This window comes from Streptomyces spinosisporus, from assembly GCF_022698145.1.
GTDB lineage: Bacteria > Actinomycetota > Actinomycetes > Streptomycetales > Streptomycetaceae > Streptomyces > Streptomyces spinosisporus.
In genome coordinates this window covers 168,926-260,215 of the sequence record NZ_JALDAX010000015.1, presented here as the reverse complement: position 1 = coordinate 260,215, position 91,290 = coordinate 168,926, and the positions used below count along the sequence as shown (strand labels likewise).

Below are 91,290 nucleotides of genomic sequence, written 5' to 3'. Positions count from 1 at the left end.
TCGTCTCAGAGAGACGGGGTATCAACATATCTGGCGTTGATTTTTGGCACGCTGTTGAGTTCTCAAGGAACGGACGCTTCCTTCGTACTCACCCTCGCGGGCTTTCCTCCGGGCGCTTCCCTTTCGGTGTTCCAAACTCTATCAGTGTTTTTCCGTGGCCCTGACCACCGTCCTGCGGGCATGCAGAAGGTGACCCCGGGATAGGATCTGACGAGTATGGGTGCTGCTGAGCAAGGACGCTTGGTCGCGTCGCTCGGCCTCAAGCAGGAGTACGACTCTACATGGGGCCGGGAAGCCGGTGCAAATCGATTAGGGTGGTGGTCTAGACCACTATCCGGTACCTTTCATGCGGAACCGGCACTTCATATGACATAACCTGCCCAGAGTGCGCCGTCCGGTACAGGCAGTGACGGCCCTCGATCTCCACCCCTGGGAGGCTTCCCATGACCACCGTGACGTCCCCGATCGCCGGACGCGCCATCGGACTGGCAGCAGTACCCGATCCCGTCTTCTCCGGGGCCATGGTCGGCCCCGGTACCGCGATCGACCCCGTGCGTGAGCCCTCCGAGGCCGTCGCTCCCGTTGACGGGGTCATCGTCTCCCTCCACCCGCACGCCTTCGTCGTGGTGGACGAGCACGGACACGGCGTGCTCACTCACCTCGGCATCGACACCGTGCAGTTGAACGGCGAAGGCTTCGAACTGCTCGTCAACAAGGGCGACACCGTGACGCGGGGACAGAGCGTGGTGCGTTGGAACCCCGCTGCCGTTGAGGCCGCCGGCAAGTCCGCCGTGTGCCCGATCGTGGCGCTCGAGGCCACGGCCGAGGCTCTCTCCGATCTTCGTGACGACGGCGACGTGAAGGCCGGCGACAGCCTTTTCGTCTGGAAGTGACGTCTGTGCCGTCGGTATGACGGCCGACAGTACAACCACCGCGGCGGCGGGACCCGCCGCACTATCGGAGACGGGTGAGATGGAGACAACGCTGCGAGGCGTCGGTGTGAGCCACGGTGTGGCGATCGGCGAGGTTCGGCACATGGGAACGGCGGTTCTGGAGCCGCCTGCCAAGCAGATTCCGGCGGAGGACGCAGAGCGCGAACAGGGGCGCGCTCGCCAGGCCGTGGAAGCTGTGGCGGCGGACCTCATGGCACGCGGCAATCTGGCGGGGGGCGAAGCCCAGGCGGTGCTCGAGGCGCAGGCCATGATGGCTCAGGACCCCGAGTTGATGGCGGACGTCGAACGGCGGATCGCCGTGGGGAGCACGGCCGAGCGCGCCGTGTACGACGCGTTCGCGGCGTACCGCGCCCTGCTGGCCGGTGCCGGCGAGTATCTCGCCGGTCGCGTGGCCGACCTGGATGACGTGCGGAATCGTATCGTCGCCCGGCTGCTCGGGGTGCCGATGCCCGGTGTGCCGGACAGTGACCAGCCGTACGTGCTCATCGCCCGTGACCTGGCGCCTGCCGACACCGCACTGCTGGATCCGACCCTGGTGCTCGGCTTTGTCACCGAGGAGGGCGGGCCCACCAGTCACAGTGCGATCCTCGCGCGGGCGCTCGGTGTTCCGGCGGTGGTGGCGCTGCCGGGTGCCGGTGAGCTGGCGGAGGGCACCGTGATCGCCGTCGACGGCAGCACGGGCGAGATCTTCGTGAACCCGAGCCAGGAGAAGAAGACCCGTCTGGAGGCGGCGGCCGCCGAGCGCAAGGCGGCGCTGGCCGCCGCGACCGGTCCGGGCGCCACCTCCGACGGTCACAAGGTGCCGTTGCTGGCGAACGTCGGCGGTCCTGCTGACGTCCCGGCCGCCGTCGAGGCCGGGGCCGAGGGTGTCGGTCTGTTCCGCACCGAGTTCCTCTTCCTGGACGACAGCAAGAACGCCCCGTCGGAGGAGAAGCAGGTCGAGGCCTACCGGCAGGTGCTCGAGGCGTTTCCCGAGGGCCGTGTCGTCGTACGTGTGCTGGACGCCGGTGCGGACAAGCCGCTCGACTTCCTCACGCCGGCCGACGAGCCGAACCCCGCACTGGGTGTACGGGGTCTGCGGACCCTGCTCGACCACCCGGAGGTGCTACGCACCCAGCTGACCGCGCTCGCGAAGGCTGCCGAGGGTCTGCCGGTGTACCTCGAGGTCATGGCTCCGATGGTGGCCGACCGTGCCGACGCCAAGGCGTTCGCGGACGCGTGCCGCGAGGCCGGGCTGCAGGCGAAGTTCGGCGCGATGGTGGAAATTCCGTCGGCCGCGCTGCGGGCCCGGTCGATTCTTCAGGAGGTCGAGTTCCTTTCCCTGGGGACCAACGACCTTGCGCAGTACACCTTTGCCGCCGACCGTCAGGTGGGCGCGGTCTCCCGGCTGCAGGATCCCTGGCAGCCCGCGCTGCTCGACCTGGTCGCGCTGTCCGCTGAGGCCGCGAAGGCGGAGGGCAAGAGCTGTGGTGTCTGCGGTGAGGCCGCGTCCGACCCGCTGCTCGCGTGTGTGCTGACCGGTCTGGGCGTCACCTCCCTCTCCATGGGTGCGGCGTCGATTCCTTATGTGCGGGCCACCCTCAGCAAGTACACGCTGGCCCAGTGCGAGCGTGCTGCTGCTGCAGCCCGGGCCACGGAGAGCGCCGAGGAGGCGCGCAACGCGGCTCAGGCGGTGCTGTCCGGCGAGTAGCCGACCGACATCGGCTGTCGTGGTATCGACCGCGTCCTGAGGGGGCGCTCCACCTGTGCGTGGAGCGCCCTCTTTCGTTCAGGGGTGGTGGCCCGGTGCCTGGCCTTCCGGCCCGAGGTCGGGCGGTACGCAATAGTCGACGTCCGATTCCGGGGAGATCGGGTCGCCGGATTCGATGTCCGTGCAGTAGGCGTCGAACACCTCGCCCGCGGTGAGGGGTTCGAGGCCCTCCCCGCGCAGGCGCCAGCCGTAGACACGGTCGGTGGCTCCAGGGGCGCTGGTGCGCATCACGAGTCCGCCCGGGGTCTGGGTGGCGAGGCCCAGCGCCAGCACGGTGGTGAATTCGAGCGCTTCGGCCTCGTCGAGTCGGATGGAGTCTTTTCCCTCCTCGTCGGCGTGGAGGACCGAGAAGAGTGTCTCCGGCTCGGCCGAGACGGTGCAGACGAGGTGGCGGTTGCCTGTGCCCGCTGTCTCGAGGATGCGGACGAGCAGGTGGGAGGCGCGGGTGAAGGCGGCGCGGCCGATGTCCTCGCCGCAGGAGGCGCAGGCGCCGAGGCGGGCGAGGAGCGTGGACGCGTACTCCCATGTGGCCTGTCGGACGGCTTCGTCGACGAGGGCGGGGAGGAGGTCGGCGAGGGGCTGGCCTTCGTAGGGCAGGACGGCACCCGTGGCCGACAGTTCGGCGGTGAAGCGTGCGCGGCTCGACTGGGCGTCCGGGTCGAGGCCTTTGTCGGTGCAGAAGTCGGCGTACTCCTGCGGGTCGAAGAGGGCGACTGTGGTGTGGCTGCCCTGGGCGGCGCGTGTTTTCAGGAGCGCTTCGACCTGCTGGAGATAGGTCGCGTGATCGTCGAAGGTGAAGCTGCGGTAGCGACGCATGGCACGGAAGTCGTGCTCGTCGGTCAGCAGGCCGATGGTGCCCGCGATTTCGCGGCGCAGGACACGTCGCATGGTCTGGTGGTCGGTGCGTGTCATCGTTCCCCCTGTGCACGGTCGATCAATGCTCACTCACAGTAACCGGCGGCACTGACAACGGCGTGCGGATGAGGCGTCCGCGGACCAGGCGGTGCTGGATTGTGCAGGTCAGGGCGATGATTGCGCCGAAGCAGGTCCAGCCGACCGGCCCGGTGGCGATGGCCGCGGTGACCGCGAGTGGTCCGACGCTGCGTTGGGCGGACTGGGCCAGGCCGTGCACGCCGAGGTATGAGCCCTGTGCGGTTCCGGGGGCGAGGGCGACGGAGAGCTCCCAGGACACGGTGGCGTGGAGCATCTCCGCCACGGTGAAGGCGACGGCCGATCCCGTGAGGAACAAGGTGGCGACGACGGTGCCTCCGGTGGCCGAGAGCGCCATCGCGACGCCGCCGAGGGCAAAGGTCGCGGACAGCGGCAGGAGCAGCCGGCGAGCGGCCGCGGCGGTGGCTCCGAAGCGAGCCAGGGGGACCTGAAGAGCCACCACCATCACGTTGTTGAGGACCAGCAGCAGCGGGGCGAGGCCGTGCGGCACGTTGCCCGTGTGCGCGATCCACAGGGGCAGGCCGACCTTGAAGACGGCGTCGTCGAGGAAGAGGACCGTCTCGGTGGCGACGTAGGCGAGGTAGGTGCGGTCCCGCCAGGGGTTCGTCCGTGAGGGTTCGACCGCGGGTGCCGGGCTCTTCGAGCTGGTGACGGTGCGGGAGGCGGACGGGGGTTCGCCGCAGCGCAGGGTGAGCAGCGCGGAGGCGAGGAAGGAGAGGGCGTCCCCGGCGAGGAGCCATTGGTAGGCGGCGGTGTCGCCGAGCGCCAGGGCTCCCGCTGCCGCGAGTCCGCCCAGGGCCCAGCCCGCGTTGGCGATGGTGCGCTGGACGGCCTGGTAGCGGACGCGGTCCGGTCCCGCCACGCGGGTTGCGTAGAGCCTGGTGAGGACGCTCGCGGAGCGGTCCCCGAGGCTGCCGACGGCGGAGAAGGCCAGGAGCAGGGCGTAATTGTTGGTGGTGAGGAGCGCCACGGAGGCCAGGGCGCGCAGGAGTTGGACGATGAGCAGGACTCGGGTCAGCGGGAACCGGTCGGCGATGCGGCCGCCCAGGGGTGCGCCGGCGATGCCGATGGCTCCGGCGGTCGCGGCCAGGGTGCCGACCTCGGCGACGGACAGGCCCGAGACATAGGTGAAGTAGAGGACGGACACGGCTGCCCACAGGCCGCTGCCGGTGCGGTCGACGAGCGCGATGACGAGCATTCTTCGCCCGTCGCGCCCTCCGGGTGTCCGACTCGACCATGCGACTGCGCGGCGTACCGGATGCACGGTTCCCCCTTGCCAGGAATTATGTACTGATACATAATGTGAAACGTGGCAACACAATATGGGATCAGAGGTACGACAGCCAAGGGAATTGCCGCGTCCGTCGAACGGGCCGTGGCCGAAGGCGCCCTGGCGCCCGAGGCACTGCTGCCCCCCGTCCGCCGCCTCGCGGACGACCTGGGGGTGAGTCCGGGTACGGTCGCCACGGCCTACAAGGAGCTGCGCCGTCGCGGCATCGTCCTCACGCGCGGGAGGGGCGGGACCGTGGTGGCGCCGGCGCCCGCGGTGGCGTCACGCCGGCCGCCCAAGGTTCCTGAGGGACTGCGGGACCTGTCGGGCGGGCACCCCGATCCCGCCCTGCTGCCCGCTCTCGTGCCGCCGTCGCACCTGTCCCCCGGTACCCGCGCACACCGCACGACGCCGAGGCTGCCCCGCCTCGAGGAGGTCGTACGCGACTGGATCGGGGCCGACGGCGTCCCGGTGGACCATGTGACCTTCGCGCACGGGGCGCTGGATCTGATCGGCCGGCTGCTGTCCGTGGAGTTGCGGCCCGGCGACGCCGTGGCCATGGAGGATCCCGGCTATCACCATCTGCTGGATCTGTTCACGGCCTTGGGGCTGCGTGTGGTGCCGGTGGCCGTGGACGACGAGGGTGTGCGGCCCGAGGCCTTGCAGGCGGCACTGCGCGCGGGTGTGCGTGCCCTGGTGTGCAGTCCACGGGCGCAGAATCCCCATGGCGGCTGTTTCTCCGCTGCTCGCCGGGACGCCCTGGTGGAGGTTTTGCGGGACGAACCCGATGTGCTGGTCGTCGAGAACGATCACGCCTCGGCGGTGTCCGGCGTGCCTCTGCATTCGTTGAGCGCCGGTGGTCTGACGCGCTGGGTGCATGTCCGGACGGTGAGCAAGTTTCTTGGCACCGACCTGCGCTGGGCGGCGGCGGCCTGTGATGCGACCACGCTGGCGCGCCACGACGGACGGCTGCTGCTGACGTCCGGCTGGGTCAGCCATCTGCTCCAGGGGATCGTGTGCGGATTGCTGACGGACGACGGCACGCGCGCGTTGGTGGCCCGCGCCGAGGAGACGTACGCACTGCGCCGCGAGGCTCTTCGCGGCGAGCTGGGCGAGCGCGGCATCGCCGCTCACGGGGCGAGCGGGATGAATCTGTGGGTCCCTGTGCGGGACGAGGCGGCCGTGGTGAACGGTCTGCGTTCGTACGGCTGGTGGGTCGCGGCGGGGGCACGGTTTCGTACGTCGGCGCCACCTGGAGTACGCATCTCCGTGGCCGCGCTGGAGCCGACCGAGGCCGTGCGGCTGGCCTCGGACTTCGCTTCCGTGCTCGGCGAGTCCGAGGCCACCTACGGCGGTTGAGCGCCTCCTGAGCCCCTCCAGGAGGCGTCTCAGGCGCGTTTGCGGGCCAGGTCCTCGTAGAAGTGCAGCAGATCCAGATTGTCGATGGAGCCCGGGTTGACGGCCTTCTCCAGGGGCGTGCCCTGCAGAAGGCGCTTGACCGGGACCTCGATGCGCTTTCCGGTGAGGGTATGCGGGATGCCGGGCACCTCGATGATCTCGTCGGGGACATGGCGCGGTGAGAGCTGTTCGCGGATGGTCCGCCTGACGCGGTCCAGCAGGGCCTCGTCCAGGGTCGCTCCGGGGGCCAGATGGACGAAGAGGGGCATCCAGTAGCCGCCGTCCGGCTGCTCGATGCCGATGACGAGGGACTCCTTGATCTCCGGGATGCGCTCGACCGCTTCGTAGATGTCGGCGGAACCCATGCGCACGCCCTGGCGGTTGAGCGTCGAGTCGGAGCGGCCGTGGATGACGACGGAGCCGCGGGAGGTGACCGTGATCCAGTCGCCGTGGCGCCACACGCCGGGGTACGTGGAGAAGTAGCTGTCGTGGTAGCGGCTGCCGTCGGGGTCGTTCCAGAAGTGGATCGGCATCGACGGCATGGGGTTGGTGACCACCAGCTCGCCGACCTCGTCCACCAGGGGCTTGCCGCTCGGGTCCCAGGACTGCAGATCGGTGCCGAGGCTGGGCGCCTGGAGCTCGCCCACGTACACCGGGAGGGTCGGTACTGCTCCTGCGAAGCAGGAGCACACGTCCGTACCGCCGCTGACCGAGGCGATCCACAGGTCGTCGCGCACCTCGTCGTGCAGCCAGCGGAAACCGTCGGGCGGCAGCGGGGACCCGGTGGTGGCGACGCACGCCACCTTGGAGAGGTCGAAATCGCGCGCCGGGTGCACGTCGGCCTTGCGGCAGGCCATCACATAGGCCGCCGAGGTGCCGTAGAGGGTGGCCCCGGTGCGTTCGGCGACGCGCCACTGGGCGCCCGTGTCCGGGAAACCGGGGCTGCCGTCGTAGAGCACGATCGTCGTCCCGGTCAGAAGGCCGGAGACGAGGAAGTTCCACATCATCCAGCCGGTCGACGTGTACCAGAAGAAGCGGTCCTCGGAGCCCAGGTCGCAGTGCAGGCCGAGCTGTTTGAGGTGCTCGACCAGGATGCCGCCCTGGGACTGGACGATGGCCTTGGGCAGACCGGTCGTGCCCGAGGAGTAGAGCACCCACAGGGGGTGGTCGAAGGGGACCTGCTCGAAGACGGGCTCCACGTCCGCACCGGTGAGGGCCGACCACGCCACGGCGCCCTCGGGGGTCTCGGTGCCCAGGAGGGGGATGTGGACGACGTCACGCAGTGTGGGCAGTTCACGGCGCAGTTCGGCGACCACGTCGCGGCGGTCGTGCTCCTTGCCGCCGTAGCGGTAGCCGTCGACGGTGAACAGGACGACGGGTTCGACCTGCTGGAAGCGGTCCAGGACGCTGCGTGCGCCGAAGTCGGGGGCGCAGGACGTCCAGACGCCGCCCACCGCGGCTGTCGCCAGGAAGGCGACGACGGCCTGCGGGATGTTCGGGAGGTAGCCGCTGACGCGGTCTCCGGGGCGTACGCCGCGGGCGCGCAGTTCGGCGGCCAGGGAGCCGACCTGGCGGCGCAGCTCCGCCCAGGTCACGGGGCTCGGCTCGTGCGTCTCGTCGACACACAGGAGGGCCGGTTCGTCCGCACGGGCCGCCGCGGCGCGCAGGGCATGCTCCGCGTAGTTGAGGCTCGCCCCGGGGAACCACTGGGCGCCCGGCATCGAGCGGTCGCCGAGCACGCGCGCGTAGGGCGTGGAGAACCGTACGTCGAACCACTCCGTGACGGCCTTCCAGAACGTGTCCAGTTCGTCCACGGACCAGCGGTGCAGCGCCTCGTAGCCGCCGTCGGCCGGGGCGCCGTGGTGCTCCGCCGCCCAGGCCTGGAACTTGGTCACCTGCGCCTGGGCGACGCGTTCCGGATCTGGCAGCCACAGCGGCTGGGGGTTCACGGTCGACATGGGGCAGCTCCCGGACTGTACGCGTCGTGTGCGTCGGTCGCGCACGTGCTGGGGTGTGCGCGTTACGCGGCTGACACGGACGATGCCATGTGATCGACTTCAGCACCAGGGCACGCACCACATAGTCCGTGCCGTGAAGATGTGGTCCGGGCACGGGTGAACGGCAGTTGAACGACACACGCGCGTGGGGCGGTCAATGGCAGGGTGAGCAGCATGAACGGTCGTGACCTGGTGCGTTCGATGAAGGCGTTCGGTTCCGTGGGAGCGGGCCAGGGCTTGCGTACCGTACGCGCCGCATGGCGCAGGAGGCGCGCGGACTCCTCCGCGCTGCCGTCGCGAGGGGCGGAGCGCGCGCGGGTCCCCGGGACCGTGCGGGAGGTGGAGCCCGCTCCAGGTGGCGGCATCGTCCGGTTCCACCGGTCCGAGCTGCGCATTCTGGTCGCGGTGAACGGGGCGGTCTTCTGGGGCTGGGACGGGGCCTCTCCCGAGCCGTCGTACGCGCTCGCGGGCCGGTGCCCGGAGCCGGATCCCCGGGCGGTCCTGGAGCCCGACAAGGACGGTGGTTGGCGTGTGGTGGCCGAGCGGGTGACGGTCGCCGTCTCGCGGCACGGGGCGGTGGAGGTGCGCACGCCCGGAGGTGTGACGCTGCGCCGTGATCTGCCGCCCCGGTGGTGGGAACCGGTCGAGGGGGGCACGGCACGCTGGATGCAGCGCTCCGAGGTGGCCGCGGACGCACGGTTCTTCGGTCTCGGTGGCCGGGCGTCCGGGCCGCGGCTGCGCGCCGGGACGTACCGCTTGTGGAACACGGACCCGGGGCATGCGTTCGGCCCCGGCGACGATCCGCTCGCCATCACCATGCCCGTGCAGTTGGTGGTCGCCGATGCGGCGACGCACCTGGCGTTCCACGACACCACATGGGACGGCACCGTCACGTTGCGGGAGGGCGAGGAGGGCGCCGGCTCCGGACACGACCTGGCGGGGATCTCCGAACTGCGGATGGACGGCGGTCCGTTGCGCTGCTGGGTGATAGTGGGCACTCCCGCGCGCGTGCTGCTCGTCTGGGCCTCGTTGACGGGTGCGCCGGCGCTGCCGCCCGCGTGGGCGCTGGGCCATCACCACGCGCGCTGGGGCTTCGGCAGCGAGCAGGAGGTGCGGCGCATCGTCTCCGGCTACCAGGAGCGGGGGCTGCCGCTCGATGCCGTCCACCTCGACATCGACCACTACGACGAGCACCAGGTGTTCACCGTCGACCAGGAGCGCTTCCCCAAGCTGCCGCTGCTGGCCGAGGAACTCCGTCAGGACGGGATCCGGCTGGTGTCGATCGTCGACCCCGCGGTCAAGGCCGCCGAGGGCAACGCGGTGTACGACGGCGGGACGGCGCAGGACGCGTTCGTCCGGGAGGCCTCGGGACGCGTGGTGCGCGGTGTCGTGTGGCCCGGGGAGACGGTGTTCCCGGACTTCACGGACGCGCGCGTGCGCGCGTGGTGGGCAGGCCTGTACGAGGAGCGGCTCGCCCAGGGGTTCTCCGGCTTCTGGCACGACATGAACGAACCCACCTCGTTCACCGCCTTCGGGGAGTCGACCCTGCCGCGCTCGGCCAGGCATGCGCTGGAAGGGCGGGGTGGGGACCACCGGGAGGCGCACAACGTCTACGCCCTGTGCATGGCGCGGGCGGGCTACGAAGGTCTGCGCGAACTGGCCCCCGAGCGTAGGCCGTTCGTCTTCTCGCGCTCCGGCTGGGCCGGCCTGCAGCGCTACGGCGGCACCTGGTCCGGCGACGTGGCCACGGGGTGGCCCGGACTGCGCGCCTCGCTGTCGCTGGTCATGGGGCTCGGTCTGTGCGGTGTGCCGTACTCGGGACCCGATGTGGGCGGCTTCGACGGGAGTCCGTCGCCCGAGCTGTATCTGCGCTGGTTCCAACTGGGCTCGTATCTGCCGCTGTTCCGCACGCATGCGAGTCTGCGCGCCGGGCGCCGGGAACCGTGGGAGTTCGGCCCCGAGGTGCTGGAGCACGCGCGCGTGGCGCTCCTCGAACGCCGGCGGCTGCTGCCGTACTTCATGACGCTCGCCCATTTGGCCCGGCGCACGGGTGCGCCGTATGTGCGGCCTCTGTGGTGGTCGGCTCCCGAGGACCGTGCGCTGCGGGACTGCGAGGACGCCTTCCTGCTGGGCGACGCCCTGCTGGTGGCTCCGGTGCTCGACCCGGGCGCGGACCGGCGTGCGGTGCAACTGCCCCGTGGCCGCTGGTACGACACGATGACGGAGCAGGTGTACGAGGGCCCTGGGCAGGCGCTCCTCGACGCCCCCCTGTCGCGGATTCCGGTGCTCGCGCGCGCGGGTGCCGTCATCCCCGTGCGCGGGGGCGACGGCGGCCTGGAGCTGGAGGTGTGGGCGCCTGCCCGGGGACGTACCGGCGGCGGACTGGTCGTGCGGGACTCGGGTGACGGATGGGACGAGCCGGAACTCGAGCGCTACGTCACCCGTTGGGCAGGACAACGGGTGGTGGTCGAGCATGAGGCCGAGGACGGCACGGGCGAGCCTGCGTACCCGGTGCGTCTGCGAGGAGCCGGGCGGGGCCGACCCACCGGGTGCGGCTGACTCAGATGTACCGGCCCTCGAACCACGCCCGCACGGCCAGCGTGTGCAGGGGGAAGGCGAGTTCCTCCGGCCTGCGCAGCAGATGCCAGCCCTCCGTCTCGTCCGTGGCGGACGACTGCGGGAGCCCCTCGGCGGGGCGCTCCGGCAGGAGACCGAACAGCAGCAGATGCCCGTCGGGGGAGCTCATGGCATCGACGAGCCGCACGTCGCGGCCGGCCGCGTCGATGCCGGTCTCTTCCTTGAGCTCCCGGACGACGGCCTGGCGCCATTCCTCCCGGTCGTCGATGTAGCCGCCGGGCAGGGCTATGCCCCCGCGCGCGGGGGCGATGGTTCGGGTGATGACGACGAGGGCGGTGCCCTTCGTGTCGTACACGGGCTGGAGCGCGATCGCCACCGGCAGCGGATTGCGGTAGGCCACGGCGTGGCAGACCGGGCAGGTGCGGGGCCAGCCGGTGACGCCCTCTCCGTAGGGCGCTCCGCAGCTCGAACAATGCGAGTTCGGCGCAGAATTGGGAGTGGAGGCTTGAGTTTCGGACACGAAGCGGAATGTATCCGATCACGGGGAGGGCGTCTTTAGCAGGCGCCTCAGTGGCGGCCGGTAAGGGACTTCCAGGACACGGGGAAGTCGAAATAGGTGTCCGGGTAGGGCTCCGGCTGGAACGTGTAGTGCCACCACTCCTCGGCGAGATTCACGAAGCCGAGGCCTTCCAGGGTGCTCTTGAGGAGCAGTCTGTTGGCGCGCTGTTGGCCCTGGACACGGGGGTCGAGGGTGTGGGCGAGGGTGTCGAAGCAGTCGAATCCGGTGCCCATGTCGACGGAGTTGTCGGGAAAGCGCTCGTCCTTGGGCGCGAAGCAGGGCACCAGGGGCTCGCCGGGGTGGTACGGCCTCGTCGGCTTCGCGGGGAGTTTCACGATGGTGAGGTCCATGGTGGAGCCGCGGCTGTGGCCGGATTTCTCCGCGATGTAGCCGTCCTCGAACAGCCGGGTCTTGTCGACGTTCGGGTAGAACTCGCCCTTCATCGCCTGGTCGTCGAGGTCCTCGGCCCAGCGGACGAAGTGGTTCACGGCGCGCTGCGGGCGGTAGCAGTCGTACACCTTGAGGGTGTATCCCCTGCGCAGCAGCCTCGTCTGCGCCTTGTGGAGGGCTTCGGCGGCCGGTCGGGTGAGGATGCAGATCGGCTGCTGGTAGCCGTCGATGCGCTCACCGACGAAGTTGTGCGGGGTGAAGTAGCGCATCTCCTGGATGATCGTCGGGTCCACGGACCGGAGGGCCACGAAGTCCTTCGGTGCCTTGGGCTCCGTCTTCGCCCGGGCCGGTGCGGAGGCCGCCGTCACGGCCAGCAGGGCGGCGAGTGCGGTGATGAGACCGCGTACTGCGCTGGAGAGACGTGTCATGTCTCCTGCATCTATCAGGTCGGGACGGCCGGATCCACCCCCGTGGGACCCGGCCGTCCCTTCCGTTACGACGACGCAGCACGGGCCCGTTCGGTTCGACCGGACGCCCTGCCCATTTCCACAAGCCCGTGACACACTTCTGACGTCCCGTCAGATCCCGGTGCGAGGAGGGGCTTTGTCGCGTACACACACGCCCGTGGTCGAAGGGTGGTTCGCCGGTCAGGGTGACGACTTCAGACTTCTCGGCACGCGCTGTGCGGCGTGCGCCTCGGTCTTCTTCCCCCGCGAGGACGCGCACTGCCGCAACCCCCGGTGTCCGGGCGGGGATCTGGAGGAGATACCCCTCTCGCGGCGTGGGCGCATCTGGTCGTACACGGACAGCCGGTATCGACCGCCGTCACCCTATGTGAGCAATCCGGAACTTCCGTGGGAGCCGTACACGTTGATCGCGGTAGAGCTGGAGGCCGAACGGATCGTGGTCCTGGGGCAGGCGGCTCCCGGGGTATTGGTCGCCGACCTCTCTGTGGGAATGGAGGTGGAGGTCGTCCCCGGAGCGCTGCACGAGGACACGGAGACGGTCTGGACGACCTGGAAATGGCGGCCGACGGGGGTGGAGGCATGACGGGTGAGGTGGCGGTGCTCGGTGCGGGCATGCACCCCTGGGGCAAGTGGGGGCGCAGCTTCGTGGAGTACGGGGCTGCGGCGGCGCGTGCTGCGCTCGCCGACGCCGGGCTGGAATGGCGTGACGTCGGCTCGGTCGTCGGGGCCGACACCGTGCGCGGCGGCTATCCGGGATACGTCGCCGGTGCGACCTTCGCGAAGGCGCTGGGCTGGCAGGGAGCGCGGGTCGCCAGTGTGTACGCAGCCTGCGCGTCCGGCGCGCAGGCCGTCGACGCCGCCCGGGCGCAGATCCTCTCGGGCCTCGCGGACGTGGTCCTGGTCGTGGGCGCCGACGCGGCTCCCAAGGGCTTCTTCCGGCCGGCGGGAGGAGACCGGCCCGACGATCCGGACTGGCTGCGCTTCCGGGTCCTGGGGGCGACCAACCCCACGTACTTCGGCCTGTACGCACGCCGCCGCATGGCCGTGCACGGCGACACCGTGGAGGACTTCGCGCAGGTCAAGGTGAAGAACTCCGCCATGGGCGCGCTCAATCCGTACGCCCGCTACCGCAAGCGGGTCACCGCCGAGGAGGTCGCCGCTTCCGCCGTGGTCGCCGAGCCGCTGCGGCTGCTCGACATCTGCGCGACGTCCGACGGAGGTGCGGCGCTGGTGCTGTCCAGCGTGGAGTTCGCGCGTCACCGGGGCGTGGACCGGCCGGTGCGGATCCGTGCGGTGTCGACGGTGACCCCGCGGTACCCCAACACGGTCCTCGACCTGCCGGACATCGCGACCGACTCGGCGGTGGCGGTGGAACCGCACCCCGACACCTTCCGCGCCTCGATCGCGAAAGCGGCATACGAGGAGGCGGACCTCGGACCGGAGGACCTGTCCCTCGCGGAGGCCTACGACCTGTCCACCGCCCTCGAACTGCAGTGGTACGAGGACCTGGGACTGTGCGAGGAGGGAGAAGCTGCAAAGCTGCTGCGGGAAGGCGCCACGACCCTGGGCGGGCGAATACCGGTGAACGCGAGCGGTGGTCTCGCCTCCTTCGGCGAAGCGGTTCCGGCGCAGGCGATCGCCCAGATCTGCGAGCTGACCTGGCAGTTGAGACAGCAGGCGGGCGAGCGGCAGGTCGCGGGTGCGCGCGCGGGGATCACGGCGAACCAGGGGTTGTTCGGGCACGGTTCGGCCGTGGTCGCGGTGCGCTGAGCGGCGCCTTGCGGCACGGCCGGGAATGTGCGGCCGCAACACCAGCACGAACCCCTGTCTCGTACGCTGTGTGACCGACCCGGAATCCTGCGTGAACGTCTCATGAACTGGGCCTGGGCGCTCGCCGACGGGGCCATCATGCTCCCGTGCGCTCCTGGACGGATACTCTCCGCTTCGCCTTCCAACCGGTGGTCAACCTGGCCACCGGAACGGTCGCGGGACTGGAGATACTGGCCCGCCCGGAGACCGGCGACGTTCTGGCCGAGGCCCGGCGCGACCCCGAACTCGACGGCCGCCTTGCGGTGTTGGCGCTCCGTACAGCGGCGCACAGGGAGACCCTGCTGCCGCTGCACATCAATGTGTTCGCGGGCACCCTCGCCGACCTCGGTGGTCTCACTGCGCTGCACGACGCCGTGCGCGAGGCCGGACGGCTGCCGTGGGAGGTGACGCTCGACATCGCACCGCCGTACACCCACGTCCCGCAGCAGGCGCTGCTGGAGGCGGTGGGCGGGCTGCGGGCCCAGGGCTTCCGGATCAGCGCGGACGGTGTCGGGGACGGGGACCTTCCGTTGCGGCTGCTCATCGACATGGGGCCCGACCTGGTGAAGCTCGACGCGTCATTGCTGAGCCGGCCTGCCGCGGTGAAGGCCATGCGGACGCTGTGCGAGGAACTGGGCGCGCTGCTGTCCGTCGAGGGCGTGGAGACGGAGTCGCAGTGCGCGGCGGCGATCTCGGCCGGCGCCCAGCTGGCGCAGGGCGAGCTGTTCGCACCGCCGTCCCGGCTGCCGGCCGCAGATGTGTACGTTCCGCCCCGCTCCCCCGGCCTCATGGCCCTGCCCCGGTCGGGGCCGTCGGTACGGGAGTTCGTACGGCCCGCCGCGCTGCTGCCCGCCACCGCGTCGGCCGGGCAGGTGCGGGCGCTGCTGACCGGCTCGCCGGACGTGTCCGGGGTGCTGCTCGTGGACCAGCACGGCCGCCCGGTCCGGTCGGTCCATCGTTCGCGCTTTCTGCTGTCGCTGTCGGGGCGCTACGGCCATGCGCTGTACGCCGACCGGCCCGCGGCCAAGCTCGGCGACCCGCCGCGGACGGTGGGCGTCGACGCCACGGCCTGGGAGGTCCTGGACGTGGTGGCCGTCGGCGGCCGCAGCCGCACGTCGGACGATGTGGCGGTGGTGGATCCGCACGGTCGGTGCGTGGGCGTCGTACGGCTCGCCGACCTCGTGCGGGCGCTGGCCGAGAGCCGCGTCGAGGAGGCGGCCGGGCTCAATCCGCTGACGCGGCTGCCGGGCTCCGACGCGATCACCGGCGAGGTGGACCGCCGTATCGCGGACGGTCGGACGTTCGCCCTGAGCTGGCTGGACGTGGACCATTTCAAGCAGGTCAACGACGGAGCGGGATTCGCGGCGGGCGACGAGCTGATCCGCTCGGTGGGGCTGGCGCTGCAGCACGCGGCGTCCGGCAGTACGCGCGTGGGCCATATCGGCGGGGACGACTTCCTGGTGCTCGCCGAGCCGGAGCGACTGGGTCCGCTCGCCGACTCCATGCTGGACGCGCCGTGGTCGGCCGGTGGACGCCCCGTCACGCTGTCCCTGGCCACCGTCCTGTGCCCGCCGGGCAGCGTCACCGACCACCGGCAGGCCGCCGCGTGCCTGGCGCCGCTGAAGAAGGCCGCGAAATCCCTGGCCGGGGCGAGCTGGGTGGTGGGCCGGGCGGGCCTGCCGGGCCACGAGGTCCGGCGCGGCAAGCGGTCCACGCCCGCCCAGGCGGGGTGCGCGGTGGCGGAACCGGGCCTAGGCTGATCGGCACAACAGACCGAGCCGCCCCTTCCTCGCACGGACCCACGGACGCATGGACGCATGGACGGCTGTCACCGTTGCCGTCAGCGACCTTGACGCTCTGTGGGTGCCGGTGAAAACTTCCGGTGTCAGTCGACATCGCCGTACATACACGGTCTATCCAGGCACGTGTCGCGTGGACCCCGTCCGGACAACAGGACCGGCCCCCACGGGTGATGGGGCTGCTGCGACGGCACGCTCGTCACGGATGCCGGGCGGGGCGCGGGAGCTTCCCTGCCCTCGGCTGAAGTCGCCATGGGAAACGCACCCTGCACGGAGGACCGGGGCGGATCACCCCGGAACAGGGCCTAGGAGCCGCCATGAGCAACGGACACCTTCACGGCGACGGGCGCGGCTGCGTCGTCATCGCTCCGTCGCTCCGCACAGCAGCCTTCTGATCCACAGCAGCCTTCTGAAGGAACGACGAAGGGGACGTCATGACGGACAAGTTCGTCGCCGCGATCGACCAGGGCACCACCTCCAGCCGCTGCATCATCTTCAACCAGGACGGCGCGATCGTCGCCGTCGACCAGCGCGAGCACCGCCAGATCTTCCCCAAGCCCGGCTGGGTGGAGCACGACGCGACCGAGATCTGGTCCAAGGTGCAGGCAGTGGTCGCCGGAGCGATCGCCAAGGCCGGCCTGCGTGCCGACCAGCTCAGCGCGCTCGGCATCACCAACCAGCGCGAGACCACCGTCCTGTGGGACCGCGCGACGGGCAAACCCGTGCACAACGCGATCGTCTGGCAGGACACCCGCACCGCGGCGCTGACCAGGCAACTCGGCGGATCGGACGGACAGGACCGGTTCCGTGAGCAGACCGGGCTGCCGCTGGCCACCTACTTCTCCGGTCCGAAGGCCGCCTGGCTGCTCGACAACGTGCCCGGCCTGCGCGCCCGCGCCGAGAACGGCGAGATCGCCTTCGGCACCATCGACTCCTGGCTCATCTGGAACCTGACGGGCGGCACCGACGGAGGTCAGCACGTCACCGACGTGACCAACGCCGGGCGCACCATGCTGATGAACCTGGAGACCCTGCAGTGGGACCAGTCCATCCTCTCCGCGATGAACGTCCCCGAAGCCGTCCTCCCCGAGATCAAGTCGTCGGCCGAGGTCTACGGCACCGCGGTCGGCCAACTGGCCGGAGTGCCCGTCGCGTCGGCGCTCGGCGATCAGCAGGCGGCGGTGTTCGGACAGGCCTGCTACGACGTGGGCACGGCGAAGAACACGTACGGAACGGGCTCCTTCCTGCTGCTCAACACGGGCAACCGGCCCGTGCCGTCGAAGAGCGGACTGCTCACGACGATGGGTTACAAGATCGGGAGTGAGGCGCCGGTCTACTGCCTGGAGGGTTCGATAGCCATAACGGGCGCGCTCGTGCAATGGTTCCGCGACCAACTCGGCATCATCCGCACCGCGGACGAGATCGAGCCCCTGGCGGCGAGCGTCGACGACAACGGCGGGGCGTACATCGTGCCGGCCTTCTCGGGTCTGTTCGCGCCGTACTGGCGCTCCGACGCGCGCGGTGTCGTCACCGGTCTGACGCGCTACGTCACCAAGGCGCACCTGGCCCGGGCCGTGCTGGAGGCGACGAGCTGGCAGACGCGTGAAGTCGTGGACGCGATGTTCCAGGACTCCGGGGTGCACATCACCACCCTGAAGGTGGACGGCGGCATGACCAAGAACAATCTGCTCATGCAGCACCAGGCGGACGTGCTCGACGTTCCCGTGGTCCGCCCGAAGGTCTCGGAGACCACCTGTCTGGGCGCCGCCTACGCGGCAGGGCTCGCCACAGGCGTGTGGAACGACCTGGACGAGTTGAAGTCCCACTGGCAGAAGGACGTCGAGTGGACGCCCGCCATGGAAGGCTCCGTGCGCGACCGGGAGTACCACAACTGGCGCAAGGCCGTGGAGAAGAGCTTCGGCTGGGCGGAGGACGGCGAGAACTAGGCACGCGCGCGTGCCGCAGGACGCGGCCCGTACCCCGGTCGGCGGGGGTACGGGCCGTACGCGCCGGTCAGGTGGTGACGCTCTGGCGGCGGTCGGCCGCGTGCGTCATCGCGTGCTCGACCACGCCGATGAGGACCTCCTTGACGGATTCCCGGTCCCGGGCGTCGCACAGCAGCAGCGGTACGTCCTCGTCCAGGTCGAGGGCCTGACGGACCTCGCTCTCGGGGTAACGGGCCGCCCCTTCGAAGCAGTTGACACCGACGAGGAACGGTATGGAGCGCCGCTCGAAGTAGTCGACGGCGGCGAAGCAGTCCTCCAGGCGGCGGGTGTCGGCGAGCACGACGGCGCCGAGGGCGCCCTCGGAGAGCTCGTCCCACATGAACCAGAACCGTTCCTGGCCCGGCGTGCCGAACAGATACAGGACCAGGTCCTCGCGCAGGGTGATGCGGCCGAAGTCCATGGCCACCGTGGTGGTGTGCTTGCCCTCCACACCGCTCGTGTCGTCGATGGGGCGCCCGGCTTCGGTGAGCAGTTCCTCGGTGCGCAGCGGCCTGATCTCGCTGACCGCGCCGACGAGGGTGGTCTTGCCCACGCCGAAGCCGCCGGCCACCAGGATCTTGAGCGTGACGGGCTCGACCGGAGGCTTCCCGCGCTCAGAACGCCCGAAGATCATCGTTCTCTTCTCCTGCTTGATGGGGGTCGGTCGGCGGCGGGCCGTAGCCCCCGCCGCCGGGGGTTTCGATGACGAGTACGTCGCCGGGGCCGACGTCCGCCGAGTCGCTGCCGCCGAGCACGGTGACGGTGCCGTCCGCGCGCTCCACCCGGTTGGCGCCGAGCGCACCGGGTTCACCGCCGGCCATGCCGTACGGCCGGACCCTGCGGTGCTGGGAGAGCGTGGACACCATCATGGGCTCGTGGAAGCGGATGCGGCGCACCGCGCCGTCTCCGCCGGGCCAGCGCCCGGAGCCGCCGCTGCCGTGCCGGACGGCGAACTCGTCGAGCTGCACGGGCAGTCGCCACTCCAGGACCTCGGGGTCCGTGAGCCGCGAGTTGGTCATGTGGGTCTGCACCACGGGGGCGCCGGGGAAGCCGTCCCCCGCGCCGGAACCGGAGGCGACCGTCTCGTAGTACTGGTACCGCTCGTTCCCGAAGGTGACGTTGTTCATCGTCCCGGAGCCCTCGGCCTGGACCCCGAGGGTGGCGTACAGGGCCCCGGTGATGGCCTGGGAGGTCTCGACGTTGCCGGCGACCACCGCGGCAGGCGGCTCGGGCGCCAGCATGGAGCCGGGCGGTACGACGATGTCCAGGGAGCGCAGACAGCCGTCGTTGAGCGGGATGTCGTCGGCGACCAGGGTGCGGAAGACATACAGGACGGCCGCGTTGACCACAGCGAAGGGCGCGTTGAAGTTGCTGGTCAACTGGGGTGACGTGCCGCTGAAGTCGATGGTCGCGGAACGGTTTTCGCGGTCCACGCGCACGCGTACCCGGATGACGGCGCCCGAGTCGGTCTCGTAGGCGTACTCGCCGTCGTCCAGGGCGTCGATGACCCGGCGCACCGCTTCCTCGGCGTTGTCCTGGACGTGCTTCATGTACGCCTGGACGACGTCCAGTCCGAAGTTCTCGATCATGCGGGCGACTTCGTCGACGCCCTTGCGGTTGGCTGCGATCTGGGCGCGCAGATCGGCGAGGTTGGTGCCGGGGTTGCGGGAGGGGTACGGCGCCTCGGTGAGCAGGCGGAGGGTCTCCTCCTCACGGAAGCGGCCGTCCTCGGCCAGCAGCCAGTTGTCGAAGAGGATGCCCTCCTCCTCGATGGTGCGGCTGTTTGCGGGCATGGAGCCGGGCGCGATGCCGCCGATCTCCGCGTGGTGGCCGCGGGAGGCGACGTAGAACAGGATCCGGTCACCCTCCGTGTCGAAGACGGGGGTGATCACGGTGACGTCGGGCAGGTGGGTGCCACCGTGGTACGGGTCGTTGACGGCGTAGGTGTCGCCGGGCCGCATCGAGGTGCCGCGGCGCCGGATGACCTCCTTGACGCTGGTGCCCATCGAGCCCAGGTGGACCGGGATGTGCGGCGCGTTGGCCACCAGGTTTCCGTCCGGATCGAACAGGGCGCAGGAAAAGTCCAGACGCTCCTTGATGTTGACGGACTGGGCCGTGGACTCCAGCCGCGCACCCATCTGTTCGGCGATCGACATGAAGAGGTTGTTGAAGACCTCGAGCAGAACCGGGTCGGCTTTCGTGCCGAGATCGGAACTCTCCGTAATCGCCGAGCGTTCCATGACCAGATGCCCGTCGTCGCGGGCCACGGCCTGCCAGCCGTCGTCGACGACGGTCGTGGCACTGGCCTCGGTGATGATCGCGGGGCCGGTGACGATGTCGCCGGGGGGAAGGTCCTCGCGGCGGTGCAGGGGTACGTCGCGCCAGGTGCCGCCGGTGTGGAGACGGACGGTCTCGGGCGCGGACGGGCCGTCCTCACGGGCGGCTTCATAAGGGGCGAGGACGGAGAGATCGGGGGGTTGGGTAATGCCGGTGGCTTCCACGGAGAGGGCTTCGACGACGATCGGACGGTCGAGGGTGAAGGAGTACGTGGCGCGATGACGTTCTTCGAAGCGGTGACGCATCGTGTCGGGCTCGGCCAGCTCGACCGTGAGGGCGGTGTCGGTGCCGTCGTAGCGCAGCTGGGCGCGGCGCGTGATCCTGATGCGGTCCTCGGGGACGTCCTCGGCGAGGAGTTCACCCCGGGCCGCGCCCTCCAGGTCGTCGGCGGTCTTCAAGACCGCCGGCATGGACGCCGGCTCCAAGGGCGCCTCGACGGACTGTTCGCGCATGGCGGTGGTGTCGGCGAGGCCGATGCCGAGCGCGGACAGCACACCGGCCATGGGAGGCACGAGAACGATGCGGATCCCGAGCGAGTCGGCCACCTTGCACGCGTGCTGGCCACCCGCTCCACCGAAGGTGGTGAGGGCGTAGCGGGTGACGTCATGGCCCTTCTGGACGGAGATCCGCTTGACGGCGTTGGCGATGTTGGCGACGGCGATCTGCAGGTAGCCCTCGGCCACCTGTTCCGGCGTGCGGTCGTCTCCGGTCCGCGAGCGGATCTCGCGCGCGAGGGCGGTGAAGCGCTCACGGACGAGATCCGCGTCGAGGGGCTGGTCGCCCTCGGGTCCGAAGACCTTGGGGAAGTGTGCGGGCTGGATCCGGCCGAGCATGACGTTGGCGTCGGTGACGGCGAGCGGGCCGCCGCCGCGGTAGCAGGCGGGCCCCGGGTCCGCTCCCGCCGAGTCCGGCCCTACGCGGTAGCGGCTCCCGTCGAAGTGGAGGACCGAGCCGCCGCCGGCGGCGACGGTGTGGATGTCCAGCATGGGCGCGCGCAGCCGGACACCGGCGATCTGCGTGGTGAAGACCCGTTCGTACTCACCCGCGAAGTGCGAGACGTCGGTGGAGGTGCCGCCCATGTCGAAGCCGATGACGCGGTCGAATCCGGCCAGCTGCGACATGCGTGCCATGCCGACGATGCCTCCGGCCGGCCCGGAGAGGGTGGCGTCCTTGCCGCGGAACTGCCCGGCCTCGGCGAGCCCGCCGTTGGACTGCATGAACATCAGCCGTACGCCCTGCAGTTCGTCCGCGACGCGCTGGACGTAGCGGCGCAGCACGGGCGACAGGTAGGCGTCGACGACCGCGGTGTCCCCACGCGGTACGAACTTCATCAGCGGGCTGACCTCACTGGACAGCGAGATCTGCGGAAAGCCGAGGCGGGCGGCGAGCTCCCCCACGGCCTGCTCGTGAGCCGGGTGCAGATGGCTGTGCATGCACACGACGGCGACGGCGCGGATGCCGTCGTCGTACGCCTCCTGGAGGGGCCCGGCGAGGGCATCGAGGTCGGGGGCGCGCAGGACGGTGCCGTCCGCGGCGATGCGCTCGTCGACCTCCACGACCCGCTCGTGCAGAAGCTCTGGCAGGTCGATGCGGCGGGCGAAGATGTGCGGACGGTTCTGGTAGGCGATGCGCAGAGCGTCACGGAAGCCGCGGGTCACGACCAGCACGGTGCGCTCGCCCTTGCGCTCCAGGAGCGCGTTGGTGGCGACGGTCGTGCCCATGCGGACGGCCTCGATGGGGTCCTCGGACCCGTCCAGCAGTTCGCGTACGCCTGCGACGGCCGCGTCGGAGTATCGCGCCGGATTCTCCGACAGCAGCTTGTGCGTCAGCAGACGGCCGTCGGGGTGCCGCGCGACGATGTCCGTGAAGGTGCCGCCCCGATCGACCCAGAACTGCCAGCGTGCCACCTCAGTACCCCGCTTCCGCACTGCTCACAGTGCCCGGAGGCCGTTGATCACGTCGCGCAGAATACTCTCGTCCGGCAGTTCGGCAGGTGGTACGGGCCGCGTCACATGGACGAATTCCCGGGCGACCAGGTCCCCGATGAGGACCCGCACCACTCCGACGGGCAGATCGAGTTCGGCGGCGAGTTCGGCGAGCGACTGGGGGGTGTCACGGCACAGACCGACGATGTCCACGTGCTCGGGGGACAGTGTCGCGTCGGTCTCCGGATCGCCCGCTTCCGGCTCGGCGACGACCACCGCGATCAGGTCGAGGCGGTGCTGGCCCACGCTGGTGGTCCGGCCGCGCGTCATCGCGTACGGCCGCACGACAGGTCCGGCCTCGTCGTCGAACCAGTGGCTTCTTCCCTGACCGTCAGAGCTCATGACATCCCACTACCCGCCTGCGGGCAGATCGGTGCGCGGAGCCGCGCCCAGATGTACGCCGACCCGCTTGACCAGGAGCGTCATTTCGTACGCCACCTGACCGACGTCCGAGTCGGCGTCCGAGAGGACGGCCAGGCAGCTGCCGTCGCCGGCGGCCGTCACGAACAGGAAGGCGTCGTCCAGCTCGACCACGGTCTGCCGGACGTTGCCCGCCTCGAAGTGGCGGCCCACGCCCTTGGCGAGGCTGTGGAAGCCGGACGCCACGGCGGCGAGATGCTCGCTGTCCTCCCGGGTCAGGTCCTTGGACGCACCGGTCGCCAGACCGTCGCCGGAGAGCACGACTGCTTTGCGGATGCTCGCGACGCGGTCCACGAGGTCGTCCAGCAGCCAGTTGAGCTCTCCGGACTTGTTGGTCTCTGTGTGGCCGGTCGCCTTCGGTGCGGTCATCGACCGTCCCCCTCTGTCGTTCCTTGTGGTGCTGTGCCGCTGTGGGCGTTGTCGCCCGCGGCGTTCTCAGTGCGGCCACGCTGCCAGCCGCGCTGGAGCGAGGCCATCCGGCTGCGTACCTCGTCGGCGTCCCGCTCCACGGGCGGCGAGGTCTCCTGCGGGCGTCGCTCGGCGCTCTGCTTCAGCTGTGGAGCCAGATTGGCCTGGCGTACGCGCCGGGGCAGCGGCCCCGTGCCGGAACCCGTGTCCTGCGGCGCACGGCCGGGACGCCGCCCGGCCTGGTCGTCGCCACCGGATGCTGCCGCGGCCGGACGGCTGCGTCCGGGCAGAGCAGGCGGCTGCGGGCCCTCGTCGGCGGTCGGGCGGTCGGCGCCGGTCGGATGCTCGGGTGCCGGGGATGCCGGGTGCTCGAGGGACGGGCCGGGAGCGGTCGTGCCGGAATCGCTCGCGGCGGGATCGGTCCTGCCTGGATCGGTCCTGCCTGGATCGGTCCTGCCTGGATCGGTCGTACCGGGACGCAGCGGTGAGGCTCCGCGCCGGCGGGTCGGCAGCGGTGGTGCGGCGTCCTGGTCGGGGCGGTCCGAGCCCCGGCCCGCGGTGGGCTCGACGCCCCGGCGGCGCTGCGGCAGCGGTGCGGCCTCCGGCTCGGGGCGATCGGTGCCTGTCGACGGCTCGTCGGTGGTGTCCTCGCGCCGCGATCGCTGCTCGGTGACGGGGCGTCCGTGCGAGCTGACCAGCTTGGGCGTGCGGCGCAGCGAAGTGCCCATGTCGTCGGTGGTGTCGAAGCGGGCGGGTTCGTGGGTGCCGGGGTGGTCGGGGAGAGGGCTGTCGCCGCGGCCGGCCGTCTCGTCCTCGGCGAGGGCGATGGACCGTCGGGGGCGGAAGATCCCGCCGCGTTCGCTGTCCTCGCCGTCCAGTGCGCCGGGGAAGTCCTCGACGGCGTCGAGGTCGACCGGTGCCTCCAGTTCGATGGGACCGTTCAGGAGGGGGGCGGGCAGACCCGGAAGCTGCACGGGCATCCGGGAGAGCGCCGTGCGGCGGCCCTCCTCCAGCTCGGCCTCCTTCGTGGGGTGGGGCCGGTCGAGCCGGAAGCCGATGCCATTGGTGTCCGGGACGTCGTCCGTCAGCAGAGCGTCGGGGACGAAGACGACAGCGGTCGTGCCGCCGTACGGGGACGGCTGCAGGGAGACGCGCACGTTCTGCCGCTGGGCGAGCCGGCTGACCACGAACAGACCGAGCCGGTCGGTGTCGGACAGCTCGAACTCCGGGGTCTCGGCGAGCCGGAGGTTGGCGTCCAGGAGAGCGTCGGCGGCCATACCGAGGCCGCGGTCGTGGATCTCCAGGGTGAAGCCGTTGGCGACCCGCTCTCCCAGGACCTGGACGGCCGTGTGCGGCGGGGAGAACACCGTGGCGTTCTCCAGGAGTTCGGCCACGAGATGCGTGAGGTCGGCGACGGCGGGACCGGTCACGGCGATCCGCGGCAGCCGGCGGACCTCGATGCGTTCGTAGTCCTCGACCTCGGCGACGGCGGCCCGGACGACGTCCATGAGCTGGACGGGCTTGCGCCACTGCCGGGACGGAGCGGCGCCGGAGAGGATGACGAGGCCCTCGGCGTGCCGCCGCATACGGGTCGTCAGGTGGTCGAGGCGGAACAGGTCGGCGAGTTCGTCGGTGTCCTCGGTCCGGCGCTCCATGGTGTCGAGCAGGGTGAGCTGCTTGTGCAGCAGGACCTGGCTGCGGCGGGCGAGGTTGACGAACACCTCGGACACCCCGGCGCGCAGCTCGGCCTGCTTGACGGCGGCCTCGACGGCCGCGCGCTGGAGGGTGTTGAGGGCCTGGCCGACCTCGCCGATCTCGTTCTTGTCGTATTCGAGGCGGGGGGCCTCGGTCTCCACGTCGACCTGCTCGCCCGCGGACAGCCGGCGCATGACGCTGGGCAGCCGCACCCCCGATGCCTCGTGGGCTTCCAGGCGCAGTTGCCGCAGGTCGCGGATGAGGCCGCGGCCGACGCGCACGGACAGGAAGAGCGAGAGCAGCAGGGCGATCAGACCGAGCACACCGGCGATGGCCGCCTTGGCGATGACGCCCATGGCGACCGGGCGGACGCGGTCCTGATAGCGGTCACCGGCCTGGTCGTTGAGGGTGCCGAGCTTGTCGAGCACATTGCCCGCGGTGGAGTCCCAGCTCTGCGCGGAGACCTCGGGCCTGCCGCCGTCGGAGGAGACGACACGCTGCTCGGCCACACGCAGCGGCGCGGTGGCGGCGTTCTTCCAGAAGTCCTCGTAGCGTTCGCGTTCCGACGAGGGCAGCAGCGGCAGGTTGACGTCGTACATCAGGCTGCGCTGGGCCGCCAGGTCGGTGACGTCGCGGCTCTCCTCGCGCGTGAGTTTGCCGACGATCAGCGAGGAGCCGAGGAGGGCGTCCTCGCGGGAGAGCAGTTCGCGGGCGCGGGCGAGGTTGACCAGGGCGCGGTACTGCTTGTCCATCTCGACGTTGTCGAGGACATGGAGATTGCTGAGGAGGACGTAGCAGGGGTCGACCAGCCTGTTGTAGAGGTCGAGTGCCTGGGCGCGGTCGACGGTGCCGTCCTCGACGCTGCGGCGCAGGGCGTCGATGCCGTCGAAGGCCTCCAGCACGGTGGTCAGCCGCTCGTCGTTGCCCTCGCCCAACGCGTCGCGCACATCGGGGTTCTTGGCGTTCTTCCGGATCTCGCCGATGGCCCTGTCCGTGGCGGTGCGGCTGCGCCGCAGGTCGGCGAACCCCTCGGACGCCCGGGGGTCGGCCAGATAGACGAGGGTCTGGCGGCGCTCCTGCTGCACGACGCGCACGGTGTCCTCGATCGGATAACCGATCTTCTCCACCACGCGCGACACATTGAACAGGTCCCCTGCCTCGCGTCCCGTCAGTACCGTGGCGAAGCCCCAGATCGCGGTGAGGGACACCAGCGGCACGAGAAGCAGCGCCACGATCTTCCGGCGGATCGACTTCCCGCGAAAGCGCATGGCCTCCCCCAGCTCGACCCCCACTGGCCGGGGGTACACATGTACGTCAACAAACGGCGCGAGCCTACTACTGACCCATAGGTAACTCGAAGAGCCGTCCGGAACCTGAACTTCCGCGCGGCCGACGAGACATGGGGAGTTGTCCGGCCATTGGGGGAGATTGCCGCCTCGATTCTTTGACGGCCGCCGAAACCCGTCCGACGGGCCCGCCTGGGCAGTTGGCCGGAAATTTACGCTGCTTGGGAATCTTGGGGATGCCTCGTTCGTCCTTCTTACGGGACATGGGGGCGGAATCGGCTGCAGGAGCCGCGCCTTGGACTTGGACGGCGTAAAACAGCGCAAGCCGGGCAACCAATGGGGAGCCGTGCCGTCGGGCACGGAGTGAGCGGTCTGCCGGCAGTGGGGAGTGACACGGTGATGGGCACGGCGGAGCAGCGCGTGGCGCACGGGGACGACGCGGTGGCGGACCCGACGGTGCGACGGCGCCCTGAGGCGCCGGATCGCGACATTCCGGCAGACGAGCACCGCCCGTTGTGGATCGAGGAAGCGGCGTCACGACGCCGGATGCCGGATCCGGTGCGGACGGCGGCGGTGCGTGCGGTGATCATCATCGCCGTGACGCTGATCCAGGCGATGGTGGCCTTCTTCTGCACCATGGCCGGATCCTGGCTGGCCTTCCCGATGGTGATCAGCAGCATCGTGAGCACCGTGGTGGCCACCTGGGGCGCGCTCGACGTCTGGGTGACCCGCCAGGTGTGGAATCAGCGCTACGGCGTCGTGTCGGATCCGAGCAGCACCGCACGGGCGCTGCGCCGCGAGCGCCGCCGGGCACGGCGGCAGGCGAGGGCCGACGAGCGTGCCCAGGAGCGGATACGCAGGAGGGGCGCGGCCGGCCAGTTGTCGCACTCCTGAGCCACGTCCGGAGGCTTGTGAGCCCGGCCGGGACACGCCAGAGGTCAACCGGCGCGCCCTGGGGCCGAGTTGCCGCGCTCCCGGGCCGCCGCCCCGCTCACGTTGCGCTGGGTGCCGGTCTCTTGAACATGCGGGTCGCCGTGATCTCGCTGTGCACCGCCTCGTCCTCCTCGGCCGGGGTCTGCTGGGGCAGGCCGGGTCGGAGGTGCTCCTCCACGCTGATGTACTTCAGCCCGGCCCGTAGGTCGGCGTCGTTGCGCAGCCGGATGACCAGTGGGAACTCCGCCAGGGCGGTCGTGTCGAACAGGCCGGTGGTGTAGAGGAGCTGGACGCCGAGCGCGTCGGACACGGCCCGCTGGAGTTCCAGCAGATAGGTGGCGTTGGCGCGCCCGATGGGGTTGTCGAGGAACAGGGTGCCGGCGTGCCGGTGCTTGTCGCGGCCCCGGTCGTTCGAGCGCAGCGCGGCCATCGTGCAGTACAGGGCGATGGCCGCGGTGAGCAGCTGGCCGCCGGAGAACACGTCGCCCATCTGCCCGACGGGCACGCGCTCGGCGCGCAGCACAGCGTCCGGCTTGAGGATCTCGACGGCCACGCCCTTGGGCTGCAGGGCCGCGCCCACACCCCGCAACAGCAGGGACATGCCGTCGCGGCGCAGGTCGGAGTTCTTCTTCACGGCCGCCCGGGTCGCCTCGTCGATGACCTCGCCGAGGCGTTCGGTGAGCGTGGCCTGGTCCGGCTCCTCGAACCGGATGCGCAGGAACTCCTGCCCCGACCACTCGCCGAGCCCCTCGGGCAGCCGGGAGAGCCGCTGCGCGGAGCGCAGGGTCGCCAGTGCCGACTCGACCAGGCCGCGCAGACGATCCACGATCGAGTCGCGGTTGCGCTCCAATTGCGCCAACTCGTCGGAGAGGACACGCAGTCGGGGCGCGAAGGCCTCGGCCCACTTCTGGGCGTGCTCGGGCAGCGCGGAGGCGGGCAGCTCACGGATCTGCTGCCGCGCCGGGGTGCGGACCTGCTCGTAGCGCGTGGAGTTGGCGTGCCGGACCAGTACGTCGCTCGCCTCGCGCACGGCGGCCTCGGCGGACGACAGATCGGCGGCGCAGCCGCGCAGCGAGCGGCGGGCCTCGGCGGCCGCGTGCCGTGCCTCCTCCAGGCTGCCGGGGTACGGCTCCGGCTCCTCCTGCTCCTCCTCGAAGCTGTGCTCGCGCAGCAGGTCGCGGAGCATCGCGGCGATCTCCTCGAAGCCGCCGGCGGCGTCCTCGGCCACGCGGTGCGCCTCGAGGAGCTCGGCGTGTGCCTCCCTGGCTTCAGTCAACGCCTCGGTGCGGGAGGCGAGTTCGCTCGTCGCCGTGCGCAGCAGCGCCTGCGCGTGCTCGGCGTCGCGCGGCTGGAGCTCTTCCGGCAGTTCGGTGTGCGCCTCGCCCTCCTCGGGCGCGTGCCGCTCGGCCTCGCCGCGCAGCCGCCCGAGCTGCTCGCTCGCGGTGGACATCCGGGTCTCCAGGAGCTGCACCAGCTCCTCGGCCCGCGCGGCGGCCGACTGCCGGGACGGGCCGTCGGACCCCTCCGGCGACTGCAGCAGCTGTTCCGCGCGCGTGCGGACCTTGTTGCTGAGCCGGTCCAGCTCGGTGCGTGCAGCGCTCTCGTCGCTCTCGGCGCGCGCCTGCTCGGCCCGCAGATCGGTGCCGACGCCGACCTTCTCGTAGACCTGGGAGGCGGCGCGATAGGCCTCGCGCAGGGCGGGCAGCGAGGACTTCGGGGCCGCTGAGTCGTCCTCCGGTACGTCGTCGGGGGCGCCCGCGATCTCGGCGCGCTCGGCGCGCAGGGCCCGTGCGGTGCGGCGGGCGTCGTCGGCGGCGCGCTGGGCGGCACGGCGGTCCTCGTCGGCGGCCCGGGCGCGCTCAAGACAGGCCTGGGCGCGCGCCTCGGACTCGGCGCCCTCGTCGGCCAGTTCGCGCACCTTGACCTGCCAGCCCGCGCGCTCGCGCAGCCGGAAGGCGAGCCCCGCGAGGGCGTCGGCCGAGCGCCGGGCGCGCTGGGCGGCCTCCTGCCGCTCGTCGCGCGCCTGTGCGGCCTCGGCGGCGGTCTCGTCGGCCTCGGCCCGGATCGCGCGCGCCTCGGCCAGCTCGGTCTCGGCCTCCTCGGCGAACGCGCGCGCTTCGTGGGCGGCCTGGGCCAGTTCGACGAGCCGGCCCGCCGGGCAGCCCGTGCGCCAGGAGGCGAGGCGAGCCGCCAGCTCCCGGTCCTTGCCGAGGCGTGCGGCGAGCGTCCTGATCTCCTCGTCCCGCTCGGCCGCCCGCGCGCGCAGTGCCTGCCGTTCCTCGTCGGCGGCGTGCTCGTCGTGCATAGCCGGGTTCGGCGGCACGAGGAAGACACTGCCGTCACCGCCGTCGCCCGAGTCCGTGGCCGGTGTGGGCGCGAGGAGAGCGGCGGCGGTGCCGACGGCCACGGCGGACCTGGGCAGCAGCGCCGCCTCGCTCAGCGTCTCGCGGGCCCGGCTGTGCGTGTCGGGGTCGGTGATGATCACGCCGTCGACGAGTTCCGGCCGGGCGGCCAGCACGCGCGCGTGGTCGGCCGGGTCGACGGCCTGGGCGAGGTAGCGCCAGCCGGGCAGTGCCGGGATGCCGTGCTCGCCGAGGAACTCCACGGTGGCCAGGACGTCCGGGCCGGGCGGCAGCAGCCCTCCGTCGCCGAGCGCGCCCAGGATCCGGGCGTCGTCGGCCGCGGCGGTGCGCAGTTCGAAGAGCTGCCGCTCGGCGGACGAGACGGAGTCGTCGAGCAGTTCGCGCAGTTCGTCGGCGAACCGGTCGAGCTCTTCGGGGGTCAGCGCCGCCTGGTCGCTCTCCGTCTCCTGTCGGGGCCGCGGGACGGTGGTGGGTCTGTCGCTGCCGGAGACGCTCAGCAGTTCGGCCAGCCGTTCCTCCGCGGCGAGCGATTCGGCGATGCGGCGCTCGGCCTCGTAGGACCGCTCGGCGGCGGTGGCCGCGTCCGCCGCGCGAGCCGCCGTCAGCTCGGCGCGGGACTCCGTGGAGGCCGCCTCGCGCGCGTGCTCCGTGGCCCGGTGCGACGCCTCACGCGCCGTGTCCCACGCGGCGACCGCCGTCTTCTCGGCGTCGCTGGCGGCGAGGGCGGCGCGGGCCGGGTCGGCGTCGGGTGCGCTGTCGTCGAGCCATCCCGCGCGCACCGCCTCGGCCGTCTCCTGCTCGACCTCGGTGAGGCGCTGGCGCAGATGTCCGACCTCGCTGCGGGCCCGCTGGGCCTCGGTGGCGGCGGCGGTCGAGTCGCGGTAGGCGGCCTCGCTGACCTCTTGCAGCGCGGCGGACCGCTCCTCCTCCTCGTTGGCGAGGCTCTCCGCGCGTTCGGCGGCCGCGTGGAGGGCTCGTACGAGATCCACGGCGGCCTTCGTGCGGGCGGCGAGCGCGGGGGCGGCGTCCCGCTCGGCCTCCTGGATCGCGGCGGCCACGCGCGCGACACGGTCGGCGGCGGCGCGGTGGCGCAGCACCGCCTCGGCGGCCTGCCAGGCGGAGTGCAGGGTGCGCGCGTCGGCGAGCTCGCGTTTCTGTGCAGCGGCGGCCTTCTCGGCGCGGCCGAGCGCCAGGGAGGCGTTGCGGTAGGCGAGTTCGGCGGCGATCAGCGCGCTGCGCTCGCGGGCCGACTCGGAGTGGGTGACCGCGTAGGCGGCCGCCGTGACGCGCTGGGCGAGGTCGGCGGCCCTGACCCGCTCCTGCACGCCGCGCGCGGAGAGCCGGCGGGCCAGTGCGCGCGTACGCCGTTCGGCGCCGGTGTGGATGTCACGCGCGCGTGCGCGCGATGCGGCGGCCTCGATGATCCGTCCGAGCAGGTCCACCGAACCGGCGGTGAAGTCCCGTTCGGCGATCAGTTCGGCCCGGCGGCCGAGCTTGTTGCCGAAGCCGCCGACGAGGTCGGCGAGGCCGTCGGTGTCCCGGGTGTCGGTGACGGCGCGCAGCAGCAGGTCGGTGAAGTCGGAGTCCTTCTTGACCGCGAAGAGGCCGGCCGCCTCACCCTCGTCGGCGTTCATCTCCCGCTGGTAGCGGAAGAGTTCGGGGTCGAGGCCGAGGTCGCCGAGGTGCTCGATCCACCGGTCGTGGACCTCCTCCCAGTGCACCTCCAGATGGGGGTACGCCTTGCCCGCCTCTGTGAGGGCGTCCCGGAAGCCCTTCATGGTGCGCCTGCGGCCCTGGGCGCCGGACTGGCCCTCGACGACGGGTCGCACGGCGGTGGCCTCGGCGACGGGAAGGTTGTCCAGGGACAGCCCGGGTCCGGGCCGGAAGGAGTACCAGGCCTCGGCGAACTTCCGCGGGTCGTTGGACACCTGTCGCCCGCGCCACTCGCTGACCTTGCCGACGACGACGCATTCGCCGGTCAGCGTGTGCTGCCATTCCAGGGCTACGTGCCCGCAGTCGTCGGCGAGCAGGAACTTGCGCAGCACGCCGGAGCTGGCGCCGCCCAGGGTGTTGCGGTGACCCGGCAGCATCACGGAGAAGATCAGCTTGAGCAGCACGGACTTGCCGCCGCCGTTCTCCAGGAAGAGCACGCCGGCCGGTGCGGGGCGGCGGGGCGGGCCGACCGGCTCCTCCTCGAAGAACTCCGCCTGGGTGGGCGCGGGGTCGGGTACGGGTTCGCCGACGCCGCGCAGGTCAAGCACGGTGTCGGCATAGCGCGCACCGGCGGGGCCGATGGAGTAGAGGCGGACCCGGGACAGCTCGTACATGGCGGACTCTCGTCAGTCTTCGGCAGGTGGGGGAGGTTCAGGAGCGGGACGAGTGGAACGGCAGTCCGGCGTCGGCGGCCAGCTCGAGGTCGTCGGTGTCCTGGGCGGGCAGCAGCGTCGGTGTGCCGTCGGTGACCGGGACGACGCCCAGCTCCAGCAGCTCGGCCATCGCAGCGCTGCCCGCCATGTCCCGGACCTGGAGCTGGTAGCGCGACGTCGTGCGGTACGTGCCGCCGTTGTCGTCGCCGGTGCGCTGCAGGAAGCCGGAGTCGGTCAGGAACGCGGCGGCCTTGCCGACGATGCCGGTGGTGGAACCAGCCAGTCTGCGTGCGTCCTTGGTGGCGCCGGTCGCGCTGCGTCTGACCCAGATCCGCCACGCGGCCTCCAGGCCGGGTGCGTCGGTGGCCGGGTCGGTGTTGTCGCCGTGCTGCTCCGCACGCTCCTCCAGGCGGCGGCAGGCCTGTCGTACGAAGGTGTCGACGCCGTTGACGGAGACTCGTCCGATGTATCCGTCGTCGGCCAGGTCCTCGGGGCGCGGGAACGCCATGGCGGCGATGGCGAGATGGGCCAGGCCGTGCAGGAAGCGGTCGCCGCCGTCGGCGGACGTACGACGGGCGTAGTCGCCCATGCGGACGGCGAACACCGAGTCCTCGGCGGCCGTGACGGCCATCCCCGCGCGCGGGGAGACCTCCAGCACCACGAGTCCGAGCCCGGTGGCCACGGCGTCCGCGAGCCGTGCGAACGGCGGGTCCTCGCGGTAGCGGCGCAGCAGCTCGGCGTACTCCTGGTCCCGCGCGGGCTGCAGCTTGGGCTGCAGCCCGAACGCGACCAGGCGCGCGGCGTCGGCGGTGTCGGCGGGCGTGACGGCGCTGCCGGCCGGCGGCGCCGCACCGCTGTCCGGCTCACTCCACTCGACGTGCTCGGTCACGGCTGTCGCTCCTTGATGCGCTCACACTCGTACGTACGCTGCCCGGGGCCGGTCACGCCGCCTCCGTCCTGTCGGCCGCCATGCCCGCCGCGTCCAGCAGTGCCGTGCCGACGATCAGGTCGGCGCCGCCGAACTCGGGGTCGTCCAGCTCCGTCCCGTCGTCCACGGCGAACAGCAGCTTCTGTTCGCCCTGGCGGTAGGCCGTGCCCACGGCGGGGCTGGCCGCGTGCACGGCCAACAAGGCGACCAGATACGGCAGATCGGGGTCCCGGCGGCGCGCTTCGGCGAGCAGTCCCGACAGCCGGCGCGGGGCGTCCGCCGGCAGATCCAGCAACTCGGTGGCCGCGGCCAGCTGCTCCTCGCTGAACCGGCTGTCGTCCGGCGTGGCGATGAGGTCCGGCTCCGGCATCTCGGCGCCCAGATGCTCCCGCTCCACCGGCGGGGTCAGCAGGATGTCGACCAGGTCCGACACCCGGACGGACACCGGTGTGCGCAGGCCCGTCCCGCGCGCGAAGAACGCGTCCGTGACCCGGACGGCCTGCTCCAGCGGCAACGGCAGGACCGGGGCGAGGAGATGGCCGTAGAGGTCGATCTCCGACGAGGCCAGGGGGGTGGCGAAGGCCTGCCGGTCCTGTTCGGCGCGGAACAGTGGTCCGGCCTCCAGCAGTCGTGACTGGAGCTGGGTGTGCCTGCGGATGCAGTCCTTCACGATGTCCACGAGCTCGGCCGCGCGCCGCTTGTGCTCGGGGTCCTCGGTCTCGTCGCGGGCCTTGCGGATGTTGGTGAGGATCGCGTTCTCGTGGCGGTAGCGGTCGGCGACGTGGTCCAGGGCCTCGGCGATCATGTCCGGCACGGCGTTCAGCCAGTCCACCGCCCGGACGTTGCGCCGGGTCGCGTCGAGGGCCCGGCGCAGGGTCTCCGAATACTGCACCGTGCGGTAGCGGGCCTGTTCGGCCGCGAGTTGGGCGTCGGCGAGGCGGCCCCTGTTGATCAGGACCTCCAGCTTGACCTCGGCGGCGATCTGGGCGCTCGTGACGTCCGTGTCCAGGGCGCCGACCAGGACGTTGACCGCCTCGTCCGTCGTGCGGAGGTACACGGTGCCGCCGGGGCCGGGCACCTCCTCGATCAGCTTGAAGTCGTAGTCACGGCGGACGTAGCTGCCGTCGGTGGTGAAGGTGCCGTAGACCGCCCTGAAGCCGCGGTCGACGCTGCCGACGTTGATCAGGTTCTCCAGGACCCAGCGGGCCACGCGCTCGTGCTCGGCGACGGGCCGCTGCGGGGCCTGGGCGGCGATGCGCGGGATGAGCCGGGCCACTATCTGGTCGTGGTCGGCGCCCGTGTCGAAGTCCATGTTCAGTGTGACCAGGTCGATGGCGGCGAGGGCCACTTCCGCCATGCCGTAGACCGAGTACTCGCCTGCGAGGTTGGCCTTGCGCGCGTCGAGGTCGTGCAGCGGTGCGGTGCAGGCGAGCGCGCGCAGGCGCCGCGCCAGTCCCTCGTCGGCGGCCGGGCCCGGTGCGGGGCGCGGCCCCGCGCTGAGCTGGGGCGGAACACGGTCCGTCGAAGCAGGCGAAGTCACGGTGCACAGACTAGGTCCTGGGTCTGACAACGACCCAAACGACCCGGATTGCCGTCCGTCGGCGGGGCGGCGACCAACCAGTGGCGAGTCGTCTCCTCAGAGGAGGGCTTCGCCCTCTCCGACCCTTCTGCGGTAGACGTCGACGACGCGTTCCAGGGAGTCGTCGAGGTAGGTCGCGAGCAGCTTCTCGGCTTCCGTGCGGTCGCCGGCCTGCAGGGCCTGCAGGATCTGGCGGTTGCGGGCGAGGTAGGGCTCGTGGAGCCGTCTGGGGTCGTCCACGACGTGGAAGGCGAGGCGCAGTTCGGCGAAGACGCTGCGCATCAGCTCGTCGGTGCGGGCGCTGCCGGCGAGGGCGACGAGTTCGCGGTGGAAGTGGATATTGGCCGTACCCACTCCTTTCCAGTCACCTTCCCGGGCCGCTTTCCGGCTCTCCTCGACGACCGCGGCGAGCGCCTCCAGGTCGTACGGCGGTTCGCCGAGGCCGCGGACGACGGCGCACTCGACGAGGCGGCGGGTGCGGTAGATGTCCTCGACGTCCTCGACGGTCAGGACCCGGACGAAGACGCCCCGGTTGAGTTCGTGGACGAGCAGGCGTTCGTGGGTGAGCAGGCGGAACGCCTCGCGCAGGGTGTTGCGGGAGACCCCCAGCGCACCGCCGATGCTGTCCTCCGACAGCCGGGTCCCGGGTGGGAAGAACCCTTCGGCGATACGGCCCCTGAGGATGTCCGAGACGCGCTCGGCGGTGCTGGTGCGCCCCAGGAGAGCCCGATCGTCGGCAAGTCCGGTCAACTGCTCTGCCATGCCCGGAATTCAATCGCAGATACAAGAACGAAACAACATGGGTATTGAAGGATCGTTGAACGATCCTCTACGTTGCTACGAACGACGCCGTCCCCCCACCCCGAGGCGCCGACCGCTCACGCACGGCACGGCTCACTCCTGATGCACCCTCCGTCCTCCCACTGCGAGGTGCCCATGAGCACGACCCCTTCACCACAGGCCCTGACCGCACAGCCCGGAACGGATGAACGCGCCCTCGACGACGGCGCGCTGGGCTGGTTGCGCGCCCTGGGGCCGCGTGGCCGCCGCGCCTTCGCGGGCGCGTTCGGCGGCTATGCCCTGGACTCGTACGACTACTTCACGCTGCCCCTGAGCATGGTCGCGCTCGCCGCGTACTTCGGCCTGGACAGCGGCCAGACCGGCCTCTTCACGACCGTCACGCTCGTGGTGTCCGCCGTCGGCGGCGCCCTCGCGGGGGTGGTGGCGGACCGGTTCGGCCGGGTCAGGGCACTGATGATCACGGTGATCACCTACGCGGTCTTCACCGTGGCCTGCGGCTTCGCGCCCAACTACGAGACACTGCTGGTCTTCAGGGCCCTGCAGGGCCTCGGCTTCGGCGGCGAGTGGGCCGTCGGCGCGATCCTCGTCGCCGAGTACGCGAGCGCCAGGCACCGGGGCCGCACCCTCGGCGCGGTCCAGAGTTCCTGGGCGGTGGGCTGGGCGCTGGCCGCGATCGTCTACACCCTGGTCTTCTCGTTCGCCGGTGACGACCTGGCCTGGCGCATCATGTTCTGGACGGGTGCGCTGCCGGCGTTGCTGGTGATCTGGATGCGGCGCCGCGTGCACGACGCCCCCGAGGCCGCCGCCGTACGCGAGAAGAGCACGCAGAAGGGCTCCTTCGCGGCCATCTTCAAGCCGGGCCTGCTGCGCGTCACGATCTTCGCCGGGCTGCTCTCCACCGGCGTCCAGGGCGGCTACTACACGCTCGCCACCTGGGTGCCGACGTATCTCAAGAGCGACCGCGGCCTGTCGGTCGTCGGCACCGGCGGCTATCTGACGTTCCTGATCTCCGGCGCCTTCCTCGGCTATCTGACCGGCGGTTACCTCACGGACCGGCTGGGCCGCAGGCGCAACATCTGGCTGTTCGCCCTGCTGTCGGCGATCTGCATCCTGGCGTACGCCAACATCCCCGAGGGCGCCAACACCCTGCTCCTGGTGCTCGGTTTCCCGCTCGGGTTCTGCATGTCGGCGATCTTCAGCGGCTTCGGCTCCTACCTGAGCGAGCTGTACCCGACGGCGGTGCGCGGCACCGGACAGGGCTTCACGTACAACACCGGACGCGCCGTGGGCGCCGTCTTCCCCACGACCGTCGGCTTCCTCGCCGACAGCTGGGGCGTGGGCGGCGCGCTCGTGTTCGGCGCGATCGGCTACGGCATCGCGGCCCTGGCGCTGCTGGGGCTGCCGGAGACCCGAGGGAGGGAACTGGCGTGAACCGTACGGAAGACCGACCCCTGACCGCCGTCGACGGGCACGCGCACGCGTGGAGCCCCAAGACCGCCCGGGCCCGGTTCCGCGAAGGGCTCACGGGCCCCACCGCCGGGGTCGCGGCCGGACACACCCAGGTCAATCTGATCTCGGTGCCCGCCGACTGGGCGTACGACACCCTGCTGTTCTGCCAGCGCAACCCCAAGCCGTGTCCGGTGCTCGACGTCACGGACGCCGGCGGCGTCACGACCGTCCTCGCGGACGGCGCGGACCTGCGCACCGACCTGCCGCGCTACCGGGTGTGGCAGGACGGCGAGTTGGTGGACGAGCCCACGGACGTGCGCGCGCACTGGCGCGACGATCTGGTGTCGTTCCTCATCGGCTGCAGCTTCACCTTCGAGTGGGCGCTCGCCGGGGCGGGCGTCCCCATCCGCCACATCGAGCAGGGCCGCAACGTCCCGATGTACGTGACCAGCCGTCAGTGCCGCCCTGCGGGGCGGCTGCACGGTCCGCTGGTGGTGTCCATGCGGCCGGTGCCGCCGGTGCACCTCGCGGCGGCGCTCCAGGAGAGCAGCCTGCTCCCGGCGGTGCACGGCAGCCCCGTGCACTGCGGCGATCCCACGGCGCTCGGCATCGCGGACCTCGGCCGCCCCGACTTCGGCGACCCGGTGGAGACCGAACCGGACGACATCCCGGTGTTCTGGGCCTGCGGAGTGACCCCGCAGGCGGCGGTGATGGCCTCGCGCCCGCCCTTCGCGATCACTCACGCACCGGGGCAGATGTTCCTGACCGACGCCCGCGACGAGCAGTACCGCGTGGCCTGAGGACCGGTACGCGGCACACGCGGCACGACGAAGAGCACGACGTGATCCGAACAGCACGGCGTGACCCGAGAGGAACCGAAGGATCCATGACCTCGATCGATCTGAACGCCGACCTCGGCGAGGGCTTCGGCCGCTGGCGGCTGACCGACGACGAGCAACTGCTGTCCGTCGTCACCAGCGCCAACGTGGCCTGCGGCTTCCACGCCGGGGACGCCGCCACCATGCGGCGGGTGTGCGAGCTCGCGGCCGAGCGCGGCGTGCGGATCGGTGCCCAGGTCTCCTACCGGGATCTGGCGGGGTTCGGGCGGCGCGCCATGGACGTGCCGCCCGCCGAGCTCGCCGCCGAAGTGGCGTACCAGATCGGCGCCCTGGAGGTCTTCGCGCGCGCGGCGGGCACGCGCGTGTCGTACGTCAAGCCGCACGGTGCGCTCTACAACCGCGTCGTGCACGACGAGGAGCAGGCCGCCGCGGTCGTGGAGGGGGTGCAACTCGCCGACCCCGCCCTGCCCGTGCTCGGCCTGCCCGGATCGCGGCTTCTGGAGTACGCCGTCAAGGCGGGCCTCACGTCCGTCGCGGAAGCGTTCGCCGACCGCGGGTACACCACCGAGGGCACGCTCGTGCCGCGCGGCCAGGACGGTGCCGTGGTCACCGATCCGGAGGTGGTGGTGGAACGCTCGGTGGGCCTGGCCCGGTTCGGCACGGTCACCTCCCACTCCGGCGCGCCGGTCGACGTACGCGCGCGGTCCCTGTGTCTGCACGGGGACACACCGGGCGCCGTGGAACTGGCCCTGCTCGTACGGCGGCGCCTGCAGGAGTCGGGCGTGAGGGTGGAGGCCTTCGCATGAGGGCACTTCCCGTGGGGGACAGCGCCCTGCTCGTCGAGGTGTCCTCCGGGCACGAGGCGCAGGCCCTGCACGCCGAGCTGCTGCGCCGCCGCGCGGAGGGCCTGCTGACGGTCCGTGAGATCGTTCCCGCGGCCCGCACCGTCCTGCTCGACGGCCTCGACGACCCGGTCCGCCTGGCGTCGGAACTGACCGCCTCCGAGGTACCACCCGCTCCCCCACGCGCGCGGGAGGCGATCGAGATCCCGGTGCGCTACGACGGCCCGGACCTGGCCGAGGTCGCCGCGCACTGGGGTGTGCCGGAACACGAGGCGGCCCGCATCCATGCGGACGCCGAATTCACCGTCGCCTTCTGCGGGTTCGCGCCCGGCTTCGGCTACCTCACCGGCCTTCCGCAGCGCTACGACGTCCCGCGCCGGGCCACTCCGCGCACGGCCGTCCCGGCCGGTTCGGTGGCGCTGGCGGGCCCGTACACGGGCGTGTATCCGCGCTCCTCGCCGGGCGGCTGGCAGCTGATCGGACGCACCGACGCCGTTCTGTGGGACCACGCGCGCGTACCGGCCGCGCTTCTGTCGCCCGGCACGCGCGTGCGCTTCGTCCCGGTGGACGGCTCATGACGGACCGGGCACTCGTCGTCGTACGGGCCGGGGCACTGACCACCGTGCAGGACCGCGGACGCCCCGGGCACGCCCACCTCGGCGTGCCCCGCTCCGGGGCGCTCGACAAACCCACCGCGGCGCTGGTCAACCGGCTGGTGGGCAACCCTCCGGAAGCGGCTGTCCTGGAGACCACGGTCAACGGCTGTGCCGTACGGCCGCGTTCGACCGTCACCGTCGCCGTCGGGGGCGCCCCCTGTCCCGTCTCGGTGGACGGACGGCCGGTCGCCTGGGGGGCTCCGGTGCGCGTGCCCGCCGGTGCGCTCCTGGACGTCGGAGCGGTCGTCTCCGGGGTGCGCGGCTATGTGGCCGTCTCCGGCGGCATCGCCGTCGAACCGGTGCTCGGCAGCCGCTCGACCGACCTCCTCTCCGGCCTGGGGCCGGCGCCGCTCACGGACGGCGCGGTGCTTCCCCTGGGGACGCCGAAGAACGTGCACGCGCGCGTGGACGTCGCTCCGCAGCCGGCTCCCCCCGCCGAGCTGGTCCTGCGCGTGACGCCGGGCCCGCGCGACGACTGGTTCACGGCGGAGGCCCTGCGCACCTTCACGTCCCGCACGTACCGCGTGTCCTCCGCCAGCAACCGCATCGGCCTGCGCACCGAAGGACCCGCCCTCGACCGGGCCGTCCCGGGCGAACTCCCCAGCGAGGGCATGGTGCTGGGCGCGGTCCAGGTCCCCCCGGACGGCCGCCCGGTCGTCTTCCTGGCGGACCACCCCACCACCGGGGGCTACCCGGTGATCGCGGTGGTCCACCCGGGCGGCCTCCCGGCAGCGGCCCAGGCGGCACCGGGCACCCCGGTCCGCTTCATCAACGCACGGCGCCACTGACGCCCTAAAGGGCGCGGGGCCCCATCCGATATGCGGCTCCGCCGCGTGCGCGCGACCAGCCACGACGAACCCGCACCGGCCCACCACCGACAGCACCCATCCACCTCTCACCCGACCAGCGCCGACGCCGGCGCAGCGCTAGGCCACATCAGGCTGCTCGACGACCGACACCGCAGCCAGCGCCGCGGACACCGCGGCCGCCGCCCGCATGTCCAGCCGCGCGCTCGTCCCCCGCGCCCGGTGCCGCATCTCGTCGGCCGCGAGCCGCAGCAGCTGGGGCAGCAGATCGGTGCACCGCCGAGCGACCCACGCAGTCCCTGCCGTGGCCAGCCACAGCAGGCTCGCCGAGGTGGTGGGGACCGGGAACTCGGGTTCGGGCGAGGGAGCCGGGCCCGTCGCCCGGTCCGCCCGCGCCAGCAACGCGTGGAAGCGCAGGGCCAGTTGCCGGTGCCCCTGCTCCCCCGGGTGCAGCCGGTCCGCGCTCCACATCGCACGGTCCGTGATCCAGTCGGCCTCGGCCGCGTGCAGATGGACGGCTGAGTAGCGGTCGGAGAGCGCATGGACGACCCGGTTGACCGCTCGCTGCCGCCGGGCCAGCGGACGGGCCAGCGAACCCGGCAGCCCCAGCATCGAGCCGGGGTCCGGCAGACAGGCGGTGAGCAGGGTCGCGCCCTGCCCGGTGAAGGCGGCGTAGACCTTGTCGAGCCGTTCGGCGACGGCGTGGATGTCGAAGGTGCAGCGCAGGGTGTCGTTGACGCCGATGACCACCGACGCGATGTCCGGCTGCAGTTCGAGGCCGGCCGGCGTCTGCAGTTCCAGCACCTCGCGGGTCTGTGCGCCGCTGACCGCGAGGTTGGTGAACTCGACGGGGTCCTCGGCCAGCCCGCCTGCGAGCAGCGCGGCCCAGCCGCGCCACCCGTCCCCGACGGGATCGCCCACGCCCTCGGTCAGCGAGTCCCCGAGAGCGACGAAACGCACCGGTCTCATGTCACGCCCCCGGGCACGAAGGGACGCGACGGAACCGTCGTGTCGTGTGCGGCGAGGAACGCCTCCACGGCCGTGTTCCAGCTGAAGCACTCCGCACGCGCGCGTGCCGTTCCGCGCCGATCGGGCTCGGGCAGTTCGAGGACCATGTCGACCGCGTCCGCGAAGGCGTCCCCGTGGTCCGCCGCGACGGCCCCGGCGGATCCGACCACCTCGGGCAGCGCGGAGGAGGTACTCACCACGACGGGCGTGCCGCAGGCCATCGCCTCCAGGGCGGCCAGTCCGAAGGTCTCGGCGGGTCCGGGCGCCAGGCACACGTCGGCGGAGGCCTGGAGCGTGCCCAGGGCGACGCGGTCGGAGACGTGCCCGAGGAAGGTGACCGGCAACCCGCGCTCGCGCGCCCGCTGTTCGAGCCGCGGGCGCAGCGGCCCGTCCCCGGCCACCACCAGCACCGCCCGCCTGCCCCGCCGCAGCAGCGACTCCAGGGCGTCCAGCGCCGTGCCGGGCCGCTTCTCCACGGACAGCCGGGTGCAGGTGACGAGCAGGGTCTCGTCCTCGCGCGCGTACCGTGCGCGAAGCCCCGGGTCGCGCAGCGCGGGGTGCCGCTGCACGAGGTCGACGCCCAGGGGAGCGCGTACGACGTTGCGGGCGCCGATCCGCACGAACTCCCGCTCGGCGAACTCGGTCGTGCACACCGCGCGCGTACGTGTGTGCCGTACGCACGTTGAGGGCATCGGCGGCACGCCGGGCGGCGTTCTCCGGCAGGCCCCAGGTGCGCAGGACGCCGTCGGCGGTCTCGTGGGAGACCATCACGGCGGGTACGCGGGCACGCCGTGCCCACTTGCCGGTCCAGCGCAGGGTCGTACGGTCGGAGACCTCGAGCCGGTCCGGCTGCAGTTCCTCCAGGACGCGGGCCACGCGCCGCTTGTCGGTCAGGACGCGGTATCCGCCCGTGCCGGGCAGCAGCGGCCCGGGCAGGGTGATGACGCGCCCCTGTTCGGTGTCGCGGTCGTCGGCACGCTCGCCGGGCACGATCAGCACGGGCTCGTGCCCGGCCGCCCTGAAGCCCTTGCCCAGCTCGCGCAGGGCGGTGCGCAGGCCGCCCGAGGCGGGGGCGACGAAGTTCGCCAGGCGCACGATCCGCAGGGAGCTCATGCCGCCACCGCCGTCCTGCTGCGCGCGGCGAGCACATCCGCGTAGTGCCCGATGAGCTGGTCGCCCACCGCCGCCCAGGTGCGTCCCTCGACGGTGGCGCGTGCGGTGGTACCGAAGGCGGCCCGCCGGGCCGGGTCGGCCAGCAGGGAGCGCACGGCCTCGCGTACGGCGTCGGCGTCGCGCGGCGGCACCAGCAGCCCGGTGCGCCCGTGGGCGACCAGGTCGAGGGGGCCGCCGACGGCGGGCGCGACGACGGGGAGGCCGCTCGCCATGGCCTCCTGCACGGTCTGGCAGAAGGTCTCGAAGGGCCCGGTGTGGGCGAACAGGTCCAGGGAGGCGTAGATCCGGGCGAGGTCGTCACCGGTGCGGCGGCCGAGGAAGACAGCGCCCGGCAGGGCCTCGGACAGGCTCGGCCGGCTCGGGCCGTCGCCCACGATCACCACCTTGACGCCGTCGAGCCCGCACACGCCGGCGAGGAGCTCGATGTGCTTCTCGGGGGCGAGCCGGCCGACGTATCCGACGATCAGCTCGCCGTTCGGGGCGAGTTCGCGGCGCAGGGACGCGTCGCGCAGCTCGGGGCGGAACCGGACGGTGTCCACGCCGCGGGGCCAGAGCTTGACCCGGGGCACGTCGTGGGCCTCCAGGTCACGCAGCGAGGCGCTGGAGGGGGCGAGGGTGAGGTCGGCGGCGGCGTGCACGGCGCGGATGCGCCGCCAGGCCGCGGCCTCGCCGGCGCCCATGTAGGTGCGGGCGTATCCGGCCAGATCCGTCTGGTAGACGGCGACGGCCGGCACACCGTATCGGGCGGCGACCGCCATGCCGCGGACGCCGAGGACGAAGGGGCTGGCCAGGTGGACGATGTCGGGCCGGTGCTCGGCGACGGCCGCGGCCAGGCGGCGGCTGGGCAGGGCGACCCGGACCTGGGGATAGCCCGGGAGCGGAAGGGAGGGGACACGGACGACGGGGCACGGCGCCTGGGCGTCGGGCCCGGTACCGGCGCGGCCGGCGAGAGCGGTGCCGGCCGGAGCGACGACGAGCGGGAGGTGACCGCGATCTACGAGGTGCCGGGCGGTCTGGAGCGCGCAGTGGGCCACGCCGTTCACGTCGGGGGGAAAGGATTCGGTCACGATGACGACACGCATACCGGTGTTCTCGCCGCACTGGACGTGGTCGCGTCAACGTGGATCTATGCGAACGATGAACGTCCCGTGAGCGTTCCTGCGCACACCCGAGCAGGTCAGGCCGTGTCCATGACCGCCTGACCCGCGGGTCATCCGCAGTTCACCCGGCGGCCGTGCCGCCGCTCGGAGAATGAGCGCGGGACTGGCTCAAACAGCGGGCCCGTCGGGTGTGATCCGACTGCGTACGGCCGTCTGCACCTCGGCCTCCTCGGCCGGATCGGCGGCGAGCCGGCGGAGCTGCTCGACGACGCGGGCGTCACCGGTCTCGGCGTGCCGGGCGGCGATTTCGCGGGTGGTCTCCTCGCAGTCCCAGAGGCACTCGACGGCGAAGCCCGCCGGGAAGGAGGGGTCGGTGGCGGCCAGGGCGCGTGCGGCCCGGCCGCGGAGATGGGAGGAGGCGGTCTCGCGATAGATGTGCCGCAGTACGGGGGCGGCGCAGGCGATGCCCAGGCGTCCGGTGCCGTCGACGAGGGTCCACAGGGTCGGGGCGTCGGGTCCCTCGCCCCGCACGGCTTCCCGTAGCGCGGCGAGGACCAGGTCCTTGTCGGCGGCGCCGCCGCGGCAGGCGAGCATGCGGCCGGCGGAGGCACCCAGGGCGTCGGGCCGGTGGGCCCAGCCGCGGGCCCGGTCGACGGCGGCGACGCTGCGCATGCGCTCGAAGGCGTCGACGGCGGCCTCCACGACGGCCGTCGATCCCGTCAGTACCGCTTGCTCGATCAGGTCGAGGGCGTCGGGATCATTGCCGTCGGCGAGATAGCGCAGGGCGGTGCAGCGGGCTCCGTCGGTGCCGTCCTTGGCGGCCTGCACGATCTCGGTGCGGTCCTCGGGGCCTGCCACCGCCGTGAGGCAGCGGGCGGCCGGCACATGCAGTGCGGCGCCGCGCTCGATGCCCTGCTGGGCCCACTCGAAGACGGCCTGCACGCTCCAGCCGGGGCGCGGTCCGGACGGTCGCATCTGCCGCTGCCAGCGGTCGAAACAGCCGGCTTCCTGGGCGGCACGCACGCGCGTGGCGATCGATTCGCGCGGATCCTCGGCCCACAGCCGCCACGGCCGGGGCTCGAAGGCGTCGCGCACGACGCAGGCCAGTTCGGCCTCGCCCTCGGCGTCGGTCGGGAAGCGGGCCAGGACGGGCGCGGCCAGGGCGCGCAGCCCGGCGTCGTCGTCCCTGAGCGCCAGCTCGTCCAGGGCCCAGGCCCAGTTGGAGCCCGTCGCGGCGTACCTGCGCAGCAGTTCGAGCGCGTCCCGCCTGCCGTAGGAGGCGAGATGACCGAGGACGGCGAGGGCCAGGCCCGTACGGCACTCCTCGGTGTCGAAGGCGTCCTCGACGTCGAAGAGGTGTGCCTCGATGTCGTCCAGTTCGCCGTTCAGGTCGAGGTAGAGACGGGCGTAGTAGAGGGAGCGGTTCTCCACCTGCCAGTCGTGGCGGGGATCACGCAGCACACAGTGGTTCAGTGCCGCGAGCGCCTCGGCGCGCGGTGCGGTGAGCGCGTGCAGCGTGCCGTCGCCACGCCCCCTCTGCAGGAGGCCGAGCAGGGTTCCGCTGGGCGCTATGACCGGATCGAACATGGGAAACAGCCTCACATCAAGCGTCGACGCAACCGGGGAACACGCACTACCTGGCCGCGTGACACAACGTCGGGGCGCCCGCCGTCTCTTGCTTGCTGTAGACCATCTTCCTCTGCCTCTCGTCGGTGGCCCTTGCGGACCGTCATCACGGTCCGCGCGGTGCGGCAACACCTGCCCAGCCATCGCGTCCGTGAATCACGACGTCATGATGACTCGGCACTTCGTGCTGCCGCGACCGATATTTCGGCGGCCCTGTACCGCCTCCCCCGTTTCTGGTGTTTTCGCTGGTCAGAACATACGTATCAGTGTGCGCCGAACAGGTCGAGCAGTTCCGTCCTGCCGAACATCCGCGCCGTGTCGACGGCCGACGGGGTGCCGGCGGCCGGATCGGCGCCCCCCTCCAGGAGGGCCTCGATCACTTCCGTCTCACCCTTGAAGACGGCACCGGCGAGCGGGGTCTGGCCCCGGTCGTTGATGCGGTCGCCCTCGGCGCCGCGGGCGAGCAGGGCGCGCACCGCGTCGGCGTGCCCGTGGTAGGCCGCGAGCATCACGAGCGAGTCACCGCGGTCGTTGGTGAGGTTGGCCGGAACACCCGCGTCGACGTACGCCACCAGTTCCTCGGTCCGCCCCTGCCGGGCCAGGTCGAAGATCTTGGTCGCCAGCTCCACGACCTCGGGGTCGGGGGCTTCGCTCATCGGCCGGACCGCCTTCCATGCAACCGTTCAGGTGAATCGCCAGCGTACTGGCTTCCGCGGCACATGACGCGTCTCGCCGGAGGTAAGGATCACGGCAGACCCGGCCGTACGCATGAACCGGTCCTCAGCGGTGCAGGACACCACGGCCATCCGAGCGAAACACGCCGGAATTCACCCAATTGCACCTTTAATAGTATGGATGCATGCTGTGATCCTGGAAGTACTCATGGTGACTGTCCCCGTGAACCAGGAGAACTCACATGATCTTGTCCATCTCCGGCGTGGTCCTGCTCGGCATCATCGTCTTCCTCTTCTTCCGCAAGGACGGGCTCAAGGCGTCGCACGCCCTGGTCTCGGCCCTCTTCGGCTTCTATCTCGCGAGTACGGCCATCGCGCCGAGCATCAAGGCCGGAGGCGAGAGCCTCGCGAGCCTGCTGGGCGGCATCAAGTTCTGACGCCGTCCGTCCCGCCCGTACGCACCGACAGGAGACTTCAGTGGCCCGGCGCCCCCTCCCTCGCATCCTGAGCACAGGCAGCGCGCAGATCGCCCGGGGCCGGGAGCTGGCCCGGACGGCGGCCGACAGCGCCACCGACGTCCTCCACCCGCTGATCTCGATCACGCGTGGTCTGCGCCGGCTGGCAGCCGCCGGGCGGCGCAAGTGGGCCGACACGCCCAAGGACCGGCGCGGGCCGCTGCTGTTCCTGGTGGCCTCGGTGGTCCTGGTCGTGGCGCTCCTGCCGTACGGCCCGCTGCTCGCCGTCATCTCCGTGATGGCGGCGGCAGCCTGGCACGGGCGGGAACAGCGCACTCCGCCGGCGCCCGAAGGGCCCGACGAGTCCCAGGCCGAGCGCCTCAACTCGCTGTACGAGGCCCTGGTGCCGTACTTCTCGCTGGCCGGGGACCCCTCCCCGCTCTACGCCCACGGCGGCGAGTGGCAGAAGGCGTTCCCGGAGTACGCGTTCGACGAATCCGGCCGGGTCACCCAGCTGGTGATCCGCTACCCGGCCTACTTCACCGACGGCGAGATCGACTCCCGCACCCGGATCGAGCAGCTGCTGCACGCCAAGTGCGGGCGCGGCCGTGAGTACCACTTCGCCTGGGACGAGGAGGGCAACCGCCTCACCGTCACCGTCCTGCCCCCGCTGCCCACCGACGTCGCCGCCCAGCGATTCGTCACGGCTCCGGGGGAGACGGTGCTCGGCATCACCGACCCCACCCAGGTCAGGCGCACGCTCCCGCTCACCTACGGCGAGGAGCAGCGCGACGTCCCGCCGGTCGTCTGGCGCACCGGTGTCCGTTCCACCGAGCCCCATCTGCTGATCATGGGCCAGCCGGGCAGCGGCACCTCCAGCCTGCTGCGTTCCATCGCCCTCCAGGCGCTCCACCACGGAGACGTGGTGATCGTCGAGGGCGGCACCGGCGAGTACGCGTGCTTCACCGGCCGCAAGGGCGTACTGGCCGTCGAGTGCGGTCTGACCGGAGCACTGGCGAGCCTGGAGTGGGCCGCCACCGAGACCGAGCGCCGGCTGATCGCCGCCAACCGCGCCCGCCAGGCCGGCCATCCGCCGCCGGAGGACACCAGGCGTCCCCTGTGGCTCCTGCTCGACCGGCCGAGCGCCTTCGCTCCCCTGGCCGCCGCGGACGGCCGCAAGGATCCGCAGTCCCTCCTCCAGGTCCCCCTCCGGCACGGCCGCGCGGCGAACGTGACCGTCGTGGTGGCCGACCAGTTCGACCACGCCGACGCCCTGAGCGACGCCGTACGACAGCACACACGCGCGCGTGTCGTCCTCGGCCCCGCCACGGCCGATCAGCTCGCGGGCGTGCTCGGCGCCCTCCCCGCCACGACCCCGGCCGTCGACGTCCCGCCCGGCCGCGGCTACGCCCGCCTGGGCGCGGGCCCGGTGCACCGGCTCCAGGTCCCCTCGACCCCGGACCCGTACGACGACGAGACCGGCGAGGCGGACCGCGAGGCGGTACTGGCCCTGCTGCCACCACGGACCACACCGCTGGAGGCGGAGACGATCGACCCGGCGCACACCGACCCGGTCGAGGCGGAACCCCTCGACACGGACCGCTTCCAGACCCAGCCCGACGACATCGAACCCACCGACGCCGAACCCACCGCCGTCAACCCCACCGACGCGAAGCCCCTCGACATGAAGAAGGCGCCCGTCGAGGAGGAGGAGCCAGAGACGGAGCCACTGCCCACCAAGGCCGTGGCGGCGGAGGCCCCGTAGGTCGCGTCACTTCGGGGGTGGGTGCCACCTACGCCACAAACGTCCGCGGCGCCTCCCCTCCCCCCGCTCGCCCCGCCCTCCACCAGGCGTGCCGCCGCAGCCAGTCGGACCGCTGCCTCCTCGGCCACCGCGCCGCCCACGGTGAACGGCAGTCGCACGTAGCCCTCGAAGGCGCCGTCGACCCCGAACCGCGGACCCGACGGCACCCGTACGCCGACCCGTTCGCCCACCTCGGCGAGCCGCGAGCCCGACAGTCCTCCGGTTCGCACCCACAGTGTGAGCCCGCCGCTGGGTACCTCGAACTCCCAGTCGGGCAGCTCCCGTCGCACGGCGGCGACCAGCGCGTCCCGGTTCTCCCGGGCCTGTCCGCGCCGCACCTCCACGGCCTGCTCCCAGCCGCCGGTGCTGAACAGCCAGTTCACGGCGAGCTGTTCGAGCACCGGGGTGCCCAGGTCGGCGTACGCGCGAGCGGCGACCAGGCTGCGGATCACATCCGGTGCCGCGCGCACCCAGCCGATGCGCATCCCCGCCCAGAATGCCTTGCTGGCCGACCCGACGGTGATCACCGTGGACCCGGCGGGATCGAAGGCGCACACCGGCCGCGGCATCGCCTCCTGCCGTAGATCCTCGTCCAGCCACAGCTCGCTCATCGTCTCGTCGGCGATCAGGACCGTCCCGGCCGAGCGGGCCGCCTCCACCAGCCGGCGCCGCTGGTCGTCGTCGGCGAGCGCGCCGGTCGGGTTGTGGAAGTCGGCGACGATGTACGCGATCCGGGGTGCGGCGTCCCGCAGCACCTGCCGCCAGCGGTCCAGGTCCCAGCCGGTCAGCCCCTCCGCCATCGCCACGGGCACGAGCCGCGCCCCGGCCTCCCGCATCAGCTGGAGGATGTTGGCGTACGAGGGCGACTCGACGGCCACCCGCTCGCCACGGCCCGCGAAGAGGTGGCAGATCGCGTCGATCGCGCCCATGGCTCCCGTGGTCACCATGATCTGCTCGGGCATCGTAGGGATACCGCGCGCGGTGTACCGGTCGGCGATCATCGCGCGCAGGGCGGGCAGCCCGGCCGGATAGTCGCCGTGCGTGTGGGCGTACGGGGGCAGCTCCTCCAGCGCACCCTGCACGGCACGGGTCAGCCAGGGTTCGGGGGCGGGAAGGGCCGCGCAGCCCAGGTCGATCATCGAGCCGAGCGCCTCGGGCGGCAGCGGCTCGAGGCCGCGCGCGGGCAGCGGGTTCCCGGCCGGTACGGCGGTCCAGCTGCCCGCGCCGCGCCGGGACTCGAGGAACCCCTCGGTGCGCAGCGCCTCGTAGGCGGCCGCCACGGTCGTGCGGCTGACGGACAGGGCGAGGGCCAGCTCGCGTTCGGCGGGCAGCCGGGCGGCCACGGGCACACGCCCCTCCAGCACCAGCAACCGGATACCGTCGGCCAGCGCCCGATAGGCGGGCGGACGGCGCGTGCCGGGACCCGCCGGGCGGTCCTGCTGGGAGTTGAGCAGCCTGGCCAGCTGCGCCGCACCCATCGCCGAGGTCCACTGCGCCATGGAAATCAGTCCACCTTCCCCGAATTGGCCATGGATGAAGCTTCCACCCAAGCCACAGGGTGTCACGAGTCAGGCCAGTACCACCACTGGGGGGTAATCTCTTGTCAACGAAGAACCGTCTCGGGCGACGGTTGATCCAGCTCTACGTCGGACTCGCCCTCTACGGCGCGAGCTCCGCCCTTCTCGTCGAGGCGGGCCTGGGCCTCGAGCCCTGGAACGTGCTGCACCAGGGTCTGGCCGAGCTCACCGGCCTGACGATCGGCGTCGTGTCGATCATCGTGGGCGCGGCCGTACTGCTCCTGTGGATCCCGCTGCGCCAGCGTCCGGGCCTTGGCACGGTCTCCAATGTCTTCGTGGTCGGCCTCGCCATGGACGGCACGCTCGCGCTCGTACCGGACGTGCACTCCCTGCCCGTACGCATCCCCCTCCTCCTGTCCGGCATCGTGCTCAACGGCGTGGCCACCGGGCTCTACATCGCCGCCCGCTTCGGTCCGGGCCCCCGGGACGGGCTGATGACGGGACTGCACCGGCGCACCGGCCGTTCGATCCGGCTGATGCGGACGGCGGTCGAAGTGGCGGTGGTCGCGACCGGCTTCGCCCTCGGCGGCACCGTCGGCGTCGGCACCGTCCTGTACGCGGTCTCGATCGGCCCGCTCGCCCAGCTGTTCCTGAGGGTCTTCGACGTCCCGCCGGCATCCGGCGGCAGCACGGTCGTTGCCGAGGGGCAACCGCAGGGAGCGATACTGCGTCCGTGACCACGCGGATACGCCACCCCTATCTCGACCATCCCGGCCCCATCGCCTTCGCCCACCGGGGCGGGGCCGCCGACGGCCTGGAGAACACGACGCTGCAGTTCCGGCGGGCGGTGGAGGCGGGATACCGCTACATCGAGACGGACGTCCACACCACGGCCGACGGCAGGCTGGTCGCCTTCCACGACTCCACGCTGGACCGGGTGACCGACGGAGCGGGGCGCATAGCGGACCTGCCGTGGCAGGAGGTGCGCCACGCGCGCGTGGCGGGCAAGGAACCGGTGCCGCTGTTCGAGGAACTGCTCGAGACCTTCCCCGAGGTGCGCTGGAACGTCGACCTCAAGGCGGAGTCCTCGCTGCACCCCTTCCTGGACCTGATCGAGCGCACGCGCGCGTGGGACCGCGTCTGCGTGGGCTCGTTCTCCGAGGCGCGGGTGGTGCGCGCCCAGCGGCTGGCCGGTCCGCGCCTTGCGACGTCGTACGGCACGCGTGGCGTGCTCAACCTCCGGCTGCGCTCCTGGGGAGTGCCGGCCGCGCTGCGCGCATCGGCGGTCGCGGCCCAGGTGCCCGAGTCCCAGTCCGGCATCCAGGTCGTCGACCACCGCTTCGTGCGGACCGCCCACGCGCGCGGGCTGCAGGTGCATGTGTGGACCGTCAACGAACCCGAGCGCATGCACCGGCTCCTGGACCTGGGAGTGGATGGCATCATGACCGATCACATCGACACGTTGCGCAAGGTCATGGAAGAACGCGGCGTCTGGGTCTGAACATCCGGAGCCTGTCCCCCGAGCCTTCGCACGGCACTTGAGCGGGGAAGCGAGGGCACGGGTGAGCGCCGACACCGTGCGGACGGAAGTCTTCGACCAAAAGCGCGAGCAGCGCGGCTGGTACTTCTACGACTGGGCCTGCTCGGTCTACTCGACGAGCGTGCTCACCGTGTTCCTGGGCCCCTATCTGACGTCGGTGGCCAAGTCGGCGGCCGACACCGACGGGTTCGTCCATCCCCTGGGCGTCCCGGTGCGGGCCGGCTCCTTCTTCGCGTACTCGGTGTCCCTGTCCGTGATCGTGGCCGTGCTGGTGATGCCCCTGGTGGGCGCGGCCGCCGACCGCACCGGGCGCAAGAAGCCGCTGCTCGGGGCCGCCGCCTACACGGGGGCCGCGGCGACGACGGGCATGTTCTTCCTCGACGGCGACCGGTATCTGCTCGGCGGCGTCCTCCTGGTGGTCGCGAACGCGGCGCAGTCCGTGGCGACGATGCTCTACAACTCCTATCTGCCGCAGATCGCCCCGCCCGAGGATCGCGACGCGGTCTCCTCGCGGGGCTGGGCCTTCGGCTATGCGGCCGGCTCGCTGGTCCTGATCGTCAACCTCGTGCTGTACATGGGGCACGACTCCTTCGGTGTCTCCGAGACCACGGCCGTGCGCATCTGTCTGGCGACCGCCGGACTGTGGTGGGGCGTCTTCACGCTCGTCCCGCTGAGCCGGCTGCGCGACCGCGGCGCCGGAGGAACGGGGCGGACCACCGCCCCCGGACTGCGCCAACTGGCCGCGACCGTGCGCGACATGCGCCGCCACCGGCTGACCCTCGCCTTCCTCCTGGCGTACCTCATCTACAACGACGGCATCCAGACGGTGATCTCCCAGGCCTCGGTCTACGGCTCCGAGGAGCTGGGACTCGGACAGTCGACCCTCATCGGCGCCGTCCTGCTGGTCCAGGTGCTGGCGGTGGCGGGGGCGCTGGGGATGGGGCGGCTGGCCCGGACGTACGGGACCAAGCGCACGATCCTCGGTTCGCTGGTGGCCTGGACGGTGACGCTGGGGGCCGGGTACTTCCTGCCGGCGGGCGCTCCGGTGTGGTTCTTCGTCCTGGCGTCCGGGATCGGACTCGTCCTGGGCGGCAGCCAGGCCCTGTCCCGCTCCCTGTTCTCGCATCTGATCCCGCCCGGCAAGGAGGCCGAGTACTTCTCCGCGTACGAGATGAGTGATCGGGGAATGAGCTGGCTCGGACCGCTTCTGTTCGGGATCACCTACCAGCTGACGGGAAGTTATCGTGACGCGATCATCTCGCTCGTCGCCTTCTTCGTCATCGGCTTCGCCCTGCTCGCACGGGTTCCGGTGCGGCAGGCGGTCCTCGATGCGGGCAATCCGGTTCCGGAGCGGATTTAGCACTCACGACGAAAGGGCTGTAGTGTACGCGTTTGGCCTGCCAGGCGTACCGTTACTGCGCGTCAAAGATGCCGAAACGCTGGGTGACATCTGCTAGCAGATGTGACAAACCGGGCGCCGGTGGGTACGACATTGGTCAGCAAGGCTGCGGCTACGACGGCGACGCATGACCCGGATCGCGACACGGGACGGGAATCTTTACCGCCGACCGGACGTTGACCGGATGACGACGACAGCGACACCTGTCCTGTGGGCGACAAGCCCGGGAGGCACGATTCATGAGTGAGCGAGCTCTTCGCGGCACGCGCCTCGTGGTGACCAGCTACGAGACGGACCGCGGTATCGACCTGGCCCCGCGCCAGGCCGTGGAGTACGCATGCGAGAAGGGGCATCGGTTCGAGATGCCGTTCTCGGTCGAGGCGGAGATTCCGCCGGAGTGGGAGTGCAAGGTCTGCGGGGCTCAAGCACTCCTGGTCGACGGCGACGGCCCTGAGGAAAAGAAGGCCAAGCCCGCGCGTACGCACTGGGACATGCTGATGGAACGGCGTACCCGCGAGGAACTTGAAGAGGTCCTCGAGGAGCGTCTGGCCGTTCTCCGTTCGGGCGCGATGAACATCGCGGTCCACCCGCGGGACAGCCGCAAGTCGGCTTAGGACCGGCGGGGTCGAACGGACGACACACGCACGCATACGACGGCGGGGGTCAGCGCGTCAGCGGCGGTCGCGGGTCCTGAGGCGCGTCACCGGGCTCGTCCCTGATCACCTCGCCCTGGACGACCTTGCCGTCCGGGCGGTGGATGCGGGCCTGCTGGAAGGCGTCACCGAAACTGCCCGCGGCGGCCTCGCGCAGCCTGCGGTCGAGGGTGCGCTCGGTCAGGCGGCTCAGCGCCTTCTGGACCGGCGGGATCAGCAGCAGCAGACCCACCACGTCCGAGATCAGGCCGGGGATCATCAGGAGCAGACCGCCGAGCATCAGCAGGCCGTTGCCACCGCTGCTCTGCGGGGTTCCGCCGCGCTGCAGCGCCTCGTTGAGGTTCTGGAACGCGCGCCGGCCCGCCTTCTTGATCACCGCCGCGCCGAGCACGAACCCGGCGACCAGCAGCAGGAACACGACGAATCCGCTCGACGCGCCCGCGACCACGATGAGCAGCCAGATCTCCAGCACCAGCCAGGCCGCGACACCCAGCGGCAGGAAGGTCCGCAGCCGGGAGCGCCGGGGCCGGGCGGGATGCGCAGGGGTCGGAGCACCAGTCGTCATGCATCCAGTGTGCCTGGCCCTGGCTCAGTGCGGGATAAGGGGATGATCAACCGCACCGTGAGGGGGATGCGAAGGTCACCGGGGGCCGCCCTCGGTCCCGCCGTGGACCGGTCGTCAGGCCTTCTTGCCCCGGCCCAGTACCTTGCCGACCCGCTCTGCCGCACCCCACGACGTGACCCGCCACAGGGCCTCCACCAGGATGTCGCGGCTCATCTTGGAGTCGCCCAGTTCCCGCTCGACGAAGGTGATGGGCACCTCGACGACGTGGCAGCCGGCCTTGACCGCACGGCGGGCGAGGTCGACCTGGAAGCAGTAGCCCTGGGAGGCGACCTCGTCGAGACCGAGGCCTTCCAGGGTCTCCTTGCGGAAGGCGCGGTAGCCGCCGGTGATGTCACGCAGCGGCAGGTCGAGGGCGAGACGGGAGTAGAGGCTGCCGCCGCGGGAGATGAACTCGCGGCTCTTGGGCCAGTTCACCACCCGGCCGCCGGGCACCCAGCGGGAGCCGAGGACCAGGTCGGCGCCCTTGAGCGCGGTGAGCAGTCGGGGCAGTTCCTCCGGCTGGTGGGAGCCGTCGGCGTCCATCTCGACCAGGACGCCGTATCCGTGCTCGATGCCCCAGCGGAAGCCCGCGAGGTAGGCGGCGCCGAGGCCCTCCTTGCCCTTGCGGTGCAGCACCTGGACCTGATCGTCCCCGGCGGCCAGTTCGTCGGCCAGCTTGCCGGTGCCGTCGGGGCTGTTGTCGTCGGCCACGAGGACGTGCGCCTCGGGGACCGCCTCGCGCACCCGGCCGACGATGGACTTGATGTTCTCCGCCTCGTTGTAGGTCGGAATGATCACCAAGGCCGTGCCGAGCGGGCCGAACTGCCTCTGCTGGGCCTGTTCCGCGAGGGTCCCGTCACCGTCGTTCACTACTGCCCCTTCGTGTCCGTCGCAGAGGTCCACCATAGTGGCCGCGGCCTGCGATGACGCGACAGCAGGTGCGTATCGTGGTGTCGATTCCACAAGAGCGGGGTAAGACTGCCTGTTCGGGCACGATTGTGCACTACGGATGGGGGCCCGGCGCCCTTCGGGCCGACCTGGGACCCGCTGGCTGCGGATCGACCGAAAGCCGTTGTCTACTGAGCGTCCGGGCCCCACCCGGGTCACACCTCCCCGACCAGCCGGAACGTTCCCTCGTCGCGCGCGGGCGCTGAGCCTGGCTCCCAGTGGCGGTGCTCCGGTGCGGCACACCGTCCCTGACCCAGCGGCGCTGCGACAAGTGCGAGGAAGTTCGCCGGTCGGGCGTCCGGTGGTGGACTCCGCCGAACCTACCGGCCCCCAGCCGTCGGCTGTCAACTGCCGTTTGACCTGCGGGTCTTCCGTCAAAGCCCTGGTCAGCGCCGAGGATATGCGGGTCGTGCGACGGCGTGGCGGGCGGGGATCGGCGTCGCGCCACCCCGGGAGATCACTCGCCCGGCCCTACGAACACGGTCCGCCCGCCGACCACGGTGCGCAGACAGACCGGCAGTTCCCGGCCCGGCGTCAGATCGGGCAGCCCGGGCGTGCCGGAACGAGGGTCGGTCGACCAGCGGGCCACCCGGTCGTCCGGCGCCTGCACCACAAGCTCATCGGTGCGCCAGACCGCATAGTCGGCGGGCGCCCCCGGCACCAGGACGCCCGCGTCGTCGCGCCCGATCGCCCGCCAGCCGCCGCGCGTGTGGGCGGTGAACGCCGCGCGCACGGAGACCCGGTGCTCGGGCGTGCGGTGGAAGGCGGCGGCGCGGACCGTGCCCCAGGGGTCGAAGGGGGTGACCGGGCTGTCGGAGCCGAAGGCGAGCGGCACGCCCGCCTTGAGCAGGGCCGCGAAGGGGTTCAGGGTGCGGGCCCGGTCGGCGCCCAGGCGCTGGGCGTACATGCCGTCCTCGCCGCCCCACAGTGCGTCGAAGGCGGGCTGGACGGAGGCGGTCAGACCCAGCTCGGCGAAGGCCGCGACCGTCTCCGGGGTGAGCATCTCGGCGTGCTCGACGCGGTGGCGGGCGGCGCGGACGCGTGCCTGGCCGATCTTGTCGGCGGCGGCGCGCACGCCCTCGACGACCGCGGTCACGGCGGCGTCCCCGATCGCGTGGAAGCCGGCCTGCAGACCGGCCTCGGTGCAGGCGATCACGTGTGCGGCGACGGCGGAAGCGTCCAGGTAGGCGGTGCCGGTGTGGTCCGCGTCGGCGTACGGCATGTGCAGGCAGGCGGTGTGCGAGCCGAGCGCGCCGTCGACGAAGAGATCACCGGCCGCACCGGTGGCGCCCAGCCCACGTGCCCTCGCCACGCCCTCCTCGCCCGCCTCGGCCCAGTAGCCGACGACCCGCGGCGAGGGTTCCTCGGCGGCCAGGCGCAGGAGGTCGGTGAAGTCGTCCTCGGAGGAGATGTCCGGGCCCGCGCATTCGTGGACCGAGCCGATGCCGAGGGAGGCCGCGTGGGCGAGCGCGGTGCGCTGGGCCTCGGTGCGCTGGGCCGGCGTCACGGCTGCGAACGCGGCGGCGCGCACGGCGTGATGGGCGTCGGTGGTCAGCGGTCCGTCGCCGGTGCCGGTGCCGACGCCCGGGGCGAGGTCGAGCAGGGCCGTGGTGACGACCGCCGAGTGGACGTCGATGCGGGAGAGATAGAGGGGGCGGCCGCCGGTGGCCTCGTCCAGTTCCGCGCGCGTCGGGGGGCGCCCGCCCGGCCAGCGGGAGGCGTCCCAGCCGTGCCCGAGCAGCACCTTGTCCTGCGGGCGGGCCGTCGCGAAGTCCCGTACGCGCGCGAGCGCCGCTTCCAGGGAGGGCGCGTCGGACAGGTCGAGTCCGGTGAGCGCGAGGCCGGTGGAGGTGGTGTGCACATGGGCGTCGGTGAACGCCGGGGTGACGAGTGCGCCGTCCAGGTCGACCACCTCGTCGACCCCGTCGGCGAAGGCGTCGGCGGCGCCCTCGGAGCCGACCCAGGCGACCTGGCCGCGCTCCACGACCATCGCGGTCGCGAACGGGTCGGCGGGGCTGTGGACCTCTCCGCGGCGGAGCAGGACGGTCTTCGGGTCGGGGGTGCGCGCGCTCATGACGGACAGTTTCTCGCGCCGTGCCGTCGGGGTTGCACGTGGGGCGCTCCTGCCGGGGCGGGGCGCGGCGGCGGCAACCCTCGGGCACCTCCGTCGCCCGTCGCCCTCGTAGCCCTGTCGCCCCCGTCGCCCCCGTCGCCCCTCAGACGCGCGGCGGCCGTGCCTCGTACGGTGTCGACAGAACGACCGTCGTCCGCGTGGAGACGCCGGCCAGCGACCGCAGCCGGGCCAGCAGCTCCTCCAGTTCGTGCGGGGTCGCCACCCGCACCTTGAGGATGTAGTTCTCGTCGCCGGCGACGCTGTGGCAGGCCTCGATCTCGGGCACGCCGGCCAGCCGGTCGGCGATGTCGTCGGGGGCGCTGGGGTCGAAGGGCTTGACCGAGATGAAGGCGGTCATGGGCAGCCCGACGGCCTCGGGGTCGACCACCGCGGCATAGCCGCGGATGACCCCGCGCTGTTCGAGCCGCCGCACCCGCTGGTGCACGGCCGACGTGGACAGGCCGGTGGCCTTGCCCAGGTCTGTGTAGCTCATCCGCCCGTCCTTGACGAGCAGCTGCACGATCTGTCGGTCGAGCTCCTCCATGGCGCAAGAACCTACAGTGCGCCTGACCTCCCGGGATACCTGAGCAGGCCGGGTCATGCCCGGTTTGTGATGTAGGCGAGAGCTGACCGTGAGCCGTCCGGGCGACTCGGCGGCCCCGTACGGCATCTGCGAGCGGCATGTGACGAACGCCACAGGCCGCGAGACCTCTCCGTGATGTTCTCGTGGTTACCGCCGTGACCGGACGGGAAGTGCTTGCTGTGGTCGAGGCCGCAGTGCCTGAACGGCCCAGCCCGAGGGGGAGAACCCATGCAGAGTCCCAAGCGCCCTGGCCGAACCGCGCCCAAGCGCCTCCAGGCGGTCACCGAGCCCGAGCCGGAGGGCGTCGAACCGGACGATTTCGACGAGGAGTTGGACGCGTACGACACCTTCGAGATGTACCGGGTGATCTGCCCGGACTGCGCGCAGCCCATCGCCCTGCTGGCGGACGAGGAGGTCCTGCCGGAGCACGCGCTGTGTGCTTCGCCGTGGAACCCCTTCGGTCTGACGGTGTGCGCCGGGACCGGACGCCGCGCGGGCGACGCCCGCCCCGCGGACGAGTCGGCCGGACCCCAGGAGCAGGACACGGCCCTGCTTTTGACGCTCCCTCAGGGGCTCGACTGGCGGACACAGCCGTTCTCGCACGTCGGCGGCCCGGGCTCACGGCCCATGCGGGTCACCGTGCTGCGCGGCCAGGCCGCCTGAGCGACTCCGCTCAATCCCAGTAGCTGCCCTGCACCATGGCGCGCAGACTGCCGTGGTGCAGGATCAGCGTGTCCGGATCCGCGGGGACGCTCGCCTCGCCGAAGTGCACCTGCCGGTAGGCGATGCGCAGCATGACGATCGCGTGCCGCAGCGCGGCGTACAGCGTGTAAAAGTCCATGTCGCGCGGTGTGTGGCCGGTGAGCCGGGCGTAGCGGGCCTCGACGCGGTCGCGGCGCAGGAAGTCGGGCAGGCCGCGCTGGCCGAAGGCGACCGTCAGGTCCTGGAAGAAGCGGTGCAGATAGACGGTCCAGCCGAGGTCGACCTCGCGCGGGGCCAGGGCCGCCATCTCCCAGTCGAGCACCGCGACGGGCTCGAAGCCGTCGTAGACGACGTTTCCGATGCGGGCGTCGCCCCAGTTGAGCACCGCCTTGCCCGGATCGCGTGGCCAGAGTTCCTCCAGCCGGTCGAACGCGGCCTCGATGAGGGGTGAGCGGGCGCGTCCGTCGACGACCCAGTCGTAGTAGGTGCGTTGGGCGGTGACGTGGCGGCGCAGGGCGTCGCCCTCACCGGGGAGCGCCAGGAACTCGGCCTCTTCCGGTGGCACTTGGTCGTGCAGCCGGGCGAGCAGGGCGACCGAGGCGGCCTCCAGACGCTCGCGTTCGGCGTCGTCGGCCGCGTGCAGCCAGTTGCCCTCGTAGGTGTAGGGCATCACGTCGGGCGGCACCCGTCCCCGGACGCGTTCCATCACGAAGAACGGCGCGCCGAGCGGGCCGGGGTCCTCCTCCAGCCACAGCACTCTCGGCACGGGCAGGTCCGAGTGCTCCGCGACGAGGCGCATCGTGCGGTACTGACGCGCCATGTCGTACACCGGGAAGACCGTGTACGCCGCCGGGTCCGCGGCGAGCCGCAACGCGCAGGCGCGCACCGGGGGTTCGGGGTGATCGAGCTCGAAGAGCAGGGTCTCGCTGGACAGGCCGTTGGACTCGGGGACCGTCACCCGGACCGCTTTGGCGCCGGGCAGCCGGGTGCCGAGCCAGGCGGTGAGGCGGCGGGTGAGGTCCTCCCGGTCACGGGTGGTGGTGCGTGGGCGGGGCGCCGTGGCCATGTGCGAACCCCCTTACGGTGCGACCGAGTTGAAGTCCGTGAACCCGCTCGGATCGTGCCGCCCGAACGAGCCGTGCTCGAAGATGCCGTGCCCGATCCGGCCGTCCAGGCGGAAGCGGGCGGCATGGTCGGTGACCCCGTAGGCGGCGAGGGTGTGCGGCTGCGTCAGGTCGTAGGTGCGGCGGTCGGTCCAGCCGGGGCCGCGCCAGGTGCCGTGCTGCCAGTCGTCGGCGGGCGGGTACCCGGCGCCGACGGCGAGCGGCGAGGAGGTGAGGATCTCGGCCTCCAGCTCCTGCGGCTTGCGGACGTCGCCCAGGTGGACGAGGGCGCGGACCGGGTCGCGGGTGCCGGAGCGATAGGTGATCTCCGCCTGGGGCCAGCCGAGTTGGCGGTCGCGGTGGCCGGGGCGGACGAGGGTGGCGTCGTTCAGGGAGCGGTATCCGTCCGCGTCCTCCTGGACGATCACCATCAGGAACCGGTCCTCGAAGCGGACGGGGCACCACAGCCAGTGGAAGCCCTCGGTGGGGTGCTCTTCGGCGAGTCGGCCGCCCTCCTCGCCCGGTATGGGCCGTACGCCCCAGCTGCGGTCGCGGGTGCCGGTCCACTCGCCGGCCGTGACCCGGAACTCCTCGCCGCCCGCACGCACGGTGCCCGTCACGCTGCCCGCCTGGACGAAGCGCCGCCCTTCGAGGGTGAGCCGGCCGCCGCGACGCTGCACGTGGTGGGGCTCCCACAGGGCGGGGAAGTCGGCGGTCCAGACAAGGTCGTACGACAACTGATCGTCGTCGCAGACCAGCCGCAGCCGCCGCAGCGGCTCCTCGACCTCGATCCTGAGCGGCCCGACGGTCAGGCGCATGCGGTCGTCGCCGAGGGCGTCCGAGGCGCGTACGGCGTGCAGCACGTCCCCGGTCCGCAGGGTCGCGTACGCGTCGATGACGCCGACGTTGGGGTACACGCCGAGGCCCGCGACGAGCAGCGCCCGCCCCTCGTGGTCGAGGACGTGGAAGATGCAGCGGTCGTAGGCGTTGCGGTCCCCGGTCGCCACGTGCCGCATGGACAGCGGGACCTGGTGCACCGGGTACTCGTCGAGCGGTACGGGGCGGTCGTCGGCCATGCCAAACCTCCCTGGGGACGGCTGGCCTGACGGTACGTCAGACGGTCGGCGGTGACCAGAGACGCGGCGTACGTCCGCGAACTCACGCTCGAATCTGCAGAAAGGTGACCTGTCGCCTACCTCCGCGTTGCCCAGGTATGACCCCCACATACTCCACCATCGGGCGTCAGCGACGCGTCTTCGTGCCGCCCCCCACAGGAACGGTTCCGCCGGCTCCGCCGCAGCCGCAGGACCCGCCGATCTACCGCGACCTGATGCGCACCTGGGCCGACCGCGGCCGCACGCTGCCGGGCCGCCACGACCCGGAGTGGGTCAGGCTGGCGGCCCCGCAGGTCGCGACGGGTCAGTTCAGCGGGTTTCCGGACCCGCGAGGTGACGGGCGATGACCATCCGCTGGATCTGGTTGGTGCCCTCGACGATCTGCAGCACCTTGGCCTCGCGCATGTAACGCTCGACCGGGAAGTCGGCGGTGTAGCCGTACCCGCCGAGGACCTGTACGGCGTCCGTGGTCACCTTCATCGCGGTGTCCGTGCAGTGCAGCTTGGCCATGGCCGCCTGCTTGGCGAACGGCCGCCCCACGTCGCGCAGCCGCGCCGCCGCCAGATACAGCGCCCGGCCCGCCTCGACCTGGGTCGCCATGTCGGCGAGCATGAAGCGCAGGCCCTGGAAGTCGGCGATGGGCCGCCCGAACTGCCGGCGCCCGGTGGCGTAGGCGACCGCCTCGTCGAGTGCGGCCTGGGCGAGACCGATGGCGCAGGCCGCGATGCCGAGCCGGCCGGAGTCGAGCGCGGACAGGGCGATCGCGAAGCCCTGGCCCTCCTCGCCGATGCGCCGCTCGTCCGGCACGCGCACTCCGTCGAGGTGGACCTGCGCGGTGGGTGAGCCCTTCATGCCCATCTTCTTCTCGGGCGCCGCGCTGCCCAGGCCCTCGGCGTCGCCGGGCACCAGGAAGGCCGTGATCCCGCGCGGGCCGTCCTCGCCGGTGCGGGCCATGACCGTGTAGAAGTCGGCGATGCCGCCGTGGGTGATCCAGGCCTTGGTGCCGGTGAGCACCCAGTCGTCGCCGTCGCGGACGGCCTTCGTCCGCAGGGAGGCGGCGTCCGAGCCGGAGGACGGCTCGGACAGGCAGTAGGCGCCCAGCAGTCCGCCGCCGAGCATGTCGGGCAGATGCTCGACCCGCTGCTCCTTGGATCCGTAGGCGGCGAGCGCGTAGGTGGCCAGGGTGTGCACGCTGACGCCGAGTCCCACGGTGAGACGGGCCGCGGCGAGCTCTTCGAGCACCTGGAGATAGACCTCGTAGGGCTGGTCCCCGCCGCCGTACTCGGAGCCGTACGGCAGGCCGAGCAGGCCCGACTCCGACAGGAGCGTGAAGACCTCGCGCGGGAAGCGTCCCGCGTCCTCCTCCTCGGCCGCCTTCGGGGCGATCTCGCGCTGCGCGATGTCACGGACGAGCGAGATCAGGTCCCGGGCCTCCTCGGTGGGCAGTTGCCGGTCCACCGGCTGCGGGGCGCGGTCGGGCATGGCGACGCTCTCCTCCCTGTTCGGGCACATCAGCGGATGCGCGCCATGGGTGGGCGGCTCCGCCGGGTCGTTCTGATGCCGGGCCGGTGCTCGCTCTCCCGGGTCTCGGAAGCTGCTGACCAGCGGCTGTGCGCTGTGAGTATGCCCGATCGAGGGCATCCCGTCACCAGTTAACGACCGCTCACTTCAAGAATATCCCGGCCCGCGCGGAAGGGGTGCGCACGGCTCGCGAAATTGGTCCGCACCATTGACCGAACTGGTCTAGTCCTCCTAGTGTTCATGACCAACGCTTTACCGCGTTCATGCCAATCGGCGCGCGATCCCTCTCCCCCACGAGGAGCACCCGATGCACATCCCCCACCGCCCCCGCTTCAGGCTGCGGGCACTGCTGTCCGCGGCCTGTTGTGCCGCCCTCGGCGCCGGGCTGCTGGCCGGCGCGGGCTCGGCCAGCGCAAAGCCCTCGGCCGAGGAGGCCGCCGGCTCCAAGGTCGTCGGCTACTTCACCGAATGGGGCACCTACGACCGCAAGTACTACGTCAAGAACATCGACACGTCCGGCTCGGCGGACAAGCTGACCCACATCAACTACGCCTTCGGCAACGTCACCGGCGGCAAATGCGCGCTCGGCGACTCGTACGCGGCGACCGACAAGGCCTACACCGCCGACGAGTCCGTGGACGGCGTCGCCGACACCTGGGACCAGCCGCTGCGCGGCAACTTCAACCAGCTGCTGAAGCTGAAGAAGAAGCACCCGGATCTGAAGGTCCTCTGGTCGTTCGGCGGCTGGACCTGGTCCGGCGGCTTCGGCGAGGCCGCCAAGGACCCGGCCGGATTCGCCCAGTCCTGCTACGACCTGGTGAACAACTCCAAGTGGGCGGGCGTCTTCGACGGCATCGACATCGACTGGGAGTACCCGAACGCCTGCGGTCTGAGCTGTGACACCAGCGGGCGGGACGCCTTCAAAAACGTGATGGCGGCGCTGCGTTCGAAGTTCGGCGGCGACAAGCTCGTCACCGCGGCCATCACCGCCGACGCCACCAGCGGCGGCAAGATCGACGCCGCGGACTACGCGGGCGCCGCGCAGTACGTCGACTGGTACAACCCGATGACGTACGACTACTTCGGCGCCTGGGACGCCCAGGGCCCGACCGCCCCCCACTCGCCCCTGACGTCCTACGACGGCATCCCGAAGGCCGACTTCGACACCTCGTCGACCATCGCCAAGCTCAAGGGCCTCGGCATCCCCGCCTCGAAGCTGCTGCTCGGCATCGGCTTCTACGGCCGCGGCTGGACCGGCGTCACCCAGGACGCGCCCGGCGGCACCGCGACCGGACCGGCCGCGGGCACGTACGAGCAGGGCATCGACGACTACAAGGTGCTCAAGACCAAGTGCCCGGCGACCGGCACGGTGGGCGGCACGGCGTACGCCAACTGCGGCAACGACTGGTGGAGTTACGACACGCCCTCGACCATCGCGTCGAAGATGACCTACAAGAACGAGCAGGGCCTGGGCGGCACGTTCTTCTGGGAACTGAGCGGTGACACCACGAACGGCGAACTGATCAAGGCCATCAACTGACAGCGGCAGTACGGTGAACGGGGCGGGGGCGCGGGAGCCTCCGCCCCTCGCTCATGCGTCCCGGCGGGCGGGGGCCGGAGCGGGGTGGGAGGGGTCGAGCTCCTCGATGGCGCGCATCGCGCCGCCGAGCGTCTTGACCAGCAGTTCACGCATCTGCTCGCGGGTCAGGCGGGGGCGGTCGATCCAGTCGAGCGTGGCGCCCTCGACACTGCACACCCAGGCGAACAGGCCCATGCGGGCGACCGGGCTGATGTCCGTGCGGCCGTACGCCCCTTCGGCGACGGTCGCGACGATCGCCTCGCGCACTCCGTCCCGGATGGCGTGCACCTCGGCGTCGAAGCCGACACCGCCGCTGACGATCGCGCGGAACGCCGCGTGATTGTGCTCGGCGTAGCGCAGATAGCCCTCCATGGTGCGGTGGACACGGTCCACCTGCTCCAGTTCGACACCGCTCGCCGCGTAGGTGACCAGGTCGGCCACGGAGTCCTGGATGATCGCCAGGTAGTAGCCGCGCTTGGACTGGAAGTAGTAGTAGATCAGCCCCTTGGCGACGTGCGCCTGCCGGGCGATGTCGTCCATCGAGAGCGCGTCGTACGACGTGTCGGCGAACAACTTCCGCCCGATGGCGATGAGTTCGGCGCGACGCGCCAGCGAGCGCTCGGTGCCGCGCGCCCGGGGGCGTGTGGCCTCGCTCTGTTGGCTGATCTTCAATTTCGACCCTGGTCTCCAGCGGGGCGGCGGGACGTCCGCAGTATGTCAGAACAACCACGGCCACTCGTTCGAGTCCGATCAACGAGCGGGCGCGGACAGGCCGGAGCTCGTATGGCTCAGATCACAGCAGACCGAGCTGGACGACGAGCATCGCGACGACCACGACGAGCGTCCAGCCCATGACGTGCTCAAGGATCTCCGGGCCGTCGTCCTTGGGGCCGCCGGTGCGGGTGCGGGCGGCGGTGGCTGAGTGTGCGGTCATGGCGTCTCGCTGAGGTCGGTGTGCGGTGGACTCCCCCACCATTTCGTCCACCTTGCCACCTGGATGGGCTTTTGCGGCCGAGACGTTGGTCACACGGCGAAGGCCCCGGTCTCCCGAGGCCTTCGCATGTCGGGGCCGGCTCAGCGCACGCCGACCGCCGCGAGCGCCTTGCACTGATGGGCCGTGGGGCGCGCCGGGAAGTACAGGTAGCAGACGCCTCCGGTGCCGGAGACCACGCTGCCGCTGGCGTTGTAGCGCTTGGTGCGCAGCCAGATGTTCTCCCACTCGCGCCGCTTGTAGACGCGCCGCACCGCCTCGTCGCTCGGCGAGGCCGGGTCGTTGGCGATCACGTCGCCGTCGGCGGTGAAGCCGATGATCGTCATCAGATGCCCCGAGGTGCCGTAACCGGCCCCCGTCAGCTCCTCCTTGAGGAACGACTGCGACGTTATGGCCGGGATGCCGGCCGCGATCAGCGTCTCCAGGTCGGTGAGCGAGCCGAGCCGGGTCACCACGCCCTGCAGGCCCTTGAACGTCGCCGCGTAGGCGGCGTTGAACGGCCAGTTGCCGCAGCCCTCGTACTGGTAGTCGTAGGTGAAGCGGGCGGCGTGGTCGACCTGCGGGTCGGCGTAGCTCGGGTCCACCCAGGACAGCTGCTCGGGGGTGAGGCGGCCGCCCCAGTACTCGATGATCATCTGCGAGGAGGTGGGGCTGCACCAGGCCTCGCCGCCGTTGTCGTACTCGGGGTACTGGCCCTTGTGGATCTCCTGCGAGAAGCGCGGGACGATCAGCTCCTGGGCCAGGCCGGGCGTCGAGGCCGGGACCGTGAAGCGGTCGCGGATGTCGGAGCCCATCGCGCCGAGCCGCCAGACGGTCGGGGTGAGCTTGGTGCCGGGCCTGCGGTACAGGGTCAGACGCAGGCGGTACGAGACCAGGCGCAGGCCCGTCGTCGCGTCGTCGATCGCGAAGGTGTCCGTCCAGATGGAGCTCTTGCCGTCGGTCTGGTCGTCCACCGAGGTCCGCTTGATGTCCTGGTCACCGGCCGCCCAGCGGCCCATCACGTACCAGGGGGTCTGCGTGCCGTCGGAGTACGTGCCGGTCAGCTCGACCTGGATCCAGGTGCCGGCCGGGGTGTGCGCGTTCCAGGAGGCGATGGCCTCGGTGGAGGGGACGCGCAGCCGGTGGACGGGGGATGTCCAGGTGGCGTACTCCCAGGCGGCGGTGGTGCCGGTGTGCGGGTCCGTGTAGTCGGTGGTGCCGGCGGGGGTGGCGATCACCACGCCGGGACGGGCGCCCGCGACGGCACGGACGCCCTTCGCGATGCCGGAGCGCCAGTCGTGGTGTGTGGTCCAGGCGCGGTAGTCGACCGGCCGGGCCGGGGCCTTCGCGGCCTCGGCGACGCCGGCGGTGACCGCCGGGCCCACCACCGCGGCGGCGACCGCGGCGGCCAGAACGGTTCTGCGGGACGGCTTTTCGGCTCTGCTCATGGGCGGATTGACCCCCAGGTGTCCGAGTCGGGACGGGTCCGACGGCATGTGTGTACTGCACCGTCTGCTGCGTGTGCGCCAACTATGGCCGCAGGTCCCACGTCCTGCCAGCACTTCGGCGCATGCCACGCCCATGAATATTGGTCTCGACCACTGATATGACCTGCGGAACCGGTCGGCCCGGCACGCCACAGGGGCGCGCCGGGCGCCGGGTTCAGATCAGGTCCATCGCCGCGACCTCGTCGGGGCGGCCGTAGCTGACCGGTCCCTGGAAGCGGCGGCGGGCGGTGGCGAACCACCAGACCGTGGCGACGACCAGCACCACGACGAGGGCGATCGGCGCGTAGTTGAAGGAGTCGACCGTGATGGGCGAGGCCTGCGGCAGCATGAACAGCACGCTGCTCAGCACGATCCAGGCCACCGCGACCACACCCACCGGACGGCCCCAGCGGCCCAGGTTCCACGGGCCCGGCTGGAACTCGCCTCCCAGGCGCAGCCGCAGCAGGATCGGCACGGCGTAGGCGAGGAAGAGACCGACGACATTGACGCTGACGATGGCGGTGAACGCCGTGTGCGACCACCAGCCGGGCAGGACGAGCGCGAGCGAGCAGCCCACCGCGAGCCAGACGGCGTTGACGGGGGTGCGGGTGCGCGAGGAGACGGTGTGCCACCAGCGCGAACCGGGCATGGCGCCGTCCCGGGAGAAGGCGAAGATCTGCCGGGTGTTGCTGGTGAGATTCGCCAGACCGCAGAAGAGCATCGCGCCGATCACGATCAGCAGGAGCAGCTTGGCGGTGGTGAGACCGAGGCCGTCGATCAGAATCTGGACGGGCGGAGCGGAAGCGCCCGCCACATGGTCGTAGTCGTGAATGCTGTAGACCAATGCGAGCATCAGGATCAGTCCGGTGATCGCCGAGTAACCGATCGCCCGCGTGATCCCCTTCGGGGCGTTGACGGTGGCCCGCACCGTTTCCTCTGACATGTGGAAGCTGCCGTCGAAGCCGGTGAAGGTCCAGCTGGTGACGAGCAGTCCGAGCATGCCGCCGTAAAGCCCGCTGGTGAAACCGGTGTTGTTCGCGAAATGCGTGACGAACGAGGCCGAGCGGTGGTCGTCGGGGCCGACGATCAGGGCGGTCACGATCACCACCAGACCGATCAGCAGCCACCACACCGAGATCCGGTTGAGGACGGCGACCAGCTGGACGGTGTAGGTGTTGGCCAGTCCCTGCAGCACGATGATCAGTGCCGTGATCAGCACGGTCTGGTGCGCGGTCGGCACGTACGAGGGCCACTGCAGGGCGATGAAGGCCTGGATGAAGGTGGCGGCCGCGTAACCGGTGGCCGCCGTGCCGCCTATCTGGCCCACGAAGTTCAGCCAGCCCGTGTACCAGGACCAGGCACCCTTGTGCCGTTTGGCGAGTTTACCGGCGGAGAAATACAGCGCGCCGCTCGTCGGATAGGCGGAGGCGACTTCCGCCATGGCGAGGCCGACGAAGAGCACCATCACGGAGACACCGATCCAGCCGAATACCAGAATGCGGGGCCCACCGGCATTCATGCCGAATCCGAAACTCGAGAAGATTCCCGAGATGATATTGATGATGGTGAACGAGATGGCGAAGTTGTCGAACGCCTTGAAGCGACGCGTGAGCTTTCTCGGATAACCCATCGCATGGAGCGTGGCGTCGTCGTCCGGCTCGGTCCTGTCTGCTGTTCGTTCTGACACGTGGCGGCCTTTCTATGGGGGTGGTCGCACTTATGGGGGGACGGGAAGGCCGCAGGCGCGGCGGGCTCGGGACAGCTGCTCGGCCGGCTCTCCGAAGGCGGACCAGGGCATACGGGAGGCGTAGGGGCCCATTGCGGAGAAGACCGCCCGCGCCTCGAACTCGCACTTGCCCATGACCAGGGCGTGCGCGAGGTAGGCCAGGTCGAGCACCGGCGTGAAGCGGTAACCGGCCACCGTGGGCAGCCAGTTCTGGTAGATCGCGAGGGCGGTGGAGCGCCACTGCGGCTGCTCCCAGAGGCGGTCGGCGAGCAGTTGGGTCGGGTTGTAGCTCTCGACCAGGGCGACGAGTGGCAGCAGGCGCAGCGGGGAGTCGGCGGAGGCGCGCTGGCCGAGGAAGGCGGCGACGTCCCAGGCGGCGTTGACGGAGCCGCCGTACCGGCTGAAGAAGCAGGACAGAAAGCGGTGGTGGGCCTCGCGGTGCCAGGGGTCGAGGGAGAGGATGTGCGCGAACAGCCGCCAGGGGCCGGCGGGCGCGGTGAGCAGCCCGCGCGGGGCGGGGTCGCTGATCCGGTGCAGCCGGGCCATCGCCAGCCGGGCCGTCCAGGGCGTGGGATCAAGAGGGTTGGCCGCCGCGGCCCGGTCGCAGGCGGTCAGGGCGATGCGCTCCAGCGCCTCGGCCCGCTCGTCGCGGGTGTCGGCCGCGCGCAGCGCCCGCAGGACGGCGACGCGCGCCCACACCAGCGCGGCCTCGGCGCTCGGCTCCTCGTCCAGCCAGCGCTCGACGAGGTCGGAGTCGGCCGCCTCGGAGGCGAGGACCAGGGAACGGTGGGCGCGCAGCCCGAAGTCCCGGCGCGTTTCGACGAGGGCCTCGTGGGCACTTCGGTAGCGGCCCGCACGCACGTCCACGCAGACGTTCGCGAGCAGGCGGTCGTCCGCCGCCGGATGCCACACATACTGGCCTTCGAATAACCCAGCGGCCATCTGCTCCTGTCTCTCCCCGTACGACGCCTCGCAGTTGTGCACTTGGCACCTTGGTCAGCTGTGCACATGCACCTTACTCAGCAGCACGGGAAACCGGAACGTGGTTTTCGACATAGCCTGTCAAGGGTTTGCGGCGCGAATGTGACCGACCGACGGGCGGCCCCCTACTAGTTCAAATCGGCACTATTTTCGGCCTGCCCATTCGCCCCGATTTCACCCACCACTAGAATGTTCCCCACGAATATGCCCGTTGCTCGACACCCACCGAACGAGGAAACGACCATTCACGAGCTCGCCTCCCGGCTGCGCCACCTGCCCCCGTCCTGCGGGCCGGTCCGCCTGATCGGCGTCGACGGACACGCCGGCTCCGGAAAGTCCACGTTCGCCGGGCAGTTGGCCACGGCGCTGGACGGGGCACCCGTGCTGCACCTCGACGACTTCGCCAGCCACGACGCGCTCTTCGGCTGGACCGGCCGCCTCCTGTCACAGGTCGTCGAGCCGCTCCGGCGCGGCGAGCCGGCCGCGTACACCCCCTACGACTGGCACGCCCGCCGCTTCGGGGCACCCCTCCCCCTGCCGCCCGCCCCGGTGGTCCTCGTCGAGGGCGTCGGCGCCGGCCGCCGCGCACTGCGGCCGCATCTGGCCGCGCTGCTGTGGATGGAGTTGACCCGCGAGGAGTCCTGGACGCGCGGGCAGCGGCGGGACGGGGAGGAGCAACGGGACTTCTGGGCCGGGTGGGTTCAGGCGGAGCGGCGACACTTCGCCGAAGACCCTTCGAGGCCCTACGCCGATCTTCTGGTGCGGCAGTTGGCGGAGGGGTACGAGGTGCTCCCGGGGCCCGCGAACACGGTTGGACCAGACCAGGTGTTCACACAGGGTGACGGGCCAGCGGCAGTGTGCTGAACTTGTGAAGAGCATCGCCGTTCAACTTCCCGGAGTGCCTCAACTCCGCTTGACCGGGGGGCCGTACAGGACTTACGTTCTCAATGAGCGGCCGCTCGTAGCCGCCTGCAGACGCGAAGCCCCCGGTTGTTCCCCCGTGATCGGGGGCTTCGTTCTGCCCTCATCCCACCTTTCCGGACGCTCCGAGGCGCCGTTCGCTCACCCTCGGTCACCGTCCGAAGTGCGCCCCCGTCTGCTCCCACCTCGTCAAACGGCCCGTGCGGCACCCTTCGGCGGGCGACACCGGCGCAGGTACGATGCCATCGGTGCGACCTGACGGACGACTGCGCGCACCGCAACTCCGGTCCGCGGCACGGCGTTTCGATCAAGGCGGCCGATGGACGACGGTCCGGTGGTCAACCGACGGGGGCACGGTTTGTGGGGGACGTGATGGACTTCGGCACGCAGGGCCCCGAGGCCCCGGCCGACCTCGCCTGGCTGCGAGGCGTGGACGCCTACACGATGGGCGCCTATCCGCAGGCGGAGGAGGAGTTCCGGGCGGCGGTCCGGATGGATCCCGGGATGGCCGACGGCTGGCTCGGACTGCACGCGCTGCGCGTCGACACGACGACCGCGCTGCTGCGGATGTTCCGGCACCGGGACCGCTTCGGCGAACAGCGCGCCCGGCACCGCCGTTCCCTCAACTCCTGGTACTGGCTCGGGTGGTGGGTGCAGCCCGTGCTGGAGAGCCCGCGCGATCTGCTGCTCGCGCACGCCTCGCACTGGCTGGACGGCCGCCATGTCCCGGAGCTGGACCGGGCGCTGGCCGGACTGCCGCCCGTGGACACCGACCCGCAGGTCCGCTTTCTGCATGCCTGCCGTGCCTATCTGGTCAAGGACTGGGACCAGTTGGTGCGGCACACCGACCCGCTGATCGACGACGCCCTGCTCGGCATCGAGGCGGGGCTGTTCGGCGGCATGGCGCGGGTGCGCCTGGAGATGTACGGACAGGCCGAACCGCTCCTTGCGGCCGCCCTGATGCGCTGCCGCAGCGAGCAGCCGCAGCGCAAGGAGCTGCGCTACTGGCTGGCGCGGGCCCACGAGGGCACGGGCCGCTCGGCCGCCGCACTCCCCCTGTACCGCGCCGTGCACCGCGTCGACCCCGCCTTCATGGACACCGCGGCCCGGCTCGCGGCGATCGCCGAGGGCGACGGGTACGACGAGTCCTCCGACCTCGCGGCGATCGCCCTCTCGGGCGGCCAGGACGCCCTGGAGGGCCCCGACACCCTGGACCCGCTGTTCGGTACCGAGGGCCGGGACCTCAGGCTGCCCGACTCCGACCTGCCGCCCGTCGGCCCGCTCCCCTCGACGATCGACCCGACCGTACGGCACAAGTCCACCGGGCCTGCCGGCTCCCCGCTGCCCTCGGGCCCCACCGACCCGCTGCTGCTGGAGGAGGCGCTCGCCGAGCTGGAGCGCATGGTGGGCCTGGAGCCGGTCAAGCGCCAGGTGAAGGCGCTGTCGGCGCAGTTGAACATGGCGCGGCTGCGCGCGGGCCAGGGCCTGCCGGTCCAGCCGCCCAAGCGGCACTTCGTCTTCTCCGGGCCCTCCGGCACCGGCAAGACCACCGTGGCACGCATCCTCGGACGGGTCTTCTACGCCCTCGGCCTGCTCGGCGGCGACCACCTCGTGGAGGCCCAGCGGGCCGACCTGGTCGGCGAGTACCTGGGCCAGACGGCCGTGAAGGCCAATGAGCTCATCGACTCCGCGATCGGCGGCGTGCTCTTCGTCGACGAGGCCTACTCGCTCTCCAACTCCGGCTACGGCAAGGGCGATGCGTACGGCGACGAGGCGCTGCAGGTGCTGCTGAAGCGGGCCGAGGACAACCGCGACCACCTGGTGGTCATCCTGGCCGGCTACCCCGAGGGCATGGACCGCCTGCTGGCCGCCAACCCCGGGCTGTCGTCCCGCTTCACGACCCGCGTCGACTTCCCGTCCTACCGCCCGCTCGAACTCACCTCCATCGGCGAGGTCCTGGCCGCGGAGAACGGCGACGTGTGGGACGAGGAGGCGCTTGACGAGCTGCGCTCCATCGCCGGGCACGTGGTGGACCAGGGCTGGATCGACGAGCTCGGCAACGGACGGTTCCTGCGCACGCTCTACGAGAAGAGCTGCGCGTACCGCGACCTGCGGCTGTCGGTCTACCCGGGCACGCTGTCCCGTGACGACTTGTCGACCCTGCGGCTGCCCGACCTGATGCAGGCGTACGGGGAGGTGCTGTCGGGGCGGGGGCCGCAGGACCCGTCCGCGATGTGACGGGCCCCCTGCCCCCGTTCGGCCCCCGGCCCGCTGTGCCGCGTCAGGCGGTCAGCGCGTTCTCCGGCTCGCCGCTGGCCCGCGGCTCGGTCACCTTCACCGGCGGCACGTCGCGGTGCGCCGGGTCCGTGACCTCACCGACCAGGAGCTCCAGTACGTCCTCCAGGGCGACCAGGCCCAGCACCTTGCCGGACGCGTCGGCCACCTGGGCCAGATGCGTGGCGGCCCGGCGCATCACCGTCAGGGCGTCGTCCAGGGGCAGTTCGGAGCGCAGGGTCGTCATCGGACGCCACAGCTGCTGCGGCACCGCCCGATCGGAGTCCTCCAGGTCCAGTACGTCCTTCACATGCAGATAGCCCATGAAGGCGCCGTTCTCCGCGGCGAGGGGGAAGCGGGAGTACCCGGTGCGCGCGGTGAGTTCGACGATCCGGCCCGGGGTGACCGACGGCGGGACCGTCACCAGGGACTCCGCCTTCAGCAGGACGTCCGTCACCGGGCGGGAGCCCAGCTCCAGGGCGTCCTCCAGGCGTTCCTGCTCCTCGGGGTCCAGCAGACCCGCCTGGCCGGAGTCCTCCACCAGGCGGTTGAGCTGCTCGCTGGTGAAGACGGCCTCGACCTCGTCCTTCGGCTCGACCCGGAACAGCCGCAGGATCGCCTGCGCGCAGGCGCCGAGAGCGACCGTGATCGGCTTGCACACGCGGGCGAAGGCCACCAGGCCGGGAGCGAGCCACACCGCGGCCTTCTCCGGGGCCGCCATCGCCAGGTTCTTCGGGACCATCTCGCCGATGACGAGGTGGAAGAAGACGACCGCGGCGAGCGCGATGACATACCCCAGCGGGTGGATCATCCCGTCCGGGAGGTGGATCCACTCGAAGACCGGTTCCAGCAGATGCGCCACGGTCGGTTCGGCGACCGCGCCCAGGGTCAGCGAGCAGACGGTGATGCCGAACTGGGCCGCTGCCATCATCTGCGGCAGCCGCTCCAGGCCGTAGAGGACCTGGCGGGCCCGGGCCGTGCCGAGCGGTTCGATCTGGCTGCGGCGTACGGACACGAGCGCGAACTCGGCGCCGACGAAGAAGCCGTTGGTCAGCACGAGCAGTCCGGCGAACAGGAGTTGGAGCACGCTCATCGGGCGACCTCCACGACCGGTCCGGTGCGGACCAGCCGGACCCGCTCGGCGCGGTAGTGCCCCACACGGCGCACGGTCAGCCGCCAGCCCGGCAGCTCGGCCCGGTCGCCGACGGCCGGGATCCGGCCGAGCCGGTCGGCGACCAGCCCGGCGACGGTCTCGTACGGCCCCTCGGGCACGTCCAGGCCTATGCGCTGCAGGATGTCGACACGGCAGCTGCCGTCCGCGTCCCAGGCGGGCCTGCCGTCCTCGGCCGGGGCGGCGGCGAGTTCGGGCACGTCCTGCCCGTCGTGCTCGTCGCGGACCTCGCCGACGATCTCCTCGACGATGTCCTCCAGGGTCACGACGCCCGCCGTGCCGCCGTACTCGTCGACGACGACCGCGATGGGCTGCTCGCTGCGCAACTGGGCCAGCAGGGGCTGGACCGGCAGGGTCTCGGGCACGAGCAGGGCCGGGCGGGCGATCCGGCCGACCGGGGTGCGCAGCCGGTCGTGCGCCGGGACGGCCAGGGCGTCCTTGAGGTGGACCATGCCGACGACCTCGTCGATCCGCTCCTTGTAGACCGGGAAGCGGGACAGTCCGGTGGCACGGGTGAGGTTGACCACGTCCTCGGCGGTCGCCGATGACTGCAGCGCGCTCACCTTCACCCGCGGGGTCATCACGTGCTGCGCGGTCAGCTCGCCGAGCGACAGCGTCCGTACGAAGAGGTCGGCGGTGTCCTGTTCCAGGGCGCCGGCCTGTGCGGAGTGCCGTGCGAGGGAGACGAGTTCGCCGGGGGTGCGGGCGGAGGCCAGCTCCTCGGCGGGCTCGACGCCCAGGGCGCGCACCAGACGGTTGGCCACGGTGTTCAGCGCGGAGATGACCGGGCGGAACAGCCGGGCGAAGGCGTGCTGCGGGCCCGCGACGAAGCGGGCGACCTGCATCGGCTTGGACACCGCCCAGTTCTTGGGCACGAGTTCGCCGATCACCATCTGCACGGCGGAGGCCAGCAGCATTCCGACGATCACCGCGACCGAGGAGACCGCGCCGTCGGGGACGCCGAGGGCCGTGAACGGGCCGTGCAGCAGGGCCGCGAGCGCCGGTTCGGCGAGCATGCCGACGACGAGGGAGGTGATGGTGATGCCGAGCTGGGTGCCGGAGAGCTGGAAGGACAGGTGCCGCAGCGACTCGGCGACCCGGCGGGCCCGCTTGTCGCCTTCGGCCGCGGCCTTCTCCGCGTCCGTCGACTCGACCGTGACCAGGCCGAACTCCGCGGCGACGAAGAAGCCGTTGGCCAGGATCAGCAGGAAGGCCGCTGCGAGGAGCAGCAGGGGTGTGGTCATGATGCCGCCGCCTCGTGGTGCCGGGAGGGGGCGGCGCAGGTACTACAGGACGATCCGTCCATCGCTGGAGGGAGTCACTCCTCGGGTAGCAGGGGCCCGCTGAGGGCCGGCGAAGACCGGCGCGAACATCAGCGGCGAAGGCGCAACGACAGCGCCTCCGACAACAGATTAATCAAGACATGGGGCACTACGGCAGTGTGGACTTCCCCGAGACGACCCCGAGACGGCCCTGAGATCGCCCGGGGCCGCCTCGATCAGCCCTGTCGCTGCCCGGGATCCCGCAGGGAGCGGTCCTCCGCGAGGGCGCGCAGTGTGCGGGCGTCGGCGATGGCGCGCTGCTTGGCGATGCCCGGCTGGATGCCGAGCGCGGGCAGGCTGGTGCCGTCGCTGAGGTTGAGGAACACCCAGGGATCGCCGGGGCGCAGGTTCACCTGCACGATCTCGGCCCAGGCCAGCCGCCGCCTGCTGGCGATGTTCACGACCGTGACGCCGGACTCGTCGGCGACGACCTTCACCCGGCCCAGCTGGGCGAGCACGGCGAACAGCAGCGCGGCCGTGAGGACGAAGCTCATGCGCTCGCCCGGGCCGATGTGCTCAAGCAGCATGGCGACCGTCGTGATGACCACGAAGATCACGGCACCGGAGGTGAGCAGCACGGCGCGGGTGCGGCCCGGCCGGAACGTGACGGGAAGAGCGGGCAGCTCGGACATCTCTGTGTGCCCCTCAGAGACGGCAGGCGTGGATGGCTGTGGTCAGGATGGCCCGGGCGCCGATCGCGTACAGGTCGTCCATGATGCGCTGGGCGTCCTTGGTGGGGACCATGGCGCGGACGGCGACCCAGCCCTCGTTGTGCAGCGGGGAGATGGTCGGGGACTCCAGACCCGGGGTGAGGGCCACGGCCTTCTCCAGCTGCTCGACGCGGCAGTCGTAGTCCATCATCACGTACGTCCGGGCCACCAGGACACCCTGGAGGCGGCGCAGGAACTGCTGGACCTTGGGCTCGGCGGTCTCGTCGGCGTCGGCGCCGGTACGGCGGATGACGACGGCCTCGGACTTCATGATGGGCTCGCCGAAGACCTCCAGGCCCGCGTTGCGCAGCGAGGTGCCGGTCTCGACGACGTCGGCGATGACCTCGGCGACGCCCAGCTCGATCGCGGTCTCCACGGCGCCGTCGAGGTGGACGACGGAGGCGTCGACGCCGTGCTCGCCGAGGTGCCCCTCGACGATGCCCTCGTAGGAGGTGGCGACGGTGCGGCCCTTGAGGTCGGCCAGGCCGTTCGCCGTGCCCGGCTTGGCGGCGAAGCGGAAGGTGGAGCGGGCGAAGCCGAGCGGGAGGATCTCCTCGGCGTCGGCGCCGGAGTCGATCAGCAGATCGCGGCCGGTGATGCCGATGTCGAGCTTGCCGGAGGAGACGTAGATCGCGATGTCGCGGGGGCGGAGGTAGAAGAACTCGACCTCGTTCGACGGGTCGACGGTCCGCAGTTCCTTGGACTCGCGGCGCTGGCGGTAACCGGCCTCATGCAGCATCTCCGCCGCAGGGCCTGACAGGGAACCCTTGTTGGGGACGGCGATGCGCAGCATGAGGTCGGCTTCCTTTGCGTTGAGGTGAGTGTTCGTGAACCGGGGCGGCTTACAGATGGGCGTAGACGTCGTCCAGGGAGATGCCGCGGGCGACCATCATCACCTGGACGTGGTAGAGCAGCTGCGAGATCTCCTCGGCGGCTGCCTCCTTGCCCTCGTGCTCGGCGGCCATCCATACCTCGGCGGCCTCTTCGACGACCTTCTTGCCGATGGCATGGACGCCCTTGCCGACCAGTTCTGCGGTACGGGAAGTGGCGGGGTCGCCGTGGGCGGCCTTGTGCTGGAGCTCGGTGAAGAGCTCCTCGAACGTCTTCTTGGACATGGTGACGCTCAGCCTATGCCACACACCGGACGCGTCAGTGCCACGGTTCGGATACTGAGCGGAGCGTCGCCGCGGTCGCCACCGCCGCGGTCACCGCCTCGTGCCCCTTGTCCTCGTTGGAGCCCGGCAGACCGGCCCGGTCCAGGGCCTGCTCCTCGTTGTCACAGGTGAGCAGGCCGAAGCCGACGGGCACCCCGGTGTCGACGGAGACCTGGGTGAGGCCCTGGGCGACGCCCTGGCACACGTAGTCGAAGTGGGGGGTGCCGCCGCGGATGACGACGCCCAGGGCGACGATCGCGTCGTAGCCGCGGCCCGCGAGGACCTTGGCGACGACCGGGAGTTCCCAGCTGCCGGGGACCCTGAGCAGGGTCGGCTCGTCGATCCCGAGGTCGCGCAGGGCGCGCAGGGCGCCGTCCACCAGGCCGTCCATCACCTTCTCGTGCCACTGCGCCGCGATGACGGCGACCCTGAGGTCCCCGACGTTCCGTACCGACAGCTCCGGTGCGCCCTTGCCGCTCACGTTCCCGTGTCTCCTTCGTGCCTTCTGCAGATCTCTTACTGGTTGCCGCAGGTGGACACGGGGGCCGTGTCCAGCCAGGGCAGATCGTGCCCCATCCGGTCCCGCTTGGTGCGCAGGTAGCGGAGGTTGTGCTCGCCGGCCTGCACGGGCATCGGCTCGCGTCCGGAGACCGCGATGCCGTGGCGGACCAGTGCGTCGGTCTTGTCGGGGTTGTTGGTCATCAGGCGGACGCTGTGCACGCCGAGGTCCGCCAGTATCTGCGCGCCCGCGCCGTAGTCCCGGGCGTCGGCGGGCAGGCCCAGTTCGAGGTTGGCGTCGAGGGTGTCGCGGCCGCGCTCCTGGAGTTCGTATGCGCGCAGCTTGGACAGCAGCCCGATGCCGCGTCCCTCGTGCCCGCGCAGATAGACCACCACTCCCCTGCCCTCGGCCTGGATGCGCTGCAGCGAGGCGTCGAGCTGGGGGCCGCAGTCGCAGCGCAGGGAGGCGAAGATGTCGCCGGTCAGGCACTCGGAGTGGACCCGGACGAGGACGTCCTCGCCGTCGCCGATCTCGCCGTGGACGAGGGCGACGTGCTCGACGCCGTCGATGGTGGAGCGGTAGCCGTAGGCCGTGAACTCGCCGTGCCTGGTGGGCAGATGGGTCTCGGCCTCGCGGCGGACCGTGGGCTCGGAGGCGCGGCGGTAGGCGATCAGGTCCTCGATGGAGATGATCGTCAGGCCGTGCTTGCGGGCGAACGGGATCAGCTCGGGCAGCCGCAGCATCCGGCCGTCCTCGCCGGCGATCTCGACGATCGCGCCGGCCGGGCGCAGCCCCGCGAGCCGGGCCAGGTCGACGGCGGCCTCGGTGTGGCCGTCGCGGGTCAGGACGCCGCCGGACCTGGCGCGCAGCGGGAAGATGTGGCCGGGGCGCACGAAGTCGCCCGGCTGGGCGTCGCCGCTCGCCAGCAGCTGGAGCGTGGTGGCGCGGTCGGCGGCCGAGATGCCGGTGGTGACGCCGTGCGCCGCGGAGGCGTCCACGGAGACCGTGAACGCGGTCCTCATCGACTCGGTGTTGTCGTCGACCATCTGCGGCAGCTTCAGCCGGTCCAGCTCCTCGCCCTCCATGGGGGCGCAGATCAGGCCGCGGCACTCGCTCATCATGAAGGCGACGATCTCGGGGGTGACCTTCTCGGCGGCGACGACGAGATCGCCCTCGTTCTCCCGGTCCTCGTCGTCGACCACCACGACGGGGCGGCCGGCCGCGATGTCGGCGACGGCCTGCTCGATCGGGTCGAGCGACCAGTCCTCGATGCCGTCGGTGCTGTAGAGAATCGGTGCCGAAGTCATGCCGGCGCTCCTTCCAGGACGGGCCGCGCGCCGTCGCGGGAGCGCAGCCACCAGTCGCGCATGCCCCACAGGACGAGTGCGCCGTAGATGACGTAGACGAAGCCGGAGAAGGCGTAGCCGTTGGCGAAGTTGAGGGGGACGCCGACGACGTCCACCAGGAGCCAGGCGATCCAGAACTCGACCATGCCGCGGGCCTGCGCGTACATGGCGACGATGGTGCCGACGAAGATGTAGGCGTCGGGCCAGGGGTCCCAGGACAGGGACGGGTACGCCTTGAACAGGAGGGCGACCAGGACCGTGCCGGCCGCGGCGGCGGCGATCATCGCGCCGCGCTCGCGCCAGGTGGCGAACCGCGGGACGATGTGGCCGTCCTGGGCCTTGTCCTTGGTGCGGTTCCACTGCCACCAGCCGTACAGGGCGACGGCCATGACGACGGTCTGCTTGCCCGCGCTGCCGGCCAGATGGCCGTAGAAGGCGACGAAGAGGACCAGGCCGGAGAGGAACTGCACCGGCCAGGTCAGCAGGGAGCGGCGCCAGCCGAGCGCGAGGGTGATCAGGCCGAGGACGTTGCCGATCATGTCGGACCAGATGATGTGCTGGTCGAGGAGGGTGAACGCCTCGGAGTTCAGCCAGTTCACCGGTCCGCTCCCCGGCTGCTGCCGAGCAGGCGCTCGACGTACTTGGCGACGACGTCGACCTCGAGGTTGACCGGGTCGCCGGGCTGCTTGTGGCCGAGCGTGGTCAGGGCGAGGGTGGTCGGGATGAGGCTGACCGTGAAGTAGTCGGGGCCCGCGTCGACCACGGTGAGGCTGATGCCGTCGACGGTGATCGAGCCCTTCTCCACGACATAGCGGGGCAGGTCCGCGGGGAGCGAGATCTTGACGATCTCCCAGTGGTCGGAGGGCTTGCGCTCCAGGATCTCGCCGGTGCCGTCGACATGGCCCTGCACGATGTGACCGCCGAGGCGGGCGCCCACGGCCATGGGGCGTTCGAGGTTGGCGCGGGAGCCCACGGAGAGTGCGCCGAGGCTGGAGCGGACGAGGGTCTCGGCCATGACGTCGGCGGTGAACTCGTCGCCCTCGTGGTCCACGACCGTGAGGCAGACGCCGTTGACCGCGATGGAGTCACCGTGTTTCGCGCCCTCGGTGACGACGGGGCCGCGCACTCGGAAGCGACAGGCGTCGCCGAGGTCCTCGACGGCGGTGATCTCGCCCAGCTCTTCGACGATTCCGGTGAACACTTCCCGGGTCCTCCCTCTTCGGGCACGGACTCCGGGGCCTGTCGATGACGACAGAATGAGCGGGTGAGGACACCGGGGGCGACGCCGGAGGCTTTCGTCCCGAAGGACGAAGCCGATACGGCGGCGCGCACACATGCCCGCCCGCCGCGCACTGCCTCCCATCCGGACTTTAACCGTCGGTCCAGGAATTTCACCTGGTCAACCGGCCGCTGGAAGCGGTCGGGTCGCGGACTGTAACCGCCGGTTCGGAATTTCACCGACCCCGGAGTGCGCTGCTTCTGGTACAGAGCCAGTGTGCCACGCCTGATCGTGGTCCATACGGGCGAAGGGTGTGGGGTGGCTCACAGGACGTGACGGTGGACTTCTCAACCGCCCCGATCTGCTGGACCCTTTGGTCTAGTCCTTTTTGGATCCACGGTCCGGCCCGGCGGTGGTGACGACGGCCCTTGCCCGCCGCCGGGCCCCCAACCCTCTCAGCTGCGGCGCTCTGGCAGTGTGGTGCCCATGAGCAGCACGATCGCCGACGAGTTCGAGACGCACCGCCCCCGGCTGTTCGGTCTCGCCTACCGCATGCTGGGCTCGGCCTACGAGGCCGAGGACGCGGTCCAGGACGCCTATCTGCGCTTCAACGCGGCGGACCGCGCGGTCATCGAGCACCCGGCGGCCTGGCTCGCCAAGGTCGTCACCAATCTCTGCCTCACCCGGCTGACCTCGGCGCGCGCCCGGCGCGAGAGCTACGTCGGGGTCTGGCTGCCCGAGCCGGTGGTCACCTCGGGCGGGGCGCTCGGCCCGATGGAGTCGGCGGAGCAGCGCGAGGCGGTGTCGCTCGCGATGCTGGTCCTGCTGGAGCGGCTCGGCCCGACCGAGCGCGCGGTGTACGTGCTGCGCGAGGCCTTCGGGTATGGGCACCGCGAGATCGCCGAGACACTCGACCTCACCGAGGCCAACTCCCGCCAGCTGTACCGGCGGGCGGTGCAGCGGGTGAGCGAGGAGCGGGCCCGGTTCGAGCCGGCGCCCGAGTAGCAGGAGGAACTCGTCACCTCCTTCATCATGGCGGCCCGGGACGGTGACCTGGCCGGCCTGGAGAAGCTGCTGACGGCGGACGTGACCTTCTCCAGCGACGGCGGCGGCAAGGTCCGTGCGGCGCTGCGCGCGGTGGAGGGGCCCGACAAGGTGGGGCGGTTCGTGCTGGGTGTCGTCGAGCGGTACATGTCCGGCCTCTCCTTCACCCGGCCCGAGGTCAACGGCGCCCAGGGGCTGGCCGTCTGGGACGGCGACCTGCTCTTCGGCCTGATGGCGTTCGAGATGCGGGACGGGCTGATCTCCCATGTGCGGGCCGTGCTGAACCCGGACAAGCTGGACTTCGCACAGCGTCAGCTGAGGCACGGCTGAGGACGTCGGAGCGGCTTGTCACATCGCGCACCGGCTACGTGGTCTGAGCTGCCGAAGGGCGCTCCGTCCGGGAGCGCCCCGCGTCGAAGGAGCTGAACAGCATGACCACGATCCTGGTGACCGGCGGCACCGGAACCCTCGGCCGGCTCGTCACCGAGCGGCTGCGTGCGGACGGTCACGAGGTGCGGGTGCTCAGCCGGCACACCCAGCCGTACGCCGTCGACCTGCGCAAGGGCGGTGCCGGACTGGACGCGGCGGTCGAGGGCGTGGACACGATCGTGCACTGCGCGACCACGCAGACCGGCGGGGACGAGAAGGCCGCGCGCAACCTGGTGGAGGCTGCGCGGCGAGCCGGTGTGGGGCATCTGGTGTACATCTCGATCGTCGGCGTGGACGAGGTGCCGCTCGGCTACTACAAGACCAAGCTCGCGGTCGAGAAGCTGATCGAGGAGTCGGGGGTCGGCTGGACGGTTCTGCGTGCGACGCAGTTCCACGACCTGCCTGTGATGATCTTCCGGGCGCTGGCCAAGCTGCCGGTCCTGCTGCTGCCGGCCGGGGTGCAGGACCAGCCGATCGAGGTGGCCGAAGTGGCCGAGCGGCTGGCCGAGTTGGCGGCACAGCCGCCCGCCGGGCGCGTCCAGGACATGGGCGGCCCCGAGATCCGCACCTTCGACTCCCTGGCCCGCGCCTGGCTCAGGTCGACGGGCCGCCGCCGCCCGATCGTCAACGTGCCGCTCTTCGGCCGGACGTACCGCGCCTTCCGCCAGGGCGGCCATCTGGCGCCGGAGCAGGCTACGGGCAAGGGGACGTTCGAGGAGTATCTGCAGCGGGCGTGAGTGCTGCGCCGAGGTCCTGCCTGCGGCGCGAGCCGCGACCGCAGTGCGGCCGGCCCTGAACCGGGCAGCCCGCGGGCCGGGCCTGGAGAACCCCCGGAGGGAACTACCGTTCCGGCGGCGCGAACAGTTCCTCCTGGGCCTGGTCCCGTGCCGTGAGCAGGGCGCCACGAAGGACGGCGGCGCCGCCCAGGGTGCTCGGGCGGACCTCGGTGCTCAGCGGGGACATGCGGCGGACGCGGTGCTCCACGCGCCGTGCGAGCTCCTCGCCGCCGGCCTGTCCGACCTCGCCACCGAGGACGACGCACCCCGGGTCGAGGATGGCGACGACGGAGGCGACGCCGACGGCGAGGCGGTCGGCGAGGGCGTCGAGGAAGCGTCCGGCGCTCTCGTCCCGGGGCGTTCGGGCCGCCGCCCGCACCACCGCCGCCGCCCTCGGCCGCTCGCTCGCATCCCCGACCGTCAGGCCGTACTCCCCCGCCAGCTCCACGATCGCGGCCGACCCCGCCAGGGAATGGAACCCTCCGTCGCAGTCCGTCGCGGAGGGCAGGCCCGTGGTTCCCGGCACCGGCAGGAAGCCGATCTCTCCGGTGCCGCCGGAGGCGCCGCGGCGTAGGGCGCCGTCCAGGACGACCGCTGCGCCCGTGCCGTGGCTGAGCCACAGGAGGACGAACGTGTCGCGGTCGCGTGCGGCGCCGTCGCGCTGTTCGGCCAGCGCCGCGAGGTTGGCTTCGTTGCCGACGCTGACACGTGCCTCGGGGAACCGTTCCTGGACGGCGGCGACCAGGCGGCGGTGCCATTCGGGCAGGCCCGAGGAGTCGCGCAGTTCGCCGGTGGCCGGGTCGATCAGACCGGGAGCGCCGATGCCCACGGTGTGCAGGCGCCCCCAGGCCCGGCCGGCGTCGCGTGCGGGCGCACCCGTCGCTCCGGCCTCCTTCGCCGCCCGTTCGACCAGCGCGACCGCCTGCTCCACCACCGGCCCCGTGCCGGTGTCCCCGCCGATCGGCACGGACGCCTCGGCGAGCACGCTGCCCACCAGGTCGGTCACGACCACGCGCACGCTCTCGGTGCGCACGTCCAGCGCGGCCAGATGCGCGCGGTCGGCCACAATCCCGTACAGCTTGGCGTTCGGTCCGCGCCGCTGCCTGCCCGCCTCCCCGACCACGGTGATCAGGCCGGAGGCGGTCAGGCGCTCCACGAGGTCGGCGACGGTCGGCCTGGACAGTCCGGTCAGCTGCTTCAACTGCCCTGCCGTGAGCGGGCCTTCCTCCTGGAGCAGGCGCAGTGCGAGCCGGTCGTTGATGGCCCGGGCAGTGCTCGGAGATGCAGGCATGCCGGGATCCTTCCAGATCTGCGAGGCCGCACCGCACGGCGTCCGTGCGGTCACACGGCCGGGAAAGCCCTATCTATTGCCCTATCTATCAGGCAGGGTTCCTGATAGTTTACCGGACGCTGGTGGGGAACCCAGGTAAGACCGTGAGCCCGGGAGGGGCCGGAGAATGAGCGACGTGGTCCACGACCTGCGCGAGGTGAGGCATGCCCGGTACGCGGTGGCCGCCGTGTTCGCCGTGCACGGAGCCGTCACGGGCTCGTTCGCGACCCGGGTGCCATGGGTCCAGGACCATGCCTCGCTCAGCGCGGGACAACTCGGCTTCGCCCTCGCCTTCACGGCGTTCGGCGCCTCCTGCTCGATGCCCCTGGCGGGCCGGATCAGCCACCGTTTCGGCAGTCGTACGGCGCTGCGCGGCCTGATCGCGCTGTGGACGCTGGCCCTGATCCTGCCGTCGATCGCGCCGAACCTGTACACCCTGTGCCTGGCGATGTTCGTCTACGGCGCGAGTGCGGGCATGGCCGACGTCGCCATGAACGCGCTGGGCGTCGAGGTGGAGCGGCTGCTCGACAAGTCGATCATGTCCGGGCTGCACGGCATGTGGAGCGCGGGCGCTCTGATCGGTTCGGCGGCCGGTACCCTCGCGGCGCACCTCGGGGCGGACGCGCGCGTCCACTTCGCGCTGGCCGCGGCGACCCTCACGCTCCTCGGTGTCCTCGCCTGCCGCTGGGTGCTCGATCTGCAGCCCGCCGAGGACGAGGAGCCGCCGCCGCGGTTCGCGCTGCCGCCCAGGTCGGCGCTGCTGATCGGTGCGGTCGGCTTCTGCGCGGTGTTCGCGGAGGGCGCGAGCCTGGACTGGTCGGCGGTCTATCTGCGGGACCGGCTGGAGACGTCGGCGGGTCTGGCGGCCGCGTGCACCACCGGGTTCATGCTGACCATGGCGGTGGCCCGGCTGGTGGGCGACGCGGTGGTCAACCGGTTCGGCGCGGTCCGCACGGTCCGGGCGGGCGGCGCCCTCGCCGTCGCCGGTGGACTGCTGATCGTCCTTGCCGGTCATCCGGCGGTGGCGATGTCCGGGTTCGCGCTGATGGGGCTCGGCATCGCCGTGGTGGTGCCGCTGTGCTTCGCGGCGGCCGGGCACAGCGGCCCGAACCCGAGCCAGGCCATCGCGGGCGTCGCGACCATCACGTACACCTCGGGTCTGATCGCACCGAGCCTGATCGGCGGAGTCGCCCAGGCCACTAACCTGATGGTCTCCTTCATCCTGGTGACGGCCCTGTCCTGCGGCCTCGCCGTCTTCGCCGGCGTCCTCCGCTCCGGCGAACGCAACCGCACACAGGTCACCCGCCCCAGCACACCGGTTGCCGACCCGCGGCCCTGACGGGTGGGTCACCGAGCCCGGAGGGGCCTCAAACAGCGGGAGCAAGCGGTGGGCAGCACTTCTCCCTGGCGACACCTCTGACCTGCGGCCTCGCCGTCTTCGCCGGCGTCCTCCGCCCCGGCGAACGCAACCGCACACAGGTCGCCCGCCCGAGCACACCGGTTGCCGACCCGCGGCCCTGACGAGGAGCCGCGGGTCGGGAGGGGTGCCCGGTACGGTCGGTCAGCCTGCTATCGAGTCCAGTTGTTCGGCCGCCGGGCGCAGCTCCCAGAGGTCACCGCCGGGTGGTGTCTCCAGCTGCCCGACGGCGTTGCGCGCCGCCCTGTCGCCCGCGTCCGCCGCCGCGTGCACGACGTCGCTCGCCGCGAAGCGGTGGAACTCCAGCTCCGGATACGGCCATGGGGCGGCGCCGGTCGCGGCGGGCAGCAGGAAGTCCACGGCCTTGAACAGGCCCTGTCCGTCCGGCCCTCGATAGGCCCACAGGTTCACGCCGACGTGCCGCCCGATGGCCGCGAGCCGGGTGTAGGCCACCAGGTCGAAGGTGGAGTAGTGCCAGCTCCGCGTCCGCGCGAGCTCCTGCGGCTGACTGCCGTCGCCCGCGATCTGCGGGTCGATCCGCCGGGAGCGCGCGTCCAGCACGGTCCGGCGGGCCAGCGCCCGGTCGCCGGTCGCGTACGCGAGGGCGGCGAGCTGCATGTCGTAGAAGGTGCCGTGGTTGTTGGCCGCGGCGCCCTCCTCCTTGCCGAAGTCGCTGTTCTTCAGCCAGCCCAGGAAGTCGGTGTTCCACTGCGTCATCCCGGCGCGGTCGTCCTTCGTCCAGCCGGGGGCGCCGGTGGCGAGGACCGCGAGGGCGTCCACCACGGCGGTGTACGACTGGGAGAAGTCGATGATGCCGATGGCGCGGCCGTCGTACTTGCAGGGGATGAACTGCGCGTGGTCCAGATTCGGGTTCATGCGGGTGTCCGGGTCGAGGAACCAGGTGCGCAGGATCTGCCCGGCCTTCTCGGCGTACTTCCGCTCGCCCGTGTAGTACCAGGCCAGTGAGAGGTCGTACGACGAGTCGAAGACCTTCTCGACGTCCTGGCGGTCGGTGCCCGAGTCGACCTCGGGATTGCGTTGTCCGTCCCGCTGAACGTACGGGCAGCCCCAGGGGTTGTCGGTGGTCGGGGTCGTGGTGGGCCACCAGTAGGGGGCCTGGCTCAGATAGTCGTGGACGTCGCCGCCGGGTGCCGGCTTCGGCTTGTCGACGACCGTCCAGGGGCCCTGGTCCAGCCAGGTGTCGGCGCGTGCCGTCAAGTTCCGCAGGGCGCGGCGCAGTTGTGGATCACCACGGTCCAGGCGGAGCTTCGTCTGCTGCAGCCGGGCGCCGTCGAGGACGGCGGTGTCGGGAGCCCTGGGTGCCGCTTGGGCGGACGGGACGAGGCCCGCTCCGAGGGTCAGCACGGCTGCCAGCAGGACGGCGGCACGGGATCTTCCACTCATCTGGGACTCCGATCGACCGAACTTCACGTTCATGTGAGTGAACGCAGTTCACGAGGAGGACCGTGTGAGCGTAGGGGGTCCTGGTAGCCGTGACAATGGTCCGGACACTCTTCACGTACACAGAAATTCGTCAGAGAAAGCGAACCTCAACATGGACCTCGGCGTGCGCTGGAAGCTGCACGGAGACGGGCGGACGCCCGCGCCCGGAGCGGTGGTACGCCCGGACGAACGGCTCTCCTGGCCCCGTACGGCCGGACTCGGCGCGCAGCACGTGGTGGCCATGTTCGGCGCGTCCTTCGTGGCACCGGTCCTGATGGGCCTCGACCCCAACCTCGCGATCATGATGTCCGGCGTGGCCACCATGATCTTCCTGGTCGCCACCCGCGGCCGGGTGCCCAGCTATCTGGGCTGCTCGCTGTCGTTCGTGGGCGTGGCCGCGGTGATCCGCGCCCAGGGCGGCACGAGCGCCACGGTGACCGGCGCGGTCCTGGTCGTCGGCGTCGCGCTGTTCCTGGTGGGCCTCGCGGTGCAGCGCTTCGGTGCGCGGATCATCCACGCGGCGATGCCGCCGATCGTCACCGGGGCGGTCGTCATGCTGATCGGCTTCAACCTCGCGCCGGTCACCGCCTCCACGTACTGGCCGCAGGACCAGTGGACCGCCCTGCTGGTCATGCTCTTCACCGGTCTGGCCGTCGTCTGTCTGCGTGGCTTCTGGTCCCGGATCGCCATCTTCCTCGGCCTGGTCTTCGGCTACGGCATCTCCTGGGCCCTCGACCGGATCTTCGGCCGTATCCACTCCGTCGACGCCAGCGGCAAGCTCACCGACCACTGGCGGCTCGACCTCTCCGCGGTCGGCCGGGCCGACTGGATCGGTCTGCCCTCCTTCCACGGGCCGTCGTTCGACTGGTCGGCGATCCTGGTGGCGCTGCCCGTGGTCATCGCCCTGGTCGCGGAGAACGCCGGGCACGTCAAGGCAGTCGGCGAGATGACCGGCGACCCGCTGGACGACAGGCTCGGCACGGCGATCGCCGCCGACGGCCTCGGCTCGGTGCTCTCCACGGCGGCAGGCGGCCCGCCCACCACCACCTACTCCGAGAACATCGGCGTGATGGCCGCGACCCGCGTCTACTCGACCGCCGCCTACTGGGCCGCCGCCGGCTTCGCCCTCCTCTTCGGCCTCTGCCCGAAGTTCGGCGCGGTCGTGGCCGCGATCCCGGGCGGCGTCCTCGGCGGCATCACCGTCATCCTCTACGGCATGATCGGCCTGCTCGGCGCGCAGATCTGGACCAACGCCCGGGTGGACCTGCGCAATCCGCTCAATCTGGTGCCGGCCGCGGCGGGCATCATCATCGGCGTCGGCAACGTCTCCATGAAGTTCACCGACACCTTCTCGCTCAGCGGCATCGCGCTCGGCACCGTCGTCGTCATCACCGGCTACCACGCGCTGCGGGCGTTCGCCCCGGCCCATCTCAAGAGGCAGCAACCGCTGCTCGACGAGGGCACGTCCAGCTACGACGAGGCCAAGTCGTAGGCGTACGAGGCGCTGAACGTGCCGGGCGAGCCCTTGCAGCCGTCCGACTCCCCCGGCAGCTTCACCCACAGATAGCCGTCGATGCGGGCCTCGCCGGTGCTGAGTGTGGGCGTCCGGCCGATCCTGCGGCCCGAGGGGTCGCACCACTCGCCGTCGGGCGGGGCGCCGTTGCCGTTGCGGCTGGTGTCGATGACGGCGCCCAGGTCCGCGGGGCCGCCGAGGGCGGCGAGGACCTGCCGGTCGTAGGCGATCTCGTCGGTCGTGGTGTGGAAGTTGGAGACGTTGCTGAAGATGCCGTCGGAGGAGGCGGCCGAGGCGGCGCCCGCCTGCTTCAGCAGCGACGCCTGCCGGGCGGCCGGGTTCCAGTCGGAGTGGCCCGCGTCGTAGTAGACCCGGGCCTTGGGGTCGGCGGCCTTCAGGGTGCGGCCCGCACGGGCCAGTGCGGCGAAACGGGCCTTGCGATCGCTCTCGGAGAGGCAGTCGGCCTGGGCGATCGAGTCGGGCTCCAGTATGACGACGACCTCACCGGAGCCGAGCCCCGAGGCGAACTCCTCGATCCAGGCGTCGTAGGCCGCGAGGTCGGGCGCCCCGCCCTCGGAGGCGCCGCCGCAGTCCCGGCCGGGTATCGCGTACGCCACCACGACCGGCACCCGGCCCTGCGCCGCGGCGCCCGAGGTGACCGCGCGGACCCGGGAGGCGATGGTCGAGGGGGCGAAGTCGGCGAACCACACGGCGGCCGGCTGGCCGGCGATGCGGGACTCTATGACCGAAGTGCGGGGGTCGCCCGGGTGGGCACGGACCCAGTCGAGCACCTGGGAGTCGGGGTGGCGGTAGAGCCTGGTGGCGGCCCGGGCCGCCCGCGGCTTCTTCGTGGTCCTGGTCGCGGACGGAGTGGGGCTCGCCGAGCGCTTCGAACCGGCGGAGGGCGAGGCGGAGTTCACCGACGGGGACGGCACCACCGGCAGCTGCTCGAGCCGCGGCGAGCCGGTCACCTCCGGCTTCGCCTCGTCGGAGCCCCGGCCGTCGCCGAGCGCGCTGATCATGCCGGTCACGGTGCCGACGGCGACGACGACCGCGGCCGCCGCGGCCATGGCGCCGCGCCGGCGCTCGGCCCTGCGTGCGGCCAGTCGCTGGGCACGTAGGCCTGCCACGGTGCTGCTCCCCCTCCCCCGGCGGCGGATGCGTTCCCCCGATCCGGGGAAGCGTCGGACCTGCCGCCACTGCGCCCAGCCTAGGACTGGGACCCTTCCCCCATGGCGCAATTGGAACAGTTCACCCCATCCGTAGACGCGGTCGTCTCCCGTTTGCGCTCCCTGGACGCGATCCTTCCCGCACGGGACGGGATCGCCGTCTTCAACCGCGTCTACCTCGTCGTCACCGAGGCGGTCGACCGGCGCATCGACGCCGGACGGTTCCCGGACGCGCGGGCCGCGACGACGCTGGACGTACGGTTCGCGGAGCGCTATCTCGCGGCCGTCGACGCCGTGGCCGACGGGCGGCGCCCACCCGCCTGCTGGCGGCCCCTGTTCCAGTTCCGCCGCCATCCCGGTGTACGTCCCCTGCAGTTCGCGCTCGCGGGCATCAACGCGCACATCGGCCACGATCTCGCGCTCGCCGTCGTGGACAGCTGTCGTACGTTGAACTGCGAACCGGTCGACCTGGAGGACGAGTTCGACCGCGTGGGCGATCTCCTCGTCCTGCTGGAGGAGCGCATCCGCGACGATCTGATGCCGGGCCCCGATCTGCTGCAGATCGCCGACCCGCTCACCCATCTGCTCGGCTCCTGGAGCCTGGAGCGCGCCCGGGACGCCAGCTGGTCCGCGGCGCGGGCCCTGTGGGCCCTGCGTCAACTGCCGGACGTGGCCGAGGAGTTCACCGAGCGTCTGGACGCCGCCGTCGGCTTCGCGGGCCGCATGCTGCTCACCCCGCTCCCGGGCTGAGGACCGGCCGCCGTGCGACCCGATCCCGCAACTGCTGGATGAACGTTGTACGTTCGACACCGCTGGACCTTCTGCAAAGGAGCACAGGCATGGCGGTCGCGCTCGGACTCGGGCTTCCTCAGACCAGGCAGTACCACCTCGGCCGCGACATCCCCGACGTGGCGCGGGCCGCCGAGGCGACCGGCTACGAGAGCCTGTGGGTGTTCGAACGGATCCTGTTCCCCGAGCCGGCCCGTCAGGGCCTGTACGGCGTGGACGGCCTGCCCTGGCCGGACCACTACCGCGGCGCCGCCGACCCGCTGGTCACACTGACGCTGGCCGCCGCGGCGACCCAGCGGGCCCGGCTCGGCACCAGTGTGCTGGTGGCCCCGCTGCACGGGCCGTTCCAGCTCGCCAGGACGCTCGCCACGCTGGACGCGGCGAGCGGCGGCCGGGTCGTCGCGGGCCTCGGCACGGGCTGGTCGCACGACGAATACGCCGCCGCTTCGGTGCGGCCCTTCGAGGAGCGCGGCCGGACCCTCGACGAGGTGATCGCGGTGTGCCGGGCGGTATGGGGCCCCGACCCGGTGTCGTACGACGGTGACATCACGCGGATCGCTCCCTCGGTGGTCGGCCCCAAGCCCGCCCGGCCGATCCCGGTCCTGCTGGCCGGCTCCAGCAGGAAGGCGATGACCCGGCTCGTCGACCACGCGGACGGCTGGCTGCCTGTGGCCGCGGGCGTCGATCAACTGCGCGCGCAGCGGCGGCAGTTGGAGGACCTGGCCGCCGAGCGCGGCCGCACCCGCCCGATCCGGACGGTCCTGCGCGCCAACGCCCGCCACTCCGCACGGGCCCACGAGAACGCCGGCCGCCGCCCCCTGCACGGCAGCGTGGACCAGATCGTCGAGGACCTCGCCGCCTACGCCGCCACCGGCCCGGACGAGATCATCGTCGACCTCCAGAGCACCCTGCGCGACGCCCACGAACTCCAGGACGTCGCAACGGAGGTGTACGAGAAGGCACGCGCCGCCGGGATCTAGGACTCGCTGCCCTAGTCCTCAGGCAACTCCACCGGCGCGATCTCGTCGTACACGTCCCCCGGCCCCGGGTTGGTCGCGTCCGTCCCCCCGCCGAAGTGGTGCATGACGCCCCACACCGCGTTCAGCGCGGTCTGGACGGCGCCCTCGGCCCAGCCTGCCGTCCAGGAGATGTCGTCGCCGGCGAGGAAGATCCCCCGCTTGTCCTCGGGCAGCCGGTCCTGCATGAAGTGCGTGAACAGGCGGCGCTGGTAGCGGTAGTGGCCGGGCAGGTTGGCCTTGAACGCGCCCATGAAGTAGGGCTCGTTCTCCCAGGAGACGGTCACCGGGTTGCCGATGATGTGCTTCCTGATGTCGACCTTCGGGTAGATCTCGCCGAGCGACTTCAGCATGACCTCCATCCGCTCGTTCGCGGACAGCGGCAGCCACTTCAGGCTGTCGTCGCACCAGGTGTAGGAGAGGCAGATGACGGCGGGCCTGTCCGGCCCGTCGTCGAGGAGGTAGGTCCCGCGCGTCATACGGTCGGTGAGCGTCATCGACATGACGTCACGCCCTGTCGGGTTTCCCCTGTCGTCGACGGCCTTGTCGAGCCAGAACGGCCGGTCGACGGGCACGAACAGCTTCGAGGACTCCATGTAGTGGGTGCGCTCGATCGCCGTCCAGTGGTCGATCGGGAAGAGCGAGTCGTCGCAGGCGATCTTCGACAGCAGCATCCAGGACTGGGCCGTGAAGACCGCCGCCCGGTAGGTGCGGATGTCGCCGTCCGCGTCGGTCACGGTGATCCGGTTGCCGGCGGTGCGGTCGAGGCGGGTCACGGCAGGGCGGGGTCGGCCGTCGGCGTGCAGGGACTTCAGGGACGTCCCGTACGGCCAGTGCACGATCTTCTCCGGCTCGCGCTCCCACAGCCGCTCCGGCAGCTGCTGGGAGCCGCCGACGATGCCGCGGTGGTGGTCGTCGGCCTCGGTGTAGACGACCCGCAGGATCTCCAGGATGGAGTTGGGGAAGTCGGTGTCCCAGCCGCCGGTGCCGAAGCCGACCTGGCCGAAGATCTCGCGGTGCCGGAAGGACCTGAAGGCCTCGGAGTCGCAGAGGAAGCCGTAGAAGGTCTGGTTGTCGAGCTTCTCGACGAGCCTCGCCCAGATCTCGCGGATGCGCGGCACGTCGCGCTCGCGGATGGCGCGGTTCATGTCGGAGAAGTCGGCACCCTCTTCGAGGCACCGGTTCCAGGCGTCGGCGACGTCGCGGTAGACCTGCGGCAGGTCGTCGATCGTCTCGGCGTAGTGCGACTCGCCCTTGAGGTCGACGACCGTCGAAGGCGTCGTCTCCGCAAGGGGGTTGGGGAAGGCCCGGGTCTCGAGGCCCACCAGGTCGATGTAGTGCTGCAGGGCCGTGGAGGACGGCGGGAAGCGCATGGCGCCCATCTCGGCCGTCAGCCCCTCGGTGCCGGCGCCCTCGAAGCCGACCGTCCGCAGCCGTCCGCCGATCTTGTCGGCCTCGTAGACGACGGGCTTGAGGCCCATCTTCATCAGCTCGTACGCGGCGACGATGCCGGACAGGCCACCGCCGACGACCGCGACCTCGGCGCCGTGCTCGGTCGCCGGTATCTGGCCGAGGCCCGCGGGGTGGGCGAGGAAGTCGTCATAGGCGTAGGGGAAGTCCGGGCCGAACATGGTGATCGGCGGCTGCTGCTCGTCTGCGTGCTCGACGGCGTTGGGCACGGTGGACGTCATGGGGTACGGACTCCTTGCGGGGACGAACTCGGGGATGCTCGCGGGGTGTGCGGGGGGGGTCAGACGAGGGACCCGTAC

75 protein-coding genes, 2 pseudogenes and 1 riboswitch (1 of these 78 running past the window's edge) are annotated in these 91,290 nt (G+C 71.5%); of the genes and pseudogenes, 31 read left to right on the top strand and 46 right to left on the bottom strand.

Going from position 1 to position 91,290, the window contains the following annotated elements:
- The first annotated feature begins 443 nt into the window (after nt 1–443).
- A complete protein-coding gene (locus tag MQN93_RS32820) occupies nt 444–893 on the top strand; it encodes a PTS sugar transporter subunit IIA (protein WP_016434122.1) in 450 nt (149 codons plus the stop codon).
- Nucleotides 894–972: 79 nt separating this feature from the next.
- A complete protein-coding gene (ptsP, locus tag MQN93_RS32815; protein ID WP_016434123.1) occupies nt 973–2,643 on the top strand; it encodes a phosphoenolpyruvate--protein phosphotransferase in 1,671 nt (556 codons plus the stop codon).
- Nucleotides 2,644–2,721: 78 nt separating this feature from the next.
- On the opposite strand, the gene MQN93_RS32810 is transcribed toward ptsP, so the two are convergent.
- Both MQN93_RS32810 and MQN93_RS32805 read right to left on the bottom strand, forming a co-directional pair.
- Nucleotides 2,722–3,615 (bottom strand): DUF8829 domain-containing protein, encoded by an 894-nt coding sequence (locus MQN93_RS32810; RefSeq protein WP_242712409.1) that lies wholly within the window; start codon nt 3,613–3,615, stop codon nt 2,722–2,724.
- A 22-nt stretch (nt 3,616–3,637) separates the two neighbouring features.
- The gene (locus MQN93_RS32805) at nt 3,638–4,852 is read right to left on the bottom strand and encodes an MFS transporter (protein WP_242712408.1); all 1,215 of its coding nucleotides are present in this window, start codon (nt 4,850–4,852) and stop codon (nt 3,638–3,640) included.
- A gap of 111 nt (nt 4,853–4,963) precedes the next feature.
- Between MQN93_RS32805 and MQN93_RS32800 the strand changes: the two genes are divergently transcribed.
- Nucleotides 4,964–6,283, top strand: coding sequence for an aminotransferase class I/II-fold pyridoxal phosphate-dependent enzyme (locus MQN93_RS32800; RefSeq protein WP_242712407.1), 1,320 nt, complete (start codon nt 4,964–4,966; stop codon nt 6,281–6,283).
- 29 nt (nt 6,284–6,312) lie between these two features.
- Here MQN93_RS32800 and MQN93_RS32795 read toward each other — a convergent pair whose 3' ends face one another.
- Nucleotides 6,313–8,280, bottom strand: coding sequence for an acetoacetate--CoA ligase (locus MQN93_RS32795; RefSeq protein WP_242712406.1), 1,968 nt, complete (start codon nt 8,278–8,280; stop codon nt 6,313–6,315).
- Between the two features lie 213 nt (nt 8,281–8,493).
- Here MQN93_RS32795 and MQN93_RS32790 point away from each other — a divergent pair, with 213 nt between their 5' ends.
- Nucleotides 8,494–10,878: a glycoside hydrolase family 31 protein gene (locus MQN93_RS32790; protein ID WP_242712405.1), complete on the top strand. Its 2,385-nt coding sequence runs from the start codon at nt 8,494–8,496 to the stop codon at nt 10,876–10,878.
- A 1-nt stretch (nt 10,879) separates the two neighbouring features.
- On the opposite strand, the gene MQN93_RS32785 is transcribed toward MQN93_RS32790, so the two are convergent.
- Together MQN93_RS32785 and MQN93_RS32780 are read right to left on the bottom strand one after the other, a co-directional pair.
- Complete coding sequence (locus tag MQN93_RS32785) at nt 10,880–11,416, bottom strand: NUDIX domain-containing protein (RefSeq protein ID WP_016434129.1); 537 nt, start codon at nt 11,414–11,416, stop codon at nt 10,880–10,882.
- Nucleotides 11,417–11,463: 47 nt separating this feature from the next.
- Nucleotides 11,464–12,273 carry a M15 family metallopeptidase gene (locus MQN93_RS32780; protein ID WP_242712404.1) on the bottom strand — a complete coding sequence of 270 codons (810 nt, stop codon included), beginning with the start codon at nt 12,271–12,273 and terminating at the stop codon, nt 11,464–11,466.
- A 196-nt stretch (nt 12,274–12,469) separates the two neighbouring features.
- On the opposite strand from MQN93_RS32780, the gene MQN93_RS32775 reads away from it, so the two are divergent.
- The 4 genes from MQN93_RS32775 (at nt 12,470) to glpK (ending at nt 17,866) form a co-directional block, all read left to right on the top strand.
- Nucleotides 12,470–12,895, top strand: coding sequence for a Zn-ribbon domain-containing OB-fold protein (locus MQN93_RS32775; protein WP_242712403.1), 426 nt, complete (start codon nt 12,470–12,472; stop codon nt 12,893–12,895).
- Nucleotides 12,892–14,082 carry a lipid-transfer protein gene (locus tag MQN93_RS32770; RefSeq protein WP_242712402.1) on the top strand — a complete coding sequence of 397 codons (1,191 nt, stop codon included), beginning with the start codon at nt 12,892–12,894 and terminating at the stop codon, nt 14,080–14,082. Before MQN93_RS32775 ends, MQN93_RS32770 begins: the two co-directional genes overlap by 4 nt.
- A gap of 146 nt (nt 14,083–14,228) precedes the next feature.
- The gene (locus MQN93_RS32765) at nt 14,229–15,881 is read left to right on the top strand and encodes a GGDEF domain-containing protein (RefSeq protein WP_242712401.1); all 1,653 of its coding nucleotides are present in this window, start codon (nt 14,229–14,231) and stop codon (nt 15,879–15,881) included.
- A 473-nt stretch (nt 15,882–16,354) separates the two neighbouring features.
- Nucleotides 16,355–17,866 carry a glycerol kinase GlpK gene (glpK, locus tag MQN93_RS32760; protein ID WP_242712400.1) on the top strand — a complete coding sequence of 504 codons (1,512 nt, stop codon included), beginning with the start codon at nt 16,355–16,357 and terminating at the stop codon, nt 17,864–17,866.
- A gap of 67 nt (nt 17,867–17,933) precedes the next feature.
- On the opposite strand, the gene MQN93_RS32755 is transcribed toward glpK, so the two are convergent.
- The 5 genes from MQN93_RS32755 to MQN93_RS32735 are packed head-to-tail and all read right to left on the bottom strand — an operon-like array spanning nt 17,934 to nt 26,018.
- Nucleotides 17,934–18,539 carry a GTP-binding protein gene (locus MQN93_RS32755; protein WP_016434135.1) on the bottom strand — a complete coding sequence of 202 codons (606 nt, stop codon included), beginning with the start codon at nt 18,537–18,539 and terminating at the stop codon, nt 17,934–17,936.
- On the bottom strand, nt 18,520–22,149 hold the full coding sequence (locus tag MQN93_RS32750) for a hydantoinase B/oxoprolinase family protein (protein ID WP_242712399.1): 3,630 nt from the start codon (nt 22,147–22,149) through the stop codon (nt 18,520–18,522). The genes MQN93_RS32755 and MQN93_RS32750 overlap by 20 nt, the downstream gene beginning before the upstream one ends.
- Nucleotides 22,150–22,173: 24 nt before the next feature.
- A complete protein-coding gene (locus tag MQN93_RS32745; RefSeq protein WP_016434137.1) occupies nt 22,174–22,569 on the bottom strand; it encodes a DUF742 domain-containing protein in 396 nt (131 codons plus the stop codon).
- A gap of 9 nt (nt 22,570–22,578) precedes the next feature.
- On the bottom strand, nt 22,579–23,016 hold the full coding sequence (locus MQN93_RS32740) for a roadblock/LC7 domain-containing protein (protein WP_016434138.1): 438 nt from the start codon (nt 23,014–23,016) through the stop codon (nt 22,579–22,581).
- Nucleotides 23,013–26,018, bottom strand: a complete 3,006-nt coding sequence (locus MQN93_RS32735) for a nitrate- and nitrite sensing domain-containing protein (RefSeq protein ID WP_242712398.1) — start codon at nt 26,016–26,018, stop codon at nt 23,013–23,015. Before MQN93_RS32735 ends, MQN93_RS32740 begins: the two co-directional genes overlap by 4 nt.
- A 417-nt stretch (nt 26,019–26,435) precedes the next feature.
- Between MQN93_RS32735 and MQN93_RS32730 the strand changes: the two genes are divergently transcribed.
- Nucleotides 26,436–26,930 carry a hypothetical protein gene (locus MQN93_RS32730; protein ID WP_242712397.1) on the top strand — a complete coding sequence of 165 codons (495 nt, stop codon included), beginning with the start codon at nt 26,436–26,438 and terminating at the stop codon, nt 26,928–26,930.
- 97 nt (nt 26,931–27,027) lie between these two features.
- On the opposite strand, the gene MQN93_RS32725 is transcribed toward MQN93_RS32730, so the two are convergent.
- The 4 genes from MQN93_RS32725 to MQN93_RS32710 form a co-directional block, all read right to left on the bottom strand.
- On the bottom strand, nt 27,028–31,659 hold the full coding sequence (locus MQN93_RS32725) for a coiled-coil domain-containing protein (protein ID WP_242712396.1): 4,632 nt from the start codon (nt 31,657–31,659) through the stop codon (nt 27,028–27,030).
- A 37-nt stretch (nt 31,660–31,696) separates the two neighbouring features.
- Nucleotides 31,697–32,587 carry a hypothetical protein gene (locus MQN93_RS32720; protein ID WP_242712395.1) on the bottom strand — a complete coding sequence of 297 codons (891 nt, stop codon included), beginning with the start codon at nt 32,585–32,587 and terminating at the stop codon, nt 31,697–31,699.
- A 52-nt stretch (nt 32,588–32,639) separates the two neighbouring features.
- On the bottom strand, nt 32,640–34,166 hold the full coding sequence (locus tag MQN93_RS32715; protein ID WP_242712394.1) for a hypothetical protein: 1,527 nt from the start codon (nt 34,164–34,166) through the stop codon (nt 32,640–32,642).
- A gap of 96 nt (nt 34,167–34,262) precedes the next feature.
- Entirely contained in the window at nt 34,263–34,967 is a 705-nt protein-coding gene (locus MQN93_RS32710; protein WP_242712393.1) for a GntR family transcriptional regulator, read from the bottom strand.
- A gap of 174 nt (nt 34,968–35,141) precedes the next feature.
- On the opposite strand from MQN93_RS32710, the gene MQN93_RS32705 reads away from it, so the two are divergent.
- From MQN93_RS32705 to MQN93_RS32685, 5 genes are all read left to right on the top strand, one after another.
- Nucleotides 35,142–36,437 carry an MFS transporter gene (locus MQN93_RS32705; protein ID WP_016434145.1) on the top strand — a complete coding sequence of 432 codons (1,296 nt, stop codon included), beginning with the start codon at nt 35,142–35,144 and terminating at the stop codon, nt 36,435–36,437.
- On the top strand, nt 36,434–37,255 hold the full coding sequence (locus tag MQN93_RS32700; protein ID WP_242712392.1) for a putative hydro-lyase: 822 nt from the start codon (nt 36,434–36,436) through the stop codon (nt 37,253–37,255). The genes MQN93_RS32705 and MQN93_RS32700 overlap by 4 nt, the downstream gene beginning before the upstream one ends.
- An 86-nt stretch (nt 37,256–37,341) precedes the next feature.
- On the top strand, nt 37,342–38,100 hold the full coding sequence (locus tag MQN93_RS32695) for a LamB/YcsF family protein (protein ID WP_242712391.1): 759 nt from the start codon (nt 37,342–37,344) through the stop codon (nt 38,098–38,100).
- On the top strand, nt 38,097–38,714 hold the full coding sequence (gene pxpB, locus MQN93_RS32690; RefSeq protein ID WP_242712390.1) for a 5-oxoprolinase subunit PxpB: 618 nt from the start codon (nt 38,097–38,099) through the stop codon (nt 38,712–38,714). The genes MQN93_RS32695 and pxpB overlap by 4 nt, the downstream gene beginning before the upstream one ends.
- Nucleotides 38,711–39,580: a 5-oxoprolinase subunit C family protein gene (locus tag MQN93_RS32685; RefSeq protein ID WP_242712389.1), complete on the top strand. Its 870-nt coding sequence runs from the start codon at nt 38,711–38,713 to the stop codon at nt 39,578–39,580. The genes pxpB and MQN93_RS32685 overlap by 4 nt, the downstream gene beginning before the upstream one ends.
- A 138-nt stretch (nt 39,581–39,718) precedes the next feature.
- Here the strand turns inward: MQN93_RS32685 and MQN93_RS32680 are convergent, their stop codons facing one another.
- From MQN93_RS32680 to MQN93_RS32660, 5 genes and pseudogenes are all read right to left on the bottom strand, one after another.
- Entirely contained in the window at nt 39,719–40,567 is an 849-nt protein-coding gene (locus MQN93_RS32680) for an SGNH/GDSL hydrolase family protein (protein WP_242712388.1), read from the bottom strand.
- Nucleotides 40,564–41,719: pseudogene (locus MQN93_RS32675) on the bottom strand (glycosyltransferase). Before MQN93_RS32675 ends, MQN93_RS32680 begins: the two are co-directional and overlap by 4 nt.
- Nucleotides 41,716–42,861 carry a glycosyltransferase family 4 protein gene (locus MQN93_RS32670; RefSeq protein ID WP_242712387.1) on the bottom strand — a complete coding sequence of 382 codons (1,146 nt, stop codon included), beginning with the start codon at nt 42,859–42,861 and terminating at the stop codon, nt 41,716–41,718. The pseudogene MQN93_RS32675 and the gene MQN93_RS32670 overlap by 4 nt, the downstream one beginning before the upstream one ends.
- A 186-nt stretch (nt 42,862–43,047) precedes the next feature.
- The gene (locus MQN93_RS32665; RefSeq protein ID WP_242712386.1) at nt 43,048–44,466 is read right to left on the bottom strand and encodes a HEAT repeat domain-containing protein; all 1,419 of its coding nucleotides are present in this window, start codon (nt 44,464–44,466) and stop codon (nt 43,048–43,050) included.
- A 302-nt stretch (nt 44,467–44,768) separates the two neighbouring features.
- Nucleotides 44,769–45,161, bottom strand: coding sequence for an ankyrin repeat domain-containing protein (locus tag MQN93_RS32660; protein WP_016434154.1), 393 nt, complete (start codon nt 45,159–45,161; stop codon nt 44,769–44,771).
- A 260-nt stretch (nt 45,162–45,421) separates the two neighbouring features.
- On the opposite strand from MQN93_RS32660, the gene MQN93_RS32655 reads away from it, so the two are divergent.
- Nucleotides 45,422–45,616 (top strand): hypothetical protein, encoded by a 195-nt coding sequence (locus MQN93_RS32655; RefSeq protein WP_016434155.1) that lies wholly within the window; start codon nt 45,422–45,424, stop codon nt 45,614–45,616.
- Between the two features lie 40 nt (nt 45,617–45,656).
- Nucleotides 45,657–47,399 (top strand): ATP-binding protein, encoded by a 1,743-nt coding sequence (locus MQN93_RS32650; RefSeq protein ID WP_242712385.1) that lies wholly within the window; start codon nt 45,657–45,659, stop codon nt 47,397–47,399.
- Between the two features lie 28 nt (nt 47,400–47,427).
- Here MQN93_RS32650 and MQN93_RS32645 read toward each other — a convergent pair.
- A pseudogene (locus MQN93_RS32645) lies at nt 47,428–48,937 on the bottom strand (SCO1417 family PLP biosynthesis transcription factor).
- A 101-nt stretch (nt 48,938–49,038) separates the two neighbouring features.
- On the opposite strand from MQN93_RS32645, the gene yczE reads away from it, so the two are divergent.
- The 4 genes from yczE (at nt 49,039) to MQN93_RS32625 (ending at nt 52,508) form a co-directional block, all read left to right on the top strand.
- The gene (yczE, locus tag MQN93_RS32640) at nt 49,039–49,692 is read left to right on the top strand and encodes a membrane protein YczE (protein ID WP_242712384.1); all 654 of its coding nucleotides are present in this window, start codon (nt 49,039–49,041) and stop codon (nt 49,690–49,692) included.
- Nucleotides 49,689–50,456, top strand: coding sequence for a glycerophosphodiester phosphodiesterase family protein (locus MQN93_RS32635; RefSeq protein ID WP_242712383.1), 768 nt, complete (start codon nt 49,689–49,691; stop codon nt 50,454–50,456). The genes yczE and MQN93_RS32635 overlap by 4 nt, the downstream gene beginning before the upstream one ends.
- 61 nt (nt 50,457–50,517) lie before the next feature.
- Complete coding sequence (locus tag MQN93_RS32630; protein ID WP_242712382.1) at nt 50,518–51,855, top strand: MFS transporter; 1,338 nt, start codon at nt 50,518–50,520, stop codon at nt 51,853–51,855.
- 278 nt (nt 51,856–52,133) lie between these two features.
- On the top strand, nt 52,134–52,508 hold the full coding sequence (locus tag MQN93_RS32625; RefSeq protein WP_003977404.1) for an RNA polymerase-binding protein RbpA: 375 nt from the start codon (nt 52,134–52,136) through the stop codon (nt 52,506–52,508).
- A 49-nt stretch (nt 52,509–52,557) separates the two neighbouring features.
- Here the strand turns inward: MQN93_RS32625 and fxsA are convergent, their stop codons facing one another.
- From fxsA to MQN93_RS32605, 4 genes are all read right to left on the bottom strand, one after another.
- Nucleotides 52,558–53,112, bottom strand: coding sequence for an FxsA family membrane protein (gene fxsA, locus MQN93_RS32620; protein ID WP_016434161.1), 555 nt, complete (start codon nt 53,110–53,112; stop codon nt 52,558–52,560).
- 114 nt (nt 53,113–53,226) lie between these two features.
- Nucleotides 53,227–54,021, bottom strand: coding sequence for a polyprenol monophosphomannose synthase (locus MQN93_RS32615; protein WP_242712381.1), 795 nt, complete (start codon nt 54,019–54,021; stop codon nt 53,227–53,229).
- A 535-nt stretch (nt 54,022–54,556) separates the two neighbouring features.
- Entirely contained in the window at nt 54,557–56,173 is a 1,617-nt protein-coding gene (locus tag MQN93_RS32610; protein ID WP_242712380.1) for an amidohydrolase, read from the bottom strand.
- A gap of 142 nt (nt 56,174–56,315) precedes the next feature.
- Nucleotides 56,316–56,756, bottom strand: a complete 441-nt coding sequence (locus MQN93_RS32605) for an Lrp/AsnC family transcriptional regulator (RefSeq protein ID WP_016434164.1) — start codon at nt 56,754–56,756, stop codon at nt 56,316–56,318.
- Nucleotides 56,757–57,023: 267 nt separating this feature from the next.
- Between MQN93_RS32605 and MQN93_RS32600 the strand changes: the two genes are divergently transcribed.
- On the top strand, nt 57,024–57,458 hold the full coding sequence (locus tag MQN93_RS32600; RefSeq protein WP_016434165.1) for a hypothetical protein: 435 nt from the start codon (nt 57,024–57,026) through the stop codon (nt 57,456–57,458).
- Between the two features lie 10 nt (nt 57,459–57,468).
- Here the strand turns inward: MQN93_RS32600 and MQN93_RS32595 are convergent, their stop codons facing one another.
- The 3 genes from MQN93_RS32595 to MQN93_RS32585 all read right to left on the bottom strand — a co-directional run bounded on the left by MQN93_RS32595 (nt 57,469) and on the right by MQN93_RS32585 (nt 61,197).
- A complete protein-coding gene (locus MQN93_RS32595) occupies nt 57,469–58,563 on the bottom strand; it encodes a phosphotransferase family protein (protein ID WP_242712379.1) in 1,095 nt (364 codons plus the stop codon).
- A 12-nt stretch (nt 58,564–58,575) separates the two neighbouring features.
- Nucleotides 58,576–59,676 carry an Rv3169 family protein gene (locus MQN93_RS32590; RefSeq protein WP_242712378.1) on the bottom strand — a complete coding sequence of 367 codons (1,101 nt, stop codon included), beginning with the start codon at nt 59,674–59,676 and terminating at the stop codon, nt 58,576–58,578.
- 348 nt (nt 59,677–60,024) lie between these two features.
- The gene (locus MQN93_RS32585; RefSeq protein WP_242712377.1) at nt 60,025–61,197 is read right to left on the bottom strand and encodes an acyl-CoA dehydrogenase family protein; all 1,173 of its coding nucleotides are present in this window, start codon (nt 61,195–61,197) and stop codon (nt 60,025–60,027) included.
- Between the two features lie 346 nt (nt 61,198–61,543).
- Here MQN93_RS32585 and MQN93_RS32580 point away from each other — a divergent pair, with 346 nt between their 5' ends.
- Nucleotides 61,544–62,776, top strand: a complete 1,233-nt coding sequence (locus tag MQN93_RS32580; protein ID WP_242712376.1) for a glycoside hydrolase family 18 protein — start codon at nt 61,544–61,546, stop codon at nt 62,774–62,776.
- A gap of 51 nt (nt 62,777–62,827) precedes the next feature.
- On the opposite strand, the gene MQN93_RS32575 is transcribed toward MQN93_RS32580, so the two are convergent.
- From MQN93_RS32575 to MQN93_RS32555, 5 genes are all read right to left on the bottom strand, one after another.
- Entirely contained in the window at nt 62,828–63,487 is a 660-nt protein-coding gene (locus MQN93_RS32575; protein WP_016434171.1) for a TetR/AcrR family transcriptional regulator, read from the bottom strand.
- A gap of 121 nt (nt 63,488–63,608) precedes the next feature.
- Nucleotides 63,609–63,749 (bottom strand): SCO1431 family membrane protein, encoded by a 141-nt coding sequence (locus MQN93_RS32570; protein WP_242712375.1) that lies wholly within the window; start codon nt 63,747–63,749, stop codon nt 63,609–63,611.
- Between the two features lie 140 nt (nt 63,750–63,889).
- Nucleotides 63,890–65,233, bottom strand: a complete 1,344-nt coding sequence (locus tag MQN93_RS32565) for a C39 family peptidase (protein ID WP_242712374.1) — start codon at nt 65,231–65,233, stop codon at nt 63,890–63,892.
- A gap of 214 nt (nt 65,234–65,447) precedes the next feature.
- On the bottom strand, nt 65,448–66,902 hold the full coding sequence (locus MQN93_RS32560) for an amino acid permease (protein ID WP_242712373.1): 1,455 nt from the start codon (nt 66,900–66,902) through the stop codon (nt 65,448–65,450).
- An 87-nt stretch (nt 66,903–66,989) separates the two neighbouring features.
- Complete coding sequence (locus tag MQN93_RS32555) at nt 66,990–67,940, bottom strand: hypothetical protein (protein ID WP_242712372.1); 951 nt, start codon at nt 67,938–67,940, stop codon at nt 66,990–66,992.
- A gap of 243 nt (nt 67,941–68,183) precedes the next feature.
- Between MQN93_RS32555 and MQN93_RS32550 the strand changes: the two genes are divergently transcribed.
- Both MQN93_RS32550 and MQN93_RS32545 read left to right on the top strand, forming a co-directional pair.
- Complete coding sequence (locus tag MQN93_RS32550) at nt 68,184–68,843, top strand: uridine kinase family protein (RefSeq protein ID WP_242712371.1); 660 nt, start codon at nt 68,184–68,186, stop codon at nt 68,841–68,843.
- 429 nt (nt 68,844–69,272) lie between these two features.
- Complete coding sequence (locus MQN93_RS32545) at nt 69,273–71,138, top strand: AAA family ATPase (RefSeq protein WP_016434177.1); 1,866 nt, start codon at nt 69,273–69,275, stop codon at nt 71,136–71,138.
- 43 nt (nt 71,139–71,181) lie between these two features.
- Here MQN93_RS32545 and MQN93_RS32540 read toward each other — a convergent pair whose 3' ends face one another.
- From MQN93_RS32540 to MQN93_RS32500, 9 genes are all read right to left on the bottom strand, one after another.
- A complete protein-coding gene (locus tag MQN93_RS32540) occupies nt 71,182–72,267 on the bottom strand; it encodes a hemolysin family protein (RefSeq protein ID WP_016434178.1) in 1,086 nt (361 codons plus the stop codon).
- Nucleotides 72,264–73,589 (bottom strand): hemolysin family protein, encoded by a 1,326-nt coding sequence (locus tag MQN93_RS32535; protein WP_016434179.1) that lies wholly within the window; start codon nt 73,587–73,589, stop codon nt 72,264–72,266. Before MQN93_RS32535 ends, MQN93_RS32540 begins: the two co-directional genes overlap by 4 nt.
- Before the next feature lie 254 nt (nt 73,590–73,843).
- Nucleotides 73,844–74,299, bottom strand: a complete 456-nt coding sequence (locus MQN93_RS32530) for a PH domain-containing protein (protein ID WP_016434180.1) — start codon at nt 74,297–74,299, stop codon at nt 73,844–73,846.
- A gap of 13 nt (nt 74,300–74,312) precedes the next feature.
- Complete coding sequence (hisG, locus tag MQN93_RS32525; RefSeq protein ID WP_016434181.1) at nt 74,313–75,170, bottom strand: ATP phosphoribosyltransferase; 858 nt, start codon at nt 75,168–75,170, stop codon at nt 74,313–74,315.
- Between the two features lie 49 nt (nt 75,171–75,219).
- Nucleotides 75,220–75,492: a phosphoribosyl-ATP diphosphatase gene (locus MQN93_RS32520; protein WP_016434182.1), complete on the bottom strand. Its 273-nt coding sequence runs from the start codon at nt 75,490–75,492 to the stop codon at nt 75,220–75,222.
- Nucleotides 75,493–75,526: 34 nt separating this feature from the next.
- On the bottom strand, nt 75,527–76,012 hold the full coding sequence (ribH, locus tag MQN93_RS32515) for a 6,7-dimethyl-8-ribityllumazine synthase (protein ID WP_242712370.1): 486 nt from the start codon (nt 76,010–76,012) through the stop codon (nt 75,527–75,529).
- Between the two features lie 35 nt (nt 76,013–76,047).
- On the bottom strand, nt 76,048–77,337 hold the full coding sequence (locus MQN93_RS32510; RefSeq protein ID WP_016434184.1) for a bifunctional 3,4-dihydroxy-2-butanone-4-phosphate synthase/GTP cyclohydrolase II: 1,290 nt from the start codon (nt 77,335–77,337) through the stop codon (nt 76,048–76,050).
- Nucleotides 77,334–77,975, bottom strand: a complete 642-nt coding sequence (gene pnuC / locus MQN93_RS32505) for a nicotinamide riboside transporter PnuC (protein WP_016434185.1) — start codon at nt 77,973–77,975, stop codon at nt 77,334–77,336. The genes MQN93_RS32510 and pnuC overlap by 4 nt, the downstream gene beginning before the upstream one ends.
- Nucleotides 77,972–78,577, bottom strand: a complete 606-nt coding sequence (locus tag MQN93_RS32500; protein ID WP_242712369.1) for a riboflavin synthase — start codon at nt 78,575–78,577, stop codon at nt 77,972–77,974. The genes pnuC and MQN93_RS32500 overlap by 4 nt, the downstream gene beginning before the upstream one ends.
- 144 nt (nt 78,578–78,721) lie before the next feature.
- Nucleotides 78,722–78,852, bottom strand: a riboswitch (FMN riboswitch).
- Between the two features lie 229 nt (nt 78,853–79,081).
- Here MQN93_RS32500 and MQN93_RS44290 point away from each other — a divergent pair.
- The 3 genes from MQN93_RS44290 (at nt 79,082) to MQN93_RS32490 (ending at nt 80,805) form a co-directional block, all read left to right on the top strand.
- Nucleotides 79,082–79,600: a sigma-70 family RNA polymerase sigma factor gene (locus MQN93_RS44290; RefSeq protein WP_308404459.1), complete on the top strand. Its 519-nt coding sequence runs from the start codon at nt 79,082–79,084 to the stop codon at nt 79,598–79,600.
- 27 nt (nt 79,601–79,627) lie between these two features.
- Nucleotides 79,628–79,969: a sigma-70 family RNA polymerase sigma factor family protein gene (locus MQN93_RS44285; protein ID WP_308404458.1), complete on the top strand. Its 342-nt coding sequence runs from the start codon at nt 79,628–79,630 to the stop codon at nt 79,967–79,969.
- Nucleotides 79,970–80,070: 101 nt separating this feature from the next.
- Entirely contained in the window at nt 80,071–80,805 is a 735-nt protein-coding gene (locus MQN93_RS32490) for an SDR family oxidoreductase (protein ID WP_016434188.1), read from the top strand.
- Between the two features lie 103 nt (nt 80,806–80,908).
- Here MQN93_RS32490 and MQN93_RS32485 read toward each other — a convergent pair whose 3' ends face one another.
- Complete coding sequence (locus MQN93_RS32485; RefSeq protein WP_242712368.1) at nt 80,909–82,135, bottom strand: ROK family transcriptional regulator; 1,227 nt, start codon at nt 82,133–82,135, stop codon at nt 80,909–80,911.
- 166 nt (nt 82,136–82,301) lie between these two features.
- On the opposite strand from MQN93_RS32485, the gene MQN93_RS32480 reads away from it, so the two are divergent.
- Nucleotides 82,302–83,513, top strand: a complete 1,212-nt coding sequence (locus MQN93_RS32480) for an MFS transporter (RefSeq protein ID WP_242712367.1) — start codon at nt 82,302–82,304, stop codon at nt 83,511–83,513.
- Between the two features lie 222 nt (nt 83,514–83,735).
- Here the strand turns inward: MQN93_RS32480 and MQN93_RS32475 are convergent, their stop codons facing one another.
- A complete protein-coding gene (locus tag MQN93_RS32475; RefSeq protein WP_242712366.1) occupies nt 83,736–84,995 on the bottom strand; it encodes an alginate lyase family protein in 1,260 nt (419 codons plus the stop codon).
- 151 nt (nt 84,996–85,146) lie between these two features.
- On the opposite strand from MQN93_RS32475, the gene MQN93_RS32470 reads away from it, so the two are divergent.
- A complete protein-coding gene (locus tag MQN93_RS32470) occupies nt 85,147–86,526 on the top strand; it encodes a uracil-xanthine permease family protein (protein WP_242712365.1) in 1,380 nt (459 codons plus the stop codon).
- Here the strand turns inward: MQN93_RS32470 and MQN93_RS32465 are convergent.
- Complete coding sequence (locus tag MQN93_RS32465; protein ID WP_242712418.1) at nt 86,505–87,617, bottom strand: glycoside hydrolase family 6 protein; 1,113 nt, start codon at nt 87,615–87,617, stop codon at nt 86,505–86,507. The two genes, MQN93_RS32470 and MQN93_RS32465, sit on opposite strands and share 22 nt — an antisense overlap.
- A gap of 162 nt (nt 87,618–87,779) precedes the next feature.
- On the opposite strand from MQN93_RS32465, the gene MQN93_RS32460 reads away from it, so the two are divergent.
- Both MQN93_RS32460 and MQN93_RS32455 read left to right on the top strand, forming a co-directional pair.
- Nucleotides 87,780–88,466: a DUF5995 family protein gene (locus MQN93_RS32460; protein WP_016434194.1), complete on the top strand. Its 687-nt coding sequence runs from the start codon at nt 87,780–87,782 to the stop codon at nt 88,464–88,466.
- Between the two features lie 89 nt (nt 88,467–88,555).
- A complete protein-coding gene (locus tag MQN93_RS32455) occupies nt 88,556–89,485 on the top strand; it encodes an LLM class F420-dependent oxidoreductase (RefSeq protein WP_242712364.1) in 930 nt (309 codons plus the stop codon).
- Between the two features lie 11 nt (nt 89,486–89,496).
- Here the strand turns inward: MQN93_RS32455 and MQN93_RS32450 are convergent, their stop codons facing one another.
- Nucleotides 89,497–91,212, bottom strand: a complete 1,716-nt coding sequence (locus MQN93_RS32450; protein WP_242712363.1) for a flavin monoamine oxidase family protein — start codon at nt 91,210–91,212, stop codon at nt 89,497–89,499.
- A gap of 59 nt (nt 91,213–91,271) precedes the next feature.
- On the bottom strand, nt 91,272–91,290 hold the 3' portion of the coding sequence (locus MQN93_RS32445) for a carbon-nitrogen hydrolase family protein (protein ID WP_242712362.1). It continues 770 nt past the right edge of the window; 19 of the gene's 789 nt are visible here — the last part of the coding sequence; the start codon falls outside the window, past its right edge — the gene reads right to left on this strand; its stop codon occupies nt 91,272–91,274.

What these genes read in the sequence shown, in the direction of transcription:
- MQN93_RS32550 (WP_242712371.1), top strand. Translation starts at nt 68,184, where the DNA reads ATGCCCGTTGCTCGACACCCACCGAACGAGGAAACGACCATTCACGAG.
- MQN93_RS32695 (WP_242712391.1), top strand. Translation starts at nt 37,342, where the DNA reads ATGACCTCGATCGATCTGAACGCCGACCTCGGCGAGGGCTTCGGCCGC.
- MQN93_RS32510 (WP_016434184.1), bottom strand. Translation starts at nt 77,337, where the DNA reads ATGACTTCGGCACCGATTCTCTACAGCACCGACGGCATCGAGGACTGG.
- MQN93_RS32600 (WP_016434165.1), top strand. Translation starts at nt 57,024, where the DNA reads ATGCAGAGTCCCAAGCGCCCTGGCCGAACCGCGCCCAAGCGCCTCCAG.
- MQN93_RS32585 (WP_242712377.1), bottom strand. Translation starts at nt 61,197, where the DNA reads ATGCCCGACCGCGCCCCGCAGCCGGTGGACCGGCAACTGCCCACCGAG.
- MQN93_RS32590 (WP_242712378.1), bottom strand. Translation starts at nt 59,676, where the DNA reads ATGGCCGACGACCGCCCCGTACCGCTCGACGAGTACCCGGTGCACCAG.
- MQN93_RS32655 (WP_016434155.1), top strand. Translation starts at nt 45,422, where the DNA reads ATGATCTTGTCCATCTCCGGCGTGGTCCTGCTCGGCATCATCGTCTTC.
- MQN93_RS32705 (WP_016434145.1), top strand. Translation starts at nt 35,142, where the DNA reads ATGAGCACGACCCCTTCACCACAGGCCCTGACCGCACAGCCCGGAACG.
- MQN93_RS32735 (WP_242712398.1), bottom strand. Translation starts at nt 26,018, where the DNA reads ATGCGCTTTCGCGGGAAGTCGATCCGCCGGAAGATCGTGGCGCTGCTT.
- MQN93_RS32485 (WP_242712368.1), bottom strand. Translation starts at nt 82,135, where the DNA reads ATGCCTGCATCTCCGAGCACTGCCCGGGCCATCAACGACCGGCTCGCA.
- MQN93_RS32770 (WP_242712402.1), top strand. Translation starts at nt 12,892, where the DNA reads ATGACGGGTGAGGTGGCGGTGCTCGGTGCGGGCATGCACCCCTGGGGC.
- MQN93_RS32595 (WP_242712379.1), bottom strand. Translation starts at nt 58,563, where the DNA reads ATGGCCACGGCGCCCCGCCCACGCACCACCACCCGTGACCGGGAGGAC.
- MQN93_RS32710 (WP_242712393.1), bottom strand. Translation starts at nt 34,967, where the DNA reads ATGGCAGAGCAGTTGACCGGACTTGCCGACGATCGGGCTCTCCTGGGG.
- MQN93_RS32475 (WP_242712366.1), bottom strand. Translation starts at nt 84,995, where the DNA reads ATGAGTGGAAGATCCCGTGCCGCCGTCCTGCTGGCAGCCGTGCTGACC.
- MQN93_RS32470 (WP_242712365.1), top strand. Translation starts at nt 85,147, where the DNA reads ATGGACCTCGGCGTGCGCTGGAAGCTGCACGGAGACGGGCGGACGCCC.
- MQN93_RS32610 (WP_242712380.1), bottom strand. Translation starts at nt 56,173, where the DNA reads ATGAGCGCGCGCACCCCCGACCCGAAGACCGTCCTGCTCCGCCGCGGA.
- MQN93_RS32555 (WP_242712372.1), bottom strand. Translation starts at nt 67,940, where the DNA reads ATGGCCGCTGGGTTATTCGAAGGCCAGTATGTGTGGCATCCGGCGGCG.
- MQN93_RS32680 (WP_242712388.1), bottom strand. Translation starts at nt 40,567, where the DNA reads ATGAGACCGGTGCGTTTCGTCGCTCTCGGGGACTCGCTGACCGAGGGC.
- glpK (WP_242712400.1), top strand. Translation starts at nt 16,355, where the DNA reads ATGACGGACAAGTTCGTCGCCGCGATCGACCAGGGCACCACCTCCAGC.
- MQN93_RS32460 (WP_016434194.1), top strand. Translation starts at nt 87,780, where the DNA reads ATGGCGCAATTGGAACAGTTCACCCCATCCGTAGACGCGGTCGTCTCC.
- pxpB (WP_242712390.1), top strand. Translation starts at nt 38,097, where the DNA reads ATGAGGGCACTTCCCGTGGGGGACAGCGCCCTGCTCGTCGAGGTGTCC.
- MQN93_RS32580 (WP_242712376.1), top strand. Translation starts at nt 61,544, where the DNA reads ATGCACATCCCCCACCGCCCCCGCTTCAGGCTGCGGGCACTGCTGTCC.
- fxsA (WP_016434161.1), bottom strand. Translation starts at nt 53,112, where the DNA reads ATGACGACTGGTGCTCCGACCCCTGCGCATCCCGCCCGGCCCCGGCGC.
- MQN93_RS32545 (WP_016434177.1), top strand. Translation starts at nt 69,273, where the DNA reads ATGGACTTCGGCACGCAGGGCCCCGAGGCCCCGGCCGACCTCGCCTGG.
- MQN93_RS32605 (WP_016434164.1), bottom strand. Translation starts at nt 56,756, where the DNA reads ATGGAGGAGCTCGACCGACAGATCGTGCAGCTGCTCGTCAAGGACGGG.
- MQN93_RS32795 (WP_242712406.1), bottom strand. Translation starts at nt 8,280, where the DNA reads ATGTCGACCGTGAACCCCCAGCCGCTGTGGCTGCCAGATCCGGAACGC.
- MQN93_RS32570 (WP_242712375.1), bottom strand. Translation starts at nt 63,749, where the DNA reads ATGACCGCACACTCAGCCACCGCCGCCCGCACCCGCACCGGCGGCCCC.
- MQN93_RS32725 (WP_242712396.1), bottom strand. Translation starts at nt 31,659, where the DNA reads ATGTACGAGCTGTCCCGGGTCCGCCTCTACTCCATCGGCCCCGCCGGT.
- hisG (WP_016434181.1), bottom strand. Translation starts at nt 75,170, where the DNA reads ATGCTGCGCATCGCCGTCCCCAACAAGGGTTCCCTGTCAGGCCCTGCG.
- MQN93_RS32565 (WP_242712374.1), bottom strand. Translation starts at nt 65,233, where the DNA reads ATGAGCAGAGCCGAAAAGCCGTCCCGCAGAACCGTTCTGGCCGCCGCG.
- MQN93_RS44285 (WP_308404458.1), top strand. Translation starts at nt 79,628, where the DNA reads ATGGCGGCCCGGGACGGTGACCTGGCCGGCCTGGAGAAGCTGCTGACG.
- MQN93_RS32810 (WP_242712409.1), bottom strand. Translation starts at nt 3,615, where the DNA reads ATGACACGCACCGACCACCAGACCATGCGACGTGTCCTGCGCCGCGAA.
- MQN93_RS32665 (WP_242712386.1), bottom strand. Translation starts at nt 44,466, where the DNA reads ATGTTCGATCCGGTCATAGCGCCCAGCGGAACCCTGCTCGGCCTCCTG.
- MQN93_RS32455 (WP_242712364.1), top strand. Translation starts at nt 88,556, where the DNA reads ATGGCGGTCGCGCTCGGACTCGGGCTTCCTCAGACCAGGCAGTACCAC.
- MQN93_RS32660 (WP_016434154.1), bottom strand. Translation starts at nt 45,161, where the DNA reads ATGAGCGAAGCCCCCGACCCCGAGGTCGTGGAGCTGGCGACCAAGATC.
- MQN93_RS32670 (WP_242712387.1), bottom strand. Translation starts at nt 42,861, where the DNA reads ATGCGTGTCGTCATCGTGACCGAATCCTTTCCCCCCGACGTGAACGGC.
- MQN93_RS32530 (WP_016434180.1), bottom strand. Translation starts at nt 74,299, where the DNA reads ATGTCCGAGCTGCCCGCTCTTCCCGTCACGTTCCGGCCGGGCCGCACC.
- MQN93_RS32740 (WP_016434138.1), bottom strand. Translation starts at nt 23,016, where the DNA reads ATGACCGCACCGAAGGCGACCGGCCACACAGAGACCAACAAGTCCGGA.
- MQN93_RS32745 (WP_016434137.1), bottom strand. Translation starts at nt 22,569, where the DNA reads ATGAGCTCTGACGGTCAGGGAAGAAGCCACTGGTTCGACGACGAGGCC.
- MQN93_RS32790 (WP_242712405.1), top strand. Translation starts at nt 8,494, where the DNA reads ATGAACGGTCGTGACCTGGTGCGTTCGATGAAGGCGTTCGGTTCCGTG.
- MQN93_RS44290 (WP_308404459.1), top strand. Translation starts at nt 79,082, where the DNA reads ATGAGCAGCACGATCGCCGACGAGTTCGAGACGCACCGCCCCCGGCTG.
- MQN93_RS32540 (WP_016434178.1), bottom strand. Translation starts at nt 72,267, where the DNA reads ATGAGCGTGCTCCAACTCCTGTTCGCCGGACTGCTCGTGCTGACCAAC.
- MQN93_RS32685 (WP_242712389.1), top strand. Translation starts at nt 38,711, where the DNA reads ATGACGGACCGGGCACTCGTCGTCGTACGGGCCGGGGCACTGACCACC.
- MQN93_RS32625 (WP_003977404.1), top strand. Translation starts at nt 52,134, where the DNA reads ATGAGTGAGCGAGCTCTTCGCGGCACGCGCCTCGTGGTGACCAGCTAC.
- MQN93_RS32480 (WP_242712367.1), top strand. Translation starts at nt 82,302, where the DNA reads ATGAGCGACGTGGTCCACGACCTGCGCGAGGTGAGGCATGCCCGGTAC.
- MQN93_RS32535 (WP_016434179.1), bottom strand. Translation starts at nt 73,589, where the DNA reads ATGACCACACCCCTGCTGCTCCTCGCAGCGGCCTTCCTGCTGATCCTG.
- MQN93_RS32820 (WP_016434122.1), top strand. Translation starts at nt 444, where the DNA reads ATGACCACCGTGACGTCCCCGATCGCCGGACGCGCCATCGGACTGGCA.
- MQN93_RS32560 (WP_242712373.1), bottom strand. Translation starts at nt 66,902, where the DNA reads ATGGGTTATCCGAGAAAGCTCACGCGTCGCTTCAAGGCGTTCGACAAC.
- MQN93_RS32450 (WP_242712363.1), bottom strand. Translation starts at nt 91,212, where the DNA reads ATGACGTCCACCGTGCCCAACGCCGTCGAGCACGCAGACGAGCAGCAG.
- MQN93_RS32730 (WP_242712397.1), top strand. Translation starts at nt 26,436, where the DNA reads ATGGGCACGGCGGAGCAGCGCGTGGCGCACGGGGACGACGCGGTGGCG.
- MQN93_RS32780 (WP_242712404.1), bottom strand. Translation starts at nt 12,273, where the DNA reads ATGACACGTCTCTCCAGCGCAGTACGCGGTCTCATCACCGCACTCGCC.
- MQN93_RS32755 (WP_016434135.1), bottom strand. Translation starts at nt 18,539, where the DNA reads ATGATCTTCGGGCGTTCTGAGCGCGGGAAGCCTCCGGTCGAGCCCGTC.
- MQN93_RS32805 (WP_242712408.1), bottom strand. Translation starts at nt 4,852, where the DNA reads ATGCTCGTCATCGCGCTCGTCGACCGCACCGGCAGCGGCCTGTGGGCA.
- MQN93_RS32465 (WP_242712418.1), bottom strand. Translation starts at nt 87,617, where the DNA reads ATGGCCGCGGCGGCCGCGGTCGTCGTCGCCGTCGGCACCGTGACCGGC.
- ptsP (WP_016434123.1), top strand. Translation starts at nt 973, where the DNA reads ATGGAGACAACGCTGCGAGGCGTCGGTGTGAGCCACGGTGTGGCGATC.
- MQN93_RS32490 (WP_016434188.1), top strand. Translation starts at nt 80,071, where the DNA reads ATGACCACGATCCTGGTGACCGGCGGCACCGGAACCCTCGGCCGGCTC.
- MQN93_RS32520 (WP_016434182.1), bottom strand. Translation starts at nt 75,492, where the DNA reads ATGTCCAAGAAGACGTTCGAGGAGCTCTTCACCGAGCTCCAGCACAAG.